The organism is Thermoanaerobacterium aotearoense, from assembly GCF_009905255.1.
GTDB classification, from domain to species: Bacteria; Bacillota; Thermoanaerobacteria; order Thermoanaerobacterales; family Thermoanaerobacteraceae; genus Thermoanaerobacterium; species Thermoanaerobacterium aotearoense.
This window is the reverse complement of record NZ_CP047602.1, coordinates 1-115343: the sequence shown is the minus strand read 5'-3', so window position 1 is coordinate 115343 and position 115343 is coordinate 1. Positions and strand designations below refer to the sequence as shown.

Below are 115343 nucleotides of genomic sequence, written 5' to 3'. Positions count from 1 at the left end.
TAGCCTGATACATTTGAGTAATTTACCTGATTCCTATCATTTGTATGTCCACTAAATTGCCTTGTTAAGGAGATTTCCAATTGATGATAAAAACAAACGACAAAAACAAAAGATTTAAAACCAGTACAACCAAAATGATAGATAACAACTATTTAAAGAATTTATCTAAACCCATTCACCTCAGTTCTTCCCAATATCGCCGTTTCGAGCAACGCTTACTCTTAGATCAACATACTCATCTTGTACTATGGAAAAAGCGTTTTTCCAAATCTTTTAATTTAGACCTTAAAATGCTTTCATCCATATGTTTTATCTCAGCAATCTCGCTAAATGTCATTAAAGACATATCTATACCCCAATGCATTTTTAATAATTCTTTTTCTTCCTCAGTAAACTCTTTTGTTATATCAACAAAATTTTCTTTGATAAATTTCAACAAGTTTTCAAATCTATCCTTTTCATATGGTTCTATTAGCTGCTCATCTTCAGTTATAACTATATTTTCTGCTTCAATACCATTTTCTATTTTTTGAAGCATTACTTTTTTCCTTCCACAACCCTTAATCACAACTACACACCGCCTACATTTTTCATGGCCAAATATGTATTTGGCTTGAGTACATAGTTCCTATAACTTCAGCATGTCCTGGTGCTGAAAGAACATAATAATTTCTACTCATATACGAGCCTATTGTTTTATCTAAATATAAATATAGAGGTGTATATATCGCAGTTCCCGTTCCATAATACGGTTTTTGAGTGGCTACTTGTTGCCAACTACTACCAAGCGCCCATAACAGACTCATAGTTAATTGAGCATTAATGGGGTAATCTGCTGTAACATCACCATTATAATATAAAATACCAGAACTTGTTAAAGTGACATAAGCGTCTACATACGCTACAACCGGAGTAATATCACTCGGAACAATTTCACTATTATTAAGTGAATCCAATTTGATATCATCGTCTTTAACGTTGCTGGTAGGTTCAGGCAATAGGCATACTTTCACGCAATTCATAGCTAGTATATTCTTGTCATTATAATAGCCAATAATCAATAAATTATTTTCATCAATAAAATTAAATTTAAGAACATCTATTTTTATTTTTTGTTTTTCTATTATATTATTTACTCTATTCATACTCAATTTTATTTGCTTCTCTATATCTTTATCTATCTTTTTTTCAAAATCATCCGGTATATTCAAAATTAGTGTACCATCCTTTTCTTGCAAAACATATTTCGATAATTCTTCAACAATTTGTGTTTGGTTATCTTCAACTGATACATTCGTTTTGTAGTTTTACTTTTGATGGATTTTTGTAAGAAGATTGGATAGCAGCAAAAGATGTAATACTAGCTGTTATAAATAAACATAGAGTTAATAATAACACTGCCAATTTTTTCATTTAAACCATCCTCTCATCATTTTTAATTTAAAGTAACAATTCAAGTTTTAAATATCACCTCCATTTTTTATTCGTTCTGACACTTTGCTGCTTTAAGTTATTCTGAAAAAATTGCCAGTCGATGGTTGATTTCATTATATGTTTCTTCCAAAATTGTGTCAACTGACCAAAAGTACTAATTTTTTTAGTACGAAAGTACTAAAGTATATTATATCAGATCCATCTTTGCCGCTTTATATATACAGTCCTTTACATTTTTCACGTTTAATATTTCAAAAATCTTGTTTTTATGGTATTTTACATTGCTTATTGATCTATTAATCATTTTTGCAATCTCTTCGTCCGTCTTTCCTTCCGCTGTCAGTTTCAAAATCTTTAGCTCTACTTCTTCCAATTTTTCTTTTATCATTTCTCTTTTAAGCAATATAAAATTGTATTCTGTATATTTTGCCATCAAAAACGCCGTAATCGCACATTCATCAGTAAGTCCATTCATACATGAAATATCAATTGCACCTGTCAATTGCCCTTTATTGTCAAAGACAGGTACAGCTATGCAGTCTATCTTCCTGAGGCACTTAAGATAATGTTCATTCTTTTTGACAAATGCAGCTTCTCTTTCATTTAAAGCGATCGATACTGCATTTATTCCTGCAAATTCTTCTTTCAACTGAACACCTATATTTAAACGAGGAAGACTACTTTTGTTATTCATAATCAAATCTATTATGATGCCATTTTCATCTGTCAATAGACATATATGACTTTTAAATTGTCCATCAATCTTAGATATTTCATAAACGCTTTTTCTAAAGGCTTTAATTAGCAACTTCCTCTCATCGGAAACGTAAAGATCTGATACAAGCATAAATGGCTCTGCATCTTGATTAAGTCCTCTTTTAATACACCTTCTCCATGCTTCATCAAACAAATGTTTATGAGTATCATATTTTATGACTTCATATTTCATCTCGATCTCCCTTATTACAATAAAGTTAAAATATTAACGACTTCTAAAATGTGGCAAATTTATTTTTGTATTTTTCTATAATCATATTTCTATAAAAATTTTTAAATTCCTTTTAATGTAACCAAAACTTAACATTTCTTAATAAATTCTTAATGTTTTTAATAAATTTTTTAATTTTTATCAATAATAAACAAGGGACAGATTAATATCTGCCCTTTGGAAATGATCATTAATTGCAAACCATATCTGATTATTCAATTTTATTTGCCCCATTATTTATATAGTCCGCCATAAAAGATACTTTTCTAATTCCTCTTTGAATCATAAACCCCAATATTAATCCAATAATATTCAATATGACATCATTGACATCAGATGTATGATTGGGATACTTTGTCAAATAATCAATAGTAAATTGAGCAATTTCTATAAATACTGAAACACACGAACCCAACAATAACGTATAATTAAATTTGTTCATATTTCTATATATTATCGGTACAAAAAAGCCAAGCGGTATGAAAAGTATAATATTCCCAACCACATTTTTTATAGCTATACTAATTGGTTGTGATCTCATAAGAATTATTATATCTTTCATAGGAACAATATTTACATCTGGAGTATAATTAGGCATAGGTGGATAAAATGTGATCGGAAAAAACACTATACTTATTAGTTCAATTGCATATATAATAACCCCTGCAATAAATATGGCTATAACAATGTTCTTTGTCGACTTAAATTGTTTTATAATTAGAGGAATGAAGAAAATAAACAAAATAGCTTTTAATCCTATCGGAAAATTCATTCCCAAAATAATTCATCTCCCGAATACAACTTGAATAATTTAGTATTTCTATGTATCTTAAAGCTCATTAATCATATTTTTCCTCTGAGAACTTACCGGTAATTCTCTTGACCTCATAATATATTCAATTCACAAATATGTCAACTGACCAAAAGTACTAATTTTTTTAGTACGAAAGTACTAAAACGGTATTTATTGTATGAAAAAAATTGCAATAACCTTCTCATTATAATAAAATAAATGTGTAATAAAATCATATTTAGGAAAGGGTCATTATGAGCGATCTTTTATGGGTACTTGAATCAACAAAAAATGATAAATTTCCATACAGGCTTAGCATCAAAAAAGGCGATACAGTGATTTTATCATTGTTTGTGCAGAATAAATGGCCTGGTGCAGGAAGTCAGATATTTTGCCTTAAAGATACCAATGAACAATCCAATGATTATGAAGTCATTGAGAAAGTACCAATTATATCAATTGATCGATATGGCAAGCGGTTATCTGTGGTCTTAGACCGCGGTGTAAATAAAAGGTGTGAATTTCTCTTTCTTAAAAAGAAATACAAAAATAAGGAAGGAGAATACGAACAGATATTTTGGAGGACACAGCAGGGCTTGAAGGAGCACAAGCCTCGTGTTAAATTGACTGCAAAAGGAAACAACAACCTTCACATATTGATTGATGCAAACGAAAAATACCCCTGGAAATTTACCAATTGCATTGTTGAAAAAGTACAGTTGCCAGCAGGTGATTACGCATTGTTTTACAATAATGAAATAGCGGCTGTCGTAGAAAGAAAAAGTTTTGAAAACTTTAGAGCCGACATCGCCAATTTGCCAATTTTACATCAGAAGCTGGGTGAATTGGAAAAATATAAGCATTCGGCACTTGTCATTGAAGCCAACTATTCAGATTACTTAAACCCTGACAAATTAAGCATTTATACGCCATCGTATATGGCAAAGGTGATAGCTGAGATTTTTGCATTTCATCCAAAATTTCAAATCATATTCGCCGGCAATAGAAAATTGGCTAATGAATGGACATTAAGGTTTTTTCAAGCCATTATATCGCACGAAAGCGAATATATACCTGATAGAGTCGCAGAAGGAATATCAGATTATCAAACGAAGAATGATTTTACAGGAGGAATTTACTTTGAGATTAGAAAAGAAATTCTTGAAAATATCAACGGAGATTTTACAATAAGCGATTTAAGAAATAGATTTGCTAATACCCCAGACTCTACAATCAGAAAGGTGCTAAATGACCTTAAAAAAGAAAGTTTGATAATTAGTCATGGCAGAGGTAAAGGCAGCATTTGGACAAAAGTACAATATTAACAATTTCTTTCTTTGTCTTTATCCCTGTTATCTTTAAGGCCTCTTTAATAAGTTCATCATCTATGACGATATTTGTCCGCATAATGATACACCTCCATATGTGTATTGTAATACACATTATGCTATTATGTTAATTGCACAAAAATATTTATAAAATCATTTATATTTGAGGGTTTTATAACATTATTATATGTTCAAATCCTTTAAAAGATAGCAAAAAATAAGATGCCAATGTAGTAACTGCATCTTAACTATTTTATATATGTAACCAAAAGTTTTAATATTTCTTCTGCAATTTTACGTTCCCTATCTGTGCATTTATTAAGCAATTCTATTAGTGCATCCTCTTTTTCTCCATCATTTTTATTTTCTACTTCTCTTATCCCAAATAAGAGATAATCTGTACTTACATGGAGGCTTTTTGCAATACGCACAAATGTCTTTAAACTCATTACTCTTTGAGCACGCTCTATATGCCCAATATACATAGCAGAAACACCTACTGCTTCTGCAAACTGCTCCCTTGTCAAGCCCATCCTTTCTCTTTCCGCTCTTATACGCATTCCTAATTCTTTTAAATCAAAATCACCATTCACCTTTTCATTCACTCAACTTCCACAAAAATTTAATACATATATATATATTATTCTGTATTACTGGTTTTATAAATAAACTAAAACGCACATATTTTTATTGCTTAATAGTTTACTTTTTTCTAGAATTGCCTTATAATTTTGTATAAAAGTGTGTAAGGGAAAGGTGATATAATTGAAAATTATAGATTTTTGTATCATTCTTTTATTATTTTTAATTACTCTGATTACCTACTATAGTATTGTTTTTATACTAATACAATTCTTTATCTGTATCATAATATGTATTTATACATATGTACTTAAAAGCAATGCAAGAATAGACAAGTTAACCAGCTTATACAACAGAAAATATTTCGACTATACTTTATCGGATGAATTAAAACGCTTAAAAGGCGGGACTAATTTGGCTCTTTTGATTTGTGATGTCGATAATTTTAAATTAATTAATGATACATATGGACATGTAACGGGTGACACTGTACTTGCAGAATTAGCAGATATTCTAAAAGTAAATATAAGAAGAAGTGATACTGCTTATCGTTATGGAGGAGAAGAGTTTGCTATAATTATGCCTAATACAAATTTCAATGAAGCAAAAGTTGCAGCAATGAGAATTAAAAACGCAGTAGAAAAACATTATTTTAAAACAAATGTTACTGTTACAGTTTCTGTAGGTGTGGCAGTCACACATTATAGAGTAAGTGCTATAGACATTATTATAATAGCTGATAAGGCACTGTACATAGCCAAAAAGCAAAAAAACATTGTTGTATGTTTAGAAATGTAAAAAACATCACTTGTGATATGCTTCACCCTTCATTATCTTAAATGCCCTGTAGATTTGCTCTACTAATATAAGCCGCATAAGCATATGTGGAAATGTCATCTTTGAAAATGACAGCTTCAAGTCCGACATGGATTTTATATCGTCGTGTAAACCTAAGGATCCTCCTATTACAAATGTAATATTAGAATTGCCCGCTGTCATGACATCTTCTATATAGCGGGCAAATTCCACCGAATCCATTTGTCTACCCTCTATGCAAAGGGAAATTATAAAGCTTCCTTTTCTAATCTTATCGATGATCTTAGAGCCTTCTTTCAATATAATGGCTTCTTTCTCTTTTTCGCTTAAACCTTCAGGAGCTTTTTCATCGTTTACTTCAATTATGTTTATATTGCAGTATGGCTTCAATCTTTTGACGTATTCTCGTATGCCATCTAATATAAATTTTTCTTTTATCTTTCCAACTGCAATTACGTCTATATTCAAAATTCTCCCTCCACTATACGACAAGGTACTTAGGAATGTCATCGCAAAAATCGCACTTATGAGGTGCCAACCAGTCAGTAAATGATACATCGTCAAGCATGTATATATCTGGCGGTTGCTCATATACATCTACAAACTCTTCAATGGCATCCTCCAAATGTTTTTCACAAACAACGTACATAGTAATTTCTCCTCATTTTCCTAACGTTATTGTAGTCATCCCGATATTCCCCGTCAATGTTCTGTATTTCACACTTACTTTGTCACCTATATTTCTCGAATATATTACAGTTTTAAGCTGCACCATTGTATCAACAGGTTTTCCATCGACCTCTAAAAGTATATATCCTTTTTTGATACCAGCCTTTTTTGCCGGCCCTGCAGGATCTATGTCAGCAACGTATATTCCCTCAGCTATAACCACATCGGCATTTATATAGCTGGCTATCTCTCTGTCATATCCCACTATTCCCAAATAAGGCGCTTTAAATGTACCTGTTGCAATCACTTTTTTTATTATAGGCTTTACAATATTGATTGGTATAGCGAAGCCCAATCCTTCTGCTGTCGTGACTTTCGCCGTATTGATGCCTATTGCGTTTCCTTGAGCATCTACTAAAGGGCCGCCGCTATTGCCAGGATTTATCGACGCATCTGTCTGTATCAAATCTTCCATGATTTTTTGTTTGTTATTTTCTTCTAATGGCAGGCTTCTGTTTAAAGCGCTTATTATGCCAGATGTCACTATCCTTTCAAAGCGAAGTCCCAAAGGATTGCCTATAGCTATCACTGTCTGGCCAACTTGTACTTTGTCTGAGTCTCCCAAAGGTATAGTTGGAAGATTTTTAGCGTTTATCTTGACAACCGAAAGATCCAATGTAGAGTCAGACCACAAAACTTTACCAGGCAGCGTACTTCCATCGCTTAAATAGATGGTAAGTTTCTTTGACTCAGGACTTGCCACATGGTTATTTGTAATAATGTACCCGTTTTTGTCCACAATAAATCCGGATCCTACGCCTTCTACCTGTTTTTCCAATATGTAATACTGCCTTTCATACTCGATAGACGATATCCCCACAACAGCTTGCGTGTCTTTTTTCGCCACAGCTTCTGCAATTGTAGAAGGCTCTGCTTTAGGTATTATAACTTCTTTTTTAAGCGGAGCAGTGTTTGTGTATGGTAAAGGTATCACCTTCCCCCAAAGAAATTTCGGTGCAATGTATGTAAAAATAAGTGAAGTAATTACAGCTATTACTATGACAGTCGTAAGATACGACGGCCTTTTTACGTTTCTATTGTCGCCGTTTTGCATCATATCACCTCACAATTATCATGTGTATTATGAGGTGATTTATTCTATATTTATGTACAAAAATAAGTCCTAATGAGGACTTATTCTACTCTCTTTATGTTTGCGCCTAATTTTTGCAGTTTTTTCTCAATCGACTCATATCCTCTGTCGATATGGTATATATTCTTAACCTCTGTAGTGCCACTGGCTGCAAGTCCAGCTATAACCATAGCAGCACCAGCCCTTAAATCAGTAGCTGTAAGCGGCGCACCAGTAAGCTTTTGAGTTCCTTCTATGACAGCTATGCGGCCTTCTACCTTTGCATTGACGCCCATTTTCTTAAGCTCATCTAAGTATTTAAACCTGCCTTCATACACATTTTCGGTGATAACGCTGACGCCATCTGCAAGAGCCAATAATACTGCTATCAGTTGTTGCATATCTGTAGGAAATCCTGGATACGGCTGCGTCTTAATGTCTACTCTTTTCAACCTTCCATCTGTCGTGACTCTCAGTTCTTCGTCATACTCCTCGATTTTCACGCCCATCTCAGACATCTTAGCGATTATTGACTCTAAGTGCTTCGGTATTATGCCTTTCACGATGACATCCCCATGTGTTGCTGCTGCAGCTACCATATACGTACCAGCTTCTATCTGATCAGGTATGACTGTATGTTTACAGCCATGAAGCTTGTCTACTCCGACGATTTTTATGGTATCTGTACCAGCACCTTTTATGTTGGCACCCATTGCATTTAGGAAATTTGCCACATCAACCACATGAGGTTCTTTCGCACAATTTTCAAGTATTGTAGTGCCTTCAGCTTTACAGGCAGCTAACATCAAATTTATAGTAGCACCTACGCTTACAACATCAAAATATATATGATTCCCCACTAACTTATCTGCTTTTACCCTTATTATTCCGTGTTCTATAGTCGTTTTTGCGCCCAATGCTTCAAATCCCTTTATGTGCTGATCAATTGGCCTCACGCCTATATTACATCCGCCAGGCATGGCTATAGCAGCCTCTTTAAACTTGCTTAAAAGTGCACCTATAAGGTAGTACGAAGCCCTCATCTGACTTGCCAATTCATGAGGAGGGCAAAATGAGTTGATGCCTGCCGGGTCTATCGTCATCTCGTGTTCTTTCTTGATGGTTTTCCCACCAAGATACTGAATCATTTTACTAAGCAATTCTATGTCGTTTATCTCCGGCAAATTGTCAATACTACTGGGAGTATCTGCTAAAAGAGCAGCAGGAAGTATGGCAACAGCAGAATTTTTCGCCCCACTAATCTCAACTGTTCCTTTAAGAGGTATTCCTCCATTTATAACAAACTTATCCACTGTTTAATCTTCCCTTCAACGAATCTAAAAAACTTCACAATCATACATATATACTTTAATACAATTTCAACAATTTTACAAGCGTTTTTGCAAAAACATCTTGCACAAAAGGAGAGGTAATTTTTACCTCTCCTCAAAGTTTCCCGTATACGCATTTATGTAGTACACCGTATTTTCCGTCGTTATCCTCCATGTAGGTATTGCTTCGCCGGTATCGGCATTTCTCCAGCTAAAAAAGTATACCGGCCTTATGTCTTTTACTACGATGCTTTTGCTGCCTTCATTTACATCTAAAAGCTTTAAAAGTGCACTTATTGGAGGTATGATCTCTTTTTTATCCTTCTCCTCTCTCAAAGGTATAAGCCATGTTGATTCAAAAGAAAATACATCTCCTGATATGACACCTTTCATGTAGCTTACATCGACGTTAATGCCATTGTATTTTTCCGTATACTCAACAGTGTATTTATCCCCATCCGTGTACTTCATTAAAGCAGAGTACTCCTCTTTAAGTTTTTTGTCATTTACAAAGGATATTATGTAGTTGAAAGCTTCATCGCTGTTCATTTTGGCAAACTTTTCGTCTTTGACCTGAAAATATAAAAAGCCGTTTTTAACTTCTAATGAGCCATTGCCAAAGCTGTAAAGTGAACCATCGCCATTTGACACGTACTTTAAACCTTTTAAAAAATTTTCATCTATGTACCCTTTGCTGTAGTTTTTAAGCTTTACCAAAAGCATAGGCATAGGCTTGTAATCATCAGGTATTTTAGCATTCACCACAATGTTGTTTTCTTTCAAAATCTCCCTCATTTTACTCATATCAGCAAAAGATGGAACAGAATTGTTAGTTTCTGCTATGCTTAAGTTTCCCATGTAAAGTATTAAATTTAGTACAGCAAATATAATAATCAAGATCGTTTTTGCCTTTGACCAGTCCATATTAAAACACCATCATCACATTATTTTCCCATCCAAAGCGCTGAAAAAATATTCATTTGTCTGTGTTTTTACATGCCACGCAGGTATAAGCTCATTGCCGTCAAAAACATATACCATACTTACAAACTGTACGCCATCTACTTTGTGGTCCTTTAAAAGTTTTCCTATATCATAAAATCCGCCATTGTATTCACCTGCGTAGTAAATATCCATATAGTTTACAATAGCAGATTTGATTGTCCCATTTGATACAGACACATATATTGGCTCTTTGATATCACCGTTTCTTAGTGCATACACAGGGTAATCATAATCGTAATTGAAGGCAAAGCTGTAATCTCCGCTACTGCCGTTGACGCCTGTCAAGTAAACATTTTTTTCATCTATGCCTAAGGCTTTTATGAATTCCACTGCTTTATCTAAAGACTCTACTCTGCCAAAAGTGAGTTTCGACGATGTGGTAGTTGTGTCAAAATACTCTATCAAACCATTTTTGTAAAGCCTCAATCCTCTTACACCATCAGTGTATATGTACGAACCACTGTTTTCTTTTATCTCTCGCACTACAGATATATTGACAAACACATTTTTGGTAATGGTCCTATATACTGTGTCATTTTCAAAGCCTCTATTTACATATCTTTTTAACGGAAAACTTTTCACCGTAAATGTGTTTTCACCATATACATCGCCTGTTGTAGTGATGGAATAATTCATAGAACTTTGAAATTGCTTATTTATAAGGCTTAAAAAATAGCTGGAATCTTTAAGATCTATGGCATAGTAGCTGCTGTAATCTGTGAAAATAATTTGAGGTTTTGCACCTAATTTTATGATCATCTCTTTTATCAAACTGTCTTGCCCTATTTTCAAGATAGGTGAATCACTTAATTTTAAAGCATTTTTAAGCAAGTCATCTGTTATGCCTTTTCCAAAATAAATATGTACAAAGTCGCCTTTGCGATTTAAGTCATTCTTTGAAAGTTGTGAAAGTGCTGTATCCTTAATCTCTTTTAATAGTTTTGTCGTATTCATCCAAACTGAATTTATATCGTTTGACGACGTTATATCCACAAATGTGCCGTTTGACTCTACAATCACGGAAGAAGGCCTCAATATATCAGAAATATCCACACTTACAGGTGTAGACTTCGTCATAAAAAAGCTTTTCTGAGGAAAAGATGTCCAAAGGGTATAACTAAAATAAAGGCTTGTAGAAACAAGCAATATGAGTACAGCAGTCTTAACATGCTCTTTCATAATCACACCGCTTTATTTAAAAAGCTTATTCCACAAGCCTTCCAGCGTATCAACCGTAATCTGGATAATGCCATTGTTGCTTTGCAATACTATATGACCTTTTATCACCTGCACCTGTCCATCTTTAACAGCCTTTAAAGTGACATAATTGTCCCCTAAAGCCAACGTTATAAGTTTAGCAAAAAGGCCAGTATCACCTATAACCCATTTGTCATTCAAATCATCGTTTAGTATAAGCTCCACGTAAGTATCTGGCTGCCCATTGCCTGATATGACAAAGTATTTGTTGTTTGTAGTGACATCGCTTATATCTGATTTGACAGTGATCAAATCATCAGCAAACCCGTAAGTCATAAAAAATGTCATAAACATCATCGTGGCAATAACAAGGGCTAAAACCTTTTTCAAAAGTACCACTCCTCATCATGAAATGACATGAATATATAAAATTTTACACATGATACCTAATATAACCATTATTTTATACTTTGATTATAGAGCATCATTATTACAACAATGTTACACAAATATTAAAATATAGTTACGGTTTGACTAATACTTAAGCTTTACGGTTACAGTAGTGCCTACTCCAAGTTCGCTTTCTATGTTTATCTCGCCTCCATGAGCAGTGACGATCTCCTTTGCAATGGCAAGGCCAAGCCCAGTACCTCCAAGCTCTCTTGATCTTCCCTTGTCAACTCTGTAAAATCTCTCAAATATCCTTGGAAGATCCTTTTTGGGTATTCCGATTCCATTGTCTGTCACAACTATATACGCACAATCGTCAAGGTACTTTGTAAAAACTCTCACATATCCACCAGGATTCGTATATTTTATGGAATTCGACACTATGTTTAAAATCACTTGTTCCATCTTGTCTTTATCTATGTTTACGCTTCTTACTTCTTCACCTGCGCAGAATAATAGCTTCTGGTTCTTCTTCTGGGCCTCTATCTTTATTTTGTACAGAACTTCCTCCACAAATTCATTGAGATTCGTCTCAGTTAAATTTAACTTTCCATTTGAATCCATCCTTGATAAGAGGAGGAGATCTTTCACAAGCCTCGTCATTCTGTCAACTTCTTTATCTATTATGTACAAAAATCTATTTCTCATTTCATCGTCAACGCCGTCATTTAGAAGAGTTTCTGTGTAGCTTTTTATTGTTGTAAGGGGAGTCCTCAATTCGTGGGAGACATTTGCCACAAACTCTTTTCTCATATTGTCAAGGTTTTGCTGCTCTGTTATGTCATGCAGCACAAAGACATTGCCATCTACGTTTTTGTCTACTTTTATAGGACTTACAAACGACTTTAAAATCTTGCCATTGCAGTATATAAGGCTTTCAGTATTCTTTAGCTGACCCTGGGCTATCTTCTCTAAAGGCTCATCCATGGTCAGCTTCTCTCCTATCATTTTTTCTGCAGCATCATTGAAAAGTATGACGCGATTTAAGTCATTTGTAGCAATTACTCCGTCTGACATGTAGCTTATTATGGCTTCCACTTTGCTTTTTTCATTTTCCATCTCTTTCAAAGTAGTCTTAAGCCTTTTTGACATGAAGTTAAACATGCTGCCAAGTTTGCCTATCTCATCATCAGATCTTATATTTATGTGTACGTCAAAATTCCCTTCTGCCATCTCTTTTGCGTACTTAGTCACTTCTTTTATGGGATCTGTGATGGTCTTTGCCAATATATATCCTAAGATTACGGTTATTATCACCGCTATAAATGTTGCGCTTAATAAGATGAAATTCACATCAGACAGTGTATCGTATACGTTTTTTAAAGAACCGCTTACATATACGACGCCTGATATCTTTCCATCGCTGTCTACTACAGGCATGGCGATACTTCTCAATTTGCCGTTTGAATTGTTGTCATTTGTGGTCTCCATTCCTTGTTTTCCAGACAATGCTTTTATGACTGCAGGTGTCAGCATCTTGCCTTTTTCACCAGTAGAACTGGCTAATATGTTGCCGTCTTTATCAAGTATGTACAAGTATTTTATGTACGCATTAGGACCTAAATACATGTTTATTATGTTGTCTAAACTTGCTTTGGAATTCATGTTGTCTTTCAATGTGAAGGCTATGCCTGTAGCTTGTGCTTCAATGTAGTTTTCGAAATTCGTCATGTGATAATTTTCTAATGACTTGAAAAGGTATACCCATATTATCTCCATCGCCACAAGTATCAAAAGCCCATATATGAGTATTATTTTCCACTGTATGCTTTTATAGTTCACTTTCTTCGCTAAAATAATAACCAACCCCTCTTTTGGTATGTATATACCTTGGGTTTGCCGGATCGTCCTCAATTTTTTCCCTAAGTCGCCTTATTGTCACATCCACCGTCCTTACATCGCCAAAGTATTCATAGCCCCAAACTTTTTCTAAAAGCATCTCCCGTGAAAATATAAGCCCTCGGTTGGCCACCAAAAACTTTAACAGGTCAAATTCTCTCGATGTAAGCTCGATAGGTTTTCCGTTTTTTTCTACTCTGTACTTTGACAAATCGATATTCAAATTGTTTACGCTTAAAACATTTGACATGGTTTCACCATTGCTTATGCCGCTCCTTCTTAAGTTGGCTTTCACCCTGGCAATAAGCTCCCTCATAGAAAAAGGTTTCGTCACATAGTCGTCAGCACCCAGTTCCAATCCTAACACTTTGTCTACTTCCTCTTCCTTTGCCGTAAGCATCAATATGGGTGTAGTCATAGTCTGCCTCAATATCCTTAAAACTGTAAAACCGTCCATTTTTGGAAGCATGACGTCAAGGAGGATAAGGTCAGGATTCTTTTCTTGCGCCATCTTAAGACCTTCCTCCCCATCGTATGCCTCTATCGTGCTGTACCCGTTTTTTTCTAAATTGTACTTCAAAATCTCCACAATTGGCTTTTCGTCGTCTACTATCAGGATTCTGCTCAAATGCCATCACCCCTTAACATTGTTGACAAATGTATCAAGCTTCAAGCCAGTCTCTTTGTAAAAGCTTGATTCTATGCTCATACCACTTCCCAGATCTCTAAGCATCTCTCTTATAGTCTCCATGCCAAATTTATCGCTTATGGCCTTTGTCACCTGAAAAGCTCTTTTATACGCCAACATCTCATCAAGAGAGTCAAAATTATTTTCTAATTGGTCAAAAGTATATGGTTCTCCGTTGTAACTTAAATCTTTTCCCCATTCGTATCCATCTTGCCTGTACTCCTCTAAAAGAGCTATTCCTTCTGTAAACCACGTGGGATAATTGCCTTTGGCAATATCGTCTACAACAAGATGCGTAAACTCATGCACAACAGGACCTTCGTATTGAAAAACTTTCGTCACATCCTGCCCTGAAGGTATCCAAAGGGCTGGGGATTCTATGCTTATTACGCCGTTTAAATATATTCCCATAGCATTTTCCCCTTTTGCAAGGGAAAAATCCTTATTCATCTCATCAGGATTGCTATAAACTATAATAATCGATTTATCTTTAGGAGCATATCCTAAATCTTTTGTAACACCATAATAATGCTTTTCAGCCGTATCTATGATAAGCGAAACGTATTTAGTATCCGAATCTTGATATCTGACTATAAAGTGTTTGCTTTCCTTAGTCTTAAAATTTTTTACACTTTCTTCAATCTTATCTTTGCCAATCACCTTATAAACTGGATATGCCTTTGTCAATATACTTTCATTAAACAATAAAGCCAATACAAAAGCAATAAAAACAATTGCCACAATGATTTTATTTTTCTTCACAGTGTATCACCTCACAAAATACTAAAAATATGTATATACTTAAATATATGAGGTAATACAATTACATTATAACCCAATGTCAGGCACAATGCAAAGTAAATTTAAGGAACAAAAAAGAGCCGTATTTCGGCTCTCATTTCAAGTACGTCATAGGATTTACTGGTACACCATTTTTTCTGACCTCAAAGTGGACATGTGGCCCTGTAGTATTTCCTGTCATGCCTACTAAGGCGATTTTCTCTCCTTTATAAACCTTATCGCCCTTTTTCACCAAAAGTTTATTGGCATGCCCATAATACGTCACATATCCGTTTCCATGATCGATCTCAACAAGGTTTCCATAGCCATTTTCCCATCCTGCAAATACGACTGTGCCTCCGTCTGCCGCATATATAGGATCATTTATAGACGCAGCTATATCTATTCCTGCGTGAAGTCTTCCCCATCTTTGCCCGTACCTGGACGTTATCACTATATGTCCTCGTATCGGATAATCAAGGGCGACTGTGGCTGAAATGGGCTTAGTCCCTACAGATACAATTTCGCTTACTGGTTCTTTTAGCACATCTTCGTTTATCACATCTTCTTCTGATATTTGCCCATTACAATATTTCAGAACTGCAGTAACTATTTTTACACCGTCTTCTCCATCTGCCACGACTTTCGAAGTGTTGATAAGCATATCGCCATCTTTTTGATAAACGGTTTCATGCGGAATATCATCCATATACACGACTTTTTTCTCTGATACTACCGTCAAAACAGGTTTAGGCTCTTTAACTTTTAAGATCTGTCCTTTAAAGATTGTAGCAGTAACTGTCGGATTTAATTTGTATATGTCGTCTAATGTTATGCCAAATTTTCTCGAGATTGACCAAAGAGTATCATGATCTTTTACCGTATAAGTCTCGGCATCATCACCCTCCAGATTTTTTAAAGCTTCTTCAACTGTCTCAATTTTAACTGCAGGGCTATCTACCCCCACCAGCTTCACATCATTTTTGAAATAAACTTTCATAAACCCGTTTTTGTACTTGTCAAGGATATCATTAAGTACCAATGATGCGTCTTCTCTATTCTTTAGCGTCACTGCATTTAAACCGTCAATCACAATCGCTGTAGGTCTATCGATGCGCAAGTTTTTATCACTTAAATTTTTTAAGTATCCATCAAATCTTCCTTGTTCTACGCCATATGCAAAGTGATTTAAACTATAACCTTCCATATTAGAAAATGCACTTTTGTCGATGCCAATGTAGGAAACTACGGCAAACAAAATCGTCAAAATGACAGTTAATATAAATCGCCTTTTAATTGAAACCTTTTTGATTAAGTTGCAACTAAAAGGGTTTGACTTATCTTCGTTATCCATCGTCTTCTCCTTTCATTTGCGCATAGATCGCATACAAAAATGCGTTATTATTTTTTGTTTTTTTGCAAATTTTATGCATGTAAAACTTAAAAAATAGACAAATTTGTCGTAATATATATTATATTCTTTTAAATTGATGGTTATGACACATCGTGTTATAATTAAACTTGAGGTGGTGTACATGAGCAGATGTAACTTTTCTAATGATTTTGATGATATGGGAAGCACCCCCGTTAGCAATTTTTTTATAAATCATTATATGTTGGAAGCACCAGGGGAATACGTAAAAGTATACCTTTTAGGACTTAAATATTCATATTACAACCAAAGCTTCTCAATGGAAGAAATGGCGGATAAACTTTTTATGTCAGAAGATGACATAGAAAAAGCTTTGAAATTCTGGGAAAGATCTGGCGTAATCAAGCTTAGGTATTCTGACAACGAATATTACATAGAATATCTTCCACTTGTCAAAAAATCTGATGATGTACACACATTGTCGATTGACGACACTGAAGTCAAGCAGATGTTCGAGACAGTAGAAAAGATGATAGGCAGGCCTCTTTCGCCAACTGAGATGAACACCTACTTAAGCTGGGTAGATGAATATGGATTTTCTCTGGAGATTTTGACGATGCTTATAAGTTATTGCGTTTCGAAAAACAAGACGTCTCTTAAGTACATGGAAAAAGTAGCAATTGCATGGCACGACGCAGGACTTAAGACAGCGCTTGACGTAGAAGCATACTTAAAATCAGAAAGCGAAAAATGGCTGCGGTACAAAAAAATCTTAAGAGCACTGGGACTAAAAGATGATGATGTGATGGAAGCCCACAAAGCCATGATGGACAGATGGATGGACGATCTCGGCTTTGATGTGGATGTCATTATAAAAGCGTGCGACGAATGCGTCTTGAAGATAAATGAACCCAGTTTTCCGTACATCAATCAAATACTCATCAATTGGTACAATGATGGCATAAGAACCGTAAATGACTTAGACAAAACAAAGAGAAAGCCCTACACCAAAAAGACTGCTCCTAACTACAAAGTCCCTAAAAATTACTTCAACGGATACTCTCAAAGGACATACGATGTAGACGAACTGGAAAAGAAGCTTTTAGCCCATTCAAGAGGTGAATTTGGTGAATAATTTGGTTCAAGAGGTTTTAAGAGAATACGACATGTTAAGGGACAAGTCTTTAAAGGAAGCCCTCAGTAGGCGCCAAGAAGTGTACAGAAAAATACCGCAGATATCTCAAATAGACGATAAAATAAAAGAAATCGGCATCGAAATATCAAAAGCCATTTTTCTAAACCCTCAAAATCAAAAAGAATTTTTAGAAAGTCTCCGGCATAAGCTTATGCACTTAAAGAGAGAAAAATCTGAGCTTCTTAAGCTTAATGGTTACCCTGAGACGTACATGGAGCAAGAATATGAATGCAATACCTGCAAAGACACAGGTTTTGTAAACAACAAAAGGTGCCGGTGCTTCGAGCAAAAACTTATCAATTTGTACTACAAGCAATCCAGCATAGAAGAAATCACTAAGACAGAAAACTTTGACAACTTCGACTATCATTTATACTCAGACAAACCATACAAAGGAAAAATGTCTCCAAGGGAAAATATCAGAAGCATAGTAGAAGTGGCAAAGGATTTTATCAACTACTTTGATGAGGAGAAGGAAAGCCTGTTTTTTTACGGGGACTCTGGACTTGGCAAGACTTTTCTTTCTCACTGCGTGGCAAAGGAGCTTTTAGATAAAGGCAAAGTAGTCCTATACAGAACAGCTCCAGACCTTGTGGAGGGATTAAGGCTTAATAAGCTGAATTCAGACAATGATTCGTACTACGAATATACAGATTTGCTTAGAGAATGCGACTTGCTCATAATAGATGACCTGGGGACTGAACCTATCACACCATTCAGCCTCCAGGAAATCTTCAGCATCGTCAATGCAAGGCTTTTGGCCAATAAGAAATTCATAATATCCACAAACTTGCCATTATCCGAAGTAATGAATATATACCCAGAAAGACTGTGCTCGAGAATACTTGGGAATTTTAAACTTCTAAACTTCTACGGAGAAGACATAAGGATTAAAAGAAAAACTATAAATTAGTCAAGCCACTCTTCAAAAAATCCTCCTGTATCCTTTCCAGTCACACTGTCCACTACGTCTATAAGGTTCTGCGTAGTGGCATTTTTATATTTGTACTCTGAATAGTACTTATCCAAGACTTCTTTAAACTTTTCATCCCCTATAAGGCTTCTAAGCTCATTAAATACCATGGCGCCTTTGTTGTACACGATATTAGTGTAATCATTCCAATCTTTAAACTGCCCTAATGTCTTCACCATTGCATCATCTTTATTGGTTTTGGAAAACTTATAAAACTCTCCTGAGATTATAGACTTAAATACTGCATCTGCAGTGGCCTTTCCGTAATACCGCTCAATGTACATTATCGTCGTATACTCTGTAAGCCCTTCGTCAAGCCACGCTTCCCTTACCTCATTATTCCCAACGACGCCATACCACCACTGGTGAGCTGTCTCATGTGCTATAACGTATTCCAAATTAAACAAATTGTCTTTTGAATAGAGATCTTTTGATATAAACACTAAATTTGGATATTCCATTCCACCCATGTAAAAATCCGATTCTACTACGCTGTACTCTTTGTACGGATACTTGCCTATGTAACTATTGTAAAATCTTATGGCATCCTGTGCGTACTTCAAGGCTTTTAACCCTGAATCTTCATCAAAATAATATGACTTAACTCTTATGCCATCAACATCTCCTTCCGCCACTTTAAATTTAGAACTCATGACGACAGCAAAATCTCTCACATTTGGAGCATCTATAGTTAATACATTCATATCTCCCTGTCTTATCTTAGACGTGACGACACCTGTTGTTGCCACTTCCATTCCTTTCGGCACAGCAAGCTTTACTCTATAATTTGACACATCGCTGTAAAATGGATCACCTAAGGCGTAATAGGGGTCATTGTTCCAACCGTTTTGGTCGTATACTGACAAAATCGGGTAAAAATTTGTCACCTGAATGGTATTGTTGCCATAGCCAAATCTACCGCAAGATGGAGGAATCTGAACTTTAAAGTCTATAGTGAAGCTTATCCTATCGCCTTTTCCCAGTTTTTTAGGAAGAAGTATTTTTAAAATCTCACCTGTTTTTTGATCGATGCTATATGTAGCTTTTTCATTTTTGCCAAAAGTCACGTCGTTTATCTCTATATACCCTGGCTTAAATCCATTTGGATATGCTAATCCCATCTCTTCTTTTGTAAATGGAACCTTACTTTTATCTTTAAATGCGTTAGGATACAAATGCATGTAAACCTCGCTTAAATTCACATCATCTGTGTTTATAAAGTCTACTGCTTCTGTTCCTATTATAGTCTTATCTTTATCATTGTACTTAAGATCCATATTGTACACCGTCCTGTTGCTGTTTTTTATAGGCGCAAAATAGATGAGAAGCCCAATGGCAGCAACAAGGATTACCAGCCATATATATTTTTTGCTTTTCATTAAATCAGCTCCCCCATATTATTGTTCACTATATATTAATACGAAACCACAAATATTAGAACATAATTTGCTTAAGCAAAACACATATTTACTTTCTCAACATATATTGATTATGAATCTAAAATAGGGGGGACAAAGAATGCACTTCATTTATTCACTGTTCATCGCTTTAGCCAACAATGTAGACAATATAAGCGTTAGAATAGCTTACAGCGTAAGAGGAATAAAAATCACCGCAGTAAAAAATTTGTGGATATCCCTGATAACATTTATAATATCATCCATAGCGGCCATATCCGGCAGCATAATATCTGGGCTGTTTAGTAAGCACATAAGTTCCATATTAAGCATGATACTCTTTATCTCTATAGGACTTTGGATAGCAATTGAGCCGTATTTCAAAAAAAATAGCGATAGCCATTATGATATAGACGATAAAGCAAAAAACATATACGACATATTGAAAAAGCCTGAAAAAGCCGATGTGGACGATTCTAAAGATATAGACTTCAAAGAAGCTACACTTCTCGGCATTGCTCTATCTATAAACAATATTGGAGGCGGATTAAGCGCTGGCATGATAGGCCTTAACTCTTTTTTTATAGGCTTTCTGTCTGCTCTTATAAGTTTTATCGCCTTGTGGATTGGAAATTATGTGACAGACTTTTTGAATAGATGGAACTTTAGAAAAAAAGCGACAGTGATTGCCGGCCTTATATTGATACTAATAGGCATAAAACAGATAATATAATCCTTATAAAAGGCATCAACAACGATGCCTTTTAAATTTTGCCATGATTAACAATTGCATAATAAACTTTTAACATATTTTACATAGATATAATATCCACTTAACACAAAAGTATTATCATTTATTTGGAATAAAATAAAGAAAGGGGTTTAGTCATGAAGAGGTTTTTATCTTTTATCACGGCATTAGCAATGGTGCTTTTCATCTTTACAGTACAAAGTCCAATTTTCGCCGACTCAAATTCCACAGGTGCCACAAGTTTACCAGATCACATTACGCTTACTTGGACTCAAGATCCCACTACAACACAGACGATAACATGGAGGACAGACACGACAGTAAATTTAGGACAAGTCCAGTACGGAAAAGACCCATCGCTTAAAGATGCCAAGATAGTTGATGCTACCGTACAAAAATTCTCATCAGATTTAGGAGACATGAACATTCACTCAGCTACCATGACAAATTTAGATCCCGGAACAACATATTACTACAGAGTAGGATACGGCAACAACTTAAACAGCATATACAGTTTTACAACAGAAGCAAAAGATACAAATTCATTTAAGTTTTTGATATTTGGCGACAGTCAAAGTGGAATAGCAACAGATCCACAATACGGTCCATGGAAGGCTACGATACATAATGCGTATAGCACAAATAAGGATTCAAAGTTCTTCGTAAATGTAGGAGACCTTGTTGAGATTGGGCAATTGTATACACACTGGAACAACTGGTTTGATGCAGCAAAAGGTGTAATAGATGCAATACCGGAAATGCCTGTTGAAGGCAATCACGAGACATACCAATCATCAAACTACGATTCAGGCAAGCCAAAAGATTTTGTAAGTCAGTTTCCAGTCCCGCAAAATGGTCCTGACAGCTTAAAAGGACAAGTCTATTCTTTTGATTACGGTAATGCACATATAGTGATGCTTGATAGCCAAGAAGACGAAGAAGAAACTGTTTCAGGCGACATATTAGAAGCACAAAAAGCATGGCTTGATAAAGACTTAAAGAGTACCAACAAAACATGGAAAATAGTCTTCTTCCATAAGACACCGTATTACAATAAAGCTACTCGTTCAAACGAACAGATAAAAGCAGCATTTCAGCCTATATTTGATAAATACCATATAGATGTAGTCTTTAACGGTCACGATCACGGTTATTCACGGACATATCCAATCAAAAACGATCAATATGTAAAAAACCCTGCAGATGGAACCGTATATGTTGTAACAGGAAGAAGTGGAAATAAGTATTATCCAGATCTTTCACAGAAAGTATGGGATGCCTTTTTCTACGACCCACAAGACCAGCCAAATTACATTGTGGCTACCATTAACGGCAATACGCTTACGATAAAAGCAGTAAAACAGGACGGAACGCCTATCGATACGTATTCAATAACAAAAAATCCTGATGGAACAGAAACAGATTCTCCACAGACTGTGATACCAACAAAATACAATGCAACTATGGTGACTATATACGGCAACATGCTTCAGCAGCCTTTTATGCCATCAAATCCCAAACAAATAAATGGCAAATGGTATGTACCTGCAAGAGCATTTATGCAATACTTAGGCAGCAACGTAGACTGGAACGCAAACGGTACAATAAGTATAACATATGGAAAAACACAAGCAAACTTGAACATAAGTAGCACTAAAGCACAATTAAACAGCAAAACATTAGCAATTCCAGACGCAATAGTATTAAACAATGGATTAACGTGGATATCGGCAGACGACTTAAAAGCACTCTTTGGCTTCAGCTACAAATACGATTCAAATACAAACATGTTGATGTTTGTCAAATGAATTTTGGCAAGTCCTGTTGTTCTATCAATCAGATGACATTCATCTATAATTTAATGTACAATGTAAAAAACAACCACATTACCATATCATTATTTTTAGCATGAAAAAGCCGCGTTGGCCTATCCCGCCTTAGCGGCTTTATTAATGAGATACTACATCAAGCTCTGTTACAATATCTTTAATCGGCTCTCCATCCAAGATAAAATTATTAATAAAATCATCAATACCGTTAAATACCTGTTCTGTCTCTTGTTTGCAACTTTCTGAAATAAACACTTTTTCGCCATCAAAATATAAAGAATATTCCTTCCCCAGATGTTTGAATATTATCTCTCCAATATCATCTATATCGATTATAAATTCGTCAAGGTTTTTATACTTATCATAAGGTATCATTTTTTATCACCATCCTAGTATAATATATTTGTAACAAAGTTACATAATTTATATCAAATCGGGAGTTAATACACCGAACAATAATTTAACATGACCTTTCTATGTTCGGATTTATCCTAATGCTCAACTCCTATATTATGCATATCTTGTCTTAAATGACTTTATATGTCACATCTTAAAAGTCATTTAAGACGCTTTTAAATAAATAATTTGGGATATCCTTTAAGCCGGTATAGACTTAAGCTTTAACTTTGTGTACAATCTTCTCTGAATAGAGGATAAATGTATCACCTCCTGGGAGATCGTCCTTACGGTCTATACCCGTGAAATAGCTAATTATTCCATTTAGTGAAGATTTATGTTTTGGCTGGTTGGGACCGGCTTTTCGGGATACCCGCGTCACATGCTAGGTTGTTTACTCACTAAATAGAATGGATATTCTTATTCACTTTTACTTAAAGGAGTTGTTATTTTATGAGTTTTTTGCCTAATTATATTAGTGTCGGTATTGATGTCGCTGCTGATTTTAGCTGGTTTTGCATCTTGACACCTGATGGAAGGGAGTTTAAAAAGCCATTTAAGGTTGATCACGATAATGCTGATTCCCTTAAAAATGCTGCTCTGTCAATTAAAAAGGCAGAAGAGCAATTCTCCATGAAATCTAAGATATTTCTGGAGTCTACGGGAATCTACCATTTCCCACTCTTCTGCCACCTAAAAGAATTAGGATTTGAGGTTTTTGTTATTAATCCTCTCATTACTAATTCTAACAAAAATATTGGTATAAGAAAAGTGAAAAATGATAGACTTGATGCAAAACGTATTGCTGTTACTGGTTATTCGCCTGATACTAAGGTTTCTGTTATGCCCGCTGAGTTAATTTTAAATCTTAGATGTTTATGCAGAGAGTACTATAGCCTTGTCGATAATCATACTTCTTATGTGAATAAGCTTAAAGCTCAATTGCATATTGTTTTCCCTGGTTTTTGCAATGTTTTCTCTGATGTTACTGGAATTGCAGCTATCTCTCTGTTAAAAAGATTTCCAACACCAGAAGATGTCATTAATGCTCAAACTGATGAAATAGTTAAGCTTATTTCAACGTCATCCAGAAAAGGCTTGAATTATGCTAAAGCTAAGTATGATAAGTTATTTAAAGCTGCCAAAAATGCTTTGAATTTCAGGTATAATTTACCTTCTGTCTATGACGTACTAAAAGTGTATATTTATTTCATAGAAGAATTTGATAAAAAGATTAATCTGATATTATCTAAAATCAAGGCTTTTGTGGATGAAAATAAGTCTGAGAAATTTGTACAGCAAATTTATTACCTCGATTCTATACCTGGTGTTGGTTTTCTATCAGCGGTTACTCTTATGTGTGAAATAGGCGATTTTTCAGCATTTAGAAAGCCTAAGCAGCTTTTTGCATATTTTGGTGTAGATCCTTCTGTTAATGAATCTGGTCATTTTAAAGGTACTGACAATAAAATGTCCAAAAGAGGTTCTAAAATTGCCAGGCGTGTTCTCTATGCCATTGCTTTAGCTTCTGTAAGGGTTAAAAGAAATGGCATAGCAATAAATCCTGTACTTTATGATTATTACCAGAAAAAGAAGGAATCGAAACCTAAAAAAGTAGCTCTTGGAGCAATTATGCACAAGATTTCAGATATTGTATTTGCTGTTCTAAGAGATAATAAGCCTTTTGTATTAAAGACACCTGATGAACACCAACTACAATATCAAAACATTCATAAAGCTGCTTAAAGTCTTGCACTATACTTGGAAATAGCTATTAACCATATTAAGTTTTCAAAGTTCGGCTCTTAATTGGGTTTGTTTGCTATACCCTTTTTTACAACATAAAAAATTTTAAATTTCTTTCTAAAACCTATTGACTTTTACTAGCTGGTCTAGACATTTTTAATCATTTCTTTTTCATGCTCATTCAACTTATGACATTTTTCTAATCTTTATACCTTTTACTCTATAATGATACCAGAAAACTAGACAAACAAAAAGTCAAAAATAAGTTAGAGGTATTGCAAGAAGAAAAACGCTTTATGAAATCGCTGCTGAATACGAAATACATCCGAATATGATTAGCCGCTGGAAAGCAGAATTTATCAATAATGCAGCAAAGGTGTTTAGCAAAGAAACCGACGATTTAGAAAAAGCCAAAAAATCATATGAAAAGAAGAAGGAGGAATTATTGAAACAAATAGGGCAGCTCTCTTATGATAATGCCTGGCTTAAAAAAACTTACCAATTCTAAATCTAGTGAGGAACGCATGAAAATGATTGATAGAGGTGATAAAAAGCTTAGTATTAGCAGACAGGCTGAGCTCTTAAGCATTAATCGCACAAGTCTTTATTACAAGCCTGTGCCAACAAGCGATGAAGAATACATGATTAAACGTATCATTGATGAGGTCTATACAGCCCATCCCGAATATGGATATCGCAGAATGACAACTATACTAATGAGGGATTATGGAATCATTAAACCGTAAAAAGACTCGCCGTTACATGCGGGAGATGGGCATACACGGATTTTGCCCTGGACCAAATCTTAGTAAGAGACACAGGATTAGTGTATCCTTCATCATTACAGCCTGTATATTCTTTAGTAGCTTTCTGAACATCTATAAATGATTTGCATTTTTTAGCATAAATTTTCTCTACTTCTTTATTATTTGATTGAAGACACACTAAATTGCCACATTTGTAAAAGACAAGCGGAGAAAATTGAATAGCTAAAGCACAAGCAGAACAATAATCAGCGCCTCCATTGCCATAAGAGAAAAAATTTATAAAATCACTGGTTCCCGTTAAAGGCACTTGAGTTTTTGTAAAATATCTCTTTGAATCTCTCTTCCCGCAAGCAATACAATTACCATGACTATCTAAAGTAACAACCTCAGATAATAATTCATTGAGAAGTTTGTCATACTCACCTTTCTTGTCTTTTACACTTGGATTTGTCAATTTGCTATTTGGAAAAACAGAATACATCATCTTGTTCCAACTTTTTTGAACATATAAATCTGTTAATTCACTAAATAAACTCTTTACTTCATAATCTTCTATTTCTTCCGGTTTTCCCTTATCAAGCCAAACCAGCATAGCAGTTATACCGGCATCTACAAAAGGATTCCCCGTATATGTAAATATATTGTTCATCAATCCACCCCCTTCTAATACATACTTTTACACTTTTACCTAATATATTCTACAAAACTATCAAAAATCCTCCAAAATTTCCAAGTAAATTTATAATTTTGATATAAAACGTCGAAAGTATAAAACCAAAAGAAAACCATTGCTTAGTATTGATTTGAAAAAATTTTTATGATACAATTCAATTTAGTTGAATAATTGCTTTTTTTCGGTTGAGCAAGTTTTCTTGCTTCAAGATCTTCGGCTTCCAGGGTGGGAAGCTCATCGTCATGATGAGTTTTCTGCCTTTTTATTTTTTTATTACATAGGGCAAAATAAAGAAAGGTGATTTGCATGATTAATGTTATTTTGTTTGCAATACTATTAGTAATACTGACGGTACCATTTTTTATAAAGGCAATAGAAGATAATATTGAGTATTTTCTGTTTATCATGGGCATCATCGCAGTGACTGTAACAGGTGCAATGTCACTTGATCTTTTGTCACATATATTAAAAAACCATCTTTTGTACATTATAACGGCTGCCGTCTTCATAAGTGGTTTATTATTTGAAACTTTTAAAAATAAAATCAAAGAATTAATAAAAACAATTTTAAATCACATATCGCTTAAAATTTTTGTCTTTATGTTAATAGTCGTATTAGGACTTACGTCCAGCATTATAACCGCCATTGTCGCTTCATTAGTTTTAGTTGAAATAGTCCACATTTTGCCAATACATCACAAAGACAAAGTCGTCATAACTGTAATCGCATGTCTTTCGATTGGCCTAGGAGCAGCCCTGACACCTGTAGGAGAGCCTTTATCAACATTGGTAATCTCTGCTTTAAAAAAAGACTTCTTCTATCTTCTAAGAACGATTGGCATTTACATCGTGCCTACAATCTTTGTGCTGGGCATTTTAGGTGCTTTTTATGTGAATAGATTTGCAGAAAATGCGAAACCAAAGCAAGAGGAAGAATATTTTAAAGAGGAAGAAATGGAGATCAGAAAAATAGAAAATATTAAGTTTATCGTCATCCGCTCAATAAAAATCTTCATATTCTTGCTGGCTTTGGAGCTTTTAAGTGCTGGATTCAAACCATTGGTTGACAATTATGTGATACACATGAATGTTCGACTTTTATACTGGGTAAATATGATTTCAGCGGTATTAGACAATGCCACGTTAGCAGCAGCAGAAATAAGCCCTGCAATGGATCCTGAACACATCCGCGCTATTTTAATGGGGCTTTTGATAAGCGGTGGTATGTTAATACCAGGAAATATACCAAATATCATATCTGCAGGAAAGCTGGAGATAAAGAGCAAAGAATGGGCCAAAATAGGTATTCCAATATCTATGGCTGTTTTAATTGTCTGTTATATATTTGTATTTATATAGAAGTGATTAAGTCTCATATAAAAAGGTATGTTGTAGTTTTGCATACCTTTTTCTTAGTTCATCATGCTTCTTTTTCATCTGTATCAAATACGCTTATTTCTTTTAACTGTGGAAATTCAAAAATCGTCAGTGGTATATCTTGCAAAACTTTTATGCATTCCTCCAAGTTGTTTCTCAAATTTAAATGTTGCTCAGATAAAATCGCCTCCAGCGATCTATTCTCCCATTCAGCCCATTTTACAAATCTTTCCCTCTCTCTTACATATTGCTCTTTAATTTCATCATCAGCTACCTTGTTCATAACCTCGTCGCAGATGAAGAAATTGCATACGTAATTGCGATAGACGGGAGGAATTGTACAGCCAAAACCGCTTTTAACAAATGGACAAGCCCTAAAAAATATCGTTTTATCTCTTATTCCATTGTCATCATCATTTGTCCTTATATACTTTTCGTAGCCCTCTTTATCAAAATACCCTTTCGCATGAATGTAATAATTGTATACTACTGTTCCTGGATTATCAATTATCTTTTTTAGCACATTGAGGCCTTCGGCTGATTTAACCATCCTATGAATATCAACAAGTTCAAACTTTGGAAAATACGAACAGCATCCTCTCATCTTGATGCTGCAATAGCTTATACCCATTTTGCTTTCACAGTGATAGCATGATGTACATACATAGCGGGCATATCCATAAGAATCAAATCGTTCTAAACAGATTTTATCCATAGCATCACCTTTTTGGGAAATTTATAAAAAATTGAGGGTGAGTATTACGCTCACTCTCAATTTTGTTCTGCCATTAACTCTTTTTCTCTGACTTGTCTTCCTTCTTTGCTGTGCTTATGCCAAAAATTCTGTACAACGGGCAAAAGCCAAACGCAGCCGTAAGTATAGGTATTAATCCAAGGAGCCCCCAGTATCTGGCATTGCCTTTTAAGATAAATATTAAGAGTAAAAGAATTATTCCGATTACATATCTGACTATTTTGTCCACATTGCCTACATTAGTTTTCATACCAACACCCCCTTTCGCTTTTTCTACTATAATTATAATCCAAATATTAGAAAAAACAAACAAATTATTGTGCTTTTATAATTAAAATTTAGGCACAAAAAACAGATTCATTTTATTTTGATTCGCTTGAAATATAATCATCTCCTCCAATAAAAAAGTTCCTTAACATCAGCACCGCTTCCTTGCTGTACTTGCGCTATATAAAGTCCAACTGTAATCCATTCAGTATAAACTTTACGTTCTCTAAAATCCAGAGCAGTAATACATTTTAGAAATGCTCTCCATAAGATAATTTGCAATTCTTTCCTTCTCATTTTTATATAATGTGTTAGGATCATATACTATCTTTTTGCCTATTAATATTCTATCCTGACTTTTGTTTACGCAAACCGGATAAAAACTTATAAATCCACCGTATTCTTTATAATACATTTTTGCAACATTTATAAAACCTGTATTAAATTTATCTAAAACATCATTATACTTTTTATTCCTATCTTCAGGGAAAATAAGTATGTTATGCCCTTCTTTTAATCTATCTAAAGTCAATAGGATTGTTTCAGATATTTTTTGGCTCCCTTTATAAACAGGTATTGCATTTAAATACTTCATAATAGAAACACAAACAGGACTTATAACTGAAGATACAATGTAACTTAATGGAGGCTTTAATTTTAATTGAGGTTCAGTAAAATCAGAGTTTATGTAATTTCTACAGAGTTTTTCGTCAGTTATGTCATGAATAACCCATGGAATAAATTTCATATCAATATAAAGATTAATTATAAGTGGTGCAAAAAATCCAATGTGATTAGATACAAATATCGAAGAGTGAATATTATTTATATCTTCATAGCAATATATTTCTGGCTTTTTTATAAAGAACTTTACAATACCTTTTATTAGATTATAAGTTAAGTCTTTCATTTAATCCCCCTATAAACTTTAAAAATCATTTTCCAAATAACACCTTATATCTCTTTTAAACAGGAATTATTTTTATTACAATTAATTTATTACAAGTGAAATCAATATATAACTTATAATCCCGACTATTACAGGAGAAAAAAGCTTTCTCGATTTATAAGCTACCAGTAGAGTTGGTATTGAGGCTATTAGAAATATATTTTTATAACTTATAAATAGATGATTGCCTTTCAAAAAAATTGTCGGAAAGAGCAATGCAGACAAAACAGATACAGGTATATATTCTAAAAAGGATTTAATAAAGCTAGGCATTTCAACTCTTGATAGCCCAAACACTGGAAGAAAGCGCGGAACATATGTTACTAAAAACATGCCTAAAACAGAAATTACGAAATTTTTGTCCATGTATCAATTAACCCTCCAACCCCAGCACCAATTACAGTGGTACTATGTCAAGAAAAAGTACAAATTAAAATGAGCAAGTTATTTCCTAGTATTTCCGTACGTATTAAATTATGAATTTCAAGCAGAGAATGTCTTTATGCATATTTATTGATTACCCAATAAGTTTTGTTGCCTTCTTCAAGTATTGTGCTTCATGTCACTAACGGTGTATAATTAACCCAGGAGTAACGAGAAGGAATTGACCCACCCCCTGTCGAAATATCCCTCTGATCTAAATCAAATCAAAAGAATCGGAGGGAGATAAAAAATGCTAGGGAGTGGATCTATTATCATGATACATAAATCAAGGCAGAAGGCAAGAGTATTCGTGCAATTTCACGAGAAACAGGGCATTCTCGAAATACAATAAGAAAGTATCTTAAAACAGAGGAAATTCCCGAAAGAAAACCTCGTCCTAAGAGAGGTTCAAAACTTGACCCTTATAAAAATATTATTCATGAGTATATTAACATGGGAATATTTAACTGTGAAGTTATTTACGAAAGAATGAAAGAAGAAGGTTACACAGGAGGAAAAACTATTTTAAGAGACTACGTGAGGCAGTTTAGACCTTCAAAACACATTCAGGCTGTATGCCGCTATGAAACAAAGCCTGGAGAACAAGCTCAGGTTGACTGGGGTGAATACAATTACATTGATCAGGAAACAGGAGAAGTAAAAAACTCTACCTCTTTGTTATGGTACTTGGTTATTCAAGAGCAATGTATGTGTAATTCACAAATCGCTGTGATGTTCACACATTCAATCGCTGCCTTATACATGGTTTTGAATATTTTGATGGAGTAACTGACGTTGTACTTACTGATAGAATGAAAACAGTAATCATAGGTACAGATGCAAACAAGAAGCCTATATGGAATACAGTATTTGAGGATCTAGCAGCAACTTTGGGGTTTGTACCAAAAGTGTGCAAAGTCAGACGCCCACAGACAAAAGGTTATGTTAAGAATTCCGTTATGTAAAGAAGTTTGTAACATTCAATACATAACGGAATTTTAGATTTTATTTCTTTACATAATCATCTGCAATTAAAATTTTTAAGCCAATCTTTCAATCTTGTATTGTTATCCCATTCTGCGTTTTCCTTTGGAACTATTTCCTTGCTTGCTGCTTCGATAGCTTCTTTTTTTTTGTTGCGTCGGCTCTGGCATATACTTCAGTGGTCTTGACACTTACATGCCCGAGAAGATCCCTGATATATATCAAATCAACTCAGGAATCTACAAGATCCATTGCTGTTGTGTGCCTCATTTTATGTGGACTGAAATCTTCAGGAATCAAATCTGGTTTTTTAATTCTGGCCAAATCAGCATATTTTTTGATAATATAATTTATACCTTGACGTTTAAATTGTTCTTTCATGTGGTTTTTAAAAAGCCAGTCATTTAGACGATATTCTTTATCAAGACCATATCTTACAATATAATCTTCAAGTATCTTTACTGTATTGCTTACCAGTGGTACATATCTACTTTTTTGGCCTTTTCCATGAACTAAAAGCGTTGCTGGGTAATGTAGTGATATATCTTTAACTTTGATATTGATCAATTCACTTACCCGGATACCTGTCGTATATAACAATGTCAGCATTGTATAATTACGAAAACCACTTTTTGTATTGATATTTATTTGTTCAAACAGTAGTTTAACACCTTCCGTTTTAAGATATGAAATCTCTTTCTGTGGGGCTTTTTTTATCGGTATGCCTAAAATAAATTGAAACTCAAATAAATAATCCGGAAACTCATACATCAAATAACTGATAAAACTGTTCAATGCGGCCTGTCGTTGATTTCGTGTTGCGACTGAGTTTTTTCGTTTTGCCTGTAACCATTCAAGGAATTCCAGTATTGTATGGTAAGTCAAGTCAGATATTTCTATCGAATCGGCCGGAGTACCTTTCTCCTCCATGAAAGTAAGAAATAGTATAAAAGCATATCGATATGAATCAATTGTCATTGGTGTACTACCGTTGGTATTAGGAAGATATACGGTAAAAAACTTATTAAGATAATAGGCAAATTTAGTTGTTTTCATGATTCGCCTCCCCAAATACTGCATCCATCTTATCTTTGAACTGTTTTTCAATATAAGGAAACATACTCATCGTCAAGCGTACATACCGTTCTGTCGCATAAATGGTTTTATGACCAAGATATGTAGAAAGTATCGGAAGAGCAACATATATATCTATTCCTGTATCAAGCATCTGTTTAAAAGAATTTACAGCAAATGTATGTCGAAAGTCATGTATCCTTGGGCCTTCACCATTCCCTATATACGGAATACCGGCTTTTTTAAGAAACATACGATGATGCTCATAAATGATATCACCACTGCAACGCCTTCCGTTTGCTAATGTAAAAATATAGTCTTCTTCATTTAGTAGATAGAAACATTTTGATGCATACTGTTTTATCAATGATCTAAGTTCATCACTGAGAACAATATATCTATCACAGTCATTCTTAGTTTCAGATAACTTTATGATTCCAGCATCTAAATCAACATCTTGTTTGCGAATACCCAGGGTTTCATTGATTCGAGTACCACAACAATACAAAATGCGGAATAATACAGGATATTGAATCTTATCCTTCTTATTCTTTGAAGAATCAAATGTATCAACTGCTGAAAAATATTTTTGGATTTCATCATCTGTATAAATGTGTGGCTGAAATTGTGTCTATCTAAAAGAGATGTCCCTGGTGACAAAAACATTGTATCCCTTTTTGCTAAGATAGATAAGAAATTGTTTTATTCCATTAATTCGTGAGTAGTGGGTTGTATTAGATTCATTTTCGCGTTTTTTTGTCCATTCATCTGCAAGTTCTCTTGTAAAAGCTGGAGTTGATAAAGCATGTTCTATACAAAACCGGTCAAAGCACCTTAGATGAGTGTAAAAACTTTTTTCTTGATATCCAGAGGAAACTTTATAATCCAGATATATGTTCATTTCATTAGCAAAAATGCATGTAAACTTCGGTCTATTCATAATTTATACCTCATAAAAGTCAGTTTTTAGCTCTGGAACAGGAAGAACACATTGTTTTAAACGACTTATGTCCACCGTAAGATACACCTTCGTTGATTCTGTGCTCTGGTGTCCTAGAACTGTGCTTATGATCGGCATGGATACATTCTTTTTCAGTAGATTTGTAGCCAAACTGTGCCTTAAAGAATGTGCGCCATGTTTTTTTTGTTGCCAATGACTGATATTTGCTATTCGCATGTATTTAGAGACTATGGAATGAATGGTCGTTTTGTTCAGTTTTTTTCCTCGCTTTGCTGACTCGCATGAAACTATGATCTCCGGAGTATCTGTATCCGGTCTGCCATTTTTAAGATAATCAATAATAGCATTTCCAATGGAGGATAAAAGCGGATACACAACTGGAATGCCAGTTTTATGCTGGTTGAAAATAATAGTGTTCTTATCCCAGTCAATCTGTTCAAACCTGAAATTCACAATATCGGAGCTTCTCCAACCGTATTCGGATGCCAGCAGCAAGATTAGATAATCTCTTTTTCCTGTTGCGGATGTTCTTTCAACGGCATTAATCATGTTTCTGATTTCCTCTTCCTCATAGGTAGTTGGAATCTTGCTGTGCTTTTTATAATTATCCGGTAATATGAAAATAGAGCAGTCTTTGTCTGTAATGCCGATATCATAAGCGTAGCATAGAAATAACCTAATAGCAGAATTACAGTTGTGTTTTGATGCAATCGAATAGTTTTGACAAGAATAAAAAGCAGCTATACTTTCCACACTTAAATCATTTAGAGTCATTTTATGTTCTTCAATGAAGTTATTAAATGAATAAAGATAATGTCGTTTGTTTGATATTGTGTTCTCTGTTAGTCTAACTTTTTCCTGAAGATACTCAAGATACGATTCCATGTGTTTGCCAGACTGCCCTATAAACGAATTCATAACAGAAGATACTCTAAATTCAAAATCACCTTCTTTCTGATATGAGATAAGCATTCGTATTGCTCGTAATCTTATCCGATCATTCTTTTTTATACCGGACAAATCATGTGAGCCGAAAGTATCGTCACAATATTGGTAGCCGATGTCTTCATTAAAGTTTTTGTATTCTCTTTCCGTCATCCATTGTATCAAATCCTTCCACGTTAGGCTTATTATCCTATGGCGATTAAAAGTATACTCGCGGTCACAGATTTCTTGTTCACATAGTGTAACAAGATCTTTAATATTCGTTACCATAAATCAATCCTCCTTAAAAATATATTGATTTATGAATACCATAAAAAGCACATTATGTAAAGAAATAAAAAGCAAACATCAAGTAATATATAGATTTGCTAAATTTTCTTTACATAATGAAAGTCTTAACATAACCTTTTTTATGTTAAGATTAACATAAAAAAGGCAAAGTAGAAAGCGGAATAAACTTTGTCAAGGACAATTTTCTGCCCGGGAGAAGATTTTTAGATTATGGTGACTTAAATCGTCAAGCAGTAGAGTGGTGTGATAAGAAGAACAGAAGAGTCCATGGTACTACAGGAGAAAGACCAATTGATAGACTAACGAAAGAAAACTTAAAGCCCTTGCCTTCATTGGATAAATATCAAAAGTTTTTGGAAGAACCGAGGAAGGTACATAAAGATGGACTTTTGAGTTATGATGGTGTAAGATATGGAGTACCATGGCAGTACAGCGGGAAAGAGGTAGTTGTAAGAGAGAAAAATGACAAAATTGAAATTCTCTATAACAACAAGGTAATAGCAGTACATGACAAACATTATCGTTCAAGAAGTACAGTTTTTCTCAAAGACCAGTACAAAGGCTTAAAAGCAGCAGAAGGGATGCTTTATCCTAGGCCAAAAGCAATCAAGTTATTTTCATTAGAAGTTGAAAAGCGCTCACTTAGTCTTTATGAAAGTCTATCGGAAGTGACAGGATATGATAGATCTAGAGAAAGCCAGACTACATCTTGAAGAACTGGGACTTCTGAATGCAGCTTCTTTACTTGATTCACTCCTTGAAAGAGCGCAGCACAAAAACAGCACATATCTTGACTTCTTAAATGAGCTTCTTGAAACAGAGCTTTCAGAAAGGCAGAAGAGAAATATTGAGGTAAGATTCAAACTAGCCCGACTCCCATACAGAAAAACACTATCAGAATTTGACTTTACATTTCAGCCAAGTGTAGATGAGAAGCTGATAAAAGAACTTGCTACAATGGCCTTCGTACACCGTGCGGAAAATGTGATATTTCTTGGACCTCCTGGAGTGGGTAAGACACATCTAGCTGTAGCACTTTCTGTAGAAGCACTATCGCAGGGGATACCAATTTACTTTATCACCCTATCAAAACTAATTGAAGACCTTAAAAAAGGTTATGAAGAGAGCAGATTAGAAAGGAGGATGAGGAACTACATAAGGCCAAGGCTTCTTGTTGTAGATGAAGTAGGGTATTTACCTTTAGACAACCTTGGAGCAAATCTCTTTTTTCAGCTAGTAAGTACACGGTATGAGAGAGGAAGCATAATACTTACAAGCAACAAAGGATTTGGGGAATGGGGTGAACTAATGGGGCATCCAGTTCTTGCAACTGCGGTTTTGGACAGATTGCTGCACCATGCTCATATAATCAACATAAGAGGTAACAGCTATCGTTTAAAGGATAGGCTAAAGACTGGTCTTTATTACGGTAGTCCAAACGGGAAGGCTTAAATTAAAAAAACGTATGGTGGGTCAATTTAAAACCGTTGAAAATGGGTCAATTTTAATCCGCTATTGACATTCATACTGATCTGGCGATTTATAGTCGCAATGGCTATGAGTTCGTACAGTGTTATAAAAGGTCTCAATATATTCAAACACTAGCTTTCTAGCATGATCATAATCTCTGATTTTATATTGATTTAGCCATTCACGTTTAATTAGTGAATGAAAGGACTCTATGCAGGCGTTATCCCAAGGACACCCTTTTTTTGAGTAACTGAGTGTCATTTTTGATGCAGCTTTCCGGTATTCCTTCGATACATACTGACTTCCACGATTACTGTGGATAACTAGTGGGTTAGTTAACCTTCTAGTTGCCTTTGCTTTATTTATGATATCTAAAACACATGATACATCTAGTGTTTTGGAAAGTGTCCACGCTATAATTTTCCGTGAATACAAATCCATGATACTGGTCAGGTATACAAATCCATCTACAGTCCAGATATATGTTATAGCAGTACACCAAACTGCATTAGGAGAGTCCGGATTGAACTGTTGCTGTAAGATGTTCTCAAGAGAACTACTTAAGTCTGAGTTACGTGTTGTAACTGTATAAGGCTTGATATACCTTGCTTTTAAGCCTATTTCTTTCATATATTTGCCTACAGTTCTTTCTGAGATGACCTCTCCAGCTTTATGTAGTTCCTTTGTAATTTTAGGAGCTCCGTAAATATCATGAGACTTTGCATGGATTTCACGAATTTTGTCCTGGACAGACTCTTTCCTTAACTGCTGTTTTGATGGTTTGCGCTTTAACCAAGAGTTATAACCGGATCTGGAAACGCCTAAATGACGCAGCATTCCGCTGACAGAAACGCGGCGTTTCCATTTGGAAGCTTCACACTTGCGATAGACTTCAAGATAAATCGCCTCTGTCATTTTCCCAGAATGCTGATGGCTTTTTTTAGTACATCAAGTGCATCCTTTGCATCGCGTAATTCTCTCCGTAGTCTAGCATTTTCTTTTTCTACGTCAGAAGCGTAGTTGCCAGAACCACGAGTTGGGATCGTTCCGTTATTGGTGCTATAATCCCTAACCCACTTGCTAAGAGTGCTATACCCTATACCAAGGTTTTCTGCACACCCTCGAAGCCCTAGATCCTTATGGTCAAGGTAATACTTGACAGCTTCCTCCTTAAATTGTTGATCATGTTGTTTTGCCATGAGAAGTTCCCCCATTCTTTCTATATTTATTGTAATATTTATGCGGAACTTTCTCAATTCAACTTGTACTATTTATATTCTACCATCATTTCTTTTCTGCTTTGACTTAAATTATCCATAAGTTCTTTTCTGTTTTGCGCCATTTCGGTTTTTAGTGTTGTACTGAAATTGTCTTTTTTAGATTCTATAAGCAAAATTATTGTAAGAAATATATTTAAAACGAGCAATATAGCAATGGCATATGTCACAATATCAAATCCTTTCTTTTACTGAATTGTTAATATTAAATACTTAATTCGCCATATTGCCTTAAAATCCTTCTTGTTTGGATGAAATTTTTAGAATTTTTTGTTTGGATATAAAAAATACCTGCGTCTTGCAGGCGGTGTTTAATGTTATAATGTATTTTCCTTATTTTTGCTGTCTGTATAGTTTTATGGTATTATTATATTTTCTTATCTATTATAGCTTCTAAAATAGGTTTAAAATCTAACAACCTTCTGCTTTTAATTGCGTATCCAATATTTATCATGACATTCATCCGTGCTATAGGAACTACTGATGTTGGAATAGAAATTGTTTGTATTTCACCTGTTATAGATTGTCGCGGTCCAGCATAAAGAATTCCTAATAATAAAAGTCTATTTCCTATAGTAATTCCATCACCATTAGCATATGCACCTTGATTAAATATACATACTGGAGAACCGCTTGAACCTGGAAAACAAGCAATATCTACAACTATATCAGTTCTATTATTGTAATCAAATTTAGGATGAATAGCTGTTACTCCTCTTCTAATTATTGGTAGATTATTTGTTTCATCCCATAATCCATTTGGATAACCAATCATAATAATATCTTCTAATGTAGAAAGACTATTAACTTGCTCTAATGAAGGTATATTTGATTCGTTCATTGAAATAGTAAATAATCTTTTATTATATCTTATTCGTGCATCCTCCAAAATTGGTAGCATAGGCATAATACAAAGATCAACATTACTATCCGGATGTAAAATAAATGACTTCTCAAATTCATCTATAATATAATTAAATTTTTCCCCATATTTAGGTTTATTTTCATTGCTTGATGTTGTAAATACAAGTCTTCCTTTTTTAGCATCTTTAATAACATGCTTATTTGTTACTAAAACGGGAACATTATTTTCTTTATATTAAATAGAAAAAAGAACCCTGTACCTGTACTTTGTAATGTACCACTTTGATCGAGTATTTCTATCCTAACAGTATTATGCATTAATTGTTCAGATATCGAAAGATCCACAAATATTCTCCCTATCAATCATTTTCATGCGTTCCTCACGAGATTTAGAATTGGTAAGTTTTTTTTAAGCCAGGCATTCTCATAAGAGAGCTGCCCTATTTGTTTCAATAATTCCTCCTTCTCCTTTCCATATGATTTTTTGACCTTTTCTAACTCGTCGGTTTCTTTGCTAAACACCTTTGCTGCATTATTGATAAATTCTGCTTTCCAGCGGCTAATCATATTCGGATGTATTTCATATTCAGCGGCGATTTCATTAAGCGTTTTTTCTTCTCGTAATGCCTCTAATACAATTTTTGCTTTTTGTTCTGGTGTAAAATTTCTTCTCTTATTCATAACTATATTCTAACTTATTTTTGACTTTTTGTCTGTCTAGTTTTCTGGTATCATTATACATATGCCGATGGTGTAATAGATCATCCACCACACCGGCTATTTTCATTCTTGTTTTTATGTCGCCTTGAATTTCTTCTTTTTTTAGTCCTTGCATCACATACTTTATTGCAATTCTTTGCCTTAATGCACTATTTACATTCAAGACTAGTTTGTTCCTTATGTTGGGTTGTCCTGAAAGTATCAATTACGTTTTTCTATTGATGATTTGTTAATTTTGGGGCTTCTTCTTTTATTTTTTTATATTCATTCTTAAATAAATTTATAAATCTATCAATGACTATAAATGAAATTACTGATTCAGAAATAATTGGTTTTATTTGTATCCATAAATTATTTATAAAGATTGTTGTATTAGATATTAGCTCGAATGAATTTATTACAGTAATAAAAATAGAAATAAGATATACCCACAATTTTGGTCTTAAAAACAGAATAATACTTTTTGAAGTGTATAAACTTTCTTCTAATACATGTGTTTTTTTCTTAAAAAATTTTATAACAAATTTATACAAACTATCTTGTAGCCACAAACCAACTTTATCAGGGAAATATGCTACGATAGTTAAAACTATAGTTAAAGTAAAATAAGCATAGGCATCTTTAACTAAAGTGATTTTAATAAGAATAATTCTTATAAATAGATATACAAATCCATATAATACCTTTATTGACATTAAAAAAATTATTATTGTAGATATAATAGAATATATTAAGTCTATATTAAATCTAATTTTACTTTTTTTTATTAGTCTCGACAAAAAGATATAAATAAAATTAAAAAACTTGTATACCAACGCAATAAAATCAATATATATATTATTTGTAATATTTTTTTCTCTAATTTTTTTTAACTCAATTTCTAACATCTGATATTTAATTAAAGCCCATATATAGTTAAGCAGGTTAATAAAAATGTATATAATATTTATTAGTAATATTGCAAAAAATAATTTATCTTTTAAATATTCTTTGATGAGATATAAAAGCATAAACTCTTCCTCCATTACTTAATGTATCATATGGATTTAAATCGCTTCTTAAGCCTTGAGTATAATTCAATAATGAACATCATGACATTTAAAATTGCGAATGTCAATAGAAATTTGGTTCTTTCCAGAGTTAGTTGAGCAATCGCATTTTTTCAAGCCGGAGAGTTTTGATTCTTAATGTTTCAAAACTGCTTCGCCCATACATAACTCGTTTTATTACCTTCAGTTTATTAATACTCCCTTCTGCAAGCCCATTGCTATATTCATATTTTATCGCATTCCTCACGGCATCCAAATCCCGTTCAAGTCCACATATAAAACTGTCTATTTCCGGTATACCTAGCTTTTTTGCTTTCTCCATCCATTTATCCAGTGCGTCAACATTTTTACCAGTTAGAATCCCTTTAAATTCCCATATTATGTTATGTATCTTTCCAAAACAAGGATATTCATTGCATATCCTTTCAAATTGTTCCCGCTGATTGAACTCACATTTTCTATTGAATGTTATAATAGCTTAAAAATATTTTTTCTTTCAATTGTTTCCGTTTTTCTTCCATCTTCTCTACTTCTATCGTAATATAATTTTCTACCCCTTTTCCAATCTGTTATGTACTGCCGCATAGTTGATGATGAACCATCATATCCCATCCCACGTATCTTTTTTTCAATATCAGAACCCATAACCCCTTTCTCAAGACATTCATCAATCTCTTTTATGTATGGTGTTAGTTTCCCGTTTTTCTTTTTGCCATAGGAAGCATGGACTGGATTAAAGTTTTCATCAAGATATCTCCTAATTGTTGATCTGTTAAGTCCAGTACGTCTGGATATCTCATCATTGCTGCAACCTATTTTCTTTAACTCGCGCACTTCATTCACACGTTCCATTTTTTGTTTCACTTTCTCTTCGTACACGGTCATCATCTTTGTTTGAAATGAAGATTCTCTTTCTTCAGGCGTCATTGATATCAGCCTATCTTAAGCTCGCATATCCATATTTATGCTTTGACAGATTGCTGTTTTGCACTTTCCTGCTGCTAGAAGTTGTTCTATCCGCTCATATTTCTCTTTTAATCTATAGATGAGAAAAATTGATAACAAATATTACCATAGAGTAGATACACTACACCTATGTTAACCGTAGTTGCTCTAAAATTTCATCGATAGACACATTGCTATTAGCTCGTTCATATATCCATTTAATACGCTGTCTTTGTACCTCTTTTCGAACCATTTTTATTCCTTGCCCAAATTTGCAATATTCATCGCCTGAAGTCGTACAATACAGGTATGTTAATGATATAAGCCATAATAATCTGTCTATTGATTTTGTTGAGCGTACTTGATACGTATTTAGTCCAAGATTATTCTTTGTCTGCCTAAAGAATATTTCTATAGGCCATCTCTGACTGTAATAATTTAGAATTGTCTTGGTATCTAATTCAGTATCAGTACAGATAAATGCATGTAGAGCATTTTCATTTTTAAAAGCTTTCTTCAGACCAGCACAATACTACTATAGCATTATCTATGTCATTTAAGGCTCCTTCATAACGATATACCCAGTATATAGAACCGTTTACTGTAACGAGGCAAACTTCGTTCTTTTCAATATATTGGGCAAAGTCTTTTATCTGTATCCTGATGCCTTGTGGATAGATAATTCTGTTAGTCTTTAGTGCTCCTATGAGATGGTATCCCCTTTCAAAATGTGCTTCTATTACTTTTTTGTTTATGTACCATGAATCAGATAAACCATATACTGCTCCTTTAGATACTGGAAGCATGGATACCATTTCACATATTCTTTCGATTTTGCTTTTGCCACCTTTTTCGTAGCGTTCAATACAGTAAGGCAATACTACTTTGCCGCAGGATAGCATCATGGTAAGAAGCTGATGTCCCCAAACTTGTTTCCCTTTTAAATGCGATTGATGGAATCCTGTTGCCTAAATAGAATGTTTAGCCTGTAACGAAGGCTTTGTTTTCTCAGCAATAGTATCATCAAAAATCACAGATATTGGTTTTTTGCTAGTTTGGGATAATTCAAACATAATGCGGATAACCTCTCGCCTTATAGCTCTCCATGCATACTCTATATTCCAAACACCTTGGCTGTGAATGTCAATAGAAATTTGAGCCACATGCTAATGAAATTTTGAACCACTTCTGCTATTGAAAAAGTGATCCATGTGCTAATGAATTTTTGAGCCATAATATAAATGCTTTTCCTATGGTTGATATGTTGATTTTTAAAAATATTTGCTCTTATTTACATATAGTTAATAAAACCATTTGCAAAGTGACCATCTACGCGGATAATAATCTATTCTATTTGCGAATTATCACGCCTGAAAGATTCTCCATTCATATTTAATACATGTGAACGGAAAGTTAGACGATCTACTAATGCTGCTACCATAGTAGTATTATCAAACATTTCTGTCCATCTCGAAAATTCAAGGTTCGTAGATACTATTACACTTCCTTTTTCACTACGGTCCGAAATTATCCTAAATAATAAATCAGCTTGGTTCCTATTAAAGCATAGATATGATAGTTCATCTAGAATCAATAGGTCCACTTTTTCTAACTGTTTTTCAAGTTTCAAAAGCTTTTTGTACTCTTGCGCTTCTGTAAGTTCTGTGACAAGATTGGCAACAGTATAGAACTTTACGTTATATCCCTCTTTACAGGCCTTTAACCCTAAGCCTATTGAAATATGAGTTTTGCCTGTACCAGTGTTTCCTATCATGATGACATTCTGCCGTTTGGATATAAATTCACATGTGGCAAGTTCCCATATAAAGGCTTGTTCAACGTATTTGAGTCTGGTATAATCAAATTCGTCAAGGGTTTTCAGGTAGGGAAATCCCGCTTTGTGTATGCGGCGCTTTTGCTGATTTTCTTGCCTGGAAGCTACTTCTTTTTTCATTAATTCTATGAGAAATTCTTCATATCCCATATTGCTATCCATACGTCTAATGATACTTGAGCAAATTTCATATTTTAAATAGCTTGATATTCCTAACTTTGTGAGAGACAAAAAAGGAAGTTCACATATATAAGTAGCAACAAAATTCTAACAAAAGAGGTGAACCTACTTATGTATATTCGACAAGAATGTTTATTTTCCTTCGACGAATTAATAATATTTCAACCAGAGACAAAACTTGAAATGGTTTTGTCGCAGCTTGATTTCTCAAATGTCGTGCTTTCACTATCAAGGCCCGAATATAAAAGAGGCCCTAAAGGATATGATCCACTGCCTTTACTTTATGCCTTGATTGCTATGCAACTTGAGAAAATTCCTACTATAGCAAAACTTGTAGATAGACTAAAATCAGATCCTATATTTAGATATAACTGTGGTTTCAATGTATTGGGTCCTGTACCATCTACATCAACCTTTAGCAGGTTTTTAAACCTGATATCAAAATCAGAGGCACTGGAGGAAGACTTTAAGCAATTAATACTTTAGGCTAAAAGCCTCAACATAATTGATGGTACTAATATAGCTATTGATTCAACTAAATTGAACTCTTTTGAAAAGCCAAAACCTAAATCTAAGCTAAAAGATGATGGTAAATCTCCTAACTGGGGAAAGAAAAAAGATACTGATGGCAATGATATAAAATGGTTTGGATGGAAGCTACATATATTAGCTGACTGTAAAAGTGAACTTCCACTTGCCATAGAAATTACTCCTGCAAGTGTAAATGATAGTATTTTAGCAATACCTTTATTAAAGAAGCTAAAAGAGTTCTACGGCAATACCTTTAATGTAAAACACTGTATTATGGATTCGGGCTATGATATAAAAGAGAATTACGATTATATTATGAATGAGTTTCATGCACAACCAATCATAGCCTACAATAAAAGAGGAAGTTTCGCTCCACCAGAAGGATTAAACGAAAGACTTCATCCAATTTGTTCTATGGGATATGAACTTGTGTATTGGGGCAAAGACGGTGATTATCTAAAATTCAGATGCCCACATGTATTAGGAAAAGTAGATTGTCCTCATGGTTCTTCTTGGTGCAGCAGTTCAAACTATGGGTATTGCCTTAAAATCAATTACAAGAAAAACAAGAGGTATTTTAGCTTTCCAATAAGAAGTTCTGATGAGTGGCAGGAAATATATAACCTTAGAACTTATATTGAGAGATGTAACAGCAGGTTGAAAGAATATTTAAATACTGACAATATACGCTCAGCAGGTATTAAGAAAGCTAAAACCTTTGCTTTATTAAACTGTATTACACTTGTTGCAGGTACTATTGCTGTTAATGTTAATAAATCATTGCCAAAAGTAGCTTAATAAACTGCCTATGCTTAAACAAGCATATAGAAACAGACAAAAATTATTTATAAACTATTTTTGTATTAAATTTTCAAAGGTCATAAGTTATCCACAGGCTTTGATATGCTTAGCTTTGCTATTGCCTTTTTTAGCTTCAAAAATTAAAGCTTAATTGTGCAATTTCCTCATTTGAGTAAATTGTACAATTGACTTTATTATTAAAAGATGTCAATATATTATTGTTTGTGTCTATATCACTATATATTAATGACTTAATTTTGATTTTTGAATTACGCAATTCCCTCATATTTAATTTTAGACACATATTTAAAAATTGTATAGTCTTTTCATATCCTTTTTCGAGTTCTTCTGCGTTTATTTTCTTTGATCTTAAATAACTATTAATTATTTCTGTCAATTCTTTGTACTGCAGTTCGGTAATATTTATGTTTTTTGCTTAATAAATTCAATGATTTTAGACGTTTTATTTCTAACTATATTTTTTTAAAACTATTGCTAATAAAATATTTTCCATAAATAATACTCCTCATAATTTTATCAAAATTTATCAAGGCAACTCTCTAAAAATTCAATTGGATAATTTTGTGTAAATCGTCAAATTATGTTTTCTATCAGCTAAACACATATTCATCAGCAATTTCATTAAGTTTTTTTCCTGCAATATCTTTAAATGACTATTTTCGCTTTTTGTTTGTTTTCTAGTATAATTATAATCTTATAATTGTTCATACATATAAGTTATATTTTTAATTTTATAATATTTAATATCGAGTAAATTTCATATATTAAATAGGTTGATATTCCAGGCTTTTTTAAGATACAAAAAAGGAGGTTTACCCCAAATGTCAAATATATAAGTAACTCAATTCTAACAAAAGAGGTGAAAATACTTATGTATATTCGACAAGAATGTTTATTTTCCTTCGATGAATTAATAAAATTTCAGGCAGAGAGAAAACTTGAAATTGTTTTGTCGCAACTTGATTTTCAAATGTCGTGTTTTAATATTATTTGCTGTACAGATATAAACGTCGGCCATACCGTTCCTGGAGGCAACGTATATTGTACTAAATTAGGTCCTACATTTTTCACGCTGACTACATATTTTTTTGAGTCCACTAATAACACAGGATTGCCTACTTTATCATTATACAATTTTTCGCATTTTACTCCTTTGTTTTTATAATGTTTAATTAATGCTTCAAGCAAATCATCAATATTATAATATATATCATCTAACTCCAATATAATCTTCTTATTATTTACCGCAATATTACTCATCCCCCTTTAAAATAAAATATAATGTCGGTTTTTTTAACTTCTTAAGTTCCTTATAAAAAAGCAAAAAGCTACTTTACGGACGTAAATAATATTAAAACTACTACCTCCGCTTTTAATCCTATGTAACCACCAAAAATATTTACGTGTGCCGAAACATCAGCATAAATATCTTTGGATATTAATACCTTATAAAGCTTATTCGACATAAATCGGAAAATTCCTTCTACTATTCATAAAAAAAATTTATAAAAATTCAACATACTAGTAAAACAGGCACGACAGCTTTCGCCATCATGCCTGTTAACACGCCTTTTCACGTTAGTTTTGTTGGTTAGCAAATTTGACTATAATTAAAACCCCCAGAATTTCTAAACCAGTAGAGACACCTTCAAAAAATCCTCTTACAGAATCTCCAATTATAATATTTCTGTTTAAAAACATTATAACAAGCATCAACAAAAAACCAGCAGAAATTAATTGATATCCAATTTTTTTATTTTTAGCTTTTTTTATTTGCAACTTTAAAAACATTTATAAACTCATTCCTCTCTTTGATTTATATTCATATAGTACCATTTTTTCCTGTTATAATAAACACCTTTTTATAATTTTTTAACATTATAGCAAGTTAATTACCTTTTTTAGATAAAGCACAAAAAAGGCATGACAGCTTTCGCCATCATGCATAGTAATGTTTGGTAAGGTTTTGATGCTATCTCTGCCTTTTTCCCCCACTTCAAACCGTACATGAGACTTTCGCCTCATACAGCTTTCTAACAATTAGTCACCATTACGGAGTCAAACTTTATCACCACTGCTATTGCTTGCTTGCAATAATTCTCTAAATTCATTAACTTTGGCTTTTTGTCTAGTTGTCGTTCACTTGCAAGCTTGCTGTTTATATACATAAGGCAACCTATATTCCGAGAACTTTCAAGATTTCGACGAGAATTATCTGCAAGAACTAATCGTCTGGCGTCCTTCGTTCAGTATGATTTTTGTTATGATACATCATTACTACTATGACACCTCCGACTTCCTACATGTTTCATCATGTCGCCACATTCCGCATGTAGGCTCTCCTGCATTCCAGCTCATCTATCCTTATTCGTGATCTTTAGTAGGGTACTATACTCCGGGAAGTTCACACCAATGTTTGAGCTACAGTTATACATTGGCTATTTTAAGTCATTTTAGACTTGTACTTACAATATGAATAGACGGCATATTGCAAGGCTTCCCTTGTTTCCACATTTTTGCGGCGTAAGATGACGGAGCTTCAGGTATACCTTTCTCTCATCTCCATGGGTCACGGATGTCTGCACCATTATTATCCATGTCTTGCGTAGTGCAAGGTTTAGGTTTTCAGGTTACGACTTTACCTGACTTCTGACAATAGCATGTAGCGACACACCATTGCCAGCAGGAGTCTCAACACACAATGCTCCGGTTTTGATATACCTCATCAGCGTTAGCTCTGTATGGCACAGGAATTCCACATCTGAATTCGATGAGCTAGTTATCATGTCTTTCTCGACATGTTGGCGTTTTTCTTACCTTATCACGCAGTGCACTGCTTTTTTTATCTGTCTATCTTCCTGGTATCATTATAGTTTATAATATTTATATTGAGGTCTACCAACTTTACCGTATTCTATAAACTTTTCTACTTTATTTTCTTTTTGCATGTATTCAAGATATCTCCTGATCGTTGTTTTTGCTATGCCTAATTTTTCTGCCAAAATCTCTACTGTAAAATCTCTGTAATTACTTTTTTCTATTTCATTTAATATAGCCCTATATGTATATTTATTCAGCCCTTTAGGAAAATCACTTTGATAAGTAGTAGAACTAGATATAAATTTATCTAATTCCTCTTGCTCAATTATATTGTTTTCATTAAATTGATTATACCTATCTTTAAATTGAATGAGTGATTCTTTAAATCTTTCAAAACTAAAAGGCTTTATAAGATAATCCACTACTCCGTACCTAAAAGCTTCTTGGACTCTTTCAATTGTTTTATCAGCTGTAATTAAAATAATATCTATATCTAACTCTTGTCTCCTTATCCATTTTAATAAATCAATCCCATTTTCTTTAGGAAGATATACATCAAGTAATATTAAGTCTGGTTTTTTAATCAATATAAACTTTTTTGCATCATTAAGATTAGAAACTGCTTTATACAAAATAAATCCTTCTATTCTTTTTAAGAATTTAGAATTTATCTCCATAACCAAAGGATCATCTTCAACAATCATTACTTCAATCAAATTTATCACTCCTTGTCATTGGTATCGTTATGTTCCAAATAGTTCCATTATCTACATCAAGTTTTATCTTTCCATTAAAATCATCAATTATTTTTTTTACTATATACATTCCATAACCACGCTGCCCATCCTTTGTTGAAAAGCCTCGTTCATATATTTTTTCTCTGTATTCAACCGGAATTCCGCCACCATTATCCTTAACTATTATATTTAAAAATTTTTCATTTTGAATTATTTTTACATATATTAACCCAGTTCCATCATTTTTAACTTCATCTAAAGAATTTTCTATTAAGTTGCCCAAAACTGATACAATTTCTTCAGACGTCATGTATTCTGGTAATTTTACAAGTTTTGAATTTTCATCTATTTTTAGCTTAACTCTACACTCTTCAGCTTTAATATATTTAGATAGTAATAAGGCTGATACAGAAGAATTTTTTATATTATCTGTTAAAATATTGCTTACATTATTTCTACTTTTAGATATATCTGAAATAAATTCAAGTACTTTATCATATTCTCCTAACTGTATAAGCCCTGAAATGGTATGAAGTTTATTCATAAATTCATGATTTTGAGCTCTTAAAGACCATGCCATATTTTTAGCACCTGTAAGCTCTTCTGCCATTTTAGTTACTTCTGTTTTATCTCTAAAACTAGCAATAGCTCCTATAACCTTGCCTTTATTAACTAAAGGAACTATATTAGTTATTATTATTATATTGTTTATTCTCTGTTCTTCTTCAAATACAGGTTTACCTGTTTCTAATACATTTATAAAACGCGTATTAGGAATAAACTCATTTATGTTTTTCCCAATAATATCATTCTCATTAATTCTATCTTCAAAGTGTAATATTTTCAATGCCGAATCATTTATAAGAGTAATTTTACCTATATAATCAACTGCTATTAATCCTTCATGGATAGTGTTAAGAATTATCATCCTTTCGTTATAAAGCTTTGTCATTTCATCAGGCTCAAGTCCCATCAAAGTATTCTTTATGTTATTGGCCAATAAAAGCGCTCCTATTATACCTGCCACAAGTCCACCTAAACCAATTAAAATTATGTATAAGATAGCCGTATGCTTTGCTTTCTCAATATTACGGGTAAGTGTACCTACAGCAACAAAGCCTATTTCTTTTTTATTCTCATCATCATATATTGGAACGAAGGCTCTAAGTGCCTTTCCAAGTGTTCCTGTAGCCTCAGAAATATATGTTTCACCTTTTTCTACTCCATACTGATCGCCTCCAACAAATTTTTTACCTAACATCTTAGGATTGGGATGAGAATACCTAATGCCATTACTATCTGCTACAATTATATAATCAACCTGCTTTAAATATTTAAGCTGCATATTAACGTAAAGTTCAATTTCCCGATTCGGATCTTTATTTTTTAACTCTGCTATTATTTCTTTAGAATGTGCTATCATCTCAGCTACATTCATAATATTAGTTTTAACTTTATTTTCAATATTTTCAGTAGCCCATGAGACCACAAATGAAATAATTATAGATATAGAAATAAATACTACTGTGGCAACCAATAGTATAATCTTTGTTTGTAGTTTCATTGTTTTTTTCATGCGCATCCCCTCAATTTAATTACATACAAATCTAATTTAAATTTGCATGTAATTAAAACAAAAAGCTACAATTTAAAATACTTTTAAAATTTTAAAAGAATTAATGTCTTATATTTTTAAGTACTTTTAATGTAATTCTCCTTATTTTTTGATATTATAGCACAATGCCCCATCTGTCAAGACAAATGAGGCATTATATTTTTTAGCATATAAAAATTAAGCTTTTATTTGTTTTATTAATTTTAATTTAAATATATTTAAGTTCTGTAATTTTATGTAACAGTTTTGCTGCTTAATTTTTTTATTTTATTATCTCTAAGCTTAAAAACATAAGAAACAACAAATGGACAAATCATAGCAGATATTACACACGCCGCTGCAACTTGCGCAGTAGCGCTTGCTGCTACTGCGGCAAATGTTGGATCTAATGATTCAACAACAGATGGTGTAGCCACAGCATTTCCCGCAGTTGACCCTGTTGCTAAACCAACCAATGGTTCTTCTTTAAATAATTTAAGAAGAACATAAGGGCCTATTCCTGTAAATACAGCTATTACGCCCAATAATATACCAGGTCCTCCAGCTTTTATAATAGTCCTAAGATCCATTCCTGCTCCTAATGGGAATGAGAAAAAAGGAATTAATAGTAATTTACTGCTTCCAAGGAAAGCTTTCATATCTGGATCAATATTTCCTAAAATCATCCCTATCAATATTGGAATTATAACTGCAGCAAGTGACTTAATAGGAATTTGTGCAAGCCCCGATGCACCTAGTGCAACTAATGTGAAAAATGGGCCATCTTTTAAAGAGAATAAAGCATAAGCACCTACATCAGTTTCATCTCCATACTCTGAAGCAAGTGATGCATATAATCCGCCATTTGAATTTGTTAATGCTGCAATAACAGCTAACGGTGATAAACCTAATATTCCAGCTGATCCAAAAACTTTTCCAACAAATATACCAATACCAGCACCTAAAATAAATTTTCCAGCTATTAATATTGCACCTTTTTTCAGAGCTTTTGGTGCTAATTTAAAATCAATTTGTGAACCAACTCAACCACCACCTGCTTTAGCAGGTGGGTTGGATATGCCGCTTAAGCAGCTTAAAACTCGCCTAAAGTAAAATTATCATTCTTTTGATTTTCTTCTATGTCTTGATTTTGTATATATTCAATAATCACTTCATCTGTTACATTGCCACTACTTGCTGCAAAATATCCTCGTGCCCATAAATGTTGTCCCCAAAATTGTTTGTTAAGCTCCTTATTCTCCATTAGCAACTTTCTCGAACTATATCCCTTTATATATTGCACCAGCTTACTTACTGACAAATGTGGTGGTGCCGACACTAGTATATGTATATGATCTTTTGATACATGTCCTGATAATATTTCTACTTCATTATTTTTGCATACCATTCTTATTAGTTCCCTTGTTCTTTCTGCTATTTTCCCAACTAATATCGGTTTTCTGTATTTTGTTATCCATACTATATGATATTTTAGATCATACGTTGCATGTGACGACTTTCTATAATTTTGCATATTTATCACCTCTAGTTTATTTTTTACTAGAAGTGATTATTTATTTTATTGACCTAAAGGTTTCAGCTTAAGCTGAGGGATTTAACCCCATTATACAGACATTAAAAACATAAAACAAGCCAAAATAGTTGATGCTGCTTGTGGTCCGAATAATGCTGTTGTAAAACCACCAATTTTCAGGAATTGTGGAAAAAATGTATTAACTAACACTCCCAAAAAAAGTGGAACAATCATCATGCCGCCTGGAATTTTATCAATCACTTTCTTAATTGGGATCTGCATTTTTACCCCTCCATTTAATTTATTAAACTATTAATTAAGTTATCATTAAGTAGCATAATTTTAGCTTTATATTCTTGATACTTTGGTTTCTCTTGCCGCTTTTTTTACTGCTTCGGCAACATTAACAGCAACATTTCTGTCTAATGCATTTGGAATTACATTATTTTCATTTAAGTCTTTATCTTTTATCATTGAAGCTATAGCGTAAGCTGCAGCTATTTTCATTTCTTCATTGATTTCTCTAGCCCTAACATCCAAAGCACCTCTAAATATTCCTGGAAATGCTAATACATTATTAATTTGGTTTGGAAAATCTGATCGTCCTGTACCTATTATTTTCGCTCCAGCTGCTTTTGCCTCATCTGGCATAATTTCTGGTACGGGGTTTGCCATGGCAAATAATATAGCATTTTTATTCATTGTTTTTACCATACTTTGAGTTACAATCCCAGGTGCCGAAACTCCTATAAATACATCAGCACCTACTAATGCATCTATCAAAGTTCCCTTAATATTATCTGGATTGGTAATCTTCGCAAGTTCTTTCTTTGTATCATCTACATTTTCAATTCCTCTATAAAGAATACCAGATTTATCACATACAATTAAATTTTTTACTCCTGAAGTGAGCAATAACTTAGCTATAGCAGTTCCTGCAGCACCTGCACCATTTACAACAACCTTTATATCTTCTATCTTTTTATTAACAACCTTTAAAGCATTTATAATTCCTGCAAGAACAACTATTGCAGTTCCATGTTGATCGTCATGAAATACAGGTATATCAAGTTCCTTTTTTAGTTTTTCTTCAATTTCAAAGCACCTTGGAGCTCCAATATCTTCTAGATTAATCCCGCCAAAACCTGGAGCTATAAGTTTAACAGCTTTAACAATTTCATCAACATTTTGAGTATCTAAACATATAGGAAATGCATCTATACCTGCAAATTCTTTAAATAAAATAGATTTCCCTTCCATAACAGGCAATGCAGTTTTGGGTCCTATATTCCCTAGTCCTAACACAGCCGAACCATCTGTAACTACAGCTACCATGTGTCCTTTCGAGGTGTATTTGTATACATTTTCTTCGTTTTCATAAATTTTTTTGCAAGGCTCTGCAACTCCAGGAGTGTAAACAAGACTTAAATCATCTCTTGTCACTACCTTTACTTTTGATATTACATTTAATTTACCTACATTGCTCTCATGAATTCTTAAACTTTCTTCATAATAATTCATTCGATTACCTCCTAGTATAATATATTTGTAACAAAGTTACATGATTTATATCAAATCGGGAGTTAATACACCGAACAATAATTTAATATGACCTTTCTATGTTCGGGTTTATTCTAATGCCCAACTCCCATATTATGCATATCTTGTCTTAAATGACTTTATATGTCACATCTTAAAAGTCATTTAAGACGCTTTTAAATAAATAATTTGGGATGTCCTTTAAGCCGGTATAGACTTAAGCTTTAACTTTGTGTACAATCTTCTCTGAATAGAGGATAAATGTATCACCTCCTGGGAGATCATCCTTACGGTCTATACCCGTGAAATAGCTAATTATTCCATTTAGTGAGGATTTATGTTTTGGCTGGTTGGGACCGGCTTTTCGGGATACCCGCGTCACATGCTAGGTTGTTTACTCACTAAATAGAATGGATATTCTTATTCACTTTTACTTAAAGGAGTTGTTATTTTATGAGTTTTTTGCCTAATTATATTAGTGTCGGTATTGATGTCGCTGCTGATTTTAGCTGGTTTTGCATCTTGACACCTGATGGAAGGGAGTTTAAAAAGCCATTTAAGGTTGATCACGATAATGCTGATTCCCTTAAAAATGCTGCTCTGTCAATTAAAAAGGCAGAAGAGCAATTCTCCATGAAATCTAAGATATTTCTGGAGTCTACGGGAATCTACCATTTCCCACTCTTCTGCCACCTAAAAGAATTAGGATTTGAGGTTTTTGTTATTAATCCTCTCATTACTAATTCTAACAAAAATATTGGTATAAGAAAAGTGAAAAATGATAGACTTGATGCAAAACGTATTGCTGTTACTGGTTATTCGCCTGATACTAAGGTTTCTGTTATGCCCGCTGAGTTAATTTTAAATCTTAGATGTTTATGCAGAGAGTACTATAGCCTTGTCGATAATCATACTTCTTATGTGAATAAGCTTAAAGCTCAATTGCATATTGTTTTCCCTGGTTTTTGCAATGTTTTCTCTGATGTTACTGGAATTGCAGCTATCTCTCTGTTAAAAAGATTTCCAACACCAGAAGATGTCATTAATGCTCAAACTGATGAAATAGTTAAGCTTATTTCAACGTCATCCAGAAAAGGCTTGAATTATGCTAAAGCTAAGTATGATAAGTTGTTTAAAGCTGCTAAAAATGCTTTGAATTTCAGGTATAATTTACCTTCTGTCTATGACGTACTAAAAGTGTATATTTATTTCATAGAAGAATTTGATAAAAAGATTAATCTAATATTATCTAAAATCAAGGCTTTTGTGGATGAAAATAAGTCTGAGAAATTTGTACAGCAAATTTATTACCTCGATTCTATACCTGGTGTTGGTTTTCTATCAGCGGTTACTCTTATGTGTGAAATAGGCGATTTTTCAGCATTTAGAAAGCCTAAGCAGCTTTTTGCATATTTTGGTGTGGATCCTTCTGTTAATGAATCTGGCCATTTTAAAGGTACTGACAATAAAATGTCCAAAAGAGGTTCTAAAATTGCCAGGCGTGTTCTCTATGTCATTGCTTTAGCTTCTGTAAGGGTTAAAAGAAATGGCACAGCAATAAATCCTGTACTTTATGATTATTACCAGAAAAAGAAGGAATCGAAACCTAAAAAAGTAGCTCTTGGAGCAATTATGCACAAGATTTCAGATATTGTATTTGCTGTTCTAAGAGATAATAAGCCTTTTGTATTAAAGACACCTGATGAACACAAACTACAATATCAAAACATTCATAAAGCTGCTTAAAGTCTTGCACTATACTTGGAAATAGCTATTAACCATATTAAATTTTCAAAGTTTGGCTCTTAATTGGGTTTGTTTGCTATACCCTTTTTTACAACATAAAAAAATTTTAAATTTCTTTCTAAAACCTATTGATTTTTACTAGCTGGTCTCTTCATTTTTATATAGAAATTCATAACTTCTTTGTAAATAAAATAATAATATAAAATATTGATTATTTGTATATTTTAAACTTTAAAATTAAGTTATGCTCATAAAAAACACTTTGTTAATTTATTAACTGTTTTATAAAATAAAAAAAGCTTTCATGATAACTAAAAGCAATTATTGAAAGCAGATCAGTGTATTTACACTGAGAGCTCATATTGATGCTTATTTTTTAATATGCTTTATATTACTTGTAATTGTAAGAATACTTGAATATAGATTAAATGGAAAATATTCTGTTTCAGCTATACTTGAAAGTCTAACAAAAGCATCCTGCATTTACATACAAGAAAATTATTATCTATTTAATTTTAATAATGATGTTCTTGAAGATATAGGTAAAGAATTAAGTATTGATTTTGGGAAAAAGATTATGACATTAGAAGAGATTAAAAAAATTTTAGGAGAAGTGAAAAAATGACATTTCCACTGCAACTTATTGACAAAAACAGAAAGCCCGAAAGCCTTCATTTTAAAAGGCTTATGGGGTTTCTGTTATCCTTTTTTTCTACAAAAGTCATGTTATATGTTCTAAATTCTATATTTTTTGACTTTTTGCAGTGGAATCACAACTATTATATTACACCATAAAATGTTATAAAAATTAGAATATAAACCAAGCAGATATGTATGGTATAATTTTATTAAAATATGTCATTATTGACAAGCCACCAATCACTTACTTGCTGTAGAGATTTCGCGTTGCAATAACATCCACACCAGTATCCAATATGTTTTTGACAACAACATCTCCTACATTAATAGGCGGCTTTAAGGTAATTTTAGATAGCTCCAGCACAGCTTTGCCAATAAGCTCTTTTGGAATTGGCTCTTTAGTCCTTACAGAAACTACTGGAAGATGCCCCATTTCAGCTTTTACTATCGTAGTCAAAGTCCTTTTAGGAGCAATTATCTCATCTTCAGCGTACTTTAAGCCTCTTTTGCATTCGTATCCACTGACATTTACGATTTTATTTTCTTCAATTTCCACAACCAAGCGACAACAATTAGGGCAGACAATACATGTTAATTCTTTTTTCACCATCTTATACCACCTCTACTTCAAATGTTATTTCACTTACAGGAGATAAGTCATCACTTAAAAATTTTTCCTTTGGCACATCTATTAAAACCATCTCTCCCGGTGTCAGCCTCTTAATTTTTCTCCTGATTATCTGTCTGTCACCTGATCTCACGGTGATATAAGCATCTTTGTATACATCCGTAGGCCTCATGTGAAACTTTACTTTGTCATCTATATTTTCAAAATTTACTATTTGTGGCACCACATATCTAATGCCTGAACCAGCTCTCGCGTTAATGAATCGACCTTCTTTTGCTAATATCTTATTAATATACTTTACTGCAGAATCAGCCGCCAGCCTTGCTTCTTTTGTCACATTATCCACAAGATCGTGCACCTGTAAGACATTGCCACAGGCAAATATTCCTTCCACATTCGTCTCCATGCTTTCATTCACAATCGGTCCACCAGTCACAGGATCTAAGATTATGCCTGCGCTTTTTGACAGTTCATTCTCAGGGATTAAGCCTACAGACAATATCAAAGTATCACAGCTTATATATTGGGCTGTATCTAATATTGGCCTTTTGTTTTCATCTACTTGCGCTATCGTCACACCTTCAACTCTTTCTTTACCCCGTATTTCTATAACGGTATGGCTTAAGAGAAGCGGTATGCCAAAGTCATCTAAACACTGAACAATGTTTCTGGTAAGTCCACTGGAATAAGGCATAAGTTCAACAACAGCTTTTACTGTGGCACCTTCAAGCGTAAATCTTCTGGCCATTATAAGTCCAATATCACCAGAACCCAATATTACGATCTCTTTGCCAGGCATGTATCCTTCCATATTTACATATCTTTGTGCCGTCCCAGCCGTAAATATCCCTGCAGGTCTTGTGCCAGGTATGCTTATTGCTCCTCTTGGCCTCTCTCTACATCCCATCGCAAGTATTATCGCTTTCGCTTTGATCTCCATGACGCCATTTTCTTGGTTTACTGCTTTAACTACTTTATCGCTTGATATGTTTAATACCATTGTATTAAGCATCATATTTATCCCGTATTTTCTTACTTTCTCTATAAATCTTTCTGCGTATTCTGGCCCGGATAATTCCTCTTTAAACTCGATAAGCCCAAATCCATTGTGTATGCACTGCTGAAGTATTCCTCCGGGATAGCTATCCCTTTCGATTATCAAAATATTTTTTACTCCTTTTTCATACGCTTCAACTGCTGCTCCAAGTCCTGCAGGACCTGCGCCAATTATTACTATATCGTATTCCATCGTCTACACCCCGCTTTTTAATAGTTCCTTGTACGAATTTATAAGGTATTCTTTCGCTTTAGCCGTCAAAATATTTGACCTTCCGCCAAATTTTGTAACGTTAAGCGGATCTACATTAAGCTCTCTCGACAAAATCTCTAACACTCTTGGGCTGCAAAATCCTCCCTGACATCTTCCCATGCCAGCTCTGACACGCCTCTTTACGCCGTCAATGCTTTTAGCTCCAACAGGCCTTCTTATAGCATCGATTATTTCACCCTCAGTCACTGTTTCGCACCTGCAAATGACTTTTCCATAAGCAGGCTCTCTCTTTATCAGTTCATTTCTTTCTTCATCTGTCAATTCATTAAAGCGTATGACAGGCTTTCTCTTAGGATTAAAATTATCTTTTTCAACCATATTAAGTCCAGCATCTTTGAGAATTTCCCTTACCATCTCTGCAATTGCTGGTGATGATGTAAAACCAGGTGATTCGATACCTGCCACATTTATAAATCCTTTAACATCTGACTCTCCTATAATAAAATCTTCGCCATCTACATCTGGTACAGCCCTTACACCGGTAAATTGTGTTATCGTCTTCCTTTCGTTAAATTTTTCAACGCTCTTTTTCGCACCTTTTATGGCCTTCTCCAATCCTTTGTAAGTAGTCTTGCGAAATTCCTTATTGAATATGTCCTCAGACGTAGGACCTATAAGCAGATTGCCGTCGACAGTCGGCGATACCAGTATCCCTTTACCCATCTTCGTGGGCACTTGAAATATAACTGTATTTGCCAAATAGCCTTCCTCTTTATCTAAAATCAAATATTCGCCTTTTCTCGGATGAATTGAAAAGCGTTTATCGCTTACCATGTTATTTATCACATCTGCATATAGTCCTGCTGCATTCACTACGTATTTGCCAAAATATTCTCTGTCTTGCGTTTTTACTGTAAAAACATCGCCTTCTTTGCCTATAGATATGACTTCTTGATTAAATACAAATTCGGCGCCGTTTTGTGCAGCGTTTTCAGCCAAAGCTATCACAAAGCCGTAAGGGCATATAATACCCGCTGTCTTTGCATATAAAGCAGCAACAATTGTATCGTTTATGTTTGGCTCAATTTCCTTAACCATATCTGCAGATATAATAGACATATTCTTGACGCCATTCTTTAACCCTCTATCATACAATTTATAAAGGCTCTCTACTTCATCTTGCGAAAATGCGGCAACAAGTGAACCAACTCTTTTCATTGGAACATCTAAATCTTTGCAAAGCTCATCAAACATTTCGTTTCCTCTTACATTTAGTTTGGCTTTCAATGTGCCAGGCACTGGATCGTATCCCGCATGAAGTATAGCACTATTGGCTTTTGATGCACCACCTGATGCAACATCATCTTCTTTTTCTATAAGCAGAACTTTAATATCGTATTTAGATAATTCTCTGGCAATTGATGAACCTACTACACCGCCACCGATTATTATGACGTCGTACATTTTACCATCCCTTTCAGCTACCAAAATTAATCTTAAAAAAGACAAAGCCATATATAGCCGGCTCTCCGGTTATATATGGCTCTCCTAATCTCCGCCATCCTAATATTCAATTGTATCTTTTGTTTGTTAATTTAATTATACCACTTAATCAGCCCAATTCATAGACCTTTCTACAGCTTTTTTCCATCCTGCATAGAGTTTTTCTCTTGTTTCATCATCCATGTTAGGCTCGAAATGCCTGTCAACTCCCCAATTCTTTGCTACTTCTTCTCTGCCGCTCCAGAAGCCTGTAGCAATACCTGCAAGATATGATGCGCCTAATGCAGTCGTCTCTATGACAGTAGGTCTGTCTACAGGCACACCAAGTATGTCTGCCTGGAACTGCATCAAGAAGTTATTCGCAGATGCTCCACCATCAACCTTTAACGCACTTAGCTTTATGCCAGAATCATCCTGCATAGCCTCTAAGACGTCTCTTGTCTGATATGCCAAAGATTCTAAAGTCGCCCTTATTATGTGCTCTCTTTTCACACCTCTTGTTAACCCTAAAATCGCGCCTCTCGCATACATATCCCAGTAAGGTGCACCTAATCCTACAAATGCCGGTACTACGTATACTCCATTTGTGTCGCTAACTCTTTGAGCGTATTCTTCACTTTGTGGTGAATTGTCAATAATTTTAAGCTCGTCTCTTAGCCACTGTATAGCAGCACCAGCTATAAATATGCTTCCTTCTAAAGCATATTCCACTTTATCGTCGATACCCCATGCTATCGTAGTAAGCAAACCATTCTTGGATGGAACCGCCTTTTCACCTGTATTCATAAGCATAAAGCATCCGGTTCCATAAGTATTCTTAGCCATTCCCTTGTCATAACAGGTTTGACCAAATAATGCTGCTTGCTGATCGCCTGCATCACCTGCTATAGGTATCTCAACTCCAAATATGCTTTTATCTGTGTATCCGTATACATAGCTGGACGGTTTAACATCAGGAAGCATCGATTCTGGAATGTCAAGATATTCTAATATGTCTTTATCCCATTTCAATTCATATATGTTGAAAAGCATCGTGCGAGAAGCATTGGAATAGTCTGTCACATGCGCTTTTCCACCAGTCAAATTCCAAATTAACCAGCTATCAATATTTCCAAAGTAAAGATCGCCATTTTCCGCTTTTTCCCTGGCACCTTCCACATTGTCAAGTATCCATTTTATCTTCGTACCTGAAAAATAAGCATCTACTACAAGACCAGTCTTCTTTAGAATTTCCTTATCAAACCCGTTGCTTTTGATTTCATCGCAGATAGGTGCAGTCCTCCTACACTGCCACACTATGGCATTGTACACTGGCTTGCCTGTGTTTTTATCCCAGACTACAGTCGTCTCCCTTTGATTTGTGATGCCGATTGCTGCAATCTCTTCTGCCTTAATCCCAGTTTTTTCAAGCACCGCCTTGGCCACTTCTATCTGAGAATCCAAAATCTCCATAGGGTCGTGTTCAACCCATCCCGGATTAGGATATATCTGCGTAAACTCCTTGTTTAGTGATGCAACTATGTTGCCACTGTGATCAAAGATTATTGCCCTTGAACTTGTGGTGCCTTGATCTAATGCCATTATATACTTTGACATAAAAACCCCCACTTTAAAATGATATATTTATATAAAATACCTACCAAAGATGTAAAAAGTTTAATCCTTTAATCCCGACGTTACCATTCCACTAACAAATTGTTTTTGAAATATTATAAATATAATCAAAACAGGTATCATGGTAATAACCGACATAGCTAATAAACTATTCCAATCAATATTAAATTCACCTATAAAGTTAGATATTGCTAACTGAATAGTATATTTTGAAGGGTCACTAATTACAATCAAAGGCCATAAAAAATCATTCCACCTCCACATAAATGAAAATATAGCTAAAACAGATACCACAGGCATAGATATAGGAAAAATTAGCTTCCAAAAAATACTCCATTCATTAGCACCATCAATTCTTGCAGCTTCAATTAATTCATCAGGAACATTCAATAAATATTGTCTTACCAAAAATACTCCTGTCGGTGTTGCAGCTGGCGGTATTATGATCCCCAACAAATTATTGTATAATCCCAGCTTTCTAATAACGGAAAATATTGGTATCATAATAACTTCTAAAGGTATTATTAATGTAGAAATAAATATTAAAAATATAACATTATCACCTTTAAATTTATATTTTGCAAATGCATACCCTGCCATAGTATTTATTATAATAGTAATTATTGTTGATAATATAGAAACAGTAGTACTATTGAAAAAAAACAAACCAAAATTACCTTTTTCAAATGCCACAGTATAGCTATTAAATGTTATAGTTTTTGGAAAAATGTCTGGCGGCCATTTATATAGATCAGTATTATTTTTAAATGATGAAATAACTACCCATATTATTGGTATTAAAAATATCAAAGCTAAAACAATTAATAAAATCATTTTGATGTCTTTTTTTAAAATATCAATATTCACTAAATCGCACCACCTTTATTTAATCTAAATTGCAATATTGTAAAAAAGCCTATTATTATAAATAAAATTACAGACATCGCACTAGCATAACCCAATTCACTCTTTTGAAAACCGGTTTGATAAATATATTGTACAATGTAAGTAGTGTCTGTACCTGGTCCGCCTCCAGTCAATGATAAAACTAATGGAAATGATTTAAATGCATCTATCACTGAAAGAACAATTACTAGAAAACTGGTCGGTTTTAATAATGGCAGTGTAATTCTAAAAAATGCTTGAAAATTATTTGCACCATCAATATAAGCAGCTTCATAATAACTTGTAGGAATACTTTGTATTCCAGCTATAAATATAACCATATAAAACCCTACTCTACTCCATAAAGTTGCAATTACAACAGATATATTGGCATTAACACTGTTCGTTAACCAAGCTATCTTATGAAATCCAAATAATACAAGCAAATAATTAACTATCCCAATATTTTCGCTTAATAGCCATTTCCACGCTAGTCCCGCAATTATTGGAGATATCATCGTAGGCCAATAAAATATAGCCCTAAAAAGCCCTTTTGTTCTAAATTCTTTTGATAATATCATACCTAAAAATAAAGAGAAAACATAAATGCCTGGAACAACAATTACAACAAATATGATTGTTAACTTTATAGAATTCCAAAAGTCAGTATCATCTAAAAGTGCTATATAATTTTTTATTCCTACAAATTTCATTGACAATCCATCAAAATTGGTAAATGAATACAATACACCAAAAAAAGCAGGAATTATAACAAATGTTGAAAAGATTAATACATTTGGAAGAATAAATAAATAAGGTATAGCTTTTTGTTGTAAATAATACTTCTTAGAATTATTTTTCATTATTTCACCTCAACAGATTAATAAATTTATTTATATATGGAAATTGCATAATTCAAAAATTAAAAACAAAGTGCCAATATATAATATTATAACTATGAATAAACTGTAAATATATTGATATATTTGATTAAGGTATCAAAAGTATTTTTCATTCATAAAAAAACCAGGTAAAACTCAAGCAAAGTTGTTATTAGCAGCTTAGAAAAATGCTTCTTATGACACTCAAATCATATTTTAATAAAAAAGTTAATTATAAAATTTCCTCATATATTTATACATAACAATATACTATTAGTCTAATAAAGCTTTTTCGAACCAGATTTATAAATTAAATTTTAAATCTGGTTCGAATTTTAAATAACAACTTTGATATTTCCTTTTATTTTTTTTGTTCTTCGATTATTTTATTTGTTATATTAGCTACCTTATCTAATGCTTGTTTAGCAGTTGAATTGCCTTGTAATGTATCCGTGATTGCTTTTTTTAAGTCCAATTGCATTTTCGATGTAATATTTGTTCTTGCCCAATCATTTGAAGCTTTAACTGAAGAATTTTTTAGTTCGTCTTCAAAAATTTTAAAAAATTCATTTCCGTATGAATAATTTAAATTTTGGCTATCTACCCTTGGGCTCATAAACAAATTTTTTTCACAATACTTCGAGTTAACTTCTTTAGACGATAAATACTTAATAAAATCGGCTGCCTCTTTTTCAACGCCTGAACCCTTGAATGCCATCAAAAATTTACCACCTGGCACAGATGATCTAATTATCTCTTTAGGTAAATATGTTACACCCCATTCAAAATCTTTTATATCCTTGTAACTTGTAAGTACCCAATTGCCTGCTAAATCTGCAGCCGCTTGTCCTGATCTAAAAAGATCATTAGGATTATCACCACCTAGCCAGACAGATTTTGGCATTACACCGTCTTGGTGAAGCTTAATAAAATAATTAAGTGCAGCAACACCATTGCTATTATTAATTATGCATTTTGTCCCATCGCTATTGAAAATGCTTCCACCAAATTCATAAAGAATAGTCGACCACCTAAACGGTGTAACATCCCAAACTAATCCTATTTTTGCTCCACCATACGTTAAAACTTTCTTTATAGATTGTTCAAATTGATCCCAAGTCCATATACTATCTGGCGATGTTGGAACACTCACTTTTGCTTTATCAAACAATGTCTTATTATATATTAGGGCATTGACTGTAACATCACTTGGAGCAGCAATAATTTTATTTCCCTCTATATAATAGGGCTTTATAGAATCTACAAATTGTGAAGAAAAGTTATTTATTCCACCCACATAAGGTGATAAATCTACTGCATAAGTTGAAACATCACCAATATTAGCACTGGCAATTCTAGCGAGTGCTGGCGGATCACCACCTGATATCATTGTCTTTATCTTTGATATCTCATCATTAAATGGAACTTCTATCATATTTATTTTTATGTTTTTATGGCTTGCTTCATATTCCTTTGCTATTTCACTCATTACTTTACCTTCATTACCGTCAGAAAACCATACAAAGTTTAATGTTTTAACACCATTACTTGATTTACTTGTCCCACAACCCGTAAGTCCACTAATAATTAGTAAGAAAGTCAAAACTATAGAGAGAACTAAATAAATCTTTTTTGTATGCATTTTTCTCACTCCTATTAAATTATTTTAGACAATTCAGAATTCGTTCCGATTCCTTTTATTTTAAATTTATTATAATAACGATTTCACCTCCTTGAACCCAATCAACATTATCTATTGAATTTCTTATATAATCTTCATATCAATATTAATTTCTATATTGACGCATTTATATCTATTCTTAAAAATAACAACTTTAGGCTTGCCTTTTTCTTGATTATTTATAGCTAATCTGCAAAATCGAAGCAATTATAAAGCTCCTAATCCCTCTCTCATCTAACTTGCAATCTAAATATAACATTGCACTCTAATATCAACTTCAAATAACAACTCATTACTCTATGCTAATTATTAAATTTTAGGATTATGAATCTTAAAGCTTCACTGGATTTCTTTCCCTATTGGATTTGTATATTGCAAGTATTATTTTCAGAGGTTTTAAACCTTCATATCCATCTACTTTTGGTTTCCTATTTTCCTCTATAGCCTCAATAACATCCTTAAACTGAAGTATGTGAGAATAATTACTTATATCTTTTGCTGATGAGCCCGCTATTATGTTTCTGTCCTTATCTACTACCTCTTTCTCTGTACCATTCTTATATTTCCACAATACTACTTTATCATTCTCAATGACCACTGAAGCTTTCTCACCGTATATATCAAGTCTTGTAAAAAGTCCTGGATATGCATTTGTAGTGCCTTCAATAACACCTATAGCACCATTTTTGAACCTAACTGTTGCAATAGCCTCGTCTTCAACTTCTATCCTCTCATGCCCTATAGAAGCGCATGATGCATATATTTCCTCAATAGGTCCCATTATATATTGTAAAAGATCCACATAATGGATGGACTGGTTCATTAATGCACCACCACCGTCTAACGCCCAGGTGCCTCTCCACTCTCCGCTATCATAATATTCTTGACTTCTGTACCACTTTGTGTAGCTACCTCCAAAATAAAGCTTCCCTATTTCTCCTCTCTCCACAGCCTTTTTGAGTTCTACAACACCCTTATCAAATCTGTGCTGAGATATTACTGACAGCTTAACACCTGCATCTTCACAAACTTTTATTAGTTTTGCTGCATTTTCCTCATTTACATCAATAGGTTTTTCACAAATTATATGCTTTCCGGCTTTTGCACAAATAACTCCGCATTCTGCATGAAGACCAGTTGGTGTACAAATATTCACAATTTCAATATCATCTTGTTCCCTAAGCATTTTTTCAATATCCGTATAATAACTGCAATTGAATTTTTCTCCTAAAGCTCTAGCTCTTTCCTCTACTACATCACATACTGCAACAAGTTCCGCATTTTCAATATATGTTAAACATTCAGCATGTACTTTTCCAATTACACCACATCCAATTATAGCAAACTTATGTTTTATCAATTTTATCTCTCCCTTTCGACTGCAGTTAATATGTCTTTAAGTGCTTTATATGCTATTTCAAAGTTTTTTTCTCCCCCACCTGGTAAACTATGATTTAAATGTGGTTCGATAGATAAAAATCCGTCAAAATTACTCTTGTAAGCATCCTCTACTATAGGTAGAATTTCTCCGTCTCCTTGACCTGCAGGAACTACCTTACCTTCGAAAAGCAAAGCATCCTTTATATGAAAGTATTCAATATGTGGCTTTAACTTGCTGTATACTTTATAAAGTTCTTTTTCATTACACTGTATAAAATTTGCAGGATCAAATACCGCTTTCAATTTGTTTGATTTTATATTTGCAAAAATATATAAACATCTTTCAGCTGTATCTCCAAAAATATGTTTTTCATTTTCATGAAGAAGCACAACATCACAGTTCTTTATATACTCTACATATTTATTTAACTCGTCTATTACCTTATTCTTAAAATCTCCAGGTACAAAATCCTTATCAATAAAAAACGAAAAAATTCTTATATAAGGTGCGCTTAAAATTTCTGCAATTTCAACCGTTCTTTTAAATTTTTCGTAATGAGTCTTTAAATCCCCATTTATAGATATCTTGCCTATTGGAGAAGCCAGTGATGATAATTTTATTCCGTTATAATCTAATTTTTTCTTAAATTCTTTAATGCTTTCCGTACTATACTCAATCAATGGTACATTCTCAATACATCTTGCCTCTATATAGTCTATATTAAACCTTTTCAATGTATTTAATTGAACATCCAAGTCTTGTGATATTTCATCAGCAAAAGCACTTAACTTAAATTTCATTATTTATCCCTCCTAGTATAATATATTTGTAACAAAATTACATGTTTTATATCAAATCGGGAGTTAATACACCGAACAATAATTTAATATGACCTTTCTATGTTCGGGTTTATTCTAATGCCCAACTCCCATATTATGCATATCTTGTCTTAAATGACTTTATATGTCACATCTTAAAAGTCATTTAAGACGCTTTTAAATAAATAATTTGGGATATCCTTTAAGCCGGTATAGACTTAAGCTTTAACTTTGTGTACAATCTTCTCTGAATAGAGGATAAATGTATCACCTCCTGGGAGATCGTCCTTACGGTCTATACCCGTGAAATAGCTAATTATTCCATTTAGTGAGGATTTATGTTTTGGCTGGTTGGGACCGGCTTTTCGGGATACCCGCGTCACATGCTAGGTTGTTTACTCACTAAATAGAATGGATATTCTTATTCACTTTTACTTAAAGGAGTTGTTATTTTATGAGTTTTTTGCCTAATTATATTAGTGTCGGTATTGATGTCGCTGCTGATTTTAGCTGGTTTTGCATCTTGACACCTGATGGAAGGGAGTTTAAAAAGCCATTTAAGGTTGATCACGATAATGCTGATTCCCTTAAAAATGCTGCTCTGTCAATTAAAAAGGCAGAAGAGCAATTCTCCATGAAATCTAAGATATTTCTGGAGTCTACGGGAATCTACCATTTCCCACTCTTCTGCCACCTAAAAGAATTAGGATTTGAGGTTTTTGTTATTAATCCTCTCATTACTAATTCTAACAAAAATATTGGTATAAGAAAAGTGAAAAATGATAGACTTGATGCAAAACGTATTGCTGTTACTGGTTATTCGCCTGATACTAAGGTTTCTGTTATGCCCGCTGAGTTAATTTTAAATCTTAGATGTTTATGCAGAGAGTACTATAGCCTTGTCGATAATCATACTTCTTATGTGAATAAGCTTAAAGCTCAATTGCATATTGTTTTCCCTGGTTTTTGCAATGTTTTCTCTGATGTTACTGGAATTGCAGCTATCTCTCTGTTAAAAAGATTTCCAACACCAGAAGATGTCATTAATGCTCAAACTGATGAAATAGTTAAGCTTATTTCAACGTCATCCAGAAAAGGCTTGAATTATGCTAAAGCTAAGTATGATAAGTTGTTTAAAGCTGCTAAAAATGCTTTGAATTTCAGGTATAATTTACCTTCTGTCTATGACGTACTAAAAGTGTATATTTATTTCATAGAAGAATTTGATAAAAAGATTAATCTAATATTATCTAAAATCAAGGCTTTTGTGGATGAAAATAAGTCTGAGAAATTTGTACAGCAAATTTATTACCTCGATTCTATACCTGGTGTTGGTTTTCTATCAGCGGTTACTCTTATGTGTGAAATAGGCGATTTTTCAGCATTTAGAAAGCCTAAGCAGCTTTTTGCATATTTTGGTGTGGATCCTTCTGTTAATGAATCTGGCCATTTTAAAGGTACTGACAATAAAATGTCCAAAAGAGGTTCTAAAATTGCCAGGCGTGTTCTCTATGTCATTGCTTTAGCTTCTGTAAGGGTTAAAAGAAATGGCACAGCAATAAATCCTGTACTTTATGATTATTACCAGAAAAAGAAGGAATCGAAACCTAAAAAAGTAGCTCTTGGAGCAATTATGCACAAGATTTCAGATATTGTATTTGCTGTTCTAAGAGATAATAAGCCTTTTGTATTAAAGACACCTGATGAACACAAACTACAATATCAAAACATTCATAAAGCTGCTTAAAGTCTTGCACTATACTTGGAAATAGCTATTAACCATATTAAATTTTCAAAGTTTGGCTCTTAATTGGGTTTGTTTGCTATACCCTTTTTTACAACATAAAAAATTTTAAATTTCTTTCTAAAACCTATTGACTTTTACTAGCTGGTCTTCTATTATTTTTTAAATAAAATTTCTAATTGATTACGTTCTTATACTAAATTGTTAATTAATTTAACTTGTCTCTCTAGTGCGTAATACCTTTTAGAACTATCATACAACGTTTTAAACTCTTAGAAAATTTTGTTTTTTATCTTTTGATGTTTTTATTATATATCAATTTTTATATTATTTCATTACTTCTATTGTTATTTCCTAAAAAATTTTTACTAAAATTGCTTTACATCTGTAACAAAATATATAAAATATAGTTAGGAGGTAATTTTATGAGTACAGTTTTTGCTAAAATCAATGATCCCATATACATTTTACATTCAAAAGATCAGTCACCATATAAAATGGATGAAATACATTATCACGACTGTTTTGAATTGATATTTTTCCTATCAAATAATGTTACTTATTTCATAAAAGATAAACTCTATAATATAAAAAAATATGATCTATTATTTATTTCTCCTTTTGAACTTCACAGGGTTACAGATACAGGTGAAAAATATTATGAGAGGATTGTTATAAATCTCAGCAAAGAATATTTTGACTCATCCATTTCTGGCACAAAGGCAGTTAATTTTTTTACTACTGTCTCAAGCAAAATATCCTTGAACAACGCTGAAATAAATAATATTTTTCTCTCGCTATTACATGAAAAACAACTTAATGACGAGTTTTCAAAAGAGAGAGTAAAATTACTTGTAAAAGAACTTTTCATCCTCTTAAATAGAGAAGTCGAAAATTATAATATGCAAACAGATAGTAATGTAAGCAATGAAAGAATTTTGTCTATTATATCTTATATTAACGATAACTATATGGATAATATAACACTCTCTTCTCTTGCTGAAAAGTTTTATATAAGTCCATATTATCTTGGGCATCTTTTCAAAAAAGTTACTGGTTTTACCATAATCAAATATTTAAATAAGAAAAGAATTTCTGTAGCTCAGCAACTACTTGCGACAGGTAAATATAAGATAAGTACCGTATGCGAGATGGTTGGATATAATAACTTAACCAGTTTCAGCAGAACATTTAAGGCTGTATCAGGAGTATCTCCTATGCAATATAAAAAACAATATAAATTATAGAAATCGAGTAGGAGGCAGTGACTAACCGCCGTCCTCTCACACCGCCGTACGTGCCGTTCGGTATACGGCGGTTCGATAAATAAATAAGTGAGATTACCTCCATATATTAGGCGTAGATTTCACTAAGTACTCCTAACCTTTATCTTCGAGTTCCACTATATTTTCTGTTAGGCAGTCCCTATCAGGATTGACAGCTTTCAAACATGAACAGTCTATCCTAATATCTACTTAATTACTACCGTCAAGTCGTTCCCTTACCTATCCTTTCGGTAGGTTCAAACAGTACTATGACTTGAAATGACTTCTGAACGCTCAACTATACCTCACGATATAGTTTACTCATGGAGAAAATTTATTCTTACCTTGAGCATATCATTCAGACCTCCCCGGGTAAGAACGATAACCTTAACATTTATGTCGGTAAATTTTCTCATATATAGTTAGATAGTATTTTGTAATGCTATCTAATATTTTTTATTTTCACACAAGTTTCACAAAATTTTCACATTGTATTTATAAAATCCTATATAATAATTTTAATTGCGGAAGCAAACTTTTTAAATTAATTTTTATTAGTCAATTATGGATGCGCTAAAAAAGAGTATACAAATGTGAAGGAGGCGATAAGTATATGGATATTGAAAATGAGCAAACAAAAAGATTAAATGAGAATGACATGGAAAATTTAAACGAAAATGCAGATGATGTTGTTACAGAAAACTTTACAAATAATGATTTAAATAAAATACACAAAGTTTCTATGACAAATGATTACCAGGACAAAAATGATGAAGAAAATGCAAAAAATGATTTGGAAAATAGCAAAAAAAGTGTAGGCAAGATAATAAAAAGATTTAGAAGAAGAATGTTAGCATCATTTATAGTTGTTGCTCTTATTGCAGCACTTATCGGTGGTGGTATTGTTGGAGGAATCATGGTATACACCAATTCAGGTCAAAAAACGCAAGTTATAAACAGATATTTGCCACTATCGTCTAATAATAGCAACTCTAACTTGATTGTGAATATAGCTAAGATTGTGAGTCCTTCTGTTGTTGGAATTGATACTAGTGCAACATACTCTAATGGCTTTAGAAGTGCTTTTGTGTCTGAAGGGAGTGGCTCGGGTATTATAATTGATTCACAGGGTTATATAGTTACAAATTATCATGTTATCGAAGGAGCTTCAACTATAACGGTTAGCTTATCTGATGGTAGGAAATTTTCCGCACAATTGATAGGGAAAGACTCTAATACTGATTTGGCAGTATTAAAAATTAACGCTACAAATTTAACTGCTGCAAAATTAGGTGATTCGTCAAAACTGGAAGTAGGAGATCTGGCAGTTGCCATAGGAAATCCTCTCGGTGAAAGCTTTGCAGGTACAGTTACAGCAGGCATAATAAGCGGTCTTAACAGAAATCTTCAAAGCGATTACGGACCAGTTAACCTCATTCAGACAGATGCAGCTATAAATCCTGGTAACAGCGGTGGACCTTTAGTCAACAGCAATGGTGAAGTTGTTGGAATAACAAGTGTGAAGTTGACATCTACAGATGATAATAGTACGCAAAGTTCATTTGGAATGTTCCAGAGTCAAAGTACACCTGTCGAGGGAATGGGATTTGCGATCCCGATAAATGAAGCGAAACCTATAATAAATGAGCTTATAAAACATGGATATGTAGAAAGACCAATGATGGGTGTAAGCGTACAGGAAGTAACCCAACAAGATGCAGCGCAGTACAACATACCGGTTGGACTTTATATAGCGCAAGTACAGCAAGGAAGTGGTGCTGATGAAGCTGGACTTCAAGCAGGAGATGTAATAACGGCAGTAGATGGAACAAAAGTACAGACTTTTGACGCACTGCAAAGCATAATATCTAAGCATAAAGTTGGCGACACGATAACTGTTACATTCTGGAGAAATGGCAGGACCATGAGTACAAAAGTAAAACTTATGAGCAGTTCAAATGCACAATAAAATGTAAATAAAGTTAAATAGTTCTTTACCAGTCTCCTCCCGCTGGTAAGGAACTTTTTTAAAAACATTCTATATTAACTTTTGGAGGAGGTGTAAACATGTCAAAGCTTATATATGTTGTTGATGACGATAAAAATATTAGAGAATTGGTAAGTATGTATATTAGAAAAGAAGGATACAGCGTAAAAACATTTGATAATGCGGAAGGTGTTCTTGCCTATTTTGATAAAGACAAACCTGATATGTTAGTCATAGACATAATGTTACCCGGAATAGATGGGTATGAGCTTTGCAAAAAAATAAGAATGACCAGCGATGTGCCGATAATAATCATTTCAGCGAAAGGAGATGATATAGACAAAATAGTGGGTTTTGAAATTGGAGCAGATGATTATATTTCAAAACCATTTTCACCAAGAGAACTTATAGCGAGAATAAAATCTATTTTTAAAAGAACAAATGCACCTCAAAACACTAACAAAATAAAGATTAAGGATATATTAATTGTGCTTGATGAGAGAAGAATACTACATAAAGGGAAAGAAATAGAATTTACATCAAAAGAATTTGATCTTATATTGTACCTTTCAAAAAATGCAAATAAAGCATATACACGAGAACAACTTCTAAAAGAAGTATGGAAATGTGATTTAGATATAAAAACTAGAGCAGTAGATGATATGATAAAACGAATAAGAAAGAAACTACAAAATAGCAGATGTGAGTTTGACATTACTACAATATGGGGCTATGGATACAAGGTAGAGTCATAGAAATAATTTCTATAATACAATGGATGTATTGATTCAAGTGTCATAAGAAGCATTTTTTAAGCTGCTAATAATAACCTTGCTTGGTTTTTACCTGATTCTGTAAGAATAAATCTGACTTTGATTTTATTACATAAAGTCGCAGCCATTTCCGCTATCATTTTTAGTACTTTTTTTGCGTTTATAGCTCCTATTTTGAATGAAAACCAGATTTTTGAGCACACTAATCCCCTCACAGATATCACATCTACATGATATTTGCGTCTTAGTATTGATGGAATACCATCCACTCCATTTCTTATCCTTTGAAGTACACTGTATTTTTCTGTTGACATCTTTTTTAAATAGCTTGCTCTTTGTATTGTTTTCGCTGTTATTAATACTGGTACTATGTCAAGAAAAAGTACAAATTAAAATGAGCAAGTTATTCCCTAGTATTTCCGTACATATTAAATTATGAATTTCAAGCAGAGAATGTCTTTATGCATATTTATTGCTTACCCAATAAATTTTGTTGCCTTCTTCAAGTATTGTGCTTCATACTGATCTGGCGATTTATAGTCGCAGTGGCTATGAGTTCGTACAGTGTTATAAAAGGTCTCAATATATTCAAACACTAACTTTCTAGCATGATCATAATCTCTGATTTTATATTGATTTAGCCATTCACGTTTAATTAGTGAATGAAAGGACTCTATGCAGGCATTATCCCAAGAACACCCTTTCTTTGAGTAACTGTAAGATGTTCTCAAGAGAACTACTGAAGTTTGAGTTACGTGTTGTAACTGTATAAAGCTTGATATACCTTGCTTTTAAGCCTATTTCCTTCATATATTTACCTACAGTTCTTTCTGAGATGATCTCTCCAGTTTTATGTAGTTCCTTTGTAATTTTAAGAGCTCCGTAAATATCATGAGACTTTGCATGGATTTCACGAATTTTGTCCTGGACAGACTCTTTCCTTAGCTGCTAAAAGAAATAAAGGTGGTTGGTCACGCCACCTTTATCTCTTTAGTGGAAATACATCCACCTTTTTTTATTTGTTACTGACATTCCCCTTTTTGCAATTTAAAACTAATCCACCTTTAAAAAACTTTTTATTTCCACCTTCAATTATATTATGGCATATAAAAAGTAAAATGTCAATAGAATTTTAAAAATTTTTTGACTATTTTTCGAATATATTCCCCTTTGCTTCAAGCTTCTAAAAAATAGCACGTCTGCGAAGAATAAGCAGAGGTGCATTATAAATTCGGATTTTTGATTTGAGTCCAAAGCGAAAATGAAAAATCCATGCCATATTTTAAATCTATTTACAAATAGTTATGTACATAATATTTCAAATCAAATATTTATCTCTTATTCAGAAACTTTATTAAAAAACTCTTCTATTGCATCACATATTAAGCCCACAGTTTTCACGAGTTTGTTAGATAAGTCATTAAATTCGTCTACAATATTAGGTAATTTATTAAGTTCATCAAGATGGTTTATAAGTTTATTTTCATCTATGTTCATTAAATTTCCTTTATTATCTGGTAAAAAATTTACATACAGATTGTATTTATTCATTTTCTCATGTTTTGAATTGTTATCTACATTGGTAATATTGTCATGAATGTAAGAAAAATTTGTATCAAAAAAACAAAATATTTTTTGCTCTATCTCGTTTTTGTCCTTTTTATTTTTTAATTCATAAAACATTCTGTTAAATGTGCATTCACTTTTTCTATTTTTTAGATGATATTTATTACATAAAGCTTTAGCTAAAATATCATATGAGTCATGTAATGAACTTAAAATAGCATCTGTATAAGCATCTAAAGCTCTTATCTTGTACACATCACTATAGTCATTATTACAACTTTGCTCATTGACACAGACATTCGTTGCCTGTTCCATTAAGAAAATCGCATTTTGCAATTTTCTCCATATGTTTCCTATATAGTTTTTTATTTGATCCCGATCTTTATTAGTATCTTTTATGTCTAAATCAGACTATAACCATTTTTCAAATACATCCATTTTCTCTTGGAGTGTTTTTATAATTTCATCATCCATGATAATTTCAAACTCCCTTCTATATTATTTTAAAGTGGTAAATTTTTGCATTTCTTTCCATAGTTTTTTTACAACGTCCACCTTATATTCAAAATGAGAATTTGATAAATCAAAACCTTCAATTTTAGCACCATTTCTTTCTCCACATAGCAAAATGTTATTACGTCCCAAATATTTTGCCAATCTAACTGCATCTTCTATTTCTGCAACTGGAATTACTTCTTTTGCTCTATTAGTAAATGCAGTAGTAATAACCCTGCTCATTTTTATAATGCCTACTATGTTATTTTCATACATAATTTAAATATTTGGTATAAATTTTATTCCATTAATAAATAACGTATTACCTTTTATTTCGAATTTTGAATTATCACTTTTTGCTTTATTTGGTTCAGTTTGTGGATTATATATTACTGTAGGTAAATTTTCTATTTTACCATTATCAATATTTAGTATGGATGTTTTACTTATAGTATTTATACTATCAGAACTAAGAGATTTTAGATTATATACAACATATTTACCAAAAACAATATAATTAAAAAAGCTTCCACCTGTATTAGGTCCCTCTGCAATATCTATTTGTTTTTTGGAATCGATGTTAATCCCTATTAACTTTTCGTAACCTTGATTCCAATTCTTACCGGAAAGATACTCTTCAACAACTATCCAATTATTATTTGCTGGAGTTATATTTATTACTCTCACATATATAGGGTCTTTTATTCCTTTTTTTGTAATACTTAATGGTAATTCAACAATTTTTTTAGCATTGTTTAAATTGAATACATTGTTGTCTGTAATATAAATTGCTGTAGGTTTTACTGGATATATAGAATGTTTGTATATGTCATTCTTGATTTCTGTATAAGACCAAATAGATATTTTCCCTATGGATGCATGGACTATTTCAGGCATAGTTGAATTTATAAATGAACTATCCTTAATATTATTATTCTGATGAACATTTTGAAATTTAATATAGCTATAACTAGTTAATAATAGCAAAATCAAAGACAATGTTAAAAATAATAATTTTTTTATATGTTTTGTAAGCAATACATTCATTATCCTTTCCCCTTAAATTATACATTTCCCTTACACACCGAAGGAAATGGTAGAATATTAAAGTATGCAGCAATCTGCAATGCAGAGGATCATGTATTATATATAGTTTACCACATGTAATTTAAATTTACTACCTATAAGTGCCATTTTTTATCGTTAATCTATACACCCATGTTTCCGATGGATTTTTACCTATTTAATGTATATCCCCACTTATTTCCATTAGTTTTTTATAATTCCATTAATAAAATCTTTGACAAAGGGTTATGTTTAATTTAGTTCAACAGAAAAAAATGCACCTTCAAATATCATAGCACTTGAGGTGCGCTTCATTAATGTGATTATGATTTAATTAGCAACATGATGGATATGTAGTTGTAGTATCAATATAATCATAATCTGCAAAATAATTAATAGCTCTCTCATACAATGTTTGTCCAGCCCAATTTGAATTATTACAACAAGATGTACCTGTACCAGCACTGCAATAGCAATAATCTGTTTGTGCCCATCCACTTGATCCTAATGCTGCACAAGCAGGTTTTAAATCTCCTATGACATTAGTACCTGCCCCTGGCAAACACCCATAATTATTTGAATTTGGTATAGTAAATGATCCACTACTAAAGGCATCTGCAACTAAATTAGCATAGGTTTTTCCAGACCCACTATGATCATAATTATTTTGAGCAAAACTAATATAGCCGATACTTACACCATCACACAAATCAGAATATTGCGTGCATGGACAATTACCTGTTGGCCTTCCTGTATTAGCAGGATTATTACATGGATCACATATGTCTACCAATCCCCAGTTACTCTCAATAGACCATTGTGCTAATATTAAAGCTACTGGCCATTTTAATTGATAGCTTGCATATCTAGCAAATTCAACATAATTATTAATAAAATCTGTAGGTGATAACGGTTGTGTCGGACATTGATATTTAGATGAACAACTCATAATACTTTATTCCTCCTTATTTTTATTTAACTTGAGTATCGTACCTTAAATATTCATCTTCTGTTTGAGATTATTATAATCCCTAATCTAATATTTGTGAAGTTCCTAAATTCGGCATATTTTTTGTTAAATTTTTTTAAAATGGTTCCGGTTTTCGGCACATCAAAATTTTAATATTTACAAAAATTTTATAATATATTTCCATCAATATCTATAATTCCGATTTTTATAGCAGCTCTAACTATTTCTAAATCATTATCTACGTTTAATAAACTGCTAAGTTCATTTAAATGTTTTCTCAACGTTCGATCTGATATGCCTATTTCTGATGTTACTAATTTTCTTACCCCATTACGTACTAAAGATGATAAAATTAACTTGTCCATATCATCAAGTTTAGAACTTATTATTGGTAGATTTTTATTTCTATATGATAAATATTCTTCAATATAGATAGCTATATTTTTAAGAATAGCACTTTGGTCTTTAATGCTTGGAACATTAATCCGCGACACATCAAGATATGCAACTACCTCTCCACAATAATAATCAATTATTGGTATAGCAGTGCAATACCAATCTTTGAACAATTTACAATAGTGATCTTTACCGCATAATTCAATTTGATTTTTATATTTCATAGCCATACTAATTGCATTTGTGCCACAATCCTCAAGCCTTAAGCTGCTACCTTCTGCAAAATGCAATGTGTTGAAATAATTATTAAGTTTATCATCGCAGATAAGTTTGATTATATAGCCGTTTTTATCACATAGAATAAAAAAGTATCCTTCCAAAAGAAGACATTTATACCTTAGACTTTTATCTATAAGACTATTAAGCAATGACAACAAAAACTATTTTCTTTTTTTATATTTATTAGCTTTTCAGTACTAATTGCTTTATTGAAAATTTTCTTATTTGGATTAACATTTATAAGTAACGATTCCCCATGCGATTCAGCAATTTCTTTTTTAATGGTCAATATATTACTCATAAATATCAACACCTTCATTAAATTTTATTATTTATCTAATAACATTTCTTAATATAATTTTCTACAAAAATATAGAAATTCCTTTTAATTTTAAAATTTTATAAAACTTTGATAAATACAATAAGTTATAATTAAAGTATTATATTAGATTTGTAAAATATTATTGTGAATGTCAATAGAAATATCTTAGTGTAAAATTTTCTTAGGTGAAAAAGCAGGGAAATAGCAGTGAAATGTAGAAATAAGACTTCACCTTCCTCCCAAAAGGATGAGTTAGAAAACAAATAGGACAGTGAGGTCTTACGATGATAATTCAACATACAGTTCGAAAATTCCTGCTTGTTGTAGAAAAAATATTGAATCATTTGGTGAAAAATATACCTATTTGAAATTTGAAGAAGAATTAAAAAAATTCTAAATGAATTAGGAAAAAAGATTTGTGCAGATGTACTTCATGAACTCGATCAAAGCATAATAAAGATAAAAGTAAGCTGAAGGATGTCGTATTAAAACAGCAATATGAAAACTTAAAGCCAATAGAACTATTAAAACAAATAGTGTATAAAGCAAAACAAAAACATAAAGCCCGAAAGTTTTCATTGAGAAGGACTTATAGGCATTTTTTATCCTTTTTGCTGCGAAAGTCAGGATATAATTTTTACATACTTTAAAAAATCGAAATAGAAATAAAACAAGGTATCCACCATTTAACGGATACCCCTTCATTTTCGCATTAGCACTTTTACGCTTTTTATTTTTTAAGCACTTTTCAAGCACTTTTTTTATTTAGAAATCCTAAAATTCAGAGCTGGCGAAAGGAATCGAACCTTCAACCTGCTGATTACAAGTCAGCTGCTCTGCCGATTGAGCTACGCCAGCATTTATCGCCCTGACATTTATGTATTATACCAGGTAAGGTTGACTGTGTCAACACCTTTTTTTAAATTTTTGTGTGGAACTGATGGTTATTTCATCAGTTCCTGTCTTATTATTGTCTTTTCCCTTCCGGGCCCTACAGATATTATAGAAGCATTTATACCTGTAAGCTCTTCTATCCTTTTTACATAATTTCTGGCGTTTTGCGGCAAGTCCTCAAATCTTTCTACATTTGTGATGTCTTCCGTCCATCCATCCAATTCTTCGTACACAGGCTCACATGAGGCCAGATCTTTCAAGCTGGCTGGAAATGTGTTTATTATAGTTCCATTTAGCTTATATCCTACGCATATCTTTACCTTTTCAAATCCAGTGAGTGTATCAAGTTTAGTAAGCGCAAATGACCTTATGCCAGAAAGCCTTATGGCGTAATTTACTATGACAATGTCAAGCCATCCGCATCTTCTCGGCCTTCCAGTTGTCGTGCCATACTCATGTCCTTTTTCCCTCAAGAGATCTCCTTCTTCATCCAAAAGCTCTGTCGGAAATGGACCTTTTCCAACCCTTGTAGTATATGCTTTCACTATGCCTACTACATCATCTATCATTGTGGGGCCAACTCCTGCTCCAACTGTAACTCCACCAGATATAGGATGTGATGCTGTCACATAAGGATACGTCCCTAAGTCTATATCTAAAAGCGTCCCTTGTGCACCTTCAAACAATACCTTCTTTCCTTCCTTTATTAAATCGTACAGCAATGATGTCGTATCTACAATGTACGGTTTAAGTATCTTTGCGTATTCAATGTATTCTTCGTATATTTCTTCAAAGCTCATTTCAGATGCGCCGTATATCTTTTTGAATATCTCATTTTTCTTTTTGACGTTTATCATCAATTTTTCTTTAAACACTTCCGCATCTAAAAGATCGCAAGCCCTTATCCCTATTCTCTCCGATTTATCCATGTAACATGGTCCAATTCCTCTTTTTGTTGTGCCAATGTCATTCTCGCCTTTTGAAGCTTCTTCTAATTCATCAAGTTTAATGTGGTACGGAAGGACTATATGGGCTCTGTCACTGATTTTGAGGTTTTTTACATCTACTCCTTGACTTTTCAATTCATTCATCTCAGAAATCAAAGAGCCAGGGTTTAAAACAACGCCGTTTCCTATAATGCATATCTTATCAGGGTACAAGATGCCAGACGGTATTAAGTGAAGTTTATACTCAACGCCATCCTTTAAAACTGTGTGCCCTGCATTGTTTCCACCCTGATATCTTACAACCACATCAGCTTTTTCAGCCAAATAGTCTGTTATTTTTCCTTTTCCTTCGTCGCCCCACTGTGAACCTACTATTACAAGCGTTGACATTATTTTGCCCCTTTCTCTACTTTACTCTATTTAAAATTTCCCTTGCCACAACGATGCCTGATACAGACGCTTGTGCAAGTCCTCTTGTAATGCCTGCACCGTCACCGGCAGCAAACAGATTCTCTATTTGCGTCTCAAATTTGTTTGTAAGTTTCACCCTCGAAGAATAAAACTTAACTTCCACACCGTATAAAAGCGTATGTTTCGAATAGATACCTGGCGATACTTTGTCAAGAGCCTTAAGCATTTCCACTATAGACTGGAGAAATCTGTACGGCAACACGAGGCTTAGATCACCAGGTGTAGCATCTTTTAGTGTAGGTTCTACAAGCCCTCTTTTAAGCCTTTCCGGAGTAGACCTTCTCCCTGACAAAAGATCTCCAAGCCTTTGCACGATGACACCGTCTCCCAGCATATTTGCAAGCGATGCGATGTACTTTCCGTAAGCTATAGGTTCTTTAAAAGGTTCTGTAAATTCCTTGCTTACCAATATAGCAAAGTTTGTATTATCTGTCTTTATGTCTTTATAGCTGTGGCCGTTTACGGTTTTTAGACCATCGTTGTTTTCTACCACTACTTTCCCGTAAGGATTCATGCAAAACGTCCTAACCCTATCATCAAATGATTTGGAGTAGTATATAAACTTTGACTCGTAGACGACATCGGTTATGTCCTCCATCACAACAGCAGGAATTTCTACTCTTACGCCCACATCAACCGCATTGTTTTTAGTCTCCAGCGACAATCTCTCAGATTCCTTTTTAAACCAGTCTGCTCCTTCCCTGCCAGGCACTACTACCACATACTTTGAGTAGTACTTCTCCCCATCATCTGTAATGACGCCACATGCCTTGCCGCCTTCTGTCAATATCTCTTTGACCATCTTTTTAGTCTTTATCTCTATTTTATCCATCAAATAATCTTCTATATTTTTTATGATGTCATAGCATTTTTCCGTCCCTAAATGCTTTATAACAGCAGGTATTAATTTCAAGTCTGCCGCAGCAGCTCTTTTTTCTATTTCCCTTATTTTAGCTTTATCAGTGCCATGAACTTCTTTTGTGCCTCCAAAGTTTACATAAATATCATCTACATATTTTATAAGCTCATTTAATTCCGCTTTTGGTATATACTCGTCCAATACCCCACCATAGTCAGATGTCAAAGTCAACTTTCCATCGCTAAATGCACCTGCACCACCTATGCCGCAAGTTATAGAACATGGTTTGCAGTTTGTGCACTTTGAGCCGTACTGACTTATAGGGCAAAGTCTACCTCTTATGTCTCTCCCTTTTTCCAAAAGCAATATGTCAAGTCCTCTATTTTCCTTCACTAATTCCAGGGATGTGAAAAGTCCTGCCGGACCACCGCCAACTATTATTACATCGTATGATTTCATTTTAAACACTCCTTTTTGATAGTATAACAACATCCCCTTTAGTATATTATCAGATATTCTAATTTTAATCAACTAAAATCACGAATTATATTCATTATTTTTTATATAAAGTTCGTTTTTCATCGGTATTTGCCTCGATTTTTCGACAAAATATCGATAAAAATTCAAATACTTTTTTTCATTATCACAGTAAAGCCAAATTCATCATTTTTTTATAGCTTAAAATAATATATAATAGTCTTGTGAGTTCAGATATGAAAGGAATGTGGGCAATTGAACCATGAAGATCTACTGAAATTTGCTGTATTAGCTGGGCAAACGATACTTGAAAATGGCGGCGAAACGTATAGAAGCGAAGACACTATAGAAAGGATGCTTAATAATAAAGTTGAAAGGGTGGAGACATTTGTGACCCCCACTGGCATCTTTGCTTCAATTGAAAACAACGGGAAAATAGAGACGACGATAACGAGAGTCAAACAGAGGGACAGCGACTTAAACAAAGTTGCTCTTGTCAACGATTTGTCCAGAAGATTTAGCAAGGAAAGTTTAGATACACTTGACTTTTCAAAATACACAGATGAACTTATAAAGATTAGGTCGAAAGGCAAATACAGCTTCTTATTGAGAGTTTTCTTCGCAGGTGTTGCTGCAGCATCATCTGGTATGCTTTTAGGCAGTACCATAAGGGATTTCATCCCTACGTTTATAACCGCTACAATGCTGCAGTGTATTGTCACGTATTTTGAAAGGCTGCGCCTTTCTACATTCATAATAAACATCATAGGCGGTGCGTTTGCTGCATTATTAGGTTTGGGGTTTTCTCACTTTGCAATAGGCACTTTAAATGGCATAATAATAGGATCAATCGTCACATTGCTGCCGGGAGTGGCCATAACGAACGCAGTCAGAGATGCTATATGGGGTGACCTGGTTTCAGCCGTGTCAAGAGGCGTTGAAGCTGGAATGTCTGCCATAAGTATAGCTGCTGGAGTAGGATTCATTCTAAACATTTGGTACGTGATTGGAGGCAAATTATGATACAGCAAATTTTCTTTGGATTTTTAGCAACAGCAGGATTCGCTTTTCTATTCAATGTGCCGATTGACGCAATTGTTGTATCGGGGCTTTCAGGTGCAGTGGGATGGGCAGGTTACCTGCTCGTCATGAAGATATACCCTTCTACCGTCGCTGCTACATTTATAGCATCGCTTTTAATAGGCATAATGGGGGAAATATTCGCTCAAAGGAAGAAATACCCTACAACTATATTTGTCATTCCAGGCATAATACCTCTTGTCCCTGGAGCGTATTCCTACAAGACTGTCCTGGCTATAATTCAAGGCAATAATAAACAGGCCTTTGATTTAGGCCTGCAAACTATCGGCATCGCTTTGGCAATAGCCGCTGGACTTATGTTTGTGATCTCATTTGCCAGGATTAGGAGACGGTGATCTTTGAAAGCTCCTTGTCAAGCTCTCTTACAGTAGCCAATAAGCTCTCAAGGTTATCCTTTATGTCTTGTATGAATTTAGACTGCTCTTCTGTTGACGCTGATACTTCTTCTGTCGATGCAGCAGTTTCCTCTGAAACTGCAGATATATTTTCAATAGATGATATTATCTCATTTTTGTACTCAGTAAGACCTACTACAGCATCATTCAAGACTCGGGTATTTTTCGTTATTGTATCGATAGAGGACTTTATTTCGTTAAACGCTTGTGCTGTAGTTTCTACTTGATTTGACTGCTCATCAGCTATTTCTTTAACAGCGCTTGCCTGCTGCACTGTGGCGTCTGTCTTCTGTTTTATAGTGCTTATTATCTTTGCTATCTCAGCCGCAGCTTCCCTTGACTGTTCAGCTAAGTTTCTCACTTCTTCGGCAACGACTGCAAATCCCTTGCCTGCTTCACCAGCTCTTGCAGCCTCAATAGCTGCATTCAAAGCCAGCAAGTTGGTCTGATCGGATATGCCTGTGATTACTTCTATGATCTTCTCTATCTGCCTTGAGTTAGACTGCAATTCGTTTATCTCAGTGACGACGCTATCGATGGAGTTTTTCGTCTCTGCCGTCTTTTCCTTAAGCGAATTTATGGTCTCTATGCCGTTTTGGCTTACCCTATTGGCATTGTTTGTAGACTCCTCAACAGCTTTAAAGTAATTTGCAGATTCATCTATGTTTTGACCCATCTTTTGAGCCATTTCCGCCGCATTTGAAGCATCTTTCGCTTGTTCGGAAGAACCTTGCGCTATTTCTTCTACTGCTTTGGCTATCTGAGTAAATGTATTATTTGCTTCCTCTATTGACTCTGTAAACTTGCTTACTGTAGCTTCTGCACTCTTTGCAAATTCAGTGACATTTTTGATTATGCCTTTAATCTTATCTACCATCTGATTGTAGCTTTCTATCAAAGAGCCAATCTCATCATTGCGGCCTTTTGCGACATTGGCATTGAAATTGCCATCTGAAAGCTTTTTAAATCCCTCTTTAAGCCTTGATATAGGCTTCGTAATCGTAAAAGATATGTATATTGAAAATAATATTGACAATAAAAACGACGCTGCAGCTACAAAGATAAATACACCGGCACTTTTGTCATCTAATACATAGTGATATGTTCCTGCAAGAGGAATAAGAGCTACAACTATAAATGAAAGCATCAGTCTCCAAAATACACTTCTCATCCATATACCCCCTAACTTATATTGTTTCCCCTACTTTGAGAGTCTTTTAAGCTTACCTGCCTAAAAGCCTCATCAGATACACAAATAGCTGACCGCCTAAGTATATGCCTACGATTCCTGCAATACCAGGAAGAACGTTTGGCGCAGGCAATGGCAGCTTTAAAAATGAGAAAATCACGCCTACCAAAAAACCCGTAAATAATGCTAAAATCGACGCTTTCAATTTAACACCTCACTTACCATTATCGACATTACTCTTGTAAAGTTTAGAGCTTTTATATTATACCACAAAAATTATTTGCTTACACAGCATTTAGTTTTATCAAAAAGCATACGCCGCCATCCGTATTGAATGCTTCTATAGTGCCTTCATGCCATTCGATTATGGCTTTAGTTATAGCCAGCCCCAAGCCTGTCTCTCCTTCATCACCCTTATAAAATCTCTCAAACATATTCTTAAGCTCTTCGTCAGTAAATTTCCTGCCGTCGTTTTTTATTTTTATCTCCACATAATCCTTTATCTTCTTAATCTCTATATCAATAGACGTCTTGGCATACCTTACACCATTGCTTAATATATTCATAAAAGATTGCATAAGTTTTTTTCTGTCGCATTTTACGTTTGCATCGTCGCCATTTAAGCTTATTTTTATGTTTTTCTTGTTTAGCTGAGGCATTATCTTTTCTATGCATTCCTCAAAAATGTCCTTTAGATACTCTTTATGCTTTTTTATCCCTTCTTGATGTGTTTCAATTTTTGTCAGGTACATCAAGTCGTTTACTATATCCCTCAATCTTTTGCTTTCATCTATGATTATATCAAGTGATTTTGGTATATCGTCTTTTTCTATGACACCATCTTTTATGCCTTCTGCATAACCTTGTATAGACATAAGTGGGGTCTTTAGCTCATGTGAAGCATTTTGCAAAAACCGCCTCTGAGATGTGTAATAATTCCTAAGCTCTACAGACATTTCATTAAAGGCATCTGCCAAAAGCTTTATTTCCCCATCTGACTTTACGTTTACCTTCTCGCCAAACTTCTTGTCCTTTATTTTTTCCACCACTTCTGTAAGCTTTGCGATGGGGGCAGAGATTGACCTGGAAAGAAAGTAGCCTATTATCAATGAGACAATGCCAGAAAGCAAAATCCCCTTTAACAAAACGCCTACTATTTGAAGTGATGCTATCTTTATGCCTTTTACAAGCGTATACATGACTATAGAGCCGATGACTTTTCCGTTTAAGTTGCTTATTATTGGAAAGACTGCAGCCACCACATCTGTGTTTCCAATCTTTATGCTGTTGTATGAGCCTTCTTTTGTTATTTTATCGAGTATTGCGTACTCCAACCTGTTTTCTTTGCCAAAAGGATTTTGCCTTGATGAATACACGATATCGCCATTTAAATCCACAACTATAAGGTCGCCATCTAAAATCCTTCCTCCTACCCAAAACTTAGGCATGTACCTTATGGATTGCAGCGCCTCTGGAGTGCTTATCCTCCCATTGTAAAGCCGCTGTATGACAGATCCTTGCCTTATGAGATTTTGCCTGGCTTCATTTATCAAAAAATCCCTTATCATCAGGTTGAAAAATACGCCTATTATAGAGAAAGAGATAAAAATAAGCAATATATATGAAATAATTAGTTTAAACCTAATAGACATCACGATTCCACCTTATAACCATATCCCCAAATGGTTGATATATTAAATTCGCACCCGTAGCTTTGCAATTTTTTCCTTATTCGTTTCACCATGTCGTCTACAGCCCTCGTCTCCGTAAAAGAGTCATACTTCCATACCTTCTCTAAAAGCTGTTCTCTCGTGAAAGCTTTATTTGCATTTTTGGCTAAAAACTGTATAAGCTCAAATTCCATGGAAGTAAACCCTATTTCTTCCTCCTTGTATATTACTTTCCTCTCATCAGGCACAATGACGATATCTTTTATCCTTATCTCGTCGTTTCTTTTAGGCGTTTTAACCCTTCTAAATACGGATTTCATTCTGGCTATAAGCTCTCTGGGCGAAAAAGGCTTTGCGATGTAATCGTCTGAGCCTAATTCTAAGCCAAGTATTTTATCTAAATCTTCATCTCTTGCTGAAACGATTATTATCGGCACGTCGCTTTTCTTCCTTATTTCTCTGCAAAGCTCGTATCCATCCATGCCTGGCATCATTATGTCCAGTATAAGCATATCAGGCTTGTCTTTTTCGAAATTTTCCAGAACCGATTCAGCATTTTCAAATGCTTTGACAGTATACCCTTCTTTTTCAACATACTTAACCATGAGGTCTCTTATATTCTTATCATCATCTACTATATATATAAGTTCTGGCATATTACCACCTCACATCTAATTTAACATCATAAGATATCAAAAACAATATCGTATACTATATATTTTAATCATATTACGGCAAAAAATAAAAGGCGGTTACCCGCCATATTTCTCTTGATCTCTATTTTAAGCAAATGAAAAGAACATTAAAACAGCAGTCAGTCCTATTAAAATTATCGTGGTGCTCCAACCGATGACGTTTTTCAAAGGATTATTTACGTATTTCCCCATTATCTCCTTGTTGTTTACAAGAAGCATCATGGAAATCAACACCACCGGCAACAAGATTCCATTTAAAACCTGCGTCCAAATTGTGATTGTAATAAGGGGCGCATGTGGAATCAATATGATGGCAACTGCTATTATTATTATGGCTGTAAAAAGCGTATAAAATTCCGGTGCTTCATCAAGCCTTTTGTCTATGCCTGCTTCAAACCCAAACGCTTCACAGATGTAAAATGCTGTAGCAACTGGAAGTATGGCAGCGGAAAAGATGGATGCTATAAAGAGCCCAAATGCGAATACGCCTGATGCCAGCTCACCAGCCAGCGGCTTTAAAGCCATGGCTGCATCTTTTGCTTCATTTATTTTTATGCCATTCACATTAAGAGTAGATGCACAGGCAACTATTATGAAAAAAGCCACGACAACTGTTGCGATACAGCCTATCACAACGTCCCAAATTGTGTACTTATAATCGTCTATCTTTATGCCTTTTTCTATAACCGATGATTGCATGTAAAATTGCATCCAAGGCGCTATCGTAGTACCTACTATACCTATTACCATGCTTAAATAGTCTGTGTTAAATGACATGGTGGGTTTTATGATGGACTGGCCTACAGCCTTCCAATCTGGATGTGACAGAAGGGCTGATATGACGTATGACAGCAAAAAGACGCTGAATATCAAAAATACTTTTTCCGCTACAGTATAATTGCCTTTTACGATTAAAAACCACACAGCTAAAGCGGCCAATGGCACCATTATATACTTGCTTATGCCGAAGATCTCCATGCTGCCTGCCACACCAGCAAACTCTGTAGCAGTATTTCCAATGTCTGCGATAAGAAGTCCGAGAAAGATGAAAAACGTGACTCTTACGCCGAAGTTTTCCCTTATAAGGTCTGCCAATCCTTTCCCCGTCACGACGCCCATCCTGGCATTCATCTCCTGTATGACGATCAGGACGATAAATGACGGTATCAATGTCCAAAGCAATTTATATCCATAAGTAGCACCTGCCACAGAATAAGTGGTTATGCCACCTGCATCATTGTCAACACTTCCTGTGATTATACCTGGCCCTAAAATCGACAAAAATATCAACAAATTTGTAAGAAATGTCTTCCTCTTTGTCACTTCACACTACCTCCTTGCGTACGTCTTTCCACTTCTCATAAGTTCGTATATTATATCATTTATAAGGACAGTGCCCAATAGCTTCATATCTTCATCTACAACAGGAATCGCTACCAAATTGTACTTTGTCACTGTCTTTATGAGGGATTTTATTGAATCCATATCTCGGGTGTAGATGATGTCCTTGTTCATGATTTCATTTAATAGGGTATTAGGCTCTGAAATCACCAAATCTCTAAGCGTAACTGCGCCTAAAAGCCTATTTGATTCATCAACTATATAGATGTAATAAATGATATCTTCATCTGGTTTTAAAAGCCTAAGCTCCTTTATTGCCTCCTCAACGGAAAGCGTATTTTCAAATGCCACAAAGTCGGTGGTCATCAAGCTTCCAACGGCATACTCCGGGTATTCCATCAGCTCTCTGACTTCCAACGACGCATTGTTTTCCATCTCATTCAATAGTTCTTCTACTTTTTCTTCATTCAGATCATCCAGTATGTCTGCAACTTCATCTGCAGGCATTTCTTCCAATATGTCCGCAGCTTTAGAGACAGGCAGCTCGTTTAATATGCTTCTTTGAGTATCTGTCTCCATTTCCTCCAGCACATCTGCGGCTCTTCCGTGCTCTAAGCTGGAGAATATATCTATGCCGGCTTTAAAATCCAGATCTTCTATTATATCCGCAAGGTCGGAAGGGTGAAGTGTGGCCAGCTTGTGATACGTCTTTGACAGCATTATGTTTTCTCTTGCGCGAGTAATCGTCTCTATATCTTCCCAAAGTATGAATTTGCTGGATATAGTTTTGCCAAATCTCTTTAATATCCTCTTTAAAGGCTTTGCAAGTCCAAGTCTTCTCAATATGCCTTCAACACCTATATCGACAGCAATCGCAAACAAACCTTTATCTAAAAGTGCCAGCCTTATATCATTGACTCTTACTACTTTCCTTCCATTCACGTCGATAATCTGTTTATCTAAGACATTTTTTGACAAGTACAAGACATCTTTAATGCCATTTGCCTCTATTGGCTCTGTGCACATAAGCTCGTACTGTCCAAATTTTTTCGTTATCTTTATGTTTTCCCACTTGTACTCTTTGACGCCAGATTTCGTCTTTACCAACATGGATATTGCAATTGGATGCGTCAACTCTGTTGAAACTCCAATATCCTTGAGTTTACCTAAAACTTCACCATTTTTAAGCAATATCTTATTGCCTAAAATCCTGCTTAAATAAAGGCTTAAAATTGGCATTTCACTACCTCCTTTTCTAAGGGAGGAGTTTTAAGGCAAGATAGACTCCTCCCTCATATTCTTTTTTGAATTATTAAATTTTATTCGCTTATGACTATAAGGGCCAGAGTCCATCTTTACCACCTGCCTTTAAAAAATTTAAGCCTTTTACAAAACGTAAAAGGCTCTAATCTCAACACACTCGTTGGGTTTTAGCACTATGCGGCATAGGTAGTACCGGCTGAATTAGATTAAACCTTGTAACGGTAGAATCTGTTGACCCATTGGCATCTCTCGATGTTTCCGGGCATCAGCATGTATCCGCATAGGAGCCTCACTTAACGAACTTTATTCAATTGCATATAAATTATAGCACACATTGAATATAACTACAACAAATTTATGACAAATTTTTTAATGCATTTACATCTTTTATTATTATGGCATGTCGTTCCAGCTTTATGACTCCTTCCTTGTCTAACTGGCTTAAGATTCTTGTCATATTTTCTCGAGACGTGCCTACCATGTTGGCAAGATCTTGCCTGCTTAAGTTTAATTCTATGGCTATGCCATCCTTGCCTTGTATGCCTTTTTCTCTGGCAAACGTCAGAAGAATAGAAACCGTCCTGCCGAGAGAATCTTTAAGCGCTAAGTTCTCTATTATGACCGCCACATTTTGGAGTCTTTTTGCCATTAGCTTTATTATTCCTAAGGCAACTTCATTGTTGTTCAGTATCAAATTTTCTATGTCTTTGTTTTTAAGCACGATAATCTTTGAATCCTCTATGGCCTCTGCAGTAGCTGGATATTTGCCACCTATAAATAAAAGGGATTCAGCAAAAATATCTCCATCCTCCATTATTCTTATTATATGCTCTTTGCCCTGTTGTGATATTTTAGATATCTTGACTTTCCCCTTTTTTACAAAATATATGGCGTCACCCTCGTCGCCTTCGTAAAATATGACGGTGTTTTTTTTGTACTCCTTCTCCACAGCTATTTTATTAATCTCAAATAAAGAGCTTTCGCTTAAGACATTGAAATACGGTATCTTTCTTAAATAATCATAATCACCCATAAAAATACCCTCTTGACTACTCTGTCCTGTATTTATCTATGCTTACAAATTTCGTGTACTGACCCATCCACAGAAGCTCTATTGTACCTGTAGGACCATTTCTATGCTTTGCAATAATAAGCTCTGCGATGTTTTTCTTTTCAGAATCCTTGTTGTAATAATCATCTCTGTAGAGAAACATGACTATATCGGCGTCCTGCTCAATCGCACCTGACTCTCTTAAGTCGCTTAAAATCGGCCTGTGATCGGATCTGGCTTCAGGGGCACGGGATAGCTGCGAAAGCGTTATGATGGGAACTTGCAGTTCTCTTGCAAGACCCTTCAATGACCTTGATATCTCAGAAACCTCCTGCTGACGGCTTTCTGAGTTGCCCCTTCCTTGCATAAGCTGTAAATAGTCTATTAATACTAAAGACAACCCTTTCTCCAGCTTCAGTCTTCGGCACTTTGCCCTTATATCCATGACAGATATGCCAGGTGTGTCGTCAATGTATATAGGCGCTGTTGAAAGAGGAGCCATAGCAGCAGCAAGCCTTGGCCAATCGTCGTCATCCAAATTTCCCGTTCTAAGCTTTTGACTGTCTATATTTGCAGTAGAACATATAAGCCTACTTACAAGCTGCTCTTTAGACATCTCAAGGCTAAATATGGCGACGGGTTTTTTAAGTGCCAATGCAGCATTTTCTGCAATGTTTAAGGCAAATGAAGTTTTGCCCATGGATGGCCTTGCTGCAAGAAGTATAAAATCAGATGGCTGGAAGCCAGACGTCTTCAAGTCTAAATCAGGAAATCCAGAAGGTACGCCAGTCAGATGCCCTTTGTTTTTATAAAGATTTTCTATGTTGTAAAATGTGTCCATCAACACATCTTTAATGGGATAAAAGTTTTCGGTGTTTCTGCCCTGCGCTATGTCAAATATCTTCTGCTCAGCCGTATCCAACACATCGTGAAGATCGCCGCCTTCATAGCTTAACTCCATTATCTCTGATGAAGCTTGAATGAGGCGTCTCAATGTTGCTTTCTCTCTTATCATCTTTGCATAATACGATACATTGGCAGTAGTCACTATGCTGGATGACAAATTTGTTATGTAGTCAAGCCCGCCTACAGCCTCCAGCATATTTTGCCTTCTAAGCTCATCAACTACCGTAACCAAATCGACTGGTATGTTTTTTTCAAACATATCCATCATTATGGTAAAAAGCTTTTTATTTGACTCCTTGTAAAAATCATCTGCTTTTACTATCTCTGATGCATCGATTATGGCATCTCTGGACAAAAGCATTGCACCTAAGACAGCCTGTTCTGCTTCTATATTTTGAGGAGGGATTTTATTCCACTCCATCTCATTCCCCCCTTAAAAGTCCAAAACCTCACGTATTTTTCCATAAAGTCATGAATCTTCGTAAATTATTGTCCTACGACATCTACTTTTACCTTGGCTTGTATGCCGGGGTATATTTTGATGTCTACATTATAAGTGCCGATCGTCTTTATAGAATCCGGAAGATTTATCTTCTTCTTGTCAATATCGTATCCTTTTTTATTAAGCTCGTCCTGTATGTCTTTTGATGTTATAGATCCAAACAATTTGCCGTTTTCGCCTGTTTTAACTTTAATCACGATGGACTCTTGCGAAAGCTTTTTAGCCATCTCTTGTGCAGCTTCTACCTCTTTCTGCCTTTTCTTCTCCTCTGCTTTTTTCTTCTCATTAAGAACGTTCATGTTTGACTCCGTAGCATCTATAGCAAGTCCGCGAGGCAAAAGATAATTTCTACCGTAGCCGTCGCTTACATTTACTACGTCACCTGCTTTGCCTATGCCCTTTACATCCTTTTGCAAAATCACTTTCATTACGACTCACCTTCCTTAAAATATTCCTCTATAGCTTTCTTCAAATCATCTACGACATTTTTAAGAGGCTTTTTAAGCTGAGCGCCTGCCACAGTCAAGTGACCGCCGCCTCCTAATTTTTCAAGTATTACCTGAACGTTTATATCTCCTATCGATCTTCCGCTTATGGCCACATCGTCATGTCTTTTAAACACGACAAAAGACGCTTGAACGCCTTTTATATTGAGAAGTTCATCTGCAGCTTGTGCGGCTATGACATTGTCCGTTTCATCAGGACTTACTGCAATAGCTATTCCTTCTTCCGTAATCTCAGCATTTTTTACTATCGTAGATTTTATTATATACGATTTTAAATCATTTTGAAACAGCATCTTTACAGATATAGTATCGGCACCCTTTCTCCTAAGATAAGATGCTGCTTCAAATGTCCTTACGCCTGTCCTAAATGTGAAATTTTTTGTGTCAACTGTTATTCCGGCTAAGAGGGCTTCCGCTTCTATCGGCTTTAAATCTATTTTATCTTTTATATACTGCGATATCTCAGTCACAAGCTCACATGTAGATGACGCGTATGGCTCAAGGTAAATAAGCAACGCCTTATCGATAAATTCCTTTCCTCTCCTATGGTGATCGATGACTACTATCCTATCCACCATGTTTACTAATTCTGGATACGTCAGATAGCTGGGTCTATGGGCATCAACGACGATGAGAAGCGTCTTTGGATTGACCATATTCTTTGCATTGCCAACATCGATAAATGGATTTGCGTACTCCTCATCCCTCTCTATTTTCTCCAAAAGTGTCTCTATAGCTGGATTTGACTTATCTAATACTATCTTTGCATCCTTGCCAAAGGATACGGCACACCTGTACATGCCTATTGCCGCTCCCAATGAGTCAAAATCCATAAAATTGTGCCCCATAAGCAAAACATTTGATGAATCTCCAATAAGTTCCCTTATGGCATGTGCCACAACCCTCGCTTTGACCTTTGTCCTCTTTTCTACAGCCTGTGTCTTTCCTCCGTATATAAGGATTTTCTCGCCTCTTTTGACAACGGCCTGATCGCCGCCTCTGCCTAATGCCAGATCAATAGCAGACACAGCATACTCATTTAATTTCGCAAATTCAGGTGAATCTGCACCAACACCTATACTTAAGGTAATCGGTATTTTGTTTCCTACATTTATATCCCTTACAAAGTCAAGTATCTCAAATCTATTTTCCTCCAGATTTTTTAAATCCGCCTCTTGCGTTACAAAGATATACCTGTCATTGGCGTACTTTATTATATAGGCATTCATCGATTGAATCCAGATGTTTAATCTTCTTTCTATTTCTGCAGCTACAACAGGCTTATTTAAATCATCTGCAGACTGCAAAGCTTCTTCGTAATTGTCTACAAGTATGTAACCTAAGACAGTACGAGAATTTGCAAGTCTTCTCGATATTTCCATGTAATCAGTTTCGTCAAATATGAAAACATTGTAGTAATTTTCACCGTCTTTTGGCTTTCTCTTTTTGGTTTTAGAGATGATGCTTATCATGTAGTAGTATTTATTGCCAATCCTGAAGTGATATTTTTCATCCTTTTTCGACTTTGCGTATTTTAAAAAAACATTGTTTATATCTTTCTTATCCTCAAAATTTTGAGCAAAGCATGAATTGTACCAGACGATACTTCCATCTTCCCTCATCAAAGCTACAGGTATAGGCAAAAGCGACAGCACATTGCCCGATGCCTTGTCAACGCTAAAAAAAAGCCTTTCAATGTACTTGTCAAATTCTGTACGTTTCTTTTTAGCTCCCTTGTATTCGATGTATAAAATATACGCCAAAAGAACCATCGATACAATGCTGATGTAGACATTGTAGTACATAAGCACAAGAGTAAGCACCGCTGATAAAATGATGTTTAATAAACTTACAGAGGATATCAATTTATAATTTTTTTTATCAAACATGCATACATCCCCTCAAATCAGGATACAAAAGCCGTATCATGTAAATCTTCGCAAGTTCATGCTTGTATCTATGACCCCCAGCAGCGTCATAAGTGAAAAAGTAATAGGAAACATAAACAAAGCCACCAAAACCACGTCGCTTATTAAAGAGTTTACATTAAATCTCTTTGTCATAAAGTATTTTACATAGGAAAGGCCGCTTACGGTAAACCCTATGGATAGAAGCAACAGCAGATTAGATGCGACAACACTGGAGTTTACAAAATACTGGTACAAAAGGGCACCTATGAAAATCCAACCTGTCATGTAAGGCATCCTCCAAAACATAAACGGAGGTAATTTTTTCACTTTGCCTTCCTTTGCCATTATCCTTGAAAGAAGCATGTAGTTAACTAAGACGATGAGTGCAATCATTATGACAAAAATAGACGGCATAAGCTCTTTTAAAGACTCTAATGTATAACTTATCATGCTTCTTATATAAGCTGCATCAGGAGAGTTCTTATAGATGTCCAATATTTGTTTTCCAATCTGCTGATAATCGTCTAAGATGCTTTTTATTACATTTATGCCAAATAATTTAAGAGCATACAACACTCCTACAAAGCCTAACAAAGATATTGCACCAGTTTCAACCACAACGTTCTGAGGAGTACTGCCGCTTTTAACCAAATACCCCATCGCAATCCCTATAGCGCTTAATCCTGCCACAATTGAAGCTGTGATTATGTCTGTAAAAAGAAATGTGGCCAAAAAGATTAAGGCTGTGGTCAATATGCCATACAGCAAACTATTGCTCCTTATTATCACCACGCTTACAGGTACTGACACAAAAAACAGTATGAAAAAAAGCGGCGGTACGTATGACCCAATCAAGACCATTATAACCGCTACAGCAACCATTAAAGCTCCATTTACTATGTTTTTGCTGTTCATTTTTTATCCTCCATGCGCTATCTTACCTTTTCTTTAGATACTCCGCCAGTTTTCTGTAATTTTGGGAGTCTTCTTCTATATCTGCCGAAATAGATTTTATCCTCTTTGAAATCTCATCGTCGATTTCTCTAAAATCATACCCCAATTTATTGCCAAGAAGATATCCTATTATTATCACATGGCATATATCGTCTATCAATTCTTGAGGCAAATCGTCATTGTTAAAATTTTTAAAGACTGATGCAATCTTCAATAAAAGCTCAACTTTTAAATTTTCCAAGCTTTTAATATTTTTCGTTATATCAAAATTATTCTCCATAATATCCCACCTTAAACACATGAAAAACAAGAGAGGGCTTGACCCTCTCTATATTATATCATTATTCGGCTGTATATGGTAGTAGTGCAATCTGTCTCGCTCTTTTTATAGCAACTGTAAGCTGCCTTTGATGTATAGCACAGTTTCCTGTTATCCTTCTCGGAAGTATCTTGCCTCTTTCAGTTATATATTTGCGCAGCTTTCCAACTTCTTTGTAATCTATATAATCTATCCTGTCAGCGCAAAAAGCGCATACTTTTTTCTTAGCTTTTCTATTTTTCCTCTTTTGAGCGGAATTTTCCTTAGAATTGCTATTGTTGTTTGACATCATCTACCCTCCTTAGAATGGAAGATCATCTTCTGACTCTACCGGACTAAATCCATCAAAATCGCTGCTATCCAAGTCGATATCAAAATTGTGAATATCCTTACCCAGATCTGCCATAGGATCACTGCCGCTGGGTCTATTTGAATCCAGAAACTTCACTTCATCTGCTACAACTTCTGTAACCCAATGGCGATTGCCGCTATTATCATCCCATGTGCGAGTTTGAATGCTGCCGGACACAGCCACCAATCTTCCCTTTTTAAGATTATTTCCGCAAACTTCTGCCAGTTTTCGCCATGTAACGATGGGTATAAAATCAGCCACCCTGTCTCCGTTCTGCTGTGTGTAATTCCTGTTGACAGCAAGTGTAAATGTGGTCACAGGAACCATGTTTGCTGAAGCATACTTAAGGACAGGATCTTTAGTCAAACGGCCTATTAATATAACTTTATTCAACATCATTAACCCACCTATCGATTAATTATTTATCAACTTTCACGATCAAGTATCTCAATATACCGTCTGTAATCTTGTACACTCTTTCAAGTTCATGCGGGACATCTACATCGCTTGTAAAGTTCATCAATACGTAGTATCCTTCGCTTTTCTTATCGATTTCATATGCAAGCTTTCTTCTGCCCCACTCATCCACATTGGTAATTTCTCCACCTTTTTCTGTTATGAGATTTTTAAACTTCTCAATCAAAGCAGGTCTTGCTTCGTCATTTACATCTGGAGAAATTACGAATATTGTTTCATACGCTCTCATTCTTTCACCTCCTTATGGACTTTACGGCCCTATTGGGCAAGGCGGCAATCCATATTGTTATTTTATCATTGTTCATTTGGTTTTTCAACAGTTTTTATCACTTTTTTCATTCCCTTTTCAAATTTGGGCCTTGGCATTAAAACCATTCTGCCGCACTTTAAACACTTTATCCTTATGTCCATTCCTACCCTAAGCACTTCCCACTCATCGCAGCCACAAGGATGGACCTTCTTCATTTTTACAATATCACCTACGTTAATCTCTTTCGGCACTGACATCACCCTTTTTATTTTTGTCTTCAATTGATACATTCATGTGAGGATATGGCAAATCAATGTCGTAGTCCTTAAAAAGTTTCTTGATCCTGTACCTTAAATCCCTCTCAACAGCCCACTGCTGCATTGGCTTTGCCATTGCCACCACAGTTATTTCTACTGCAGAGTCTTTAAAATTTGTTATTCCAAGGACTTTCGGCCCATCTAAAAGATCTGTCCTATCCCTTTTCATCTCAGTGCATATCTCATTAAGAGCTTCTATAACCCTATCTACATCTTCTTCGTAAGATACAGAGACAGCCACAAGGGCTCTCATGGCACCCTTTGAATGGTTCGTCACAGATGTAATCTCTCCATTTGGTATGATGTTTAAATCACCTGAAAAATCTCTTATTTTTGTGACTCTAAGTCCGATCTCCTCAACGGTGCCAGAAAAATTGTTTATTGTTATGTAGTCCCCTACTCCGAATTGATCTTCAAATATTATGAAAAACCCAGTAATAACGTCTTTCACAAGGCTTTGGGCTCCAAATCCTACGGCAAGGCTGCCTATACCTGCAACAGCCAATATCGAACCCATCTTAAGCCCTAATATCTCAAGAATAGAATAAACAGCCACAAAATATATGACGTACTTTAAAATATTTTTAGTAAGAGAAGAAAGAGTCTTTACTTTTCGCTCAGAAAATTGAAGTTTTGACTTCTCTTGCATCACATAAAATCGATCTATTAAAAGATAGCCTAACTTTTTGGCAATATAAGCTATTATGATGACTTTTATTATGTCAAAAGTAGTTCCAAAAATTTTTATATCGTAAAGCTTCAATATTTGGTCGTAAAACCTACTTATGTACTCCAATTTAAACATCCTTTCATTTAAAGCAAAAGCAGTTTAACAATATCTTTGTTTGTCAAAAACAGCTTTGCAAATTGAGACTTTTCTATGTAAGTCCAATAATTTAGCGGCAGCATGCTATTTACCACACTTAACAATCCAAACAGCAGAAATAGAAATGCAAATCCTTCTATAGCGCCTAAAATTCCGCCGCCAACTCTGTTGAATGTCCTTATGACAGGATAATCCATCAATTTATTGATAGTCAATGCGACGGCTTTCAAAAATAGCAAAGACAGCAAAAATGTAAATACAAAACTTATTAACGTAACAATCATTTTCGTCGATGCACCGCTTAAAATCGCATCGCCGTATCCTGTAATCTTCACTATAAAACTTACCAATTTATTATTTCTCAATATTAATTGTTCTACAACTGGGTAAAATCTTTTAGTCAAAATCCATGATAACACAATGCTGGCCATGCCGTATAGTGTCATGATAAATCCTTTGATGAAGCCAGTATATACAAAATAGGCTATTATTAAAAGTATTGCCATATCAACAATATTCATATAAACCACCTTAAAGTGCAACTACTATTATAATACACGTATATGCACGACTTTTCAACCTAAAATGCCATCAGTGTATTAACACGGTAAAAATTGTGAAAAATAAATATGAGATTGCTTAAAGGAGATGGGCTGCAATGAAATTGATAAATATAAATGACAAAACTTGTTACAGCGATTTTAGCCTTGAATTTTCAAGGTGTTTTAATAAATTGTTTAATTTTAAGGATGAATTTGTCATAGTATGCATCGGTACTGATAGATCCACAGGTGATAGCCTGGGACCTATCGTGGGATACAAATTAAAAAACTATTTCTCCGATAAAATAGGCATATACGGCACGTTAAATGAACCTGTCCACGCCAAAAACTTAAATGAAACTTTAAATACGATAAACAGATTACATAAAAATCCTTTTATAGTCGCTGTAGATGCATGTCTTGGCTCATTAAACCACGTAGGGTGCATATCGATAGGCGAAGGATCGATAAAGCCTGGCGCAGGTGTTTCTAAAGACTTGCCTCCTATCGGAAACATGTACGTAACTGGAATAGTAAATATATCAGGTTTCATGGAATTTATGGTTCTGCAGAATACGAGGCTTAATGTCGTAATGAAAATGGCAGACATAATAACGTACGGCATAACACAATCTATAATGAACATTATAAACCGCAAAGAAAGGGCATGATTTATGCCCTTTCTTTGCTTTCATTGATATTAAATTGACTTAATCTTATAAAATTGTTTATCGCATCGATTATCGGCGTGTACTTTTCATAGAATACGACTATCAAATCGCCTGGCATTGCTTCATACATGGCTGCTTTCAGCGCATCTACTTCTTTCAAGATCACCTTTACATCTTCTTTAGAAAGCCCACCTTTTAAGACACCTATCTCAAGAAGTTTTGCAACTTCACCTGGCTTTCTTCCTCTTAAATCCATGTCTTCCTTTATGTAGACTTTGTCAAATCCTTTCCCGCATATTTCTCCCACCTTCAGCGTGCTTGAATCGCTTCTATCTCCAGGTACGCCTATGACACCGATTAAGCGGTTTGGATTCAACTTGCGAGCAGATTCTATCACTTTCTTTATTCCGTCAATGTTATGTCCATAATCTACCAACACTCTAAAGCTTCCTATGTTGAATATATTAAATCTGCCTGGATTGTGGTTTTCATCGCAGTAAAAAGATCTAATGCCTCTCGATATGACGTTGACTGGAATCTTTATCCCATAGCATGCAGCAATTGATGCCATAGCATTTTCCACATTGTACAAGACTTTACCGTTTAGCGTTGCTGGAATCTCGTCAACCTTCACAACAGGTATGATTTCGCCATTTGCTATGACTATAGTGTCATCCTTTAAATATACAGATATGCCACCATTTTCAAGATGCCTTTTTATGGTCAGATTGTTTTCGTGCATCGAAAAGTATATGATCTTTCCCTTAGCCCTTTTTGATATGTATGGTGTCATAGGATCGTCTGCGTTTAATACAGAATAGCCGTCCTTTTTTACAGCCTCCACCACCAATGACTTTACAAAAGCAAGATCTTCTAATGTTTCAATGCCATCTATTCCAAGGTGATCTTCTGATATATTTGTGATTATGCCCACATCAGCTAAATCGTACCCTAATCCTTCTCTCACTATGCCACCTCTGGCAGTTTCTAAAACTGCTGCATCGATATTTTTGTCTGCAAGGCATGTTCTGGCGCTTTTAGGCCCAGAATTATCACCTTTGTATATGCACACATCGTCTACGTAGATGCCGTCTGTTGAAGTCATGCCTACCGTATAACCGTATATCTTAAGTATATGTGATATCATCCTTACAGTGGTGGTCTTTCCATTTGTCCCTGTAACAGAAATTATAGGTATAGTAGCTTTGCTTCCTTTAGGATAAAGCATATCTATTATTGCCTTTGCTACATCTCTTGGTTTTCCATGTGATGGATAGTGGTGCATCCTTATTCCGGGAGCCGCATTGACTTCAATTATTGCGCCGTTTTCTCTATTTAAAGGCAGCGATATATTTTCCATAGTAATATCAATTCCTGCAATATCAAGTCCTATGGCTTTAGCTGCTCTTACAGCTATTTCAATATTGTCTGGATGTATTTCCTTTGTCCTGTCTACTGCCGTTCCACCAGTGCTTAAATTGGCGCTTTCTCTGAAATAGACATACACGCCTTTTTCAGGTATATCGTCTATGTTGTAACCTTGCTTTTTTAAGACGAATTGAGAAATGTTATCTATATTTATCTTTGTAAGAGGCTTTTCATGTCCTACACCTCTTAAAGGATTCTCATTTTCTATCTCCACCAGTTCTCTTATCGTATGAACGCCGTCCCCTAATACTCTTGCAGGTATTCTCTCAGCCACCGCCACCACTCTGTCGCCTACAACTAAAACTCTGTAATTCTTTCCTTTAATGTGCTTTTCCACTATGACGATATCGCTTATATTTTTAGCATTTCTGTAAGCAACGATAAGTTCCTCTTTGTTTGAAAGGTTTAAAAAAACGCCTTTCCCTTGATTGCCATTGTAAGGCTTAACTACAACTGGATATCCAATTTCCTCAGCTATGGCAATAGCATCATTTTCATTGTACGCCACATCCCCTTCAGGTACTGGCAATCCATACTCTTTGATTATTTTTTTCGTAAGAATTTTGTCGCATGCGATGTCTACGGCAATGCAACTGGTATTTTGCGTTATGGTGCCTTCTATCATCTTTTGATAGCGGCCATACCCAAGCCTCAATATACTGCCGTTTCCTACCCTTGTCACCGGTATTGATGCTTCTTCGGCAGCTTTTTTTATAGCCATCGTGCTGGGCCCTAATTCCACCTCTACGACGACTTTTCTAATCTGCTCCAATTCTTGCTGAAAATCTATATCTTCGCCGTTTATAAATTTATTTACCATTTTTACTGCTAACTTTGCAGATCTTAATGCACACTCTTCCAGTTCATACTCAAAAATGACATTGTACATGTGCCCATCAATAAGTCGCGCTTTTCCAAACTTCACATCATATCCCAACATATTTTGTATTTCCAGTATCATGTGCTCTGTCACATGAGGAAGATACGTTCCTTCCTCAAGCCTTTTTATAAATCCACCTTCATAACCGTATGAACAGCAGTGTTTGCTTAAACCTGGGATTGTCTTTAAAAGCCTCTCATTAAATCCAGGTATGTCTTTCGTAGGTATATCATGATCGCCTGTGTCAACCACCATCTTTACAACAGGTCTATGACAGTATATGTTTCTGCCGCGATACACCTTTATGTCCTTTATATTCATTATTTATCCTCCTCATTGTATTTAAAAGGCTCCCTCAGCATGATATCAAAACCGTATCCAGACGGGAGTATATGCAGTGTAACATGTGTCAATGATAGTATCTCATCAGGGCTGGACTCCGATACATTTGTGTTTTTTAGCGTCCTTCCATCTACAACAGTCACTGCATTTGAACCGATGACTTTAAACTTGTGGCCATCGACAACTATAGCTGTATCCTCATCTATCCCTACCCCAAGATTATTTGGATTTTCAGCTATGGCCGTAAGCAATCTTCCAATCCTGCCTCTTTGGGCAAAATGCTGATCTATTATGACGTTATTCAAAAGTCCCAATCCCGAAGCCATGTTTATGGTGCATTTTCTCGGGGCTTCCTCGTCATCTCCACCTATTATCATTGTACCTGACATAGCAGAAGCACCTGCGCTTGTGCCAACTATAAGTGTTCCTTTCCGCTTATTAAGTTCATTCAATAGTTTATCTATACCACTTCCGCCAAGTACGCTTGTAATCCTTAATTGATCTCCTCCTGTAAAAAAAATGCATGTGCTTTTTTTAAGTTTTTCTAAGGCAATCTCATCTTTTGCATCATCTCTCGAATCTACATTTACAGTTTCTACGATACCAGCTCCTAATCTCTTAAAAATTTCCACATAATTTTTACCTACCTCTTGTGGCTTTTCTGTGGCTGTAGTCATTATCACAATTCTGCCATTTTCACCACCTGATAACTTTATCACTTCTTTTAAGATTACACATTTATCTTTTTTGTCCTCTGCTCCACCTATTATGATTAGTTTCCCAGTCTTTACTTCATCCATCTATACGCCTCCACAGAAGTTACAAAATAAAAAACTCCAACCATATATAGTATGGCTGAAGTTTTCTGACAATATACTTTATTATTTAATTTGTGCAAATTTTTACAGAATTCTTCTTCACATTAAGCACAATGGTATCTGACAAAATGACTTCCCCATCTACGCAAAGTGCTAACTCTCTTTCAGCGTCTATATGTATCTTCTCAGCTTTATAAGTTTCGACGCATTTCAACGATGTGTGTTTTCCAAAGATAGCCATGGGAAGCAAGAAAAGCAGCTTGAATTTGCTGATTTCATTTACGATTATGACGTCTAAATATCCATCGTCTGGATTGGCGTCAGGCAAGATTTTAAATCCGCCGCCGTAAAAACTACAATTGCCAAATGCGGCCAACATAATCCTTCTCTTTATCGTCTTTCCGTCTATATCGATTTTTACATTGTAAGGCTTGTACTTAAAAAGTACATTTATGAGGCTTAATGTATAAGCTAAAATTCCACTGACAAATCTTTTAAATTTAGTCACTTGCACTGCCACATCTGCATCGATGCCTATATTCGCCACATTGTTGCAGGTGATGTACTTATTTATGACAGCGCTATCAATAAGCTTTGTCTTTTTCGTTAGCAGAATTTCCAATGCCTTATATACATCCTTTGGAATGCGAAAATACCTTGCAAAATCGTTGCCAGTGCCTAAAGGTATTATGCCAAGTGCTACATTTGAATCGCTTATGCCGTTAATGACCTCATGAACTGTCCCATCGCCGCCTACTGCTACCACGATTTCAAAATCATCTTTTACAGCTTCTCTCGCCAGTATAGTGCCATGGCCCGGATACTTCGTTATAAAAAACTTGTGATTTATGTTTTTGTCTTTCATATACTTCTCTATTTTAGGAATCATCCTGTATGCCTTGCCATTGCCAGCAGTGGGATTTACAATAAAGGCAATCAAACTATCCTCACCTCTGACCTTTTCTTGCCTTATCTATGGCCTGTATCTCCTCAGCAGATAGAGGATAATTTGATTGTGCTTTAACTATGGGTTTTGCAAAAGTGGCGGTTTCATTTCTTCCATAAATGCCCGATATTACTATTCCATTGTCATCGCTATCTAAAAGAGCTATTGAAAAGCTTAAATCAGATCCAACATCATTAAAAGCATTATACCTTACAATTCCAACCTTCTTTATTGAAGCTTTCATTTCATTGTCTATCATGCTTAACTCTTTTCTGAACTTTTCCAGCTTTTCATTAAACTCATCATTCTTGCTTATATTTTTGGCAAGAAGGTCTACTACATCTCCCATCTCCAATTCTTTAATAAGCTTTTTATATTTATTCTTTAATTTTGTGTATTTCGAATTAATCACAATTACCACTATAAAGTCTATTAATCCTAAGACAATCGCAAGTAGTACAAGCAGATTAACATTTTTATTGAGCATCATCATAAGTTCCTGCATAGTTTATTCTTCCTCCGCATATAAAGATTATTTAAATGGCTTGTTTTGCTATGGTATACAATGCTTCAATTGCTTTATCAACTTCATCTTCTGTATTAAAATACCCTATTCCAAATCTGACAGTTCCAGTTTTTATAGTGCCTATTGTTTGATGAGCCAAAGATGAACAATGAAGTCCAGATCTTGTCGCTATATCAAATGCCTTATCTAATATATAGCTGACTTCGCCAGAATCAATATCTTTTATATTTACTGAAACGACACCGACTCGCTTTTTCAAATCTTCGTTTCCGTATAAGATAAGATTGGGAATTTCTTTTACGCCATCTATAAATCTCCTGACAAGCGTCCTTTCGTGATCCAAAATATTCTCTACGCCTACACTTCTTACAAATCTTACGCCTTCTTTTAAACCTGCGATTCCAGGCGTATTTGGCGTACCACTTTCCAGCATGTCAGGCATCATATCAGGCTGGTGTATATTTTCTGAATTGCTACCTGTCCCACCTTCTTTTATCGTCTTAAGTTTTATTGTGCTTTTTACATAAAGTCCACCGGTTCCTTGAGGACCTAACAGCGATTTGTGGCCCGGAAATGCCAATAGATCAATATTGTCTTTCTCTACATCAATAGGATGACTACCTGCAGTCTGTGCAGCATCAACAAGGAAATATATCCCCATTTCCCGGGCAATACTACCTATTTCCCTTATTGGCATCAACGTGCCAGTAACGTTTGATGCATGGATCATGGCGATCAATTTTGTATTCTTCTTTATTGATTTCTTTACATCATCCACATCGATATTTCCCTTTTCATCGCATTTGACTACAGTTAGATCGATGTAATTCCTATCCCTCAGCGCAATAAGCGGTCTTATCATTGAATTGTGCTCCATGCTGGACGTTATAACATGATCGCCTTCGTTTAAAATTCCCTTTATGGCAATATTTAATGAATCTGTCGTGTTAAGCGTAAAAACTATCCTCATAGGATCGCTTATATTAAATAGATTGCAAAGTTCCTGTCTGGCCTCCAATATGTGCCTTCCAGATTCAATTGCCAACCTATGGCTTCCTCTTCCTGGATTGCCACAGTATCTCATCACTCTATCAATCTCATCATAGACTGATTCAGGCTTAGGATACGATGTAGCCGCATTGTCAAAATAAATCAATGATAACCCTCCTATCGATTTCTATACTATATCTTTTATATAATCTTTATTTATATAAGGAGGCAATTTTCTACCAGCTTTTACAATAGCCTTGTATGCCGTCTTAAGATCCACCATATTTTTGTTGCTGTAAATCCTGTACCTGCTTCTGTACTTTGAAGGGGTAGATATAAGCATTATCGTATTTGCGCCAGCCATTAAAGCTTTTACTTGGGCTTCCTTGTCAACGGTAGCCAATGCAGTCGTCGCTGGAATAAAGACATTTTTTAGTACAAGCCTTGTAGCAGCGACGGTTTTAAGGGTCATCTCAACGCTTCCATGCGGGTATGTCTCTAACGGCGTACCTACAGCAGGCACAAAAGGACCAATGCCTACCATGTGGATGCCCATATCTTTAAAGAAAAGTATATCTCTTGCAATGTCCCTTGCTGTCTGCCCAGGAAGTCCTATAATGTTTCCATTACCATTTATATATCCATTTTCTCTAAGCCATTGGCTGCATTTTACGCGGTAATCAAAATCATCATCAGGGTGTATGTTTTTAAATACTTCCCTGTTTGTAGTCTCTATTTTTAGCAGGAAGTTGTTTGCACCAGCTTCCCTAAAATGCTTGTATTCTTCCTCAGTCCTTTCACCAATGCTTAATGTTATCCGCATATTAGTCTCTTTCTTGATTTTTCTTATTATCTCTATTATTTTATCCTCTGTGTACCATGGATCTTCTCCTGATTGAAGAATAACCGTCTTTATCCCCATCCGCTTTAGTTCCTTTGCTGTTTCAACTATTTCATCTGCATCCATTCTATACCTGTCGACAGTTGAATTATCCCTTCTCAATCCGCAGTACAGGCAATTTTTCCTGCAGATGTTAGAAAACTCTATTGCAGCCCTTATATCGACTACATCACCTACAACCGCCTTCCTCATCTCATCGGCGGCTTTGTATATAGAACTTAAGTTCTCATCCCCTTCGGCGCTAAGCAGCAACACTATATCATCTTCCGTAAGATCTATGCCTTTTTCTACTTTTTCTAAGACAGCTTTTATATCTCCACTTAACCTTCTATTTATTCTTTCTACTAAGCCATCCAATTTCCTAATTTTATACGGATATATACCTTTTACCGATACAGAATTATTTTTTAAAAGTTTTTCTGCTACATCTACATTATATGCATCAATTTTGATTGCGGTACTGCATACAGAACCGTACTCCGCTGGAGCTGGTATCAGCTCCGTCTTTATATTGTTTTCTTTTAGTATCTTATCTGCATTCAGCATGTGCTGCGTTGAATTGCAGATTATTATGCAATATTCCATCTATATCACCTAAAATTTATTTATATATCTATATTTTATATTTATTTAGCCTCTGTTACAATAGAAAAATGCATTTGTTTTTACAAATGCATTAAGATCACCTATCTATTATGAGTTCAGTAAGCCTCGACAGATCTTCCTCTCCATAGTATTCTATCAATATTTTTCCCTTGTTTTTCCCATGGATAATTTTGACCTTTGTGCCAAAAAATCTGCAGAAATTATCTTCTATCTCTTTTATGTATGCGTCGCTTTCTTTTCGCTTTTTCTTCTTGGAGGATGTAACTTCTTTTATGAGGTTTTCCGTCTCTCTCACATTTAGATTTTTGTCCACTATTTTTTTTGCTATCATGTTTTGCTTCTCAGCGTCCTGCAAAGCCAATATGACTTTTGCGTGTCCAGTCGTTATTTTGCCTTCCATCAACATATTTTGAACTTCATCATCTAAATTCAAAAGCCTTATGCTGTTGGCAATGGATGATCTGCTTTTCCCTACCCTTTTTGATATTTCTTCCTGCGTCAGGTTGAACTGCTCCATCAGGGACTTATACGCCTTTGCCTCATCAATTGGGTTTAAATCTTCTCTCTGAAGATTTTCTATGAGAGCTATCTCCATCACTTTTTGATCGTCAAAATCTTTCACTATGGCAGGTATTTCTTTAAGCCCTGCTAACTTCGCAGCCCTCCACCTTCTCTCACCGGCCACAATCTGATACCCAAAATCGTTTTTTCTGACTATTATAGGCTGTATAATCCCGTGCTCTTTTATGGAATCGGATAGCTCTTTTAATGACTCATCATCAAAATGTTTCCTTGGCTGAAATTGATTTGGCTCAATATCCGAAATCTTGATGTTCTCGACGCCTTTTGGACTTTCTTCATCTATCTCTGGTATAAGAGCTTGTAAACCTCTACCAAGCCCTCTTTTGTTATTCACCTGCCTCACCGTTCCTTTCAATTAATTCCTTCGCCAACTCCTCATAAGCTTCGGCACCTTTCGAATGCGGATCATAAAGTGAAATAGGCTTCCCAAAGCTTGGCGCTTCACCTAACCTTATGTTCCTTGGTATTATGGTTCCGTACACTTTCCCCTTGAAATACTTTTTGACCTCATCGACAACCTGTATCGATAGGTTTGTCCGAGCATTAAACATCGTCAAAACAACTCCTTCAATTTCAAGGCCGTGGTTTATGTTTTTCTTTATCAAATTTATAGTATTCATCAATTGTGTCAATCCTTCTAACGCATAGTATTCACATTGTATCGGAACCAAAACAGAATCCGCTGCCGTCAACGCGTTTATTGTCAAAAGCCCTAAAGATGGAGGGCAGTCGATTAAGATGTAGTCAAAATCTTCTTTTATTTCATTTATGGAATTTTTAAGCCTAAATTCTCTCGACAGCATCGGCACAAGTTCTATCTCTGCACCTGCCAATTGTATACTGGAAGGAACAATGGTAATACCGCTCATATCTTCTAACTCTATGTACGCTTCTTTTATGTCCTTTCCTTCAATTAAAATATTATACGTGGTGCAGTTAATTGATGAAGTATCTATTCCAAATCCACTTGTCATATTGCTTTGTGGATCCATATCGACGCACAGTACCTTCTTGCCAGCAGCAGATAAAGAATAACCAAGATTTATAGTAGTTGTAGTCTTGCCAACGCCGCCTTTTTGATTTGCCACAGCTATTACTTTGCCCAATTTATCACCCCGCAATTTTATCATATTTTTATTATAGCATTGTTCCATGTGGAACAAAAGTTAAATAATTGCACGGGTGATTAAAAATTACTTTTTAGGAATCCTTATCTTAAATTCAATGTAGTCATCTTCGTTAAGTTCAGTGTATTCAGCATCGACACCTGAATTTTTCATTATTGTGATTGCTTGCTTTATTGTATTGACAAAAATTCTTATATCTTTGTAAAATCTCATCATCTTCTTTTTTTCTTCCTTCTTATCTTCCTCCATCGTTATTTTATTTATCATATCCTGCACAATTTTTTCCGTTTCTTTGACATTGCACTTTTTCTTTATAATTATGTCGAGAGCCTTATTCTGCATCTCCTCATCTGGAAGCCTTAAAAGGGCACGTGCATGGCGCTCTGTCAAATTGTGCTCTATCAATTTGGCTTTTATATTATCGCTAAGCTTTAAAAGCCTCAACTTATTAGCTATTGTAGATTGGCTTTTCCCCAGCATAACAGCCAGTTTTTCTTGAGTAAGATTGTGGTCGTTTATTAGGTTGTAATACCCTTCAGCTTCCTCTAAAAAGTTAAGATCCTTTCTCTGTAAATTTTCTATTAAAGCAATAACCGCAGAATCTTCATCGTACGCCTCAAACACTATAGCAGGAATTGTCGTAAGGCCCGCCAACTTTGATGCTCTTAGACGTCTTTCTCCAGATATAAGCTCATACGAATTGCCATTTACGACTCTCACGCTTATTGGCTGTATAACGCCATAAGCTTTTATAGAATCGCAAAGCTCTTGAAGATTAGCTGTGTCAAAGATTTTGCGAGGCTGATATGGATTTGGCCTAATAAGGTCTATCGGCAAGTATTTGATTTCCTGCTGTTTTATTGACACCATAAAAAACACCTCTTCGTAAAACAATAGATTATATTATATATATTCTACAATAATATCAAAATTCCTCCTATAATTCCATTATTATCCTAATATTTTATCAAAAATTTTTTATCTGTATATTTGGGGCAGTTTTAAATTCTGATGCTTAATGCTTCCATCCATGATCATCTTTTTGAGCCCTTCTGGATATATGTCCAAACAATCAAACTGCGATATGTCAACCCACTTTACGTCTTTAATCACCTGCTGATCTTTAGGCATATCAGGATCAGAACCTAATTTCAAATCACCACCTACAATTCTGCATTTAAAATATGTAGCGTAATAAATAAGGTATTCCTCCAGATAACAGACGCTATCAGCCACGACATCGTACCCTGTTTCTTCTTTGCATTCCCTCACCAATGCCTCTACAAGCGATTCATTTTCTTCAACGCGACCTCCTGGAAAGACCCAGCCTACCTCATCTTCCGTCTGGTGCTTTACGAGAAGAACTTTGCCGTCATTAATGATAACGCCTCTTGAAACCAATAGACAAGCCCTAAAATCCCTCATAAATCATTATCCTTTCGTTAAAGTGGTGACTTTTCAATTAATTTTGGCTTTCTCGGGTATTTATCGTCAGTAACACTCAACTTCTTTATTAAGACAAGTTTGTGATGAATATCAGTGTAAGGTAATGTAACGTCAATGACATTTTCTATCTGACACCTTAAAACATTCAAAGCATTTTGCGATGCATTTATTTCTTCATCTGCATTAGACCCCTTATACGCTATCAAATATCCATCAACCTTTGTAAAAGGTATGCAATACTCTATTAGCACATTTAGCTGTGCAACAGCCCTCGATAATGAGATGTCGTATTTTTCGCGGAAATCAATATCTTTACCTAAGTCTTCCGCTCTTCCATGTATGATTTCAACATCATTTAAATTAAGATGGCTAGCCAATTCGTTTAAAAACACAGTCCTTTTCTTTAAAGAATCGACTATAGTAAGCTTCAATGATGGAAATAAAATCTTAAGAGGCACCGATGGAAAGCCAGCACCTGCGCCTACGTCAATTATCCTTTCAGTGCCTTTTATTACATTGCATTTTAATGCAGTTAAACTGTCTAAAAAGTGCTTAATGATGATCTCCCTTTCTTCTGTAATGGCCGTTAAATTCATTTTCTCATTCCACTTTAAAAGGAGATCATTGTACTTTAAAAATTGTTCCACATGGAACATATTGAGTTCTATCCCTAAATCATTAGCACCGCTTATAAGTATATCAATGTATTCTCTGTTCATATGCCTATCTCCTCGACTGCAAATAAATTAATATAACAGAAATGTCTGCTGGTGAAACGCCGGAGATCCTTGATGCCTGACCGACAGATGTAGGCATGATGCTTTTCAATTTTTGTCTTGCTTCAATGCTTATCCCTTTTATATCATCGTAATTTATCCAAGATGGAATCTTCTTATTCTCCAACGCTTTAAACTTTTCTACTTGCTCCATTTGCTTCTTTATATAACCTTCATACTTTATATTTATATCGATCTGAAAAGCCACATCATCTCTAATGTCATCCGGCCTGCCTGAATCAATCACCTTCGATGAAACATAATCTATCTCAGGCCTTTTAAGCAAATCGTACATGGTTATTCCTGTGACGATAGGTGAACTTCCCTTTGACTTTAAATATTCATTGACATCGTGGCTTGGCGTTATCATGGTGTTTTTCAATCTTTCCATCTCTTTCTCGTACTGCGCTTTTTTCATTAAAAATCTATTGTATCTTTCATCATCGACTAATCCTATCTGCCTTCCTTTTTCGGTTAATCGAAAATCAGCATTGTCCTGCCGTAAAATAAGCCTGTACTCCGCTCTTGACGTCAACATCCTGTATGGCTCATTTGTTCCTTTTGTTACAAGATCATCGATCAATACACCTATATACGCTTCAGATCTATCCAAAATAAACGGCTCCCTGTTGTAATGCTTCATAGCAGCATTTATGCCTGCCATAAGCCCTTGTGCAGCAGCTTCCTCATATCCAGACGTGCCGTTTACTTGACCTGCAAAAAATAGCCCTGAGATTGTCTTTAACTCTAAAGACTGTTTTAGTTGAGTAGGATCTATGCAGTCGTACTCAATAGCATATCCCGGCCTCATCACTTTGACATTCTCTAACCCCTTAATTGTTCTTAAAAATTCTATCTGGACATCTTCAGGCATGCTTGATGACATGCCTTGCACGTACATTTCATTTGTGTCCCTTCCCTCTGGCTCTATAAAAAGCTGATGCCTCAACTTATCAGGAAACTTGACCACCTTATCTTCAATAGATGGACAATACCTTGGTCCAACACCTTTAATTTCACCACTGTAAAGAGGAGATCTATCTATATTTCTCATTATCACTTCATGGGTTTTCTCGTTTGTATATGTAAGCCAGCAAGGAATCTGTTCAACATTTATCTCGTCGTGCATGTATGAAAAAGGCGTTATCTTGTCATCGCCAGGCTGTATCTCCATCGCATCAAAATTTATAGACTTTTTATCAACTCTCGCTGGCGTACCCGTCTTAAACCTCATCAATCTGATGTTAAGCCTCTCAAAGCACTTAGAAAGCTCATTGGCTGGAAATAATCCGTTTGGTCCACCGCTGTAGCTTACATCACCTATGATTATCCTACCTCTTAAATAAGTACCAGTCGTAACAATGCAAGATTTGCAAAGATACCTTGCACCTGTCTTTGTAATGACACTTTTGACTTGTCCATCTTCAACCTCTATATCGACGACTTCTGCCTGCTTGATGTCTAAATTTTCTTGCTTTTCCAGCGTATACTTCATGTTGAATTGATACCTTTTTTTGTCCGACTGAGCCCTCAAAGCTCTTACTGCAGGACCTTTACTGGTATTTAAAGTCCTCTCCTGTATTAATGTCAAATCCGTGTTTATAGCCATCTGTCCACCAAGTGCATCAATCTCTCTAACAAGGTTAGTCTTAGCCGGTCCGCCTATGGCAGGATTACATGGCATCAAAGCGATAGAATCTAAATTTATGGCAAAAGCGACTGTCTTTAATCCAAGCCGTGCAGTGGCTAAAGCCGCTTCACATCCAGCATGTCCTAAACCTATTACAGCTACGTCATATACACCAGCATTGTATATCATTCAACCACCTACTTTCCAACACAAAATCTTTCAAATATTTCATTGATTAAATCTTCATTTGCAGTTTCACCGGTTATCAAGCCTAAATGATCTATCGCAGAGTTTAAATCGATAGATACAAAATCTTCCGTCAAACCGCCTTCTATCGTCTTAAGGCATGACATCAAACTGTCTTTAGCTTTAATCAGTGCATCCTTGTGTCGCATGTTTGTCAGAAGAAATTCGTCGCGTGACAAACCATCAGACAAGACCATATTGTATACAGTATTTTCTAATGTTTCTAACCCCTCTTTTGTGACAGACGACAATCTTACATACCTTCCACCCGATAACTTATAAACTTCATCCATGTCAATCGCAGAAGGCAGATCGATCTTATTCAAAATATACAAAACTTTCTTATTTTCAATCAATTTAAGTATCTCATAATCATCTTTTTCTATAGGCCGTGAATTATCAAAGACGAATATTATCAAATCAGCTTTGTCTATAGCTTCTCTGCTTCTTTCGACTCCAATTTTCTCCACGATCTCATCAGTCTGCCTTATGCCTGCTGTATCTATGAGATTTATAGGTATGCCTTTTATGCTTAAATGTTCTTCAATGATGTCCCGCGTTGTGCCAGGCACATCTGTCACAATGGCTCTATTTTCATTTAACAGTGCATTTAAAAGTGAAGATTTGCCTACATTAGGCTTCCCAATTATTGCTGTGTTAAGCCCTTCTCTTACAATCCTTCCCTTTTCAGATGTTTTAAGTATCTCATCAATTTCTCTGATAGAATTGTTAATGCCGTCTATAAGCTCACCATCATTAAGTAACTCCACATCTTCCTCAGGAAAATCCATAAGGGCAAATATATGAGCAATAAGTGCCACAAGGTCATTCTTTATCTTTGTGATCTTTTCTTTGACGCTTCCGTTAAGCTGCATCAAAGCGTATTTATTAGACAGATCTGTCTTAGACCTTATTATGTCTATGACAGCTTCCGCCTGAGATATATCTAATCTTCCATTTAAAAAAGCCCTTTTTGTAAATTCGCCAGGCTCAGCAAGCCTTGCACCATTTTTAAGTACAAGCTCCAAAATTCTTTTAGAAGGAATATAGCCGCCGTGGCAATTTATCTCTACCACATCTTCCTTTGTGTAAGTATGAGGGCTTTTCATGACATTTACCAAAACTTCATCGTATATCTCATCATTTTCCGCATCGTAAATAAAACCGTAATGAACCGTATGACTCTTAACATTCCTCAAATCCACGTTTCGCTTGGATTTAAAGATACCAGAAACAATTTTTATCGCATCACTGCCACTTATCCTTATGATGGATATACCACCTTCACCTATTGGAGTCGAAATCGCAGCAATAGTATCTTCTATCACGTTAACCACCAAACTTTCAGATCTTTAGTATGATAATATAACACCAAATATTATTTTACAATAAGGTAAAAGAAAAAATACCCTTTTGGGTATCCGCTACTTTAAAGATATCGTCACTCTCCTATTCGGTTCTTCGCCTTCGCTAAATGTCTCTATGTCAGGATCGTCTTGCAAAGCCAAGTGAATTATTCTCCTCTCATTGGCGTTCATAGGTTCCAATGTAATGCTTCTTTGTTCCTGCTTTACCTTTCTGGCAATCTTGTTTGCCAAATTTATAAGTATCTTCTCTCTCTTTTCACGATAATTTTCCGCATCCAATAAAACCTTTTTGTGTATGCCTTCCACATTGTTTTTATTTGCCACCAAAGATACGAGGTACTGCAGTGAATCTAACGTCTCACCTCTATAACCTATCAGCAATCCAACGCCTTTTCCCTTTAAATTCACCAATATCGTATTATCTTTTTCGCCAATATCGTATGCAACATCTATGCCCATAAAGCTTATCAATCCATCCAAAAACCTTTTGATATTTTCCTTGAAGACATCTTTGACTATTATCTTAACTATCGCCTGTTTGCCTAATAAACCCAGAAATCCTTTACTGCCTTCGTCTATTACTTCTATGTCTACTAAATCCCTCGTTATACCTAACTCTGAAAGTCCAGCATTGACAGCCTCATCAACTGTCTTTCCTGTTTTTATTATTTCCCTCATTTGAAGACTCTCCCTTCATTGGTTCGGTAGGTCTTAAAAAGATGTACTGCTGCACAATCTGAAAGATATTGCTGGTAACCCAATATATACCCACACCAGCAGGCAGCGAAACAGTTATCCATATCATAAAAGCAGACATTACGAGATTCATCGACTTCTGATTATTGTCTGTCTGTATCATCGCAGAGGAAATATACGTAGTCACGCCAGACAATAGTGGCAATATATAATAAGGATCTCTTGCAGCTAAACTTTTAAGCCATAAAAACGAAGCCGTGCTAAATGCGGGATAACTTCTAAGCATAGCAAAAAGCGGCCAAAGTATTATAAGAGGCAACAACATCGGCAGACAACCGCTCATGGGATTTACATTTTTTTCTTTATAAAGCTTCATCATCTCTTCGTTCATCTTTTGAGGATCTTTAGCGTATTTCTTCTTGATTTCTTCAACTAAAGGGCTAATCTCCTTCATCTTCCTCATTGTTCCCATCTGCTGGACATAAAAAGGCAAAAGGACAACCCTTATGAGAATCGTAAATATGATTATGGCTACACCATAATTTCCAACAAAATCGTATATAAATTTTAATAACTGGCCAAGGTACATACCAATTGATGCCATTTTAAACCTCCTAGCTATTTTACAGGATCATATCCGCCTGGATTAAAGGGATTACACCTTAATATCCTCCACAAAGCCATCATTCCACCCTTTAAAATGCCATACTTCATGATGGCATCGATAGCGTATTGAGAACAAGTAGGGTAAAACCTGCAAGACTTTGGCTTCATAGGAGATATGAATTTTTGGTAAAACTTTATTAAATATATGAAAATGTACTTCATTTATCATTCACCATATAAAGAGAAGATTTCTTAAGAAGCCTTCTCATAGCATTTCCCAACGTATAAAAATCTGACTCTACGATTTTATTTCTGGCAATAAAAATAATGTCATATCCTTTTTTTAAATCACCATCTAACAACCTGAAATTTTCATACAACAATCTCTTATAGCGATTTCTAACTACACTCTTACCTACTTTTTTGCTTATAGAAAAACCGACTCTATTGACATCCGTACCATTTTCTAAAAAATACATGACAATGTACTGATTAGAAACAGATTTTCCATATTTATATACATTCTTAAAATCCCTGCTGCGTTTTATCTTTATCATATCATATATATTAAACCTCCGATTGCAAAAAAGGCCCATTAAGGCCTTCCTTATGCTGTCAACCTATGTCTACCTTTTCTCCTTCTTCTTCTTAAAACATCACGACCATCTTTCGTAGACATCCTTTTTCTAAATCCATGTTCCTTTTTCCTGTGCCTTACTTTCGGCTGATGTGTACGTAACACTACTACACCTCCTAAAACCATAAAAATGCTAATAAGATTATATCGTTTATTTATTTGCATGTCAATAAATTAATCCATTAATGTTATTAACATATTAAAAAGTTTTATTCAGCGGCTGTTAATAATTTTTATTTTTTTATTGATAATGTGTTAATATTTTGGTATCATATAATCGAAGTTGTTAATAAGTTTAAAAAAGTTATCAGCACGTATTTTAGTTATTCACAGGTTGTGTATAAATCTGTGAATAACTTGTTATTATTTTGATTTATTTTTTATACATTGATTTTATAATATAGGTTTTTAAGCCTTTTTAAATACATTTTTATCAAGTAAAAATTTATCAACAGTATTTTTATATCTTTTAAAACAATGTTATATTGTTGATATTTTTTTGTCCTTTTAACAAAATTTATTAACAACTTGCCGATATACACATGTGAAAATTATTTTTTATCAACAGCTTGTTTATATTTGTAGGAGGTCACAAAATGTATGACGATTGTTACTCACTTTGGGATGCAATATTTGAGAAATTAAAAAGCGAATTGACATCCACCAGTTACACCACATGGCTTGTCCATTTAAAACCTGTAGCATTATTAGATGACATACTCGTGCTATCAGCAGTAAATGTATTTACAAAAAATATCATAAACGGAAGGTATTTGAATGTAATATACGATGCAGCAAAATCAATAACAAACAAAAACATAGAAATAAAGATAGTATCCGAAGATGAGGAAGAGTACAGAAAAATAAAAGAAACCGTTCAATTTAAAAATGAAAAGGACAAGGCCGTTTCCAACATGCTAAATCCAAAGTACACATTTGATACATTCGTAGTAGGAAATAGCAACAAACTGGCACATGCTGCATGTTTAGCTGTAGCACAATCACCTGCGAGAGCGTACAATCCTTTGTTTATATATGGAGGTGTGGGCTTGGGCAAAACCCATTTAATGCACGCTATAGGTCATTTTGTGCTGGAACACAACAGCAATACAAAGATAATGTATGTTACATCAGAGACATTTACAAACGAGCTGGTTAACTCAATAAAAGACGACAAAAACGAAGAATTCAGGAATAAATACAGAAGCATGGACATACTTTTAATAGACGACATACAATTTATAGCAAAAAAGGAAAGGACGCAGGAGGAATTTTTCCATACATTCAATACACTGTATGAGGCAAATAAACAGATAATAGTTTCCAGCGATAGACCTCCTAAAGAGATACCAACGCTGGAAGACAGACTTAGATCCAGATTTGAATGGGGCCTTATAGCGGACATACAGCCACCTGATTTTGAGACGAGAATTGCAATATTAAAGAAAAAAGCACAAAACGAAAACTTGAATATACCTGACGATGTACTTATATACATTGCAGAAAAAATACCTTCAAATATAAGAGAATTAGAAGGCGCCTTAATAAGAATCGTGGCTTTTTCATCTCTTACAAAGGCAAACATAGACCTTGACCTGGCAAAGGATGCATTAAAAGACATAATATCCAACAAAGTCAGGAAAATAACGGTTAAGCTTATACAGGAAGAGGTATGCAAGTATTACAACATAAAATATGAAGATTTCATATCAAAAAAGAGGACTAAGACGATAGCTTTTCCAAGGCAAATTGCCATGTACTTGGCCCGGGAAATGACAGATTTATCATTGCCTAAAATAGGCGAGGAATTTGGAAAAGACCACACTACGGTTATACATGCCTATGATAAAATATCAAACGACATAAAAGAAGATGAATCGTTAAATAAGCAAATTGAGGAGCTTAAAAAGCGAATAAAAGGTTTTTAA

General features: G+C 34.6%; 118 protein-coding genes, 1 tRNA gene, 10 pseudogenes, 1 riboswitch and 1 other annotated feature. Of the genes and pseudogenes, 25 read left to right on the top strand and 104 right to left on the bottom strand.

What is annotated here, in order from left to right; translation table 11 throughout:
• Positions 1 to 235: 235 nt before the first annotated feature.
• From GSH73_RS00620 to GSH73_RS00605, 4 genes are all read right to left on the bottom strand, one after another.
• Entirely contained in the window at positions 236 to 568 is a 333-nt protein-coding gene (locus GSH73_RS00620) for a hypothetical protein (RefSeq protein WP_014757378.1), read from the bottom strand.
• A gap of 22 nt (positions 569 to 590) precedes the next feature.
• The gene (locus tag GSH73_RS00615) at positions 591 to 1211 is read right to left on the bottom strand and encodes a hypothetical protein (RefSeq protein WP_014757379.1); all 621 of its coding nucleotides are present in this window, start codon (positions 1209 to 1211) and stop codon (positions 591 to 593) included.
• Between the two features lie 410 nt (positions 1212 to 1621).
• Complete coding sequence (locus tag GSH73_RS00610; protein WP_014757380.1) at positions 1622 to 2383, bottom strand: helix-turn-helix domain-containing protein; 762 nt, start codon at positions 2381 to 2383, stop codon at positions 1622 to 1624.
• A gap of 250 nt (positions 2384 to 2633) precedes the next feature.
• On the bottom strand, positions 2634 to 3194 hold the full coding sequence (locus tag GSH73_RS00605) for a VanZ family protein (RefSeq protein WP_233432543.1): 561 nt from the start codon (positions 3192 to 3194) through the stop codon (positions 2634 to 2636).
• Positions 3195 to 3469: 275 nt separating this feature from the next.
• On the opposite strand from GSH73_RS00605, the gene GSH73_RS00600 reads away from it, so the two are divergent.
• On the top strand, positions 3470 to 4540 hold the full coding sequence (locus tag GSH73_RS00600; protein WP_014757382.1) for an ERCC4 domain-containing protein: 1071 nt from the start codon (positions 3470 to 3472) through the stop codon (positions 4538 to 4540).
• Here the strand turns inward: GSH73_RS00600 and GSH73_RS00595 are convergent.
• Both GSH73_RS00595 and GSH73_RS00590 read right to left on the bottom strand, forming a co-directional pair.
• The gene (locus GSH73_RS00595; RefSeq protein ID WP_014757383.1) at positions 4491 to 4622 is read right to left on the bottom strand and encodes a type II toxin-antitoxin system VapB family antitoxin; all 132 of its coding nucleotides are present in this window, start codon (positions 4620 to 4622) and stop codon (positions 4491 to 4493) included. The genes GSH73_RS00600 and GSH73_RS00595 overlap by 50 nt on opposite strands.
• A gap of 169 nt (positions 4623 to 4791) precedes the next feature.
• A complete protein-coding gene (locus tag GSH73_RS00590; RefSeq protein ID WP_014757384.1) occupies positions 4792 to 5148 on the bottom strand; it encodes a helix-turn-helix domain-containing protein in 357 nt (118 codons plus the stop codon).
• Positions 5149 to 5308: 160 nt separating this feature from the next.
• On the opposite strand from GSH73_RS00590, the gene GSH73_RS00585 reads away from it, so the two are divergent.
• The gene (locus GSH73_RS00585) at positions 5309 to 5923 is read left to right on the top strand and encodes a GGDEF domain-containing protein (protein WP_084214893.1); all 615 of its coding nucleotides are present in this window, start codon (positions 5309 to 5311) and stop codon (positions 5921 to 5923) included.
• A 6-nt stretch (positions 5924 to 5929) separates the two neighbouring features.
• On the opposite strand, the gene rlmH is transcribed toward GSH73_RS00585, so the two are convergent.
• The 11 genes from rlmH to GSH73_RS00530 form a co-directional block, all read right to left on the bottom strand.
• On the bottom strand, positions 5930 to 6409 hold the full coding sequence (gene rlmH, locus GSH73_RS00580) for a 23S rRNA (pseudouridine(1915)-N(3))-methyltransferase RlmH (protein ID WP_014757386.1): 480 nt from the start codon (positions 6407 to 6409) through the stop codon (positions 5930 to 5932).
• Positions 6410 to 6422: 13 nt separating this feature from the next.
• The gene (locus GSH73_RS00575; protein ID WP_013789054.1) at positions 6423 to 6590 is read right to left on the bottom strand and encodes a CxxH/CxxC protein; all 168 of its coding nucleotides are present in this window, start codon (positions 6588 to 6590) and stop codon (positions 6423 to 6425) included.
• A gap of 12 nt (positions 6591 to 6602) precedes the next feature.
• Positions 6603 to 7724, bottom strand: a complete 1122-nt coding sequence (locus GSH73_RS00570; RefSeq protein WP_038068644.1) for a S1C family serine protease — start codon at positions 7722 to 7724, stop codon at positions 6603 to 6605.
• 80 nt (positions 7725 to 7804) lie between these two features.
• Positions 7805 to 9055, bottom strand: a complete 1251-nt coding sequence (gene murA / locus GSH73_RS00565; RefSeq protein ID WP_014757388.1) for a UDP-N-acetylglucosamine 1-carboxyvinyltransferase — start codon at positions 9053 to 9055, stop codon at positions 7805 to 7807.
• Positions 9056 to 9178: 123 nt separating this feature from the next.
• Positions 9179 to 9997, bottom strand: coding sequence for a two-component system regulatory protein YycI (locus tag GSH73_RS00560; protein WP_014757389.1), 819 nt, complete (start codon positions 9995 to 9997; stop codon positions 9179 to 9181).
• A 15-nt stretch (positions 9998 to 10012) separates the two neighbouring features.
• Complete coding sequence (locus GSH73_RS00555) at positions 10013 to 11257, bottom strand: two-component system activity regulator YycH (protein WP_014757390.1); 1245 nt, start codon at positions 11255 to 11257, stop codon at positions 10013 to 10015.
• Positions 11258 to 11269: 12 nt separating this feature from the next.
• Positions 11270 to 11665 (bottom strand): hypothetical protein, encoded by a 396-nt coding sequence (locus GSH73_RS00550; RefSeq protein WP_014757391.1) that lies wholly within the window; start codon positions 11663 to 11665, stop codon positions 11270 to 11272.
• Positions 11666 to 11809: 144 nt separating this feature from the next.
• Complete coding sequence (locus tag GSH73_RS00545) at positions 11810 to 13507, bottom strand: ATP-binding protein (protein WP_014757392.1); 1698 nt, start codon at positions 13505 to 13507, stop codon at positions 11810 to 11812.
• A complete protein-coding gene (locus tag GSH73_RS00540; protein ID WP_014757393.1) occupies positions 13497 to 14192 on the bottom strand; it encodes a response regulator in 696 nt (231 codons plus the stop codon). The genes GSH73_RS00545 and GSH73_RS00540 overlap by 11 nt, the downstream gene beginning before the upstream one ends.
• Before the next feature lie 6 nt (positions 14193 to 14198).
• Positions 14199 to 15014 carry a peptidase MA family metallohydrolase gene (locus GSH73_RS00535; protein WP_014757394.1) on the bottom strand — a complete coding sequence of 272 codons (816 nt, stop codon included), beginning with the start codon at positions 15012 to 15014 and terminating at the stop codon, positions 14199 to 14201.
• Positions 15015 to 15147: 133 nt separating this feature from the next.
• Entirely contained in the window at positions 15148 to 16386 is a 1239-nt protein-coding gene (locus GSH73_RS00530) for a peptidoglycan DD-metalloendopeptidase family protein (protein ID WP_014757395.1), read from the bottom strand.
• A gap of 181 nt (positions 16387 to 16567) precedes the next feature.
• On the opposite strand from GSH73_RS00530, the gene GSH73_RS00525 reads away from it, so the two are divergent.
• Complete coding sequence (locus GSH73_RS00525) at positions 16568 to 17539, top strand: DnaD domain protein (RefSeq protein ID WP_014757396.1); 972 nt, start codon at positions 16568 to 16570, stop codon at positions 17537 to 17539.
• Positions 17540 to 17570: 31 nt separating this feature from the next.
• Positions 17571 to 18512: an ATP-binding protein gene (locus GSH73_RS00520; protein WP_044984031.1), complete on the top strand. Its 942-nt coding sequence runs from the start codon at positions 17571 to 17573 to the stop codon at positions 18510 to 18512.
• Here the strand turns inward: GSH73_RS00520 and GSH73_RS00515 are convergent.
• The gene (locus GSH73_RS00515) at positions 18509 to 19951 is read right to left on the bottom strand and encodes a M1 family metallopeptidase (RefSeq protein WP_014757398.1); all 1443 of its coding nucleotides are present in this window, start codon (positions 19949 to 19951) and stop codon (positions 18509 to 18511) included. The two genes, GSH73_RS00520 and GSH73_RS00515, sit on opposite strands and share 4 nt — an antisense overlap.
• Positions 19952 to 20090: 139 nt before the next feature.
• Between GSH73_RS00515 and ytaF the strand changes: the two genes are divergently transcribed.
• Positions 20091 to 20702: a sporulation membrane protein YtaF gene (ytaF, locus tag GSH73_RS00510; RefSeq protein ID WP_014757399.1), complete on the top strand. Its 612-nt coding sequence runs from the start codon at positions 20091 to 20093 to the stop codon at positions 20700 to 20702.
• A 155-nt stretch (positions 20703 to 20857) separates the two neighbouring features.
• Positions 20858 to 22528, top strand: a complete 1671-nt coding sequence (locus GSH73_RS00505) for a fibronectin type III domain-containing protein (RefSeq protein WP_014757400.1) — start codon at positions 20858 to 20860, stop codon at positions 22526 to 22528.
• A 141-nt stretch (positions 22529 to 22669) separates the two neighbouring features.
• Here GSH73_RS00505 and GSH73_RS00500 read toward each other — a convergent pair whose 3' ends face one another.
• A complete protein-coding gene (locus GSH73_RS00500; RefSeq protein ID WP_014757401.1) occupies positions 22670 to 22924 on the bottom strand; it encodes a hypothetical protein in 255 nt (84 codons plus the stop codon).
• A gap of 474 nt (positions 22925 to 23398) precedes the next feature.
• Here GSH73_RS00500 and GSH73_RS00495 point away from each other — a divergent pair, with 474 nt between their 5' ends.
• Positions 23399 to 24691: an IS110 family RNA-guided transposase gene (locus tag GSH73_RS00495; RefSeq protein ID WP_014757402.1), complete on the top strand. Its 1293-nt coding sequence runs from the start codon at positions 23399 to 23401 to the stop codon at positions 24689 to 24691.
• 275 nt (positions 24692 to 24966) lie between these two features.
• Positions 24967 to 25507, top strand: a pseudogene (locus GSH73_RS00490) (IS3 family transposase); the annotation flags it as partial.
• On the opposite strand, the gene cas8a1 reads toward GSH73_RS00490, so the two are convergent.
• The gene (gene cas8a1, locus GSH73_RS00485; RefSeq protein WP_233432544.1) at positions 25427 to 25939 is read right to left on the bottom strand and encodes a type I-B CRISPR-associated protein Cas8b1/Cst1; all 513 of its coding nucleotides are present in this window, start codon (positions 25937 to 25939) and stop codon (positions 25427 to 25429) included. The pseudogene GSH73_RS00490 and the gene cas8a1 sit on opposite strands and share 81 nt — an antisense overlap.
• Before the next feature lie 375 nt (positions 25940 to 26314).
• Positions 26315 to 26366 (top strand) — a sequence feature (sodium ion sensor (DUF1646 type); this cis-regulatory element may regulate processes involved in with the transportation of sodium ions).
• A gap of 71 nt (positions 26367 to 26437) precedes the next feature.
• Between cas8a1 and GSH73_RS00480 the strand changes: the two genes are divergently transcribed.
• On the top strand, positions 26438 to 27490 hold the full coding sequence (locus GSH73_RS00480) for a DUF1646 family protein (protein WP_014757405.1): 1053 nt from the start codon (positions 26438 to 26440) through the stop codon (positions 27488 to 27490).
• A gap of 61 nt (positions 27491 to 27551) precedes the next feature.
• Here the strand turns inward: GSH73_RS00480 and GSH73_RS00475 are convergent, their stop codons facing one another.
• The 4 genes from GSH73_RS00475 to GSH73_RS00460 all read right to left on the bottom strand — a co-directional run bounded on the left by GSH73_RS00475 (position 27552) and on the right by GSH73_RS00460 (position 29844).
• Complete coding sequence (locus tag GSH73_RS00475; RefSeq protein ID WP_014757406.1) at positions 27552 to 28223, bottom strand: hypothetical protein; 672 nt, start codon at positions 28221 to 28223, stop codon at positions 27552 to 27554.
• Between the two features lie 73 nt (positions 28224 to 28296).
• Positions 28297 to 28512 (bottom strand): YgaP family membrane protein, encoded by a 216-nt coding sequence (locus tag GSH73_RS00470; RefSeq protein ID WP_014757407.1) that lies wholly within the window; start codon positions 28510 to 28512, stop codon positions 28297 to 28299.
• 243 nt (positions 28513 to 28755) lie between these two features.
• Complete coding sequence (locus tag GSH73_RS00465) at positions 28756 to 29439, bottom strand: lysophospholipid acyltransferase family protein (protein ID WP_014757408.1); 684 nt, start codon at positions 29437 to 29439, stop codon at positions 28756 to 28758.
• Positions 29440 to 29520: 81 nt separating this feature from the next.
• Positions 29521 to 29844, bottom strand: coding sequence for an AzlD domain-containing protein (locus GSH73_RS00460; RefSeq protein ID WP_014757409.1), 324 nt, complete (start codon positions 29842 to 29844; stop codon positions 29521 to 29523).
• A 307-nt stretch (positions 29845 to 30151) separates the two neighbouring features.
• Between GSH73_RS00460 and istA the strand changes: the two are divergent.
• Positions 30152 to 30860 (top strand): annotated as a pseudogene (istA, locus tag GSH73_RS00455) (IS21 family transposase); the annotation flags it as partial.
• Between the two features lie 256 nt (positions 30861 to 31116).
• On the opposite strand, the gene GSH73_RS00450 reads toward istA, so the two are convergent.
• The 4 genes from GSH73_RS00450 to GSH73_RS00440 are packed head-to-tail and all read right to left on the bottom strand — an operon-like array spanning position 31117 to position 34135.
• A complete protein-coding gene (locus tag GSH73_RS00450; RefSeq protein ID WP_200866690.1) occupies positions 31117 to 31941 on the bottom strand; it encodes a tyrosine-type recombinase/integrase in 825 nt (274 codons plus the stop codon).
• Positions 31928 to 32554, bottom strand: coding sequence for a tyrosine-type recombinase/integrase (locus tag GSH73_RS00445; RefSeq protein WP_233432545.1), 627 nt, complete (start codon positions 32552 to 32554; stop codon positions 31928 to 31930). The genes GSH73_RS00450 and GSH73_RS00445 overlap by 14 nt, the downstream gene beginning before the upstream one ends.
• A gap of 36 nt (positions 32555 to 32590) precedes the next feature.
• Positions 32591 to 32899 carry a hypothetical protein gene (locus GSH73_RS13365; protein ID WP_014757411.1) on the bottom strand — a complete coding sequence of 103 codons (309 nt, stop codon included), beginning with the start codon at positions 32897 to 32899 and terminating at the stop codon, positions 32591 to 32593.
• Positions 32900 to 32902: 3 nt separating this feature from the next.
• Positions 32903 to 34135, bottom strand: coding sequence for a site-specific integrase (locus GSH73_RS00440; RefSeq protein ID WP_014757412.1), 1233 nt, complete (start codon positions 34133 to 34135; stop codon positions 32903 to 32905).
• Between the two features lie 161 nt (positions 34136 to 34296).
• On the opposite strand from GSH73_RS00440, the pseudogene GSH73_RS00435 reads away from it, so the two are divergent.
• Both GSH73_RS00435 and istB (GSH73_RS00430) read left to right on the top strand, forming a co-directional pair.
• Positions 34297 to 34869: pseudogene (locus GSH73_RS00435) on the top strand (Mu transposase domain-containing protein); the annotation flags it as partial.
• Positions 34835 to 35608, top strand: a complete 774-nt coding sequence (gene istB / locus GSH73_RS00430) for an IS21-like element helper ATPase IstB (protein ID WP_014757414.1) — start codon at positions 34835 to 34837, stop codon at positions 35606 to 35608. The pseudogene GSH73_RS00435 and the gene istB (GSH73_RS00430), both read left to right, overlap by 35 nt.
• 60 nt (positions 35609 to 35668) lie before the next feature.
• Here the strand turns inward: istB (GSH73_RS00430) and GSH73_RS00425 are convergent, their stop codons facing one another.
• From GSH73_RS00425 to istB (GSH73_RS00380), 11 genes and pseudogenes are all read right to left on the bottom strand, one after another.
• Positions 35669 to 36541, bottom strand: a complete 873-nt coding sequence (locus GSH73_RS00425; RefSeq protein ID WP_014757415.1) for an IS3 family transposase — start codon at positions 36539 to 36541, stop codon at positions 35669 to 35671.
• Positions 36538 to 36825, bottom strand: a complete 288-nt coding sequence (locus GSH73_RS00420; RefSeq protein ID WP_014757416.1) for a transposase — start codon at positions 36823 to 36825, stop codon at positions 36538 to 36540. The genes GSH73_RS00425 and GSH73_RS00420 overlap by 4 nt, the downstream gene beginning before the upstream one ends.
• Positions 36826 to 36893: 68 nt before the next feature.
• Positions 36894 to 37073 (bottom strand): hypothetical protein, encoded by a 180-nt coding sequence (locus tag GSH73_RS00415; protein WP_014757417.1) that lies wholly within the window; start codon positions 37071 to 37073, stop codon positions 36894 to 36896.
• Positions 37074 to 37270: 197 nt separating this feature from the next.
• Positions 37271 to 37969, bottom strand: a pseudogene (locus tag GSH73_RS00410) (S1 family peptidase); the annotation flags it as partial.
• 153 nt (positions 37970 to 38122) lie between these two features.
• A pseudogene (locus GSH73_RS00405) lies at positions 38123 to 38448 on the bottom strand (transposase); the annotation flags it as partial.
• Positions 38449 to 38507: 59 nt separating this feature from the next.
• Positions 38508 to 38692: pseudogene (locus tag GSH73_RS13500) on the bottom strand (ExeA family protein); the annotation flags it as partial.
• A 10-nt stretch (positions 38693 to 38702) separates the two neighbouring features.
• A complete protein-coding gene (locus GSH73_RS00395) occupies positions 38703 to 39497 on the bottom strand; it encodes a hypothetical protein (protein ID WP_014757421.1) in 795 nt (264 codons plus the stop codon).
• 130 nt (positions 39498 to 39627) lie between these two features.
• Positions 39628 to 40008, bottom strand: a complete 381-nt coding sequence (locus GSH73_RS13360) for a transposase (protein ID WP_267889036.1) — start codon at positions 40006 to 40008, stop codon at positions 39628 to 39630.
• Positions 40005 to 40463, bottom strand: a complete 459-nt coding sequence (locus tag GSH73_RS13355) for a hypothetical protein (RefSeq protein WP_014757423.1) — start codon at positions 40461 to 40463, stop codon at positions 40005 to 40007. Before GSH73_RS13355 ends, GSH73_RS13360 begins: the two co-directional genes overlap by 4 nt.
• 166 nt (positions 40464 to 40629) lie before the next feature.
• Positions 40630 to 41617 (bottom strand): annotated as a pseudogene (locus tag GSH73_RS13815) (IS701 family transposase); the annotation flags it as partial.
• 209 nt (positions 41618 to 41826) lie between these two features.
• A complete protein-coding gene (istB, locus tag GSH73_RS00380) occupies positions 41827 to 42477 on the bottom strand; it encodes an IS21-like element helper ATPase IstB (protein ID WP_236640050.1) in 651 nt (216 codons plus the stop codon).
• A 129-nt stretch (positions 42478 to 42606) separates the two neighbouring features.
• Between istB (GSH73_RS00380) and GSH73_RS13350 the strand changes: the two genes are divergently transcribed.
• Together GSH73_RS13350 and GSH73_RS00375 are read left to right on the top strand one after the other, a co-directional pair.
• On the top strand, positions 42607 to 42981 hold the full coding sequence (locus GSH73_RS13350) for an IS1182 family transposase (protein ID WP_051408285.1): 375 nt from the start codon (positions 42607 to 42609) through the stop codon (positions 42979 to 42981).
• Positions 42982 to 42996: 15 nt separating this feature from the next.
• Positions 42997 to 43824 carry a transposase gene (locus GSH73_RS00375; RefSeq protein ID WP_201739048.1) on the top strand — a complete coding sequence of 276 codons (828 nt, stop codon included), beginning with the start codon at positions 42997 to 42999 and terminating at the stop codon, positions 43822 to 43824.
• Positions 43825 to 44814: 990 nt separating this feature from the next.
• On the opposite strand, the gene GSH73_RS00370 is transcribed toward GSH73_RS00375, so the two are convergent.
• The 8 genes from GSH73_RS00370 to GSH73_RS00335 form a co-directional block, all read right to left on the bottom strand.
• Complete coding sequence (locus GSH73_RS00370) at positions 44815 to 45108, bottom strand: hypothetical protein (protein ID WP_014757426.1); 294 nt, start codon at positions 45106 to 45108, stop codon at positions 44815 to 44817.
• A gap of 318 nt (positions 45109 to 45426) precedes the next feature.
• A complete protein-coding gene (locus tag GSH73_RS00365; RefSeq protein WP_014757428.1) occupies positions 45427 to 45639 on the bottom strand; it encodes a hypothetical protein in 213 nt (70 codons plus the stop codon).
• Positions 45640 to 46715: 1076 nt separating this feature from the next.
• Positions 46716 to 47384, bottom strand: coding sequence for a response regulator (locus GSH73_RS00360; RefSeq protein ID WP_014757429.1), 669 nt, complete (start codon positions 47382 to 47384; stop codon positions 46716 to 46718).
• A complete protein-coding gene (locus GSH73_RS00355; protein ID WP_014757430.1) occupies positions 47377 to 48981 on the bottom strand; it encodes an ATP-binding protein in 1605 nt (534 codons plus the stop codon). Before GSH73_RS00355 ends, GSH73_RS00360 begins: the two co-directional genes overlap by 8 nt.
• A gap of 272 nt (positions 48982 to 49253) precedes the next feature.
• A complete protein-coding gene (locus GSH73_RS00350; RefSeq protein WP_084214996.1) occupies positions 49254 to 50030 on the bottom strand; it encodes a 2-keto-3-deoxygluconate permease in 777 nt (258 codons plus the stop codon).
• Positions 50031 to 50092: 62 nt separating this feature from the next.
• Entirely contained in the window at positions 50093 to 50533 is a 441-nt protein-coding gene (tnpA, locus tag GSH73_RS00345) for an IS200/IS605 family transposase (protein WP_014757073.1), read from the bottom strand.
• A gap of 90 nt (positions 50534 to 50623) precedes the next feature.
• Complete coding sequence (locus GSH73_RS00340; RefSeq protein ID WP_014757432.1) at positions 50624 to 50815, bottom strand: 2-keto-3-deoxygluconate permease; 192 nt, start codon at positions 50813 to 50815, stop codon at positions 50624 to 50626.
• Positions 50816 to 50881: 66 nt separating this feature from the next.
• Complete coding sequence (locus tag GSH73_RS00335) at positions 50882 to 52054, bottom strand: NAD(P)-dependent malic enzyme (RefSeq protein ID WP_014757433.1); 1173 nt, start codon at positions 52052 to 52054, stop codon at positions 50882 to 50884.
• 471 nt (positions 52055 to 52525) lie between these two features.
• On the opposite strand from GSH73_RS00335, the gene GSH73_RS00330 reads away from it, so the two are divergent.
• Both GSH73_RS00330 and GSH73_RS13810 read left to right on the top strand, forming a co-directional pair.
• Positions 52526 to 53818, top strand: a complete 1293-nt coding sequence (locus GSH73_RS00330; protein WP_014757434.1) for an IS110 family RNA-guided transposase — start codon at positions 52526 to 52528, stop codon at positions 53816 to 53818.
• 301 nt (positions 53819 to 54119) lie between these two features.
• A pseudogene (locus GSH73_RS13810) lies at positions 54120 to 54443 on the top strand (IS1634 family transposase); the annotation flags it as partial.
• A 258-nt stretch (positions 54444 to 54701) separates the two neighbouring features.
• Here the strand turns inward: GSH73_RS13810 and GSH73_RS00325 are convergent.
• The 10 genes from GSH73_RS00325 to GSH73_RS00285 all read right to left on the bottom strand — a co-directional run bounded on the left by GSH73_RS00325 (position 54702) and on the right by GSH73_RS00285 (position 65100).
• Positions 54702 to 55067 carry a DUF1667 domain-containing protein gene (locus GSH73_RS00325; RefSeq protein WP_014757436.1) on the bottom strand — a complete coding sequence of 122 codons (366 nt, stop codon included), beginning with the start codon at positions 55065 to 55067 and terminating at the stop codon, positions 54702 to 54704.
• A gap of 1 nt (position 55068) precedes the next feature.
• Positions 55069 to 56334 (bottom strand): NAD(P)/FAD-dependent oxidoreductase, encoded by a 1266-nt coding sequence (locus GSH73_RS00320; protein ID WP_014757437.1) that lies wholly within the window; start codon positions 56332 to 56334, stop codon positions 55069 to 55071.
• Between the two features lie 3 nt (positions 56335 to 56337).
• Entirely contained in the window at positions 56338 to 57819 is a 1482-nt protein-coding gene (locus tag GSH73_RS00315; protein WP_038069650.1) for an NAD(P)/FAD-dependent oxidoreductase, read from the bottom strand.
• Positions 57820 to 57963: 144 nt separating this feature from the next.
• Positions 57964 to 59454 (bottom strand): glycerol kinase GlpK, encoded by a 1491-nt coding sequence (gene glpK, locus GSH73_RS00310; RefSeq protein WP_014757439.1) that lies wholly within the window; start codon positions 59452 to 59454, stop codon positions 57964 to 57966.
• A gap of 60 nt (positions 59455 to 59514) precedes the next feature.
• Complete coding sequence (locus GSH73_RS00305; protein WP_014757440.1) at positions 59515 to 60339, bottom strand: carbohydrate ABC transporter permease; 825 nt, start codon at positions 60337 to 60339, stop codon at positions 59515 to 59517.
• Complete coding sequence (locus GSH73_RS00300) at positions 60339 to 61220, bottom strand: carbohydrate ABC transporter permease (RefSeq protein ID WP_014757441.1); 882 nt, start codon at positions 61218 to 61220, stop codon at positions 60339 to 60341. The genes GSH73_RS00305 and GSH73_RS00300 overlap by 1 nt, the downstream gene beginning before the upstream one ends.
• A 379-nt stretch (positions 61221 to 61599) precedes the next feature.
• Positions 61600 to 62880 carry an ABC transporter substrate-binding protein gene (locus GSH73_RS00295; protein WP_014757442.1) on the bottom strand — a complete coding sequence of 427 codons (1281 nt, stop codon included), beginning with the start codon at positions 62878 to 62880 and terminating at the stop codon, positions 61600 to 61602.
• Positions 62881 to 63003: 123 nt separating this feature from the next.
• Positions 63004 to 63126: a hypothetical protein gene (locus GSH73_RS13620; RefSeq protein ID WP_267889029.1), complete on the bottom strand. Its 123-nt coding sequence runs from the start codon at positions 63124 to 63126 to the stop codon at positions 63004 to 63006.
• Between the two features lie 124 nt (positions 63127 to 63250).
• Positions 63251 to 64279 carry a Gfo/Idh/MocA family protein gene (locus GSH73_RS00290; protein WP_014757443.1) on the bottom strand — a complete coding sequence of 343 codons (1029 nt, stop codon included), beginning with the start codon at positions 64277 to 64279 and terminating at the stop codon, positions 63251 to 63253.
• Between the two features lie 2 nt (positions 64280 to 64281).
• Positions 64282 to 65100: a sugar phosphate isomerase/epimerase family protein gene (locus GSH73_RS00285; RefSeq protein ID WP_014757444.1), complete on the bottom strand. Its 819-nt coding sequence runs from the start codon at positions 65098 to 65100 to the stop codon at positions 64282 to 64284.
• Between the two features lie 472 nt (positions 65101 to 65572).
• Between GSH73_RS00285 and GSH73_RS00280 the strand changes: the two genes are divergently transcribed.
• The 4 genes from GSH73_RS00280 to GSH73_RS00265 all read left to right on the top strand — a co-directional run bounded on the left by GSH73_RS00280 (position 65573) and on the right by GSH73_RS00265 (position 70869).
• On the top strand, positions 65573 to 66865 hold the full coding sequence (locus GSH73_RS00280; protein ID WP_014757434.1) for an IS110 family RNA-guided transposase: 1293 nt from the start codon (positions 65573 to 65575) through the stop codon (positions 66863 to 66865).
• 422 nt (positions 66866 to 67287) lie between these two features.
• Positions 67288 to 68109: an AraC family transcriptional regulator gene (locus GSH73_RS00275; protein ID WP_014757447.1), complete on the top strand. Its 822-nt coding sequence runs from the start codon at positions 67288 to 67290 to the stop codon at positions 68107 to 68109.
• Between the two features lie 631 nt (positions 68110 to 68740).
• Positions 68741 to 70096 carry a S1C family serine protease gene (locus GSH73_RS00270; RefSeq protein WP_014757448.1) on the top strand — a complete coding sequence of 452 codons (1356 nt, stop codon included), beginning with the start codon at positions 68741 to 68743 and terminating at the stop codon, positions 70094 to 70096.
• A 98-nt stretch (positions 70097 to 70194) separates the two neighbouring features.
• Positions 70195 to 70869, top strand: a complete 675-nt coding sequence (locus tag GSH73_RS00265) for a response regulator transcription factor (RefSeq protein WP_014757449.1) — start codon at positions 70195 to 70197, stop codon at positions 70867 to 70869.
• Positions 70870 to 70925: 56 nt separating this feature from the next.
• On the opposite strand, the gene GSH73_RS00260 is transcribed toward GSH73_RS00265, so the two are convergent.
• The 8 genes and pseudogenes from GSH73_RS00260 to GSH73_RS00225 form a co-directional block, all read right to left on the bottom strand.
• Positions 70926 to 71201: a transposase gene (locus GSH73_RS00260; RefSeq protein WP_014757450.1), complete on the bottom strand. Its 276-nt coding sequence runs from the start codon at positions 71199 to 71201 to the stop codon at positions 70926 to 70928.
• Between the two features lie 162 nt (positions 71202 to 71363).
• Positions 71364 to 71618 carry an integrase core domain-containing protein gene (locus GSH73_RS13805; protein ID WP_160175232.1) on the bottom strand — a complete coding sequence of 85 codons (255 nt, stop codon included), beginning with the start codon at positions 71616 to 71618 and terminating at the stop codon, positions 71364 to 71366.
• Positions 71572 to 71808 (bottom strand): annotated as a pseudogene (locus tag GSH73_RS13800) (IS3 family transposase); the annotation flags it as partial. The pseudogene GSH73_RS13800 and the gene GSH73_RS13805, both read right to left, overlap by 47 nt.
• Positions 71809 to 72225: 417 nt before the next feature.
• A complete protein-coding gene (locus GSH73_RS00245) occupies positions 72226 to 72789 on the bottom strand; it encodes a hypothetical protein (protein ID WP_014757451.1) in 564 nt (187 codons plus the stop codon).
• Between the two features lie 162 nt (positions 72790 to 72951).
• Positions 72952 to 73191: a 2-phosphosulfolactate phosphatase gene (locus tag GSH73_RS00240; protein ID WP_014757452.1), complete on the bottom strand. Its 240-nt coding sequence runs from the start codon at positions 73189 to 73191 to the stop codon at positions 72952 to 72954.
• 36 nt (positions 73192 to 73227) lie between these two features.
• The gene (locus tag GSH73_RS00235) at positions 73228 to 73995 is read right to left on the bottom strand and encodes a hypothetical protein (protein ID WP_014757453.1); all 768 of its coding nucleotides are present in this window, start codon (positions 73993 to 73995) and stop codon (positions 73228 to 73230) included.
• Between the two features lie 352 nt (positions 73996 to 74347).
• Positions 74348 to 74962, bottom strand: a complete 615-nt coding sequence (locus GSH73_RS00230) for a glucosaminidase domain-containing protein (protein WP_014757454.1) — start codon at positions 74960 to 74962, stop codon at positions 74348 to 74350.
• Positions 74963 to 75150: 188 nt separating this feature from the next.
• Positions 75151 to 75816, bottom strand: a complete 666-nt coding sequence (locus GSH73_RS00225; RefSeq protein WP_233432510.1) for an AsnC family protein — start codon at positions 75814 to 75816, stop codon at positions 75151 to 75153.
• 448 nt (positions 75817 to 76264) lie between these two features.
• Here GSH73_RS00225 and GSH73_RS00220 point away from each other — a divergent pair.
• Positions 76265 to 76445, top strand: a pseudogene (locus GSH73_RS00220) (ISLre2-like element ISTxy1 family transposase); the annotation flags it as partial.
• A 320-nt stretch (positions 76446 to 76765) separates the two neighbouring features.
• Here GSH73_RS00220 and GSH73_RS00215 read toward each other — a convergent pair.
• From GSH73_RS00215 to GSH73_RS00205, 3 genes are all read right to left on the bottom strand, one after another.
• A tRNA-Thr gene (locus tag GSH73_RS00215) sits at positions 76766 to 76838 on the bottom strand.
• A gap of 86 nt (positions 76839 to 76924) precedes the next feature.
• Entirely contained in the window at positions 76925 to 78211 is a 1287-nt protein-coding gene (locus GSH73_RS00210; protein WP_014757457.1) for an adenylosuccinate synthase, read from the bottom strand.
• A gap of 16 nt (positions 78212 to 78227) precedes the next feature.
• Positions 78228 to 79610 (bottom strand): NAD(P)/FAD-dependent oxidoreductase, encoded by a 1383-nt coding sequence (locus GSH73_RS00205; protein WP_014757458.1) that lies wholly within the window; start codon positions 79608 to 79610, stop codon positions 78228 to 78230.
• A gap of 273 nt (positions 79611 to 79883) precedes the next feature.
• Between GSH73_RS00205 and GSH73_RS00200 the strand changes: the two genes are divergently transcribed.
• Together GSH73_RS00200 and GSH73_RS00195 are read left to right on the top strand one after the other, a co-directional pair.
• Entirely contained in the window at positions 79884 to 80651 is a 768-nt protein-coding gene (locus tag GSH73_RS00200) for a threonine/serine exporter family protein (protein ID WP_014757459.1), read from the top strand.
• Positions 80648 to 81064, top strand: a complete 417-nt coding sequence (locus tag GSH73_RS00195) for a threonine/serine exporter family protein (RefSeq protein WP_014757460.1) — start codon at positions 80648 to 80650, stop codon at positions 81062 to 81064. Before GSH73_RS00200 ends, GSH73_RS00195 begins: the two co-directional genes overlap by 4 nt.
• Here the strand turns inward: GSH73_RS00195 and GSH73_RS00190 are convergent.
• From GSH73_RS00190 to GSH73_RS00105, 18 genes are all read right to left on the bottom strand, one after another.
• Positions 81051 to 82295 carry a methyl-accepting chemotaxis protein gene (locus GSH73_RS00190; protein ID WP_014757461.1) on the bottom strand — a complete coding sequence of 415 codons (1245 nt, stop codon included), beginning with the start codon at positions 82293 to 82295 and terminating at the stop codon, positions 81051 to 81053. The genes GSH73_RS00195 and GSH73_RS00190 overlap by 14 nt on opposite strands.
• Before the next feature lie 52 nt (positions 82296 to 82347).
• Positions 82348 to 82518: a XapX domain-containing protein gene (locus tag GSH73_RS00185; protein ID WP_014757462.1), complete on the bottom strand. Its 171-nt coding sequence runs from the start codon at positions 82516 to 82518 to the stop codon at positions 82348 to 82350.
• A 79-nt stretch (positions 82519 to 82597) separates the two neighbouring features.
• Positions 82598 to 83965 carry a sensor histidine kinase gene (locus GSH73_RS00180; RefSeq protein ID WP_014757463.1) on the bottom strand — a complete coding sequence of 456 codons (1368 nt, stop codon included), beginning with the start codon at positions 83963 to 83965 and terminating at the stop codon, positions 82598 to 82600.
• Positions 83965 to 84639 carry a response regulator transcription factor gene (locus tag GSH73_RS00175; RefSeq protein ID WP_014757464.1) on the bottom strand — a complete coding sequence of 225 codons (675 nt, stop codon included), beginning with the start codon at positions 84637 to 84639 and terminating at the stop codon, positions 83965 to 83967. Before GSH73_RS00175 ends, GSH73_RS00180 begins: the two co-directional genes overlap by 1 nt.
• A 126-nt stretch (positions 84640 to 84765) precedes the next feature.
• The gene (locus GSH73_RS00170; RefSeq protein ID WP_014757465.1) at positions 84766 to 86001 is read right to left on the bottom strand and encodes an Nramp family divalent metal transporter; all 1236 of its coding nucleotides are present in this window, start codon (positions 85999 to 86001) and stop codon (positions 84766 to 84768) included.
• 6 nt (positions 86002 to 86007) lie between these two features.
• Entirely contained in the window at positions 86008 to 87258 is a 1251-nt protein-coding gene (locus GSH73_RS00165) for a magnesium transporter (protein WP_014757466.1), read from the bottom strand.
• Positions 87259 to 87427: 169 nt separating this feature from the next.
• A riboswitch (M-box (ykoK) riboswitch) is annotated at positions 87428 to 87590 on the bottom strand.
• Positions 87591 to 87637: 47 nt separating this feature from the next.
• Entirely contained in the window at positions 87638 to 88315 is a 678-nt protein-coding gene (locus GSH73_RS00160) for a Crp/Fnr family transcriptional regulator (RefSeq protein WP_014757467.1), read from the bottom strand.
• A gap of 16 nt (positions 88316 to 88331) precedes the next feature.
• Complete coding sequence (dnaB, locus tag GSH73_RS00155; RefSeq protein WP_013789101.1) at positions 88332 to 89660, bottom strand: replicative DNA helicase; 1329 nt, start codon at positions 89658 to 89660, stop codon at positions 88332 to 88334.
• Positions 89661 to 89725: 65 nt separating this feature from the next.
• The gene (gene rplI / locus GSH73_RS00150) at positions 89726 to 90169 is read right to left on the bottom strand and encodes a 50S ribosomal protein L9 (RefSeq protein ID WP_014757468.1); all 444 of its coding nucleotides are present in this window, start codon (positions 90167 to 90169) and stop codon (positions 89726 to 89728) included.
• A complete protein-coding gene (locus GSH73_RS00145) occupies positions 90169 to 92136 on the bottom strand; it encodes a DHH family phosphoesterase (protein WP_014757469.1) in 1968 nt (655 codons plus the stop codon). Before GSH73_RS00145 ends, rplI begins: the two co-directional genes overlap by 1 nt.
• A gap of 36 nt (positions 92137 to 92172) precedes the next feature.
• Positions 92173 to 93072 carry a DUF2232 domain-containing protein gene (locus tag GSH73_RS00140; protein WP_014757470.1) on the bottom strand — a complete coding sequence of 300 codons (900 nt, stop codon included), beginning with the start codon at positions 93070 to 93072 and terminating at the stop codon, positions 92173 to 92175.
• 22 nt (positions 93073 to 93094) lie between these two features.
• Positions 93095 to 93391: a MazG-like family protein gene (locus GSH73_RS00135; protein ID WP_014757471.1), complete on the bottom strand. Its 297-nt coding sequence runs from the start codon at positions 93389 to 93391 to the stop codon at positions 93095 to 93097.
• A gap of 61 nt (positions 93392 to 93452) precedes the next feature.
• Entirely contained in the window at positions 93453 to 93719 is a 267-nt protein-coding gene (gene rpsR / locus GSH73_RS00130) for a 30S ribosomal protein S18 (protein ID WP_013789106.1), read from the bottom strand.
• Positions 93720 to 93731: 12 nt separating this feature from the next.
• Positions 93732 to 94178 carry a single-stranded DNA-binding protein gene (locus GSH73_RS00125; protein WP_014757472.1) on the bottom strand — a complete coding sequence of 149 codons (447 nt, stop codon included), beginning with the start codon at positions 94176 to 94178 and terminating at the stop codon, positions 93732 to 93734.
• Positions 94179 to 94200: 22 nt separating this feature from the next.
• Positions 94201 to 94488 (bottom strand): 30S ribosomal protein S6, encoded by a 288-nt coding sequence (gene rpsF / locus GSH73_RS00120; RefSeq protein WP_014757473.1) that lies wholly within the window; start codon positions 94486 to 94488, stop codon positions 94201 to 94203.
• A 65-nt stretch (positions 94489 to 94553) separates the two neighbouring features.
• Entirely contained in the window at positions 94554 to 94760 is a 207-nt protein-coding gene (locus GSH73_RS00115; protein ID WP_014757474.1) for a DUF951 domain-containing protein, read from the bottom strand.
• Positions 94744 to 95631, bottom strand: coding sequence for a mechanosensitive ion channel family protein (locus tag GSH73_RS00110; RefSeq protein WP_432416182.1), 888 nt, complete (start codon positions 95629 to 95631; stop codon positions 94744 to 94746). Before GSH73_RS00110 ends, GSH73_RS00115 begins: the two co-directional genes overlap by 17 nt.
• A gap of 8 nt (positions 95632 to 95639) precedes the next feature.
• Positions 95640 to 96173 (bottom strand): CvpA family protein, encoded by a 534-nt coding sequence (locus GSH73_RS00105; RefSeq protein WP_014757476.1) that lies wholly within the window; start codon positions 96171 to 96173, stop codon positions 95640 to 95642.
• Positions 96174 to 96310: 137 nt separating this feature from the next.
• On the opposite strand from GSH73_RS00105, the gene yyaC reads away from it, so the two are divergent.
• The gene (yyaC, locus tag GSH73_RS00100) at positions 96311 to 96865 is read left to right on the top strand and encodes a spore protease YyaC (RefSeq protein WP_014757477.1); all 555 of its coding nucleotides are present in this window, start codon (positions 96311 to 96313) and stop codon (positions 96863 to 96865) included.
• A 1-nt stretch (position 96866) separates the two neighbouring features.
• Here yyaC and cphA read toward each other — a convergent pair whose 3' ends face one another.
• The 18 genes from cphA to rpmH all read right to left on the bottom strand — a co-directional run bounded on the left by cphA (position 96867) and on the right by rpmH (position 113520).
• Positions 96867 to 99494, bottom strand: a complete 2628-nt coding sequence (cphA, locus tag GSH73_RS00095; protein ID WP_014757478.1) for a cyanophycin synthetase — start codon at positions 99492 to 99494, stop codon at positions 96867 to 96869.
• Positions 99494 to 100315, bottom strand: a complete 822-nt coding sequence (locus GSH73_RS00090) for a cyanophycinase (RefSeq protein ID WP_014757479.1) — start codon at positions 100313 to 100315, stop codon at positions 99494 to 99496. The genes cphA and GSH73_RS00090 overlap by 1 nt, the downstream gene beginning before the upstream one ends.
• Before the next feature lie 85 nt (positions 100316 to 100400).
• On the bottom strand, positions 100401 to 101273 hold the full coding sequence (locus GSH73_RS00085) for a diacylglycerol/lipid kinase family protein (RefSeq protein WP_014757480.1): 873 nt from the start codon (positions 101271 to 101273) through the stop codon (positions 100401 to 100403).
• Positions 101274 to 101280: 7 nt separating this feature from the next.
• The gene (locus GSH73_RS00080) at positions 101281 to 101784 is read right to left on the bottom strand and encodes a DUF4446 family protein (protein ID WP_014757481.1); all 504 of its coding nucleotides are present in this window, start codon (positions 101782 to 101784) and stop codon (positions 101281 to 101283) included.
• Positions 101785 to 101815: 31 nt separating this feature from the next.
• A complete protein-coding gene (locus GSH73_RS00075) occupies positions 101816 to 102961 on the bottom strand; it encodes an aminotransferase class V-fold PLP-dependent enzyme (RefSeq protein WP_014757482.1) in 1146 nt (381 codons plus the stop codon).
• Positions 102962 to 102982: 21 nt separating this feature from the next.
• On the bottom strand, positions 102983 to 104281 hold the full coding sequence (gene hydE / locus GSH73_RS00070) for a [FeFe] hydrogenase H-cluster radical SAM maturase HydE (protein ID WP_014757483.1): 1299 nt from the start codon (positions 104279 to 104281) through the stop codon (positions 102983 to 102985).
• A gap of 97 nt (positions 104282 to 104378) precedes the next feature.
• Positions 104379 to 105218: a ParB/RepB/Spo0J family partition protein gene (locus GSH73_RS00065; protein WP_014757484.1), complete on the bottom strand. Its 840-nt coding sequence runs from the start codon at positions 105216 to 105218 to the stop codon at positions 104379 to 104381.
• A complete protein-coding gene (locus tag GSH73_RS00060) occupies positions 105211 to 105990 on the bottom strand; it encodes a ParA family protein (protein WP_038068383.1) in 780 nt (259 codons plus the stop codon). The genes GSH73_RS00065 and GSH73_RS00060 overlap by 8 nt, the downstream gene beginning before the upstream one ends.
• A gap of 87 nt (positions 105991 to 106077) precedes the next feature.
• Positions 106078 to 106881, bottom strand: coding sequence for a nucleoid occlusion protein (gene noc, locus GSH73_RS00055; RefSeq protein ID WP_014757486.1), 804 nt, complete (start codon positions 106879 to 106881; stop codon positions 106078 to 106080).
• 108 nt (positions 106882 to 106989) lie between these two features.
• A complete protein-coding gene (locus GSH73_RS00050; protein WP_014757487.1) occupies positions 106990 to 107436 on the bottom strand; it encodes an NUDIX domain-containing protein in 447 nt (148 codons plus the stop codon).
• A 17-nt stretch (positions 107437 to 107453) separates the two neighbouring features.
• Positions 107454 to 108176 (bottom strand): 16S rRNA (guanine(527)-N(7))-methyltransferase RsmG, encoded by a 723-nt coding sequence (gene rsmG, locus GSH73_RS00045; RefSeq protein ID WP_014757488.1) that lies wholly within the window; start codon positions 108174 to 108176, stop codon positions 107454 to 107456.
• Between the two features lie 4 nt (positions 108177 to 108180).
• Positions 108181 to 110052, bottom strand: a complete 1872-nt coding sequence (gene mnmG / locus GSH73_RS00040) for a tRNA uridine-5-carboxymethylaminomethyl(34) synthesis enzyme MnmG (RefSeq protein WP_014757489.1) — start codon at positions 110050 to 110052, stop codon at positions 108181 to 108183.
• An 8-nt stretch (positions 110053 to 110060) separates the two neighbouring features.
• Entirely contained in the window at positions 110061 to 111437 is a 1377-nt protein-coding gene (gene mnmE, locus GSH73_RS00035) for a tRNA uridine-5-carboxymethylaminomethyl(34) synthesis GTPase MnmE (protein ID WP_014757490.1), read from the bottom strand.
• Between the two features lie 96 nt (positions 111438 to 111533).
• Entirely contained in the window at positions 111534 to 112154 is a 621-nt protein-coding gene (gene jag / locus GSH73_RS00030; protein WP_014757491.1) for an RNA-binding cell elongation regulator Jag/EloR, read from the bottom strand.
• Positions 112120 to 112776 (bottom strand): YidC/Oxa1 family membrane protein insertase, encoded by a 657-nt coding sequence (locus tag GSH73_RS00025; protein WP_014757492.1) that lies wholly within the window; start codon positions 112774 to 112776, stop codon positions 112120 to 112122. The genes jag and GSH73_RS00025 overlap by 35 nt, the downstream gene beginning before the upstream one ends.
• 14 nt (positions 112777 to 112790) lie before the next feature.
• Positions 112791 to 113000, bottom strand: coding sequence for a membrane protein insertion efficiency factor YidD (yidD, locus tag GSH73_RS00020; protein WP_013789128.1), 210 nt, complete (start codon positions 112998 to 113000; stop codon positions 112791 to 112793).
• Positions 112997 to 113335 (bottom strand): ribonuclease P protein component, encoded by a 339-nt coding sequence (gene rnpA / locus GSH73_RS00015; RefSeq protein ID WP_038068392.1) that lies wholly within the window; start codon positions 113333 to 113335, stop codon positions 112997 to 112999. The genes yidD and rnpA overlap by 4 nt, the downstream gene beginning before the upstream one ends.
• A 50-nt stretch (positions 113336 to 113385) precedes the next feature.
• Positions 113386 to 113520, bottom strand: coding sequence for a 50S ribosomal protein L34 (gene rpmH / locus GSH73_RS00010; protein ID WP_013789130.1), 135 nt, complete (start codon positions 113518 to 113520; stop codon positions 113386 to 113388).
• Between the two features lie 491 nt (positions 113521 to 114011).
• Here rpmH and dnaA point away from each other — a divergent pair, with 491 nt between their 5' ends.
• Positions 114012 to 115343 carry a chromosomal replication initiator protein DnaA gene (gene dnaA, locus GSH73_RS00005; RefSeq protein ID WP_014757494.1) on the top strand — a complete coding sequence of 444 codons (1332 nt, stop codon included), beginning with the start codon at positions 114012 to 114014 and terminating at the stop codon, positions 115341 to 115343.

Bases quoted from the DNA above. Each gene is read 5' to 3' on its own strand.
- GSH73_RS00610 (WP_014757380.1), bottom strand. From the start codon at position 2,383: ATGAAATATGAAGTCATAAAATATGATACTCATAAACATTTGTTTGAT.
- GSH73_RS00605 (WP_233432543.1), bottom strand. From the start codon at position 3,194: ATGAATTTTCCGATAGGATTAAAAGCTATTTTGTTTATTTTCTTCATT.
- GSH73_RS00600 (WP_014757382.1), top strand. From the start codon at position 3,470: ATGAGCGATCTTTTATGGGTACTTGAATCAACAAAAAATGATAAATTT.
- GSH73_RS00595 (WP_014757383.1), bottom strand. From the start codon at position 4,622: ATGCGGACAAATATCGTCATAGATGATGAACTTATTAAAGAGGCCTTA.
- GSH73_RS00575 (WP_013789054.1), bottom strand. From the start codon at position 6,590: ATGTACGTTGTTTGTGAAAAACATTTGGAGGATGCCATTGAAGAGTTT.
- GSH73_RS00570 (WP_038068644.1), bottom strand. From the start codon at position 7,724: ATGCAAAACGGCGACAATAGAAACGTAAAAAGGCCGTCGTATCTTACG.
- GSH73_RS00560 (WP_014757389.1), bottom strand. From the start codon at position 9,997: ATGGACTGGTCAAAGGCAAAAACGATCTTGATTATTATATTTGCTGTA.
- GSH73_RS00555 (WP_014757390.1), bottom strand. From the start codon at position 11,257: ATGAAAGAGCATGTTAAGACTGCTGTACTCATATTGCTTGTTTCTACA.
- GSH73_RS00530 (WP_014757395.1), bottom strand. From the start codon at position 16,386: ATGGATAACGAAGATAAGTCAAACCCTTTTAGTTGCAACTTAATCAAA.
- GSH73_RS00525 (WP_014757396.1), top strand. From the start codon at position 16,568: ATGAGCAGATGTAACTTTTCTAATGATTTTGATGATATGGGAAGCACC.
- GSH73_RS00520 (WP_044984031.1), top strand. From the start codon at position 17,571: ATGTTAAGGGACAAGTCTTTAAAGGAAGCCCTCAGTAGGCGCCAAGAA.
- GSH73_RS00515 (WP_014757398.1), bottom strand. From the start codon at position 19,951: ATGAAAAGCAAAAAATATATATGGCTGGTAATCCTTGTTGCTGCCATT.
- ytaF (WP_014757399.1), top strand. From the start codon at position 20,091: ATGCACTTCATTTATTCACTGTTCATCGCTTTAGCCAACAATGTAGAC.
- GSH73_RS00505 (WP_014757400.1), top strand. From the start codon at position 20,858: ATGAAGAGGTTTTTATCTTTTATCACGGCATTAGCAATGGTGCTTTTC.
- GSH73_RS00500 (WP_014757401.1), bottom strand. From the start codon at position 22,924: ATGATACCTTATGATAAGTATAAAAACCTTGACGAATTTATAATCGAT.
- GSH73_RS00495 (WP_014757402.1), top strand. From the start codon at position 23,399: ATGAGTTTTTTGCCTAATTATATTAGTGTCGGTATTGATGTCGCTGCT.
- cas8a1 (WP_233432544.1), bottom strand. From the start codon at position 25,939: ATGTATTCTGTTTTTCCAAATAGCAAATTGACAAATCCAAGTGTAAAA.
- GSH73_RS00480 (WP_014757405.1), top strand. From the start codon at position 26,438: ATGATTAATGTTATTTTGTTTGCAATACTATTAGTAATACTGACGGTA.
- GSH73_RS00475 (WP_014757406.1), bottom strand. From the start codon at position 28,223: ATGGATAAAATCTGTTTAGAACGATTTGATTCTTATGGATATGCCCGC.
- GSH73_RS00470 (WP_014757407.1), bottom strand. From the start codon at position 28,512: ATGAAAACTAATGTAGGCAATGTGGACAAAATAGTCAGATATGTAATC.
- GSH73_RS00465 (WP_014757408.1), bottom strand. From the start codon at position 29,439: ATGAAAGACTTAACTTATAATCTAATAAAAGGTATTGTAAAGTTCTTT.
- GSH73_RS00460 (WP_014757409.1), bottom strand. From the start codon at position 29,844: ATGGACAAAAATTTCGTAATTTCTGTTTTAGGCATGTTTTTAGTAACA.
- GSH73_RS00450 (WP_200866690.1), bottom strand. From the start codon at position 31,941: ATGAAAACAACTAAATTTGCCTATTATCTTAATAAGTTTTTTACCGTA.
- GSH73_RS13365 (WP_014757411.1), bottom strand. From the start codon at position 32,899: ATGAATAGACCGAAGTTTACATGCATTTTTGCTAATGAAATGAACATA.
- GSH73_RS00440 (WP_014757412.1), bottom strand. From the start codon at position 34,135: ATGGTAACGAATATTAAAGATCTTGTTACACTATGTGAACAAGAAATC.
- istB (WP_014757414.1), top strand. From the start codon at position 34,835: ATGATAGATCTAGAGAAAGCCAGACTACATCTTGAAGAACTGGGACTT.
- GSH73_RS00425 (WP_014757415.1), bottom strand. From the start codon at position 36,541: ATGACAGAGGCGATTTATCTTGAAGTCTATCGCAAGTGTGAAGCTTCC.
- GSH73_RS00420 (WP_014757416.1), bottom strand. From the start codon at position 36,825: ATGGCAAAACAACATGATCAACAATTTAAGGAGGAAGCTGTCAAGTAT.
- GSH73_RS00395 (WP_014757421.1), bottom strand. From the start codon at position 39,497: ATGCTTTTATATCTCATCAAAGAATATTTAAAAGATAAATTATTTTTT.
- GSH73_RS13355 (WP_014757423.1), bottom strand. From the start codon at position 40,463: ATGACGCCTGAAGAAAGAGAATCTTCATTTCAAACAAAGATGATGACC.
- istB (WP_236640050.1), bottom strand. From the start codon at position 42,477: ATGGATAGCAATATGGGATATGAAGAATTTCTCATAGAATTAATGAAA.
- GSH73_RS13350 (WP_051408285.1), top strand. From the start codon at position 42,607: ATGTATATTCGACAAGAATGTTTATTTTCCTTCGACGAATTAATAATA.
- GSH73_RS00370 (WP_014757426.1), bottom strand. From the start codon at position 45,108: ATGAGTAATATTGCGGTAAATAATAAGAAGATTATATTGGAGTTAGAT.
- GSH73_RS00365 (WP_014757428.1), bottom strand. From the start codon at position 45,639: ATGTTTTTAAAGTTGCAAATAAAAAAAGCTAAAAATAAAAAAATTGGA.
- GSH73_RS00355 (WP_014757430.1), bottom strand. From the start codon at position 48,981: ATGAAAAAAACAATGAAACTACAAACAAAGATTATACTATTGGTTGCC.
- tnpA (WP_014757073.1), bottom strand. From the start codon at position 50,533: ATGCAAAATTATAGAAAGTCGTCACATGCAACGTATGATCTAAAATAT.
- GSH73_RS00340 (WP_014757432.1), bottom strand. From the start codon at position 50,815: ATGCAGATCCCAATTAAGAAAGTGATTGATAAAATTCCAGGCGGCATG.
- GSH73_RS00335 (WP_014757433.1), bottom strand. From the start codon at position 52,054: ATGAATTATTATGAAGAAAGTTTAAGAATTCATGAGAGCAATGTAGGT.
- GSH73_RS00330 (WP_014757434.1), top strand. From the start codon at position 52,526: ATGAGTTTTTTGCCTAATTATATTAGTGTCGGTATTGATGTCGCTGCT.
- GSH73_RS00325 (WP_014757436.1), bottom strand. From the start codon at position 55,067: ATGGTGAAAAAAGAATTAACATGTATTGTCTGCCCTAATTGTTGTCGC.
- GSH73_RS00320 (WP_014757437.1), bottom strand. From the start codon at position 56,334: ATGGAATACGATATAGTAATAATTGGCGCAGGTCCTGCAGGACTTGGA.
- GSH73_RS00315 (WP_038069650.1), bottom strand. From the start codon at position 57,819: ATGTACGACGTCATAATAATCGGTGGCGGTGTAGTAGGTTCATCAATT.
- glpK (WP_014757439.1), bottom strand. From the start codon at position 59,454: ATGTCAAAGTATATAATGGCATTAGATCAAGGCACCACAAGTTCAAGG.
- GSH73_RS00300 (WP_014757441.1), bottom strand. From the start codon at position 61,220: ATGAAAAATAATTCTAAGAAGTATTATTTACAACAAAAAGCTATACCT.
- GSH73_RS00295 (WP_014757442.1), bottom strand. From the start codon at position 62,880: ATGCATACAAAAAAGATTTATTTAGTTCTCTCTATAGTTTTGACTTTC.
- GSH73_RS00285 (WP_014757444.1), bottom strand. From the start codon at position 65,100: ATGAAATTTAAGTTAAGTGCTTTTGCTGATGAAATATCACAAGACTTG.
- GSH73_RS00280 (WP_014757434.1), top strand. From the start codon at position 65,573: ATGAGTTTTTTGCCTAATTATATTAGTGTCGGTATTGATGTCGCTGCT.
- GSH73_RS00275 (WP_014757447.1), top strand. From the start codon at position 67,288: ATGAGTACAGTTTTTGCTAAAATCAATGATCCCATATACATTTTACAT.
- GSH73_RS00270 (WP_014757448.1), top strand. From the start codon at position 68,741: ATGGATATTGAAAATGAGCAAACAAAAAGATTAAATGAGAATGACATG.
- GSH73_RS00265 (WP_014757449.1), top strand. From the start codon at position 70,195: ATGTCAAAGCTTATATATGTTGTTGATGACGATAAAAATATTAGAGAA.
- GSH73_RS00260 (WP_014757450.1), bottom strand. From the start codon at position 71,201: ATGTCAACAGAAAAATACAGTGTACTTCAAAGGATAAGAAATGGAGTG.
- GSH73_RS00240 (WP_014757452.1), bottom strand. From the start codon at position 73,191: ATGAGCAGGGTTATTACTACTGCATTTACTAATAGAGCAAAAGAAGTA.
- GSH73_RS00235 (WP_014757453.1), bottom strand. From the start codon at position 73,995: ATGAATGTATTGCTTACAAAACATATAAAAAAATTATTATTTTTAACA.
- GSH73_RS00230 (WP_014757454.1), bottom strand. From the start codon at position 74,962: ATGAGTTGTTCATCTAAATATCAATGTCCGACACAACCGTTATCACCT.
- GSH73_RS00210 (WP_014757457.1), bottom strand. From the start codon at position 78,211: ATGTCAACGCTTGTAATAGTAGGTTCACAGTGGGGCGACGAAGGAAAA.
- GSH73_RS00205 (WP_014757458.1), bottom strand. From the start codon at position 79,610: ATGAAATCATACGATGTAATAATAGTTGGCGGTGGTCCGGCAGGACTT.
- GSH73_RS00195 (WP_014757460.1), top strand. From the start codon at position 80,648: ATGATACAGCAAATTTTCTTTGGATTTTTAGCAACAGCAGGATTCGCT.
- GSH73_RS00190 (WP_014757461.1), bottom strand. From the start codon at position 82,295: ATGAGAAGTGTATTTTGGAGACTGATGCTTTCATTTATAGTTGTAGCT.
- GSH73_RS00180 (WP_014757463.1), bottom strand. From the start codon at position 83,965: ATGTCTATTAGGTTTAAACTAATTATTTCATATATATTGCTTATTTTT.
- GSH73_RS00175 (WP_014757464.1), bottom strand. From the start codon at position 84,639: ATGCCAGAACTTATATATATAGTAGATGATGATAAGAATATAAGAGAC.
- GSH73_RS00165 (WP_014757466.1), bottom strand. From the start codon at position 87,258: ATGCCAATTTTAAGCCTTTATTTAAGCAGGATTTTAGGCAATAAGATA.
- GSH73_RS00160 (WP_014757467.1), bottom strand. From the start codon at position 88,315: ATGGGTGATTATGATTATTTAAGAAAGATACCGTATTTCAATGTCTTA.
- dnaB (WP_013789101.1), bottom strand. From the start codon at position 89,660: ATGGAGTGGAATAAAATCCCTCCTCAAAATATAGAAGCAGAACAGGCT.
- rplI (WP_014757468.1), bottom strand. From the start codon at position 90,169: ATGAAAGTGATTTTGCAAAAGGATGTAAAGGGCATAGGCAAAGCAGGT.
- GSH73_RS00145 (WP_014757469.1), bottom strand. From the start codon at position 92,136: ATGTTTGATAAAAAAAATTATAAATTGATATCCTCTGTAAGTTTATTA.
- GSH73_RS00140 (WP_014757470.1), bottom strand. From the start codon at position 93,072: ATGAACAGCAAAAACATAGTAAATGGAGCTTTAATGGTTGCTGTAGCG.
- GSH73_RS00135 (WP_014757471.1), bottom strand. From the start codon at position 93,391: ATGGAGAATAATTTTGATATAACGAAAAATATTAAAAGCTTGGAAAAT.
- rpsR (WP_013789106.1), bottom strand. From the start codon at position 93,719: ATGTCAAACAACAATAGCAATTCTAAGGAAAATTCCGCTCAAAAGAGG.
- GSH73_RS00125 (WP_014757472.1), bottom strand. From the start codon at position 94,178: ATGTTGAATAAAGTTATATTAATAGGCCGTTTGACTAAAGATCCTGTC.
- rpsF (WP_014757473.1), bottom strand. From the start codon at position 94,488: ATGAGAGCGTATGAAACAATATTCGTAATTTCTCCAGATGTAAATGAC.
- GSH73_RS00110 (WP_432416182.1), bottom strand. From the start codon at position 95,631: ATGTTTAAATTGGAGTACATAAGTAGGTTTTACGACCAAATATTGAAG.
- GSH73_RS00105 (WP_014757476.1), bottom strand. From the start codon at position 96,173: ATGAATATTGTTGATATGGCAATACTTTTAATAATAGCCTATTTTGTA.
- yyaC (WP_014757477.1), top strand. From the start codon at position 96,311: ATGAAATTGATAAATATAAATGACAAAACTTGTTACAGCGATTTTAGC.
- cphA (WP_014757478.1), bottom strand. From the start codon at position 99,494: ATGAATATAAAGGACATAAAGGTGTATCGCGGCAGAAACATATACTGT.
- GSH73_RS00090 (WP_014757479.1), bottom strand. From the start codon at position 100,315: ATGGATGAAGTAAAGACTGGGAAACTAATCATAATAGGTGGAGCAGAG.
- GSH73_RS00080 (WP_014757481.1), bottom strand. From the start codon at position 101,784: ATGCAGGAACTTATGATGATGCTCAATAAAAATGTTAATCTGCTTGTA.
- hydE (WP_014757483.1), bottom strand. From the start codon at position 104,281: ATGGAATATTGCATAATAATCTGCAATTCAACGCAGCACATGCTGAAT.
- noc (WP_014757486.1), bottom strand. From the start codon at position 106,881: ATGGTGTCAATAAAACAGCAGGAAATCAAATACTTGCCGATAGACCTT.
- GSH73_RS00050 (WP_014757487.1), bottom strand. From the start codon at position 107,436: ATGAGGGATTTTAGGGCTTGTCTATTGGTTTCAAGAGGCGTTATCATT.
- rsmG (WP_014757488.1), bottom strand. From the start codon at position 108,176: ATGAACAGAGAATACATTGATATACTTATAAGCGGTGCTAATGATTTA.
- mnmG (WP_014757489.1), bottom strand. From the start codon at position 110,052: ATGATATACAATGCTGGTGTATATGACGTAGCTGTAATAGGTTTAGGA.
- jag (WP_014757491.1), bottom strand. From the start codon at position 112,154: ATGAGGGAAATAATAAAAACAGGAAAGACAGTTGATGAGGCTGTCAAT.
- GSH73_RS00025 (WP_014757492.1), bottom strand. From the start codon at position 112,776: ATGGCATCAATTGGTATGTACCTTGGCCAGTTATTAAAATTTATATAC.
- yidD (WP_013789128.1), bottom strand. From the start codon at position 113,000: ATGAAGTACATTTTCATATATTTAATAAAGTTTTACCAAAAATTCATA.
- rnpA (WP_038068392.1), bottom strand. From the start codon at position 113,335: ATGATAAAGATAAAACGCAGCAGGGATTTTAAGAATGTATATAAATAT.
- dnaA (WP_014757494.1), top strand. From the start codon at position 114,012: ATGTATGACGATTGTTACTCACTTTGGGATGCAATATTTGAGAAATTA.